At 70.9% G+C, this 112,590-nt stretch carries 106 protein-coding genes, 3 tRNA genes, 1 other RNA gene and 3 pseudogenes (1 of these 113 only partly in view); 50 read left to right on the forward strand and 63 right to left on the reverse strand.

From position 1 onward, the window contains the following. Positions 1-118 precede the first annotated feature (118 nt). The 5 genes and pseudogenes from M1L56_RS07940 to M1L56_RS07955 form a co-directional block, all read right to left on the reverse strand. Entirely contained in the window at positions 119-250 is a 132-nt protein-coding gene (locus M1L56_RS07940) for a hypothetical protein (protein ID WP_248598819.1), read from the reverse strand. Then, positions 202-726: an HdeD family acid-resistance protein gene (locus M1L56_RS07945; RefSeq protein WP_248598820.1), complete on the reverse strand. Its 525-nt coding sequence runs from the start codon at positions 724-726 to the stop codon at positions 202-204. Before M1L56_RS07945 ends, M1L56_RS07940 begins: the two co-directional genes overlap by 49 nt. A gap of 43 nt (positions 727-769) precedes the next feature. Beyond that, a complete protein-coding gene (locus tag M1L56_RS07950; RefSeq protein WP_248598821.1) occupies positions 770-1,096 on the reverse strand; it encodes a hypothetical protein in 327 nt (108 codons plus the stop codon). A gap of 133 nt (positions 1,097-1,229) precedes the next feature. Then, positions 1,230-1,859: pseudogene (locus M1L56_RS16210) on the reverse strand (1-acyl-sn-glycerol-3-phosphate acyltransferase); the annotation flags it as partial. A 1-nt stretch (position 1,860) separates the two neighbouring features. Further along, positions 1,861-2,700, reverse strand: coding sequence for a patatin-like phospholipase family protein (locus tag M1L56_RS07955; RefSeq protein ID WP_248598822.1), 840 nt, complete (start codon positions 2,698-2,700; stop codon positions 1,861-1,863). A gap of 113 nt (positions 2,701-2,813) precedes the next feature. Between M1L56_RS07955 and M1L56_RS07960 the strand changes: the two genes are divergently transcribed. The 5 genes from M1L56_RS07960 to M1L56_RS07980 are packed head-to-tail and all read left to right on the forward strand — an operon-like array spanning position 2,814 to position 8,217. Continuing rightward, positions 2,814-4,421: an ATP-dependent DNA helicase RecQ gene (locus tag M1L56_RS07960; RefSeq protein WP_248598823.1), complete on the forward strand. Its 1,608-nt coding sequence runs from the start codon at positions 2,814-2,816 to the stop codon at positions 4,419-4,421. Positions 4,422-4,479: 58 nt separating this feature from the next. After that, positions 4,480-4,923 carry a helix-turn-helix transcriptional regulator gene (locus M1L56_RS07965; RefSeq protein WP_248598824.1) on the forward strand — a complete coding sequence of 148 codons (444 nt, stop codon included), beginning with the start codon at positions 4,480-4,482 and terminating at the stop codon, positions 4,921-4,923. Between the two features lie 10 nt (positions 4,924-4,933). Further along, complete coding sequence (locus M1L56_RS07970; protein WP_067946932.1) at positions 4,934-5,344, forward strand: VOC family protein; 411 nt, start codon at positions 4,934-4,936, stop codon at positions 5,342-5,344. A 2-nt stretch (positions 5,345-5,346) separates the two neighbouring features. Next, on the forward strand, positions 5,347-7,731 hold the full coding sequence (locus tag M1L56_RS07975) for an excinuclease ABC subunit UvrA (RefSeq protein WP_248598825.1): 2,385 nt from the start codon (positions 5,347-5,349) through the stop codon (positions 7,729-7,731). Between the two features lie 48 nt (positions 7,732-7,779). Continuing rightward, positions 7,780-8,217, forward strand: coding sequence for an iron chaperone (locus M1L56_RS07980; protein ID WP_248598826.1), 438 nt, complete (start codon positions 7,780-7,782; stop codon positions 8,215-8,217). A gap of 182 nt (positions 8,218-8,399) precedes the next feature. Here the strand turns inward: M1L56_RS07980 and M1L56_RS07985 are convergent, their stop codons facing one another. Beyond that, the gene (locus M1L56_RS07985) at positions 8,400-8,735 is read right to left on the reverse strand and encodes a hypothetical protein (protein WP_067946936.1); all 336 of its coding nucleotides are present in this window, start codon (positions 8,733-8,735) and stop codon (positions 8,400-8,402) included. Positions 8,736-8,821: 86 nt separating this feature from the next. On the opposite strand from M1L56_RS07985, the gene M1L56_RS07990 reads away from it, so the two are divergent. Both M1L56_RS07990 and M1L56_RS07995 read left to right on the forward strand, forming a co-directional pair. Further along, the gene (locus M1L56_RS07990) at positions 8,822-9,466 is read left to right on the forward strand and encodes a MerR family transcriptional regulator (protein WP_248598827.1); all 645 of its coding nucleotides are present in this window, start codon (positions 8,822-8,824) and stop codon (positions 9,464-9,466) included. Then, entirely contained in the window at positions 9,463-10,473 is a 1,011-nt protein-coding gene (locus M1L56_RS07995) for a hypothetical protein (protein WP_248598828.1), read from the forward strand. Before M1L56_RS07990 ends, M1L56_RS07995 begins: the two co-directional genes overlap by 4 nt. Before the next feature lie 41 nt (positions 10,474-10,514). Here M1L56_RS07995 and dhaM read toward each other — a convergent pair whose 3' ends face one another. The 3 genes from dhaM to dhaK are packed head-to-tail and all read right to left on the reverse strand — an operon-like array spanning position 10,515 to position 12,889. Beyond that, entirely contained in the window at positions 10,515-11,237 is a 723-nt protein-coding gene (gene dhaM, locus M1L56_RS08000) for a dihydroxyacetone kinase phosphoryl donor subunit DhaM (RefSeq protein ID WP_248598829.1), read from the reverse strand. Continuing rightward, a complete protein-coding gene (gene dhaL, locus M1L56_RS08005; protein ID WP_248598830.1) occupies positions 11,230-11,877 on the reverse strand; it encodes a dihydroxyacetone kinase subunit DhaL in 648 nt (215 codons plus the stop codon). Before dhaL ends, dhaM begins: the two co-directional genes overlap by 8 nt. A gap of 10 nt (positions 11,878-11,887) precedes the next feature. After that, positions 11,888-12,889, reverse strand: a complete 1,002-nt coding sequence (dhaK, locus tag M1L56_RS08010) for a dihydroxyacetone kinase subunit DhaK (RefSeq protein ID WP_067946942.1) — start codon at positions 12,887-12,889, stop codon at positions 11,888-11,890. Positions 12,890-13,159: 270 nt separating this feature from the next. On the opposite strand from dhaK, the gene M1L56_RS08015 reads away from it, so the two are divergent. Further along, positions 13,160-13,885, forward strand: coding sequence for an MIP/aquaporin family protein (locus M1L56_RS08015; RefSeq protein WP_067947003.1), 726 nt, complete (start codon positions 13,160-13,162; stop codon positions 13,883-13,885). 116 nt (positions 13,886-14,001) lie between these two features. Then, positions 14,002-15,516 (forward strand): glycerol kinase GlpK, encoded by a 1,515-nt coding sequence (glpK, locus tag M1L56_RS08020; RefSeq protein ID WP_248598831.1) that lies wholly within the window; start codon positions 14,002-14,004, stop codon positions 15,514-15,516. A 62-nt stretch (positions 15,517-15,578) separates the two neighbouring features. On the opposite strand, the gene trpD is transcribed toward glpK, so the two are convergent. Continuing rightward, positions 15,579-16,631 (reverse strand): anthranilate phosphoribosyltransferase, encoded by a 1,053-nt coding sequence (trpD, locus tag M1L56_RS08025; RefSeq protein ID WP_067946946.1) that lies wholly within the window; start codon positions 16,629-16,631, stop codon positions 15,579-15,581. 139 nt (positions 16,632-16,770) lie between these two features. Between trpD and M1L56_RS08030 the strand changes: the two genes are divergently transcribed. From M1L56_RS08030 to M1L56_RS08055, 7 genes and pseudogenes are all read left to right on the forward strand, one after another. Then, positions 16,771-17,400, forward strand: a complete 630-nt coding sequence (locus tag M1L56_RS08030) for a heme-copper oxidase subunit III (RefSeq protein ID WP_067946948.1) — start codon at positions 16,771-16,773, stop codon at positions 17,398-17,400. A 52-nt stretch (positions 17,401-17,452) separates the two neighbouring features. After that, positions 17,453-18,244, forward strand: a complete 792-nt coding sequence (locus tag M1L56_RS08035; protein WP_067946950.1) for a c-type cytochrome — start codon at positions 17,453-17,455, stop codon at positions 18,242-18,244. A gap of 30 nt (positions 18,245-18,274) precedes the next feature. Then, positions 18,275-19,351 carry a ubiquinol-cytochrome c reductase iron-sulfur subunit gene (locus M1L56_RS08040; protein ID WP_067946952.1) on the forward strand — a complete coding sequence of 359 codons (1,077 nt, stop codon included), beginning with the start codon at positions 18,275-18,277 and terminating at the stop codon, positions 19,349-19,351. Beyond that, a complete protein-coding gene (locus M1L56_RS08045) occupies positions 19,348-20,955 on the forward strand; it encodes a cytochrome bc complex cytochrome b subunit (protein ID WP_067946955.1) in 1,608 nt (535 codons plus the stop codon). The genes M1L56_RS08040 and M1L56_RS08045 overlap by 4 nt, the downstream gene beginning before the upstream one ends. 32 nt (positions 20,956-20,987) lie before the next feature. Then, positions 20,988-21,110, forward strand: a pseudogene (locus M1L56_RS16215) (putative RNA methyltransferase); the annotation flags it as partial. A gap of 84 nt (positions 21,111-21,194) precedes the next feature. Then, on the forward strand, positions 21,195-21,848 hold the full coding sequence (locus M1L56_RS08050) for a methyltransferase domain-containing protein (protein WP_248598832.1): 654 nt from the start codon (positions 21,195-21,197) through the stop codon (positions 21,846-21,848). A 20-nt stretch (positions 21,849-21,868) separates the two neighbouring features. Further along, complete coding sequence (locus tag M1L56_RS08055; RefSeq protein WP_248598833.1) at positions 21,869-22,528, forward strand: methyltransferase domain-containing protein; 660 nt, start codon at positions 21,869-21,871, stop codon at positions 22,526-22,528. 60 nt (positions 22,529-22,588) lie between these two features. Here the strand turns inward: M1L56_RS08055 and M1L56_RS08060 are convergent, their stop codons facing one another. From M1L56_RS08060 to M1L56_RS08080, 5 genes are all read right to left on the reverse strand, one after another. Beyond that, complete coding sequence (locus tag M1L56_RS08060) at positions 22,589-23,032, reverse strand: cytochrome c oxidase subunit 4 (protein WP_067946961.1); 444 nt, start codon at positions 23,030-23,032, stop codon at positions 22,589-22,591. Then, entirely contained in the window at positions 23,033-24,769 is a 1,737-nt protein-coding gene (gene ctaD, locus M1L56_RS08065) for a cytochrome c oxidase subunit I (RefSeq protein ID WP_067946963.1), read from the reverse strand. Positions 24,770-24,775: 6 nt separating this feature from the next. Continuing rightward, entirely contained in the window at positions 24,776-25,669 is an 894-nt protein-coding gene (coxB, locus tag M1L56_RS08070; protein WP_067946965.1) for a cytochrome c oxidase subunit II, read from the reverse strand. Between the two features lie 198 nt (positions 25,670-25,867). Beyond that, positions 25,868-26,218: an iron-sulfur cluster insertion protein ErpA gene (gene erpA / locus M1L56_RS08075; RefSeq protein WP_067946967.1), complete on the reverse strand. Its 351-nt coding sequence runs from the start codon at positions 26,216-26,218 to the stop codon at positions 25,868-25,870. Positions 26,219-26,326: 108 nt separating this feature from the next. Further along, complete coding sequence (locus M1L56_RS08080; RefSeq protein WP_248598834.1) at positions 26,327-27,763, reverse strand: dipeptidase; 1,437 nt, start codon at positions 27,761-27,763, stop codon at positions 26,327-26,329. A 40-nt stretch (positions 27,764-27,803) separates the two neighbouring features. On the opposite strand from M1L56_RS08080, the gene M1L56_RS08085 reads away from it, so the two are divergent. Continuing rightward, positions 27,804-28,385: a DUF3043 domain-containing protein gene (locus M1L56_RS08085; protein ID WP_067946970.1), complete on the forward strand. Its 582-nt coding sequence runs from the start codon at positions 27,804-27,806 to the stop codon at positions 28,383-28,385. Positions 28,386-28,410: 25 nt separating this feature from the next. Here the strand turns inward: M1L56_RS08085 and M1L56_RS08090 are convergent, their stop codons facing one another. Further along, entirely contained in the window at positions 28,411-29,556 is a 1,146-nt protein-coding gene (locus M1L56_RS08090; protein WP_248598835.1) for an alkaline phosphatase family protein, read from the reverse strand. Positions 29,557-29,632: 76 nt separating this feature from the next. On the opposite strand from M1L56_RS08090, the gene M1L56_RS08095 reads away from it, so the two are divergent. Further along, a complete protein-coding gene (locus M1L56_RS08095) occupies positions 29,633-32,101 on the forward strand; it encodes a DNA topoisomerase (ATP-hydrolyzing) subunit A (protein ID WP_248598836.1) in 2,469 nt (822 codons plus the stop codon). A 92-nt stretch (positions 32,102-32,193) separates the two neighbouring features. Here the strand turns inward: M1L56_RS08095 and M1L56_RS08100 are convergent, their stop codons facing one another. After that, positions 32,194-34,272, reverse strand: a complete 2,079-nt coding sequence (locus tag M1L56_RS08100; RefSeq protein WP_248598837.1) for a DNA topoisomerase IV subunit B — start codon at positions 34,270-34,272, stop codon at positions 32,194-32,196. Between the two features lie 148 nt (positions 34,273-34,420). Here M1L56_RS08100 and M1L56_RS08105 point away from each other — a divergent pair, with 148 nt between their 5' ends. Next, complete coding sequence (locus M1L56_RS08105) at positions 34,421-34,657, forward strand: hypothetical protein (protein WP_067946979.1); 237 nt, start codon at positions 34,421-34,423, stop codon at positions 34,655-34,657. 88 nt (positions 34,658-34,745) lie between these two features. Here the strand turns inward: M1L56_RS08105 and M1L56_RS08110 are convergent, their stop codons facing one another. From M1L56_RS08110 to M1L56_RS08125, 4 genes are all read right to left on the reverse strand, one after another. Then, positions 34,746-35,480, reverse strand: coding sequence for a type 1 glutamine amidotransferase (locus M1L56_RS08110; RefSeq protein WP_248598838.1), 735 nt, complete (start codon positions 35,478-35,480; stop codon positions 34,746-34,748). Continuing rightward, entirely contained in the window at positions 35,477-36,733 is a 1,257-nt protein-coding gene (locus M1L56_RS08115; RefSeq protein ID WP_248598839.1) for a Mur ligase family protein, read from the reverse strand. Before M1L56_RS08115 ends, M1L56_RS08110 begins: the two co-directional genes overlap by 4 nt. A gap of 7 nt (positions 36,734-36,740) precedes the next feature. Continuing rightward, entirely contained in the window at positions 36,741-38,102 is a 1,362-nt protein-coding gene (locus tag M1L56_RS08120) for an RNA polymerase sigma factor (RefSeq protein ID WP_248598840.1), read from the reverse strand. A 272-nt stretch (positions 38,103-38,374) separates the two neighbouring features. Next, the gene (locus tag M1L56_RS08125) at positions 38,375-39,292 is read right to left on the reverse strand and encodes a proteasome assembly chaperone family protein (protein WP_067946987.1); all 918 of its coding nucleotides are present in this window, start codon (positions 39,290-39,292) and stop codon (positions 38,375-38,377) included. Positions 39,293-39,380: 88 nt separating this feature from the next. On the opposite strand from M1L56_RS08125, the gene M1L56_RS08130 reads away from it, so the two are divergent. From M1L56_RS08130 to sucB, 3 genes are all read left to right on the forward strand, one after another. Next, the gene (locus tag M1L56_RS08130) at positions 39,381-40,856 is read left to right on the forward strand and encodes a leucyl aminopeptidase (RefSeq protein WP_248598841.1); all 1,476 of its coding nucleotides are present in this window, start codon (positions 39,381-39,383) and stop codon (positions 40,854-40,856) included. Positions 40,857-40,950: 94 nt separating this feature from the next. Then, positions 40,951-42,324, forward strand: coding sequence for a dihydrolipoyl dehydrogenase (gene lpdA, locus M1L56_RS08135; protein WP_248598842.1), 1,374 nt, complete (start codon positions 40,951-40,953; stop codon positions 42,322-42,324). 67 nt (positions 42,325-42,391) lie between these two features. Beyond that, entirely contained in the window at positions 42,392-43,978 is a 1,587-nt protein-coding gene (gene sucB / locus M1L56_RS08140) for a 2-oxoglutarate dehydrogenase, E2 component, dihydrolipoamide succinyltransferase (RefSeq protein WP_248598843.1), read from the forward strand. Here sucB and M1L56_RS08145 read toward each other — a convergent pair. Continuing rightward, a complete protein-coding gene (locus M1L56_RS08145) occupies positions 43,975-45,597 on the reverse strand; it encodes a hypothetical protein (RefSeq protein ID WP_248598844.1) in 1,623 nt (540 codons plus the stop codon). The genes sucB and M1L56_RS08145 overlap by 4 nt on opposite strands. 114 nt (positions 45,598-45,711) lie before the next feature. Here M1L56_RS08145 and lipB point away from each other — a divergent pair, with 114 nt between their 5' ends. The 3 genes from lipB to M1L56_RS08160 all read left to right on the forward strand — a co-directional run bounded on the left by lipB (position 45,712) and on the right by M1L56_RS08160 (position 48,129). Beyond that, positions 45,712-46,359, forward strand: a complete 648-nt coding sequence (lipB, locus tag M1L56_RS08150) for a lipoyl(octanoyl) transferase LipB (RefSeq protein WP_248598845.1) — start codon at positions 45,712-45,714, stop codon at positions 46,357-46,359. Beyond that, complete coding sequence (gene lipA / locus M1L56_RS08155) at positions 46,356-47,345, forward strand: lipoyl synthase (RefSeq protein ID WP_067950189.1); 990 nt, start codon at positions 46,356-46,358, stop codon at positions 47,343-47,345. The genes lipB and lipA overlap by 4 nt, the downstream gene beginning before the upstream one ends. A gap of 61 nt (positions 47,346-47,406) precedes the next feature. Then, positions 47,407-48,129 carry a DUF4191 domain-containing protein gene (locus tag M1L56_RS08160; protein WP_067950191.1) on the forward strand — a complete coding sequence of 241 codons (723 nt, stop codon included), beginning with the start codon at positions 47,407-47,409 and terminating at the stop codon, positions 48,127-48,129. A gap of 53 nt (positions 48,130-48,182) precedes the next feature. On the opposite strand, the gene M1L56_RS08165 is transcribed toward M1L56_RS08160, so the two are convergent. Next, positions 48,183-48,617: an RDD family protein gene (locus M1L56_RS08165; RefSeq protein WP_067950193.1), complete on the reverse strand. Its 435-nt coding sequence runs from the start codon at positions 48,615-48,617 to the stop codon at positions 48,183-48,185. Between the two features lie 138 nt (positions 48,618-48,755). Between M1L56_RS08165 and glnA the strand changes: the two genes are divergently transcribed. Beyond that, a complete protein-coding gene (gene glnA, locus M1L56_RS08170; protein WP_067950194.1) occupies positions 48,756-50,180 on the forward strand; it encodes a type I glutamate--ammonia ligase in 1,425 nt (474 codons plus the stop codon). A 108-nt stretch (positions 50,181-50,288) separates the two neighbouring features. Here glnA and M1L56_RS08175 read toward each other — a convergent pair whose 3' ends face one another. Further along, complete coding sequence (locus M1L56_RS08175) at positions 50,289-53,303, reverse strand: bifunctional [glutamine synthetase] adenylyltransferase/[glutamine synthetase]-adenylyl-L-tyrosine phosphorylase (RefSeq protein ID WP_248598846.1); 3,015 nt, start codon at positions 53,301-53,303, stop codon at positions 50,289-50,291. A gap of 13 nt (positions 53,304-53,316) precedes the next feature. Then, positions 53,317-54,654 (reverse strand): glutamine synthetase family protein, encoded by a 1,338-nt coding sequence (locus M1L56_RS08180; protein WP_067950198.1) that lies wholly within the window; start codon positions 54,652-54,654, stop codon positions 53,317-53,319. 86 nt (positions 54,655-54,740) lie between these two features. On the opposite strand from M1L56_RS08180, the gene panB reads away from it, so the two are divergent. Continuing rightward, complete coding sequence (panB, locus tag M1L56_RS08185) at positions 54,741-55,628, forward strand: 3-methyl-2-oxobutanoate hydroxymethyltransferase (RefSeq protein ID WP_248598847.1); 888 nt, start codon at positions 54,741-54,743, stop codon at positions 55,626-55,628. A 34-nt stretch (positions 55,629-55,662) separates the two neighbouring features. Here panB and M1L56_RS08190 read toward each other — a convergent pair whose 3' ends face one another. Then, the gene (locus tag M1L56_RS08190) at positions 55,663-55,848 is read right to left on the reverse strand and encodes an SPOR domain-containing protein (protein ID WP_067950202.1); all 186 of its coding nucleotides are present in this window, start codon (positions 55,846-55,848) and stop codon (positions 55,663-55,665) included. A gap of 11 nt (positions 55,849-55,859) precedes the next feature. On the opposite strand from M1L56_RS08190, the gene map reads away from it, so the two are divergent. Both map and ppgK read left to right on the forward strand, forming a co-directional pair. Next, on the forward strand, positions 55,860-56,723 hold the full coding sequence (gene map, locus M1L56_RS08195) for a type I methionyl aminopeptidase (RefSeq protein WP_248598848.1): 864 nt from the start codon (positions 55,860-55,862) through the stop codon (positions 56,721-56,723). A 34-nt stretch (positions 56,724-56,757) separates the two neighbouring features. Beyond that, complete coding sequence (gene ppgK / locus M1L56_RS08200) at positions 56,758-57,513, forward strand: polyphosphate--glucose phosphotransferase (RefSeq protein ID WP_067950207.1); 756 nt, start codon at positions 56,758-56,760, stop codon at positions 57,511-57,513. Positions 57,514-57,538: 25 nt separating this feature from the next. Here the strand turns inward: ppgK and rnpB are convergent. From rnpB to M1L56_RS08225, 5 genes are all read right to left on the reverse strand, one after another. Continuing rightward, positions 57,539-57,914: RNase P RNA component class A (gene rnpB, locus M1L56_RS08205), an RNA gene on the reverse strand. A 53-nt stretch (positions 57,915-57,967) separates the two neighbouring features. After that, positions 57,968-58,705, reverse strand: a complete 738-nt coding sequence (locus tag M1L56_RS08210; protein ID WP_248598849.1) for a zinc ribbon domain-containing protein — start codon at positions 58,703-58,705, stop codon at positions 57,968-57,970. 37 nt (positions 58,706-58,742) lie between these two features. Beyond that, complete coding sequence (locus tag M1L56_RS08215; RefSeq protein ID WP_248598850.1) at positions 58,743-59,564, reverse strand: Nif3-like dinuclear metal center hexameric protein; 822 nt, start codon at positions 59,562-59,564, stop codon at positions 58,743-58,745. A gap of 39 nt (positions 59,565-59,603) precedes the next feature. After that, positions 59,604-59,676 (reverse strand) — tRNA-Val (locus M1L56_RS08220). 50 nt (positions 59,677-59,726) lie between these two features. Next, positions 59,727-60,194 carry a redoxin domain-containing protein gene (locus tag M1L56_RS08225; RefSeq protein ID WP_248598851.1) on the reverse strand — a complete coding sequence of 156 codons (468 nt, stop codon included), beginning with the start codon at positions 60,192-60,194 and terminating at the stop codon, positions 59,727-59,729. A 161-nt stretch (positions 60,195-60,355) separates the two neighbouring features. Here M1L56_RS08225 and aceE point away from each other — a divergent pair, with 161 nt between their 5' ends. The 6 genes from aceE to M1L56_RS08255 all read left to right on the forward strand — a co-directional run bounded on the left by aceE (position 60,356) and on the right by M1L56_RS08255 (position 67,958). Next, a complete protein-coding gene (gene aceE / locus M1L56_RS08230) occupies positions 60,356-63,082 on the forward strand; it encodes a pyruvate dehydrogenase (acetyl-transferring), homodimeric type (protein WP_248598852.1) in 2,727 nt (908 codons plus the stop codon). Between the two features lie 13 nt (positions 63,083-63,095). Then, the gene (locus M1L56_RS08235) at positions 63,096-64,310 is read left to right on the forward strand and encodes a CdaR family transcriptional regulator (RefSeq protein ID WP_067950217.1); all 1,215 of its coding nucleotides are present in this window, start codon (positions 63,096-63,098) and stop codon (positions 64,308-64,310) included. A 91-nt stretch (positions 64,311-64,401) separates the two neighbouring features. After that, positions 64,402-65,322, forward strand: coding sequence for an ACP S-malonyltransferase (locus M1L56_RS08240; protein ID WP_248598853.1), 921 nt, complete (start codon positions 64,402-64,404; stop codon positions 65,320-65,322). Between the two features lie 23 nt (positions 65,323-65,345). After that, positions 65,346-66,350 carry a beta-ketoacyl-ACP synthase III gene (locus M1L56_RS08245; RefSeq protein WP_067950221.1) on the forward strand — a complete coding sequence of 335 codons (1,005 nt, stop codon included), beginning with the start codon at positions 65,346-65,348 and terminating at the stop codon, positions 66,348-66,350. A 65-nt stretch (positions 66,351-66,415) separates the two neighbouring features. Continuing rightward, the gene (locus M1L56_RS08250) at positions 66,416-66,664 is read left to right on the forward strand and encodes an acyl carrier protein (RefSeq protein ID WP_067950223.1); all 249 of its coding nucleotides are present in this window, start codon (positions 66,416-66,418) and stop codon (positions 66,662-66,664) included. 58 nt (positions 66,665-66,722) lie between these two features. Continuing rightward, positions 66,723-67,958, forward strand: a complete 1,236-nt coding sequence (locus M1L56_RS08255) for a beta-ketoacyl synthase (RefSeq protein WP_067950224.1) — start codon at positions 66,723-66,725, stop codon at positions 67,956-67,958. A gap of 151 nt (positions 67,959-68,109) precedes the next feature. Here the strand turns inward: M1L56_RS08255 and M1L56_RS08260 are convergent, their stop codons facing one another. Next, positions 68,110-68,631, reverse strand: a complete 522-nt coding sequence (locus tag M1L56_RS08260) for a DUF3145 domain-containing protein (RefSeq protein WP_067950225.1) — start codon at positions 68,629-68,631, stop codon at positions 68,110-68,112. A gap of 193 nt (positions 68,632-68,824) precedes the next feature. Here M1L56_RS08260 and M1L56_RS08265 point away from each other — a divergent pair, with 193 nt between their 5' ends. Beyond that, on the forward strand, positions 68,825-69,451 hold the full coding sequence (locus M1L56_RS08265) for a PadR family transcriptional regulator (RefSeq protein ID WP_248598854.1): 627 nt from the start codon (positions 68,825-68,827) through the stop codon (positions 69,449-69,451). A 6-nt stretch (positions 69,452-69,457) separates the two neighbouring features. On the opposite strand, the gene M1L56_RS08270 is transcribed toward M1L56_RS08265, so the two are convergent. Continuing rightward, entirely contained in the window at positions 69,458-71,209 is a 1,752-nt protein-coding gene (locus M1L56_RS08270; RefSeq protein WP_248598855.1) for a bifunctional 3'-5' exonuclease/DNA polymerase, read from the reverse strand. A gap of 190 nt (positions 71,210-71,399) precedes the next feature. Here M1L56_RS08270 and M1L56_RS08275 point away from each other — a divergent pair, with 190 nt between their 5' ends. The 3 genes from M1L56_RS08275 to M1L56_RS08285 all read left to right on the forward strand — a co-directional run bounded on the left by M1L56_RS08275 (position 71,400) and on the right by M1L56_RS08285 (position 74,251). After that, complete coding sequence (locus M1L56_RS08275; RefSeq protein WP_248598856.1) at positions 71,400-72,074, forward strand: hypothetical protein; 675 nt, start codon at positions 71,400-71,402, stop codon at positions 72,072-72,074. Positions 72,075-72,208: 134 nt separating this feature from the next. Further along, on the forward strand, positions 72,209-72,685 hold the full coding sequence (locus M1L56_RS08280; protein ID WP_248598857.1) for an NfeD family protein: 477 nt from the start codon (positions 72,209-72,211) through the stop codon (positions 72,683-72,685). 102 nt (positions 72,686-72,787) lie between these two features. After that, entirely contained in the window at positions 72,788-74,251 is a 1,464-nt protein-coding gene (locus tag M1L56_RS08285; RefSeq protein ID WP_248598967.1) for a flotillin family protein, read from the forward strand. A gap of 51 nt (positions 74,252-74,302) precedes the next feature. Here the strand turns inward: M1L56_RS08285 and M1L56_RS08290 are convergent, their stop codons facing one another. The 7 genes from M1L56_RS08290 to M1L56_RS08320 all read right to left on the reverse strand — a co-directional run bounded on the left by M1L56_RS08290 (position 74,303) and on the right by M1L56_RS08320 (position 82,242). Beyond that, positions 74,303-75,277 (reverse strand): NAD(P)-dependent oxidoreductase, encoded by a 975-nt coding sequence (locus M1L56_RS08290; RefSeq protein ID WP_248598858.1) that lies wholly within the window; start codon positions 75,275-75,277, stop codon positions 74,303-74,305. Continuing rightward, the gene (locus M1L56_RS08295) at positions 75,274-77,910 is read right to left on the reverse strand and encodes an alpha/beta fold hydrolase (protein ID WP_248598859.1); all 2,637 of its coding nucleotides are present in this window, start codon (positions 77,908-77,910) and stop codon (positions 75,274-75,276) included. Before M1L56_RS08295 ends, M1L56_RS08290 begins: the two co-directional genes overlap by 4 nt. A gap of 3 nt (positions 77,911-77,913) precedes the next feature. Further along, positions 77,914-78,948, reverse strand: coding sequence for a 3-oxoacyl-ACP synthase III (locus M1L56_RS08300; protein ID WP_067950239.1), 1,035 nt, complete (start codon positions 78,946-78,948; stop codon positions 77,914-77,916). Between the two features lie 93 nt (positions 78,949-79,041). After that, positions 79,042-79,713: a VOC family protein gene (locus tag M1L56_RS08305; RefSeq protein ID WP_248598860.1), complete on the reverse strand. Its 672-nt coding sequence runs from the start codon at positions 79,711-79,713 to the stop codon at positions 79,042-79,044. 128 nt (positions 79,714-79,841) lie between these two features. Next, positions 79,842-79,915: transfer RNA gene (locus M1L56_RS08310), tRNA-Ile, on the reverse strand. Between the two features lie 10 nt (positions 79,916-79,925). After that, complete coding sequence (locus tag M1L56_RS08315) at positions 79,926-81,167, reverse strand: glycosyltransferase (RefSeq protein ID WP_248598861.1); 1,242 nt, start codon at positions 81,165-81,167, stop codon at positions 79,926-79,928. Positions 81,168-81,324: 157 nt separating this feature from the next. Continuing rightward, complete coding sequence (locus M1L56_RS08320; RefSeq protein ID WP_248598862.1) at positions 81,325-82,242, reverse strand: DMT family transporter; 918 nt, start codon at positions 82,240-82,242, stop codon at positions 81,325-81,327. 40 nt (positions 82,243-82,282) lie between these two features. On the opposite strand from M1L56_RS08320, the gene def reads away from it, so the two are divergent. Then, entirely contained in the window at positions 82,283-82,849 is a 567-nt protein-coding gene (gene def / locus M1L56_RS08325) for a peptide deformylase (protein WP_248598863.1), read from the forward strand. Positions 82,850-82,890: 41 nt separating this feature from the next. Here def and M1L56_RS08330 read toward each other — a convergent pair whose 3' ends face one another. The 12 genes from M1L56_RS08330 to dusB all read right to left on the reverse strand — a co-directional run bounded on the left by M1L56_RS08330 (position 82,891) and on the right by dusB (position 96,184). Beyond that, positions 82,891-83,196: an AzlD domain-containing protein gene (locus M1L56_RS08330; RefSeq protein WP_248598864.1), complete on the reverse strand. Its 306-nt coding sequence runs from the start codon at positions 83,194-83,196 to the stop codon at positions 82,891-82,893. Continuing rightward, complete coding sequence (locus M1L56_RS08335; protein WP_374256282.1) at positions 83,193-83,921, reverse strand: AzlC family ABC transporter permease; 729 nt, start codon at positions 83,919-83,921, stop codon at positions 83,193-83,195. Before M1L56_RS08335 ends, M1L56_RS08330 begins: the two co-directional genes overlap by 4 nt. A gap of 54 nt (positions 83,922-83,975) precedes the next feature. Beyond that, positions 83,976-84,048 (reverse strand) — tRNA-Asn (locus M1L56_RS08340). A gap of 71 nt (positions 84,049-84,119) precedes the next feature. Beyond that, positions 84,120-85,061 (reverse strand): D-isomer specific 2-hydroxyacid dehydrogenase family protein, encoded by a 942-nt coding sequence (locus tag M1L56_RS08345; protein WP_248598865.1) that lies wholly within the window; start codon positions 85,059-85,061, stop codon positions 84,120-84,122. Then, on the reverse strand, positions 85,058-85,924 hold the full coding sequence (locus M1L56_RS08350) for an ATP-binding cassette domain-containing protein (RefSeq protein ID WP_082847308.1): 867 nt from the start codon (positions 85,922-85,924) through the stop codon (positions 85,058-85,060). The genes M1L56_RS08345 and M1L56_RS08350 overlap by 4 nt, the downstream gene beginning before the upstream one ends. Continuing rightward, positions 85,921-87,612, reverse strand: a complete 1,692-nt coding sequence (locus M1L56_RS08355) for an ABC transporter ATP-binding protein (RefSeq protein WP_248598866.1) — start codon at positions 87,610-87,612, stop codon at positions 85,921-85,923. Before M1L56_RS08355 ends, M1L56_RS08350 begins: the two co-directional genes overlap by 4 nt. After that, positions 87,609-88,688, reverse strand: a complete 1,080-nt coding sequence (locus tag M1L56_RS08360; RefSeq protein ID WP_248598867.1) for an ABC transporter permease — start codon at positions 88,686-88,688, stop codon at positions 87,609-87,611. Before M1L56_RS08360 ends, M1L56_RS08355 begins: the two co-directional genes overlap by 4 nt. Before the next feature lies 1 nt (position 88,689). Further along, positions 88,690-89,787: an ABC transporter permease gene (locus M1L56_RS08365; protein ID WP_248598868.1), complete on the reverse strand. Its 1,098-nt coding sequence runs from the start codon at positions 89,785-89,787 to the stop codon at positions 88,690-88,692. 86 nt (positions 89,788-89,873) lie between these two features. Next, entirely contained in the window at positions 89,874-91,508 is a 1,635-nt protein-coding gene (locus M1L56_RS08370) for an ABC transporter substrate-binding protein (RefSeq protein ID WP_248598869.1), read from the reverse strand. Positions 91,509-91,739: 231 nt separating this feature from the next. Then, entirely contained in the window at positions 91,740-93,716 is a 1,977-nt protein-coding gene (gene dnaG / locus M1L56_RS08375; RefSeq protein ID WP_248598870.1) for a DNA primase, read from the reverse strand. Positions 93,717-93,765: 49 nt separating this feature from the next. Beyond that, positions 93,766-95,025 carry a deoxyguanosinetriphosphate triphosphohydrolase gene (locus tag M1L56_RS08380; RefSeq protein WP_248598871.1) on the reverse strand — a complete coding sequence of 420 codons (1,260 nt, stop codon included), beginning with the start codon at positions 95,023-95,025 and terminating at the stop codon, positions 93,766-93,768. Between the two features lie 4 nt (positions 95,026-95,029). Then, on the reverse strand, positions 95,030-96,184 hold the full coding sequence (gene dusB / locus M1L56_RS08385; RefSeq protein ID WP_374256287.1) for a tRNA dihydrouridine synthase DusB: 1,155 nt from the start codon (positions 96,182-96,184) through the stop codon (positions 95,030-95,032). A gap of 93 nt (positions 96,185-96,277) precedes the next feature. Here dusB and M1L56_RS08390 point away from each other — a divergent pair, with 93 nt between their 5' ends. Then, positions 96,278-96,763 (forward strand): aminoacyl-tRNA deacylase, encoded by a 486-nt coding sequence (locus M1L56_RS08390; protein ID WP_067950270.1) that lies wholly within the window; start codon positions 96,278-96,280, stop codon positions 96,761-96,763. Positions 96,764-96,986: 223 nt separating this feature from the next. Here M1L56_RS08390 and M1L56_RS08395 read toward each other — a convergent pair whose 3' ends face one another. Both M1L56_RS08395 and M1L56_RS08400 read right to left on the reverse strand, forming a co-directional pair. Next, positions 96,987-97,649, reverse strand: coding sequence for a DsbA family oxidoreductase (locus M1L56_RS08395; RefSeq protein WP_248598873.1), 663 nt, complete (start codon positions 97,647-97,649; stop codon positions 96,987-96,989). A gap of 135 nt (positions 97,650-97,784) precedes the next feature. After that, on the reverse strand, positions 97,785-98,006 hold the full coding sequence (locus M1L56_RS08400; protein WP_248598874.1) for an amphi-Trp domain-containing protein: 222 nt from the start codon (positions 98,004-98,006) through the stop codon (positions 97,785-97,787). A gap of 132 nt (positions 98,007-98,138) precedes the next feature. Here M1L56_RS08400 and M1L56_RS08405 point away from each other — a divergent pair, with 132 nt between their 5' ends. Next, positions 98,139-98,306: a hypothetical protein gene (locus tag M1L56_RS08405; protein ID WP_248598875.1), complete on the forward strand. Its 168-nt coding sequence runs from the start codon at positions 98,139-98,141 to the stop codon at positions 98,304-98,306. A 643-nt stretch (positions 98,307-98,949) separates the two neighbouring features. Here M1L56_RS08405 and M1L56_RS08410 read toward each other — a convergent pair. Further along, on the reverse strand, positions 98,950-100,119 hold the full coding sequence (locus tag M1L56_RS08410) for a hypothetical protein (RefSeq protein WP_248598876.1): 1,170 nt from the start codon (positions 100,117-100,119) through the stop codon (positions 98,950-98,952). 111 nt (positions 100,120-100,230) lie between these two features. Between M1L56_RS08410 and M1L56_RS08415 the strand changes: the two genes are divergently transcribed. Then, on the forward strand, positions 100,231-100,422 hold the full coding sequence (locus M1L56_RS08415) for a hypothetical protein (protein ID WP_248598877.1): 192 nt from the start codon (positions 100,231-100,233) through the stop codon (positions 100,420-100,422). Between the two features lie 85 nt (positions 100,423-100,507). Here M1L56_RS08415 and M1L56_RS08420 read toward each other — a convergent pair whose 3' ends face one another. Together M1L56_RS08420 and M1L56_RS08425 are read right to left on the reverse strand one after the other, a co-directional pair. Beyond that, positions 100,508-101,191, reverse strand: coding sequence for a class I SAM-dependent methyltransferase (locus M1L56_RS08420; RefSeq protein ID WP_308198836.1), 684 nt, complete (start codon positions 101,189-101,191; stop codon positions 100,508-100,510). Positions 101,192-101,249: 58 nt separating this feature from the next. Beyond that, positions 101,250-101,906, reverse strand: a complete 657-nt coding sequence (locus tag M1L56_RS08425) for a hypothetical protein (RefSeq protein ID WP_248598878.1) — start codon at positions 101,904-101,906, stop codon at positions 101,250-101,252. A 157-nt stretch (positions 101,907-102,063) separates the two neighbouring features. Here M1L56_RS08425 and M1L56_RS16100 point away from each other — a divergent pair. Together M1L56_RS16100 and M1L56_RS16105 are read left to right on the forward strand one after the other, a co-directional pair. Continuing rightward, positions 102,064-102,216: pseudogene (locus tag M1L56_RS16100) on the forward strand (DUF2510 domain-containing protein); the annotation flags it as partial. An 81-nt stretch (positions 102,217-102,297) separates the two neighbouring features. Next, positions 102,298-102,579: a hypothetical protein gene (locus M1L56_RS16105; RefSeq protein ID WP_248598977.1), complete on the forward strand. Its 282-nt coding sequence runs from the start codon at positions 102,298-102,300 to the stop codon at positions 102,577-102,579. A gap of 22 nt (positions 102,580-102,601) precedes the next feature. Here M1L56_RS16105 and M1L56_RS08440 read toward each other — a convergent pair whose 3' ends face one another. Next, positions 102,602-102,964 carry a ribonuclease E inhibitor RraB gene (locus tag M1L56_RS08440; protein ID WP_248598879.1) on the reverse strand — a complete coding sequence of 121 codons (363 nt, stop codon included), beginning with the start codon at positions 102,962-102,964 and terminating at the stop codon, positions 102,602-102,604. 166 nt (positions 102,965-103,130) lie between these two features. Here M1L56_RS08440 and M1L56_RS08445 point away from each other — a divergent pair, with 166 nt between their 5' ends. The 3 genes from M1L56_RS08445 (at position 103,131) to M1L56_RS08455 (ending at position 104,707) form a co-directional block, all read left to right on the forward strand. Continuing rightward, on the forward strand, positions 103,131-103,406 hold the full coding sequence (locus M1L56_RS08445; RefSeq protein WP_248598880.1) for a hypothetical protein: 276 nt from the start codon (positions 103,131-103,133) through the stop codon (positions 103,404-103,406). A gap of 44 nt (positions 103,407-103,450) precedes the next feature. Further along, positions 103,451-104,152, forward strand: a complete 702-nt coding sequence (locus M1L56_RS08450) for a potassium channel family protein (RefSeq protein ID WP_248598881.1) — start codon at positions 103,451-103,453, stop codon at positions 104,150-104,152. A 108-nt stretch (positions 104,153-104,260) separates the two neighbouring features. Next, positions 104,261-104,707, forward strand: coding sequence for a hypothetical protein (locus tag M1L56_RS08455; protein ID WP_248598882.1), 447 nt, complete (start codon positions 104,261-104,263; stop codon positions 104,705-104,707). Between the two features lie 258 nt (positions 104,708-104,965). On the opposite strand, the gene M1L56_RS08460 is transcribed toward M1L56_RS08455, so the two are convergent. The 3 genes from M1L56_RS08460 to recO all read right to left on the reverse strand — a co-directional run bounded on the left by M1L56_RS08460 (position 104,966) and on the right by recO (position 107,957). Next, the gene (locus tag M1L56_RS08460; protein ID WP_308198840.1) at positions 104,966-105,619 is read right to left on the reverse strand and encodes a tyrosine-protein phosphatase; all 654 of its coding nucleotides are present in this window, start codon (positions 105,617-105,619) and stop codon (positions 104,966-104,968) included. 788 nt (positions 105,620-106,407) lie between these two features. Next, a complete protein-coding gene (locus M1L56_RS08465; RefSeq protein ID WP_248598884.1) occupies positions 106,408-107,223 on the reverse strand; it encodes an isoprenyl transferase in 816 nt (271 codons plus the stop codon). Continuing rightward, the gene (gene recO / locus M1L56_RS08470; protein WP_248598885.1) at positions 107,220-107,957 is read right to left on the reverse strand and encodes a DNA repair protein RecO; all 738 of its coding nucleotides are present in this window, start codon (positions 107,955-107,957) and stop codon (positions 107,220-107,222) included. Before recO ends, M1L56_RS08465 begins: the two co-directional genes overlap by 4 nt. 91 nt (positions 107,958-108,048) lie before the next feature. Between recO and M1L56_RS08475 the strand changes: the two genes are divergently transcribed. Both M1L56_RS08475 and M1L56_RS08480 read left to right on the forward strand, forming a co-directional pair. Beyond that, positions 108,049-108,840 carry an NAD(P)H-binding protein gene (locus M1L56_RS08475; RefSeq protein WP_248598886.1) on the forward strand — a complete coding sequence of 264 codons (792 nt, stop codon included), beginning with the start codon at positions 108,049-108,051 and terminating at the stop codon, positions 108,838-108,840. Continuing rightward, positions 108,837-109,496, forward strand: coding sequence for a trimeric intracellular cation channel family protein (locus M1L56_RS08480; RefSeq protein ID WP_067945436.1), 660 nt, complete (start codon positions 108,837-108,839; stop codon positions 109,494-109,496). Before M1L56_RS08475 ends, M1L56_RS08480 begins: the two co-directional genes overlap by 4 nt. A gap of 63 nt (positions 109,497-109,559) precedes the next feature. Here M1L56_RS08480 and leuA read toward each other — a convergent pair whose 3' ends face one another. Together leuA and M1L56_RS08490 are read right to left on the reverse strand one after the other, a co-directional pair. Then, entirely contained in the window at positions 109,560-111,335 is a 1,776-nt protein-coding gene (leuA, locus tag M1L56_RS08485) for a 2-isopropylmalate synthase (RefSeq protein ID WP_248598887.1), read from the reverse strand. Between the two features lie 229 nt (positions 111,336-111,564). Then, positions 111,565-112,590, reverse strand: the 3' portion of a protein-coding gene (locus M1L56_RS08490) for an ABC transporter permease (RefSeq protein WP_248598888.1). It continues 375 nt past the right edge of the window; the window shows 1,026 of its 1,401 coding nt (coding positions 376-1,401); its start codon lies beyond the right edge, outside the window; the stop codon is at positions 111,565-111,567.

The following is a 112,590-nucleotide window of genomic DNA, read 5'->3' on the forward strand; positions in this document are numbered from 1 at the left end:
GCCAACCCCCAATCAGCCGAGTGTCACCAACCAGCTGACCGAGTACAGCTAGCAGGAGAGGCGGGGCCGGTCGAATCCGAGACGACCGGCCCCGCAGTCCGCCCTGCAGCCCCCCGACTCAGGCGGACACTTGGAGATCGCGACCGAACGTGAACGCACGGACGATCTGCATGATGCCGAGGATGATCAGCGAGATGCCGGTCACCCAGAAGAGGATGACGGCGCCCCACAGCGGCGAGAAGAGCAGCACGATGCCGGCGATGACGCTGAGCAGGCCGAAGAAGATCGACCAGCCCTTGGACGCCGAGTTGCCGGCCTGGGCGAGGGCGACCGCACTTCGACGATCCAGAGGATGCCGACGAGCACGCCGAGGAAGATCCCCAGCACCACGGCGCTCTCGCTGGGGCTCGTGAGCATGAGGATGCCGCCGATCACGAAGAGCACGCCGAGGATGATGTCGAGCGCCCTCGCGCCGCCGGAGAGACCCTTCGAGAAGATGCCGAGTCCGACGTAGGCGAGGCCGGCGATGAGGAAGTAGATCCCGATCAGGACCGTGAGCACGATCGCGGAGTTCTTCGGCCAGAACGTGATGAAGATCCCGGCGATCAACGCGAGGACGCCGGTGATGCCGAGGGCGACGCGGATGGTGCTGACGGCCGATCTCGTCAGGTCGGCGGAATCGAACGCGAATGCGGCGAAGCCGCTGCTGGACTGCGGGGACGACATGACGACGACTCCTTCCGGCACGCGCGGGGTTGCGTGCTCGCGCTCAGCGTATGCCCGCGGGTCCTTCGGAGCGCGGAGGAAACCGCGTGCTTCCCGGCGTGTCGCGGTCCTGTCGCCGGTGCTGGCCGATCCAGTCGTCGATGTCCTCCCACTCCTGGAGGAGCCAGTCGAACCGTTCCTCGCGGGCGGTCGGGATCTCGTTCCGCGGCACTCGCCAGAACCGCATGACGATGGTCTTGTCGGTCGGGAGCTCGCGCCAGACGTCCGTGATGGTCCGGATCCGTTCGAGTCCGGTGTGGGCCACGAAGTAGACGTCGGCATCGGGCGCGGCGTCGAGCGCGGCGAAGAAGCCGCCGGGTCGCGGGGCCATGACGTTCTGCAGGCGCGCAGCCCGGTCTGCGGCTGCGTGGAGCCCCGCGGCGCAGCCGCTCGATCGCACGGGTGCGCCGCCGTTCGGTGAAGTTCCCGCCCTCCGGGAAGATGACGAGCGCGTCGCGCGGCCCCATGTCGGTGGCGAGGTCGCGGATCCGGTCGAGGAGGAGGTGGTCGACGGGGCGGTGCGCATCCGGGGCCGGCTCCGGCGCCAGGAACCGGTTCGGCAGGCGGTTGAGGACGACGTCGATCGCCGGGTCCCACTGCATCGTGTCCTTCAGGACGATCCGCGGCGATCGTTCGAACCAGTCGAACACCGCGTGCACGAGGATGAACGAGTCGCCCGGGCCGGCGTGGCGGCTGGCGATGACCCTCGGCCCCCCGTCGTCGTCGTGGAATCCTGCCGGCACGCGCACGTCGATGTCCAGGCGGAGGACCCATCGTCCGTTCCAGAACAGGAACTCGAGCATTCGGGCCACGAAACGATAGTGCGCTCTCCGGAAGGTGGGTGAGTGGATCCGGAGCCCGAACCCGGACGCGACCCAGAGTGCGAACAGCCCGATCAGGGCCGCGGCATCCCACAGCAGGTAGAGGTTGCCCATCCACAGGAGCCGCGGCGTCCGCAACCTGGTCTCGAGGAGCAACGAGACGGCGACGGCGACCACGAGCCAGAGGGGCAGCAGCGCGGTGACCGCGATCGCGGCGACGACCACCGCCGGCGCCAGGACGAGGCGCCGGACCCATCTCGGCGGGACGCGCATGTCAGGAGGACGACCGGCGGGTCGCGTGGGGCGCCGCGGCCTCCGTGTCGAGGTGGTCGGACGCGGCCTGATGGGCCCGCTCCATCCGTCGGCGCACGGCGACGGGGGAGAGGTTGCGGGCGATGCGGTTGTCGCGTTCGCTCGCGGTGCCCGTGGGAAGCAGGTGCAGGCGCGTCGTGGGCGGCAGCGCCGCCCGGTCGCGCGCGAACCGATGGCGGCGCGAGATCTCGAAGGCGACGCGGGCGTTGTCGAACTGGTTCCCGGGCGCCGAGAGCGGGTGCTCGATCCGCCCCACCTGCATCACGTAGATGTCGGTGGCTCCCGCGGCCGCGGCTTCGCTGATCGGGATCGAGTTCACGATGCCGCCGTCGACGAAGTGCTCGTCGCCGATGCGCACGGCCGGGAACACCCCGGGCAGCGCCGCCGAGGCGAGGACCGCGGGCACGAGCGGCCCTTCGGCGAACCAGTGCTCGGCCGCCCGCTCGATGCTCGCCGCGCAGCACCGGAATCCGACCTCGAGGTCGGCGAACGTGCGGACGCGGGGGAGAGCGCCCTCGAGGAGCCGCACGAGCGGCCCGCGCGACATCACGTGCGCGCGGCCGGGCCGCACCCCGAGCCCGGTCGTGAGGACCCGGGCGTCCCTCGACGTCCAGGCGTGATCCAGTCGGTCGATGCACCGGTCGGGGTCGGCGGCGACGATCGCGCCGTTGATCGCGCCGATCGACGTCCCCACGACGAGGTCGGGCCGGATGCCGCGCTCGAGCACCGCGCGGAGCATGCCCACCTGCACGGCGCCCAGGACGCCGCCACCGCCGAGCACGAACGCCACCTTCGCGGTCATGGCAGCATTCTCGCACTCGGCCCGTCGGCGCAAGCCCCCGGCGCGGACTCGCCGCCTCGACCAGACTGGAACGCTCGTGAGAAAGGGGTCGCGTGGGCCGGACGAGGGACAGGATGCGTCGGATCGCCGAGGAGCGGTTCGGCTGGACGACGCTGAAGCCGGGGCAGGAGGAGGCGATCGAGGAGCTCGTCGGCGGCCGCGACGTGCTGGTCGTGATGCCGACCGGCTACGGCAAGTCGGCGGTCTACCAGGTCGCCGCCCACCTGCTCGACGGGCCCACCGTGGTGATCTCCCCGCTCATCGCGTTGCAGGCCGACCAGGTGCGGCACCTCGATCGCGCCGGCGGCGAAGGCACCGCGGTCGCCGTGAACTCGGCGCACAGCGACGGTGCGAATGCGCGCGCCTGGGAATCCGTCGCGGCCGGCGACGCCGAGTTCGTCTTCCTCGCGCCGGAGCAGCTCGCCCGGCAGGAGGTCGTCGACGAGCTCGCCGCGCTCGACGTCGGGCTCGTCGTGGTGGACGAGGCCCATTGCGTGTCCTCCTGGGGCCACGACTTCCGGCCGGACTACCTCCGGCTCGGTGCCGCGATCGACGCGCTGGGGCGGCCCCCCGTGGTCGCCCTGACCGCGACGGGCTCGGCGCCGGTCCGCGATGAGATCGTCGAGCGCCTGGGCCTGCGTGCTCCCCGGGTGCTGGTCGGCGGGTTCGATCGGCCGAACATCCACCTCTCCGTCGTGCGACACGAGGATGCGGACGCGAAGCGACGCGCGGTCGTCGAGACCACCCTCGACGCGGCGAAGCCCGGGCTGGTGTACGTGGCCACGCGGGCGGACACCGAGCGGTTCGCCGAGGAGCTGCTGCAGTCGGGGCTCCGGGCGGCGGCGTACCACGGCGGCCTCGGGGCGCGCGCGAGGCGGGACGTGCACGAGGCCTTCCTCGCCGGCGAGCTGGACGTCGTCGTGGCGACGAGCGCGTTCGGCATGGGCGTCGACAAGCCCGACGTCCGGTTCGTCGTCCACGGCGACATCACCGAGTCGCTCGACGCCTACGTCCAGGAGGTCGGCCGGAGCGGTCGTGACGGCCGGCCAGCGTCGGCGACCCTGCACTACCGCGCTGAGGACCTGGGCCTGCGGGCCTTCTTCGCCTCGGGTCGACCGAAGGCCGAGCGCGTCCGCGCGGTGGCGGCGGCCCTGGCCGCGGCCGACGGCCGGCGCACGGCGAGGACGCTCGCGGACGAGCTGGACCTGCCCACCCGGTCGGTCACGATGATCCTGAATCTCCTCGTCGAAGCGGATGCTGCGACCTCGGACGATCAGGGCGTCACCCTGCGCGGACCCGTCGACCCGGGCCACGCGGTCGACGTCGTCGACGAGGCCGTCGATCGCCGCCGGCGCGTGGACGAATCGCGGCGCGCGATGGTCCGCCGCTACGCGGAGACCAGCCGGTGCCGGCGGGCGTTCGTCGTCGAGTACTTCGGCGCCGAGGTGCCGGAACCGTGCGGGAACTGCGACACCTGCGATCGCGGGTCCGCCTTCGAGGAGGCCGAGCCGGAGGTCGCGGGGGAGTACCGGCTCGACCAGTCCGTCCGGCACCGGGAGTGGGGCGACGGCCGTGTCATGAGCGTCGAGTCGGACCGCCTCACCGTGTTCTTCGAGGAGGAGGGCTACCGCGTGCTCTCACTCGAGGCCGTGCGCGAGGGGGACCTGCTGACCGCGTCCTGATCGGGGATCCGAGCATGCTGCTGGACACGGTCAGGGGCGAGGTGGCAGCATCGCGCTCGTGACCACCAGTCCGACCGAGGAGCAGCGCCTGCGAGACCTCGCACGACTCCGGCGCGTGCGCGACCGGATGGACCGCGACTACGCGCAGCCGCTCGACGTCGACGCCCTGGCGCGATCGGTGGGGATGTCGGCCGGGCACCTGAGCCGGGAATTCCGGCGCGCGTACGGCGAGTCGCCGTACTCCTACCTCATGACCCGGCGGATCGAGCGCGCGATGGCGCTCCTGCAGCACGGCGACCTCAGCGTGACCGACGTCTGCTTCGCCGTCGGGTGCTCGTCGCTGGGCACGTTCAGCACGCGCTTCACGGAGCTCGTCGGGGTGCCGCCGAGCACCTACCGGCGCACCGCCCAGCATCCGCTGGAGGGCGTACCGAGCGTGGTCGCCAAGCGCGTCGTGAGACCGGTCAGGAATCGAGAAGCCGCGCGAGCGGCACGGAAGTAGCGTGGCCCGCATGGACATCACGATTCAGTACACCTTCCTCCCGCACAGCGACCCGGACGCCTCACTGGCGTTCTATCGCGACGTCCTCGGCTTCGAGGTGCGCAACGACGTCGGCTACGACGGCATGCGGTGGATCACCGTCGGGCCCGCCGGGCAGCCGGGCACGTCGGTCGTGCTGCACCCGCCGGCCGCCGACCCCGGAGTCACCGAGGACGAGCGCCGGACGATCGCCGAGATGATGGCCAAGGGCACCTACGCGAGCATCGTCTTGGCGACGACCGACGTCGACGGCGTGTTCGAGCAGGTCCAGGCCAGCGGCGCCGAGGTCGCGCAGGAACCCATCGACCAGCCGTACGGGGTCCGCGACTGCGCGTTCCGCGACCCCGCCGGCAACATGGTCCGCATCCAGGAGCCCAGCTGAACATGACCACGGCGTCGACCGACCGCGCGGCATCCGCCATGCACCCTGCCGACCGGCACGACCTGATCCGCGTCAGGGGGGCGCGGGAGAACAACCTGAAGGACGTCGACGTCGAGATCCCGAAGCGCCGGCTGACGGTCTTCACGGGCGTGTCCGGGTCGGGCAAGAGCTCGCTGGTCTTCGACACCATCGCGGCCGAGTCGCAGCGCATGATCAACGAGACGTACAGCGCGTTCGTGCAGGGGTTCATGCCCAGCCTGGCGCGCCCCGACGTCGACGTGCTCGACGGCCTCACCACGGCGATCCTCGTCGACCAGGAGCGAATGGGGGCGAACGCCCGCTCCACCGTCGGCACCGTCACGGATGCGAACGCGATGCTGCGGATCCTGTTCAGCCGGCTCGGGCGGCCGCACCTCGGGTCGCCGCAGGCGTTCTCGTTCAACATCCCGACGGTGCGGGGGAGCGGCTCCATCAGCGTCGACCGCGGCGACGGGAAGTCGGTGACCGCCGAGTTCAGCCAGCTCGGCGGCATGTGCCCGCGGTGCGAGGGGATGGGCACGGTGTCCGACATCGACGTGGCGCAGCTGTACGACGACCGGAAATCGCTTGCCGAAGGTGCCCTGACCGTGCCGGGCTACAACGTCGACGGCTGGATGGTGCGGATCTTCAGCGAGTCCGGCTTCCTCGACCCCGACAAGCCGATCCGCGACTACACCGAGACCGAGCTCCACGATTTCCTCCACAAGGAGCCGACCAAGGTCCGCCTGCAGTCGATGAACATGACGTACGAGGGACTGATCCCGAAGATCCAGAAGTCCTTCCTGTCGAAGGATCGCGATGCGATGCAGCCGCACATCCGCGCGTTCGTCGAGCGCGCCGTCACCTTCACGCCGTGCCCGGAGTGCGGCGGAACGCGCCTGAACGAAGGCGCCCGGTCCTCGAAGATCCGCGGCCTGAGCATCGCCGACGCCTGCGCCATGCAGATCAGCGACCTCGCCGAGTGGGTCCGCGCCATCGACGAGCCGTCCGTGGCCCCGTTGCTGGCGAACCTGGGCCAGATCCTCGACTCGTTCGTCGAGATCGGCCTGGGCTACCTCGCGCTGGAGCGCCCGTCGGGCACGCTCTCCGGTGGCGAGGCGCAGCGCACGAAGATGATCCGGCACCTCGGCTCGTCGCTGACGGATGTCACGTACGTCTTCGACGAGCCCACGGTGGGCCTGCACCCGCACGACATCCAGCGCATGAACCGCCTGCTCGTGCAACTGCGCGACAAGGGGAACACGGTGCTCGTCGTCGAGCACAAGCCGGAGGCGATCGCCATCGCCGACCACGTCGTCGACCTCGGGCCGGGCGCCGGGTCGGCCGGCGGCGAGGTCGTCTTCGAGGGCACCGTGGACGGGCTGCGGGGGAGTGGCACCCTCACCGGTCGCCACCTCGACGACCGGGCGCGGCTGAAGACCTCCACGCGGACCGCGACCGGGGCGCTCGAGGTCCGCGGGGCGAGCGAGAACAACCTGCGCGACGTCGACGTCGACATCCCGCTGGGCGTGCTGACGGTGGTCACGGGCGTGGCCGGTTCGGGCAAGAGTTCGCTCATCCACGGTTCCGTCGCCGGCCGCGAGGGCGTGGTCTCGATCGACCAGGGTGCGATCCGGGGCTCGCGCAGGAGCAACCCCGCGACCTACACCGGCCTCCTCGAGCCGATCCGCAAGGCGTTCGCGAAGGCGAACGGCGTGAAGCCGGCGCTGTTCAGCGCGAACTCCGAGGGCGCATGCCCGAACTGCAACGGCGCCGGCGTGGTGTACACCGACCTCGGTCCAATGGCGAGCGTGGCGAGCACGTGCGAGGTCTGCGAGGGACGCCGCTTCGACGCGTCGGTCCTCGACTACCGGCTCGGCGGACGCGACATCAGCCAGGTGCTCGAGATGCCCGTCGCCGAGGCCGAGGCGTTCTTCGGGGCCGGCGAGGCGCGCCTCCCGGCCGCGCACGCGATCCTGCAGCGGCTGGTGGACGTGGGCCTCGGCTACGTCGCCGTGGGCCAACCGCTCACGACGCTCTCGGGCGGTGAGCGGCAGCGCCTCAAGCTCGCGTCGCACATGGGGGAGCAGGGCCAGGTGTACGTGCTCGACGAGCCCACCACGGGACTGCACCTCGCCGATGTGGAGCAGTTGCTCGGGCTCCTCGATCGACTGGTCGACTCCGGCCGGTCGGTGATCGTCATCGAGCACCACCAGGCGGTCATGGCCCATGCCGACTGGATCATCGACCTCGGGCCCGGCGCCGGACACGACGGCGGTCGGGTCGTCTTCGAGGGCACCCCGGCCGACCTCGTCGCCGCCCGTTCGACCGTGACCGGCCAGCACCTGGCCGACTACGTCGGCGCTTGACCGCCGTTCCCACGCCCTGATCCGAACCACGAACCGAAAGGAGCCGCCATGGCTGCGACGAAGAAGGCCGCCCGCGACGAGGAGGTCGAGGGCTTCACCGCCGAGGAGCGCGCCGCGATGAAGGAGCGGGCGCGAGAGGTCCGCGGGAAGAAGAAGGACGGCACGGCGGACCTGCTCGAGAAGATCTCCGAGATGGGCGACGCCGACCGGGCGATCGCCGAGCGGCTGCACGCGCTCATCACCGAGGCGGCGCCCGAGCTCGCGCCGAAGACGTGGTACGGCATGCCGGCCTACGCGAAGGACGGCAAGGTGCTCTGCTTCTTCCAGGCGGCCGGCAAGTTCGACTCGCGATACGCGACGTTCGGATTCAACGACATCGCGAACCTCGACGACGGCGAGATGTGGCCGACGACGTTCGCGTTGACGGAGCTCACGCCGCGCGCCGAACAGACGATCGTCGAACTCGTGAAGAAGGCGGTCCGCTGAGGTCGGACACGCCCCGACGGCGGCACGGCGTTGCGACGTCGTGCCGTCCCATCACAACTGAGTCCGTGTCGCCGATAATGCCCATTATGTCCGATCAAATGGCACACGACTCCCCGCCCCATCGCGACCACGGCCGGAACCGCTGAAGCCGCTTCACGATGGAGCGGGTGCATGATGCAGTGCTATCCGCGCTTCTCCGCGCGCCGTCGCATCCTCGCCAGGCGCTCGTCGCTCGCCGGCATGCCGAATTCGTTGAGTGGACCGCTGGCCGCCGGCTCGGGCAGGCGTTCGTCGGTCGGGCATTCGAGCAGCACGTTCGACGTGGACTCGTCGATGTAGTGCTCGAACATCGGGTGTCCGCAGATCGGACACGGCTTCTCCCCCGACGGACCGCTGTCCGCGGGCTCTTCCTGGGCCACCTTGGGCGACTCGAACGCCGGGCTCATGATCCGGTCCACCCGGTCGAAGAACCTCGTGAAGGCGTTGCGAGTGTCTGGGCCCGCTTCGTCGCGTGCCATGCCGTGATGGTACTCCCGCAATCGGCGTCGCGGCGAGATCCACTATAGACAGTACAATTATCGATAGTTAGAGTATCCGTATGCGGATGTCGGAACTCAGCCGGATCACCGAGACCCCCGTCCCCACGGTCAAGTACTACCTGCGCGAGGGGCTCCTGCCGCCCGGCAGGCGTACGAGCCCCAACCAGGCGCAGTACGACGATGAGCACGTCCGTCGCATCCGTCTCATCCGAGCGCTGCTCGGACCCGGCGGGCTCGACATCGCCACCGCGCGCGAGGTGATCGCCGCGATCGACTCCGACCTGCCGCTCCCCCACGTCTTCGGCGTGGCCCAGCGCGCGGCATCCGTTCGCGTCGACGATCGGGCGGTCGACGCCGCGGCGCTCGAGCGGGTCGACGCCCTGCTCGACGGCTTCGCGATCCACCCCGAGAACCCCGGACGCATCGCCGCGGCCGCCGTGCTCGAAGCCTTCGACGCGGTCGGCCAGCGGAACGCCGACGACTGGTCGCGACGCTACGTCGAGGCCGCGCTCATCGTCGCCGAGGCCGACCTCGACACGGTCGAGCGGCGCGTCACGCGCGACGAGAAGGCCGAGACCGTCGTCGTGGGCACGGCGCTCGGCGACGCGCTGTTCGCGGCGCTCCGCCGTGCGGCCCAGGAGCACGTCTCCACCACCAGGTACGAGCCCGAGCGTGCCGACGAGATCCGACGCGCGAGGAGCACGCCATGACCATCCGGACCATCTCCACGGAAGCCCCGACCCCCACGCCGGACCGGCCGGCACCCGGCGGCGCGACGGGCGCCCTGACCTGGCATCGCCCGCTGCTCGTCCTCACCGCCGCCATGGTCGCGCTCGCCGTCGCGAGCGTCGTCGGGCTCCTGGTCGACGAACGGACGCTGCTCGGCCAGCCCATCTGGGCGAAGCCCCTGAAGTTCGCCCTGTCCATCGCCATCTACGCGGTCACGCTCGCCTGGCTCATCACCCTGACCCGTGGCCGGCTGCGACGCGTGTCCTGGTGGGCGGGGACCGTGAGCGCGGTCGCGCTCGTCATCGAGATGGTCGTCATCGTCGGCGCCGTCGTCGCGGGCACCACCAGTCACTTCAACGTGTCGACGCCGCTGGCGTCCGTGCTCTGGTCGGTGATGGCGGTCTCCATCGTGGTCGTCTGGATCGCCACCCTCGTCGTCGCGTTCGCACTGTTCCGCGCGCCGCTCCGCGATCCGGCACGCAGCCTCGCCATCCGCGCCGGGTCGATCCTGGCCCTCGCCGGCATGGCCCTCGCGTTCCTCATGACGAGCCCGACGGCAGCCCAGCTCGCGGACTTCCGCGGCATCGCCGGGGCGCACTCGGTGGGCGTCGCCGACGGCGGGCCCGGTATCCCGGTGCTCGGATGGAGCACGGTGGCCGGCGACCTCCGCATCCCGCACTTCGTCGGCATGCATGCGCTGCAGGCGCTGGTGCTCTTCGTGATGGCGCTCGAGTGGGCGGCGAGGCGTGTCGCGGTGCTCGCCGACGTGCGCGTGCGGTTCGGCCTCGTCGCCATCGCCACGGTCCTCGCGGCGGCGACCACGGCGATCGTCACGGTGCAGGCCCTCATGGGCGAGTCGATCGTCGCGCCGAGCGCCGCGATCGCGGGCACGACGGCCGTCCTGTGGTCCGGCGCCGCCGTCGCGGCGACCCTGGTCGTCCTGCGCGGCATCCGTCACCGAGGCCTGAGCGCTGCCGTCGACGAGTGAGGCGAACGGATGCCGCGACCGGGCCGGTCGCGGCATCCGTCTCAATGCTCGCCGAAGCCGGACTCGGCGAGGGCGACGATCGCGTCCACCGCTGCGGCGCCCTCCGGGTCGTCGGAGGCGATCTCGACCTCGGCGCCCTTGGTCAGGCCGAGACCCATGATCGAGAGCAGGCTCTTCGCGTCGATGCCGTTGACGGTCACGCGCTGCGGGAACGAGCTCGCGAGCTTGACGAGTTCCGCCGCGGGACGGGCGTGGAGCCCGTCGGCGTTGGTCAGCGTCACCCGCCGGCTGATGCGGGTCGTCTCGCCCTTGTCGGCAGCGGGCTCCTCCCCCGCGGTCGCATTGGCTTCGGTGCCGGTCTCTCCCGGGCGGCCGGCGGACTCGGCGGCTCGAACCACCGCATCGAGCGCGTCGCCCGACTCGGCGGCGACGGATGCCGCGACGCCGCCCTCGACGAGCGGCGCGGAGGCGATCCGGACCCGCGCCCGCTGCTCGTCGTCGAGGAACTCCAGTGCCGTCTCGGCGGTCATGATGGCCGAGCCGAGGTCGCAGAGCACCACGGCGCCGGCGCCGGCGTCCGCGGCCGAGATGGCCGCCGTCACCTTGTCGAAGCTCGTGCCGATCCGTCCGTCGTCGGTGCCGCCCGCCGCCTCGAGCCGCACCGTGGGCGCCATCTGGCGCGCGAGCTCGACGAGTCCCTCGGCGAGGCGCTCCGAGTGCGAGACGAAGACCACGCCGACGCGGTCGGCCGCGGGCTCAGGCACTGGTCCCGTTCGAGGCCGCCGCCGCGCCGGCGGCGAGGAGGTAGGCGGTCGACTGCGCACCGGGATCCCGGTGCCCCGCCGAACGTTCGCCGAGGTAGCTGGCTCGGCCCTTGCGCGCCACGAGGGGTTCCGTGGCGACGGCGCCCTCCGCTGCGGCATCCGCTGCCGCCTGCAGGGTCGTCGCGGCGCTCGCACCCGATTCGGCGGCACCGCGCGCCGCCTCGACCGCGGGCGACCAGGCGTCGACCATGGTCTTGTCCCCGAGCTCGGCCTTGCCCCGGAGCACGATGCCGTCGCGCCCCGCCTCGAGCATGCGGACGACCGCGTCCGCATCGAGCGAGACCTCGCCGCCGACCGCGCCCGACGCCTTGAGGTAGGCGGTGCCGTAGAGCGGGCCCGCGGCGCCGCCCACCGTGGAGATCAGCGTCGTCGCGAGGAGCTTGAGGACGTCGGACGGCGTCGAGCCGGCCGGGAGGTCGTCGAGCTTCGGCAGCACGGCCTGGAACCCCCGGTCCATGTTCTCGCCGTGGTCGCCGTCGCCGATCTCGCGGTCGAGGTTGATGAGCTCCACTCGGTGCTCCGACATGGATTCGGCGCTGCGTCGGACCCAGTCGACCGCCCAGGTGATGTCCAGTCCCACCCCGCGCCTCCTAGCGGCCCCACCGCAGTGCGGCGGTGTGCACGGGCGCGTCCCAGAGTTCGATCATCTCGTCGTCGAGCTTCAGCAGCGTGATCGAGAACCCCTGCATCTCCAGCGAGGTGATGTAGTTGCCGACCAGCGAACGCTCGATGCGGATGCCGCGTTCCTCGAGCACCTCGGCCGCGCGGCGGTACGCGAGGTAGAGCTCGACCTGCGGCGTCCCGCCCATGCCGTTGACGAAGAGGAGGACCCGATCGCCCGAGGAGAAGGGCAGGTCCTCGATCACGGGCGTGATGAGGCGGTCGACGAGCGAGTCGGCCGGCTCGATCTTGATGCGCTCGCGCCCCGGCTCGCCGTGGATGCCGATGCCGATCTCCACCTCGTCCTCGGCGAGGGTGAAGCTGGGCTCGCCCGCGTGCGGAACCGTGCAGGGCGTGAGCGCCATGCCCATCGAGCGGGCGTTCGCGTTCACGCGCTCGGCGATCTCGGCGACCTGGTCGAGCGAGTCCCCGCGCTCCGCGGCCGCGCCGGCGATCTTCTCGACGAGCACGGTGCCGGCGACGCCGCGCCGACCGGCGGTGTAGAGCGAGTCCTTCACCGCGACGTCGTCGTTGGTCACCACGGCGCGGACCTCGATGCCGTCGGCGGCCGCGAGGTCGGCGGCCGTCTCGAAGTTCAGGACGTCGCCCGTGTAGTTCTTCACGATGTGGAGGACGCCCTTGCCGCCGTCGACCGCCTTGGTCGCGTTGAGGATCGGGTCGGGCGTCGGCGAGGTGAACACCGCGCCCGGCACCGCGGCGTCGAGCATGCCGTGGCCGACGTATCCCGCGTGGAGCGGCTCGTGGCCGCTGCCTCCGCCCGAGACGATGCCGACCTTGCCCTGCACGGGTGCGTCGGCGCGCACCACGTGGATCGGGTCGGTCGCGACCGTGACCAGGTCGGCGTGCGCGAGCGCGAATCCGGCGACGGACTCGTCGACGACGCGCTTCGGGTCGTTGATGATCTTCTTCACGAAGCGTCCCTTTCCCCTCGGCTGCGCACGCCGGGGCCCCTCGCCCGTCGGCGCCGACGCAGCACTCCCCCGTCAAGCTACCCCTGCCGACACCGCGGGTGAAAGGGCTTCGGCGGAAAAGGCGGAAGCCCTTCCCCGCTTGTCCGGCGCGCGGGTAGGGTGGGCGCAGATCCGCCCCTGGGCGCGGCCCATCGGGGCACGGCGAAAGGATGGAAGGTCAACGTGGACAATCTCGGTGTGTTGTTCCTCGCCGAACTGGTCGGCACGGCCATGCTCGTGCTCCTCGGTTGCGGTGTGGTCGCCAACGTCGCCCTGGCGAAGACGAAGGGCTTCGGCGGCGGCTTTCTGCTGGTGAACTTCGGCTGGGGCTTCGCGGTCTTCGCTGGTGTGATCGTCGCGTTCGCCTCGGGCGCGCACATCAACCCGGCGGTGACGCTCGGCCTCGTCGCGAACGGCGTGACGGAGTTCGGCAACGCTGCGGTCGGCACCACGGTCGAGGTCGGGCCGATCAGCGTGCTCACCTACATCGCCGGCCAGCTCGTCGGCGCGATCCTCGGCGCCGTGTTCTGCTGGGTCGCCTACAAGCAGCACTTCGACGACGAGCCGGAGCCCGCCGCCAAGCTCGGCGTGTTCTCGACCGGTCCGGCGATCCGCTCGTACGGCTGGAACCTCGTCACGGAGATCATCGGCACGTTCGTGCTCGTGTTCGTCGTGATCGGGTTCGGCCGCAACGGCGACGCCTCGGGCCTCGCGGCCCTCGGCGCCCTGCCCGTCGCACTGCTGGTCGTCGGCATCGGCGCCTCGCTCGGTGGTCCGACCGGGTACGCGATCAACCCGGCTCGCGACCTCGGCCCGCGCATCGCCCACGCGATCCTGCCGATCAGGGGCAAGGGCGGTTCGGACTGGGCCTACTCGTGGGTGCCGATCGTCGGCCCCATCATCGGCGGCGTCCTGGCCGGCTGGGCGGCGATCCCGCTGCTTCCGATCGAGTTCTGAGTTCGTCGAGGGGCCGGTCGGCGACCGGCCCCTCGGCGCTTCCCCGTCCGCCGAACCGGCGCGACATCCGCTTCGCCGAACGACTCCGCAACGGTACAGAGAGGTACGAATCCGACATGGCCGACTACATCCTGGCGATCGACCAGGGCACCACCAGCTCGCGCGCGATCATCTTCGACAAGAAGGGTTCGATCGTGGCCACGGGCCAGCTCGAGCACGAGCAGATCTTCCCCAAGGCCGGCTGGGTCGAGCACGACCCGATGGAGATCTGGCGGAACACCCGCGAGGTCATCGGGCAGGCGCTCGGCAAGGCCGACCTGACCCGCCACGACATCGCCGCGGTGGGCATCACCAACCAGCGCGAGACCGCCGTGGTCTGGGATCGCACCACCGGCGAGCCCGTCTACAACGCGATCGTCTGGCAGGACACGCGCACCCAGCCCATCGTCGACCGCCTCGCCGCGGACGGCGGCGTCGAGCGCTTCAAGCAGGACGTCGGGCTCCCGCTCGCGACGTACTTCTCGGGCACGAAGATCGTGTGGATCCTCGAGAACGTCGAGGGCGCGCGCGAGAAGGCCGAGGCCGGCGACCTCCTCTTCGGCACGACCGACTGCTGGGTCCTCTGGAACCTCACCGGTGGCACCGACGGCGGCGTGCACGCGACGGATGTCACCAACGCGAGCCGCACGATGTTCATGGACCTCGAGACCCTGCAGTGGCGCGATGACATCCTCGACGTGTTCGGCGTGCCGCGCTCGATGATGCCGGAGATCCGCTCCTCCTCCGAGGTGTACGGCACCGTCGAGTCGTCGAGCCTGCTCCGGGAGGTTCCCGTGGCCGGCATCCTCGGCGACCAGCAGGCGGCGACGTTCGGCCAGGCCGCGTTCGACAAGGGCGAGTCGAAGAACACCTACGGCACGGGGAACTTCCTCATCTTCAACACCGACACCGAGATCGTCCACTCGAAGAACGGGCTCCTCACCACGCTCGGGTACAAGCTGGGCGACCAGCCGGCGCACTACGCGCTGGAGGGCGCGATCGCCGTGACGGGTTCGCTGGTGCAGTGGCTGCGCGACAACCTCGGCATCATCTCGAGCGCTCCGGAGGTCGAGGAGCTCGCGAAGTCGGTGGAGGACAACGGCGGGGCGTACTTCGTGCCCGCGTTCTCCGGGCTGTTCGCGCCGTACTGGCGTCCGGACGCACGCGGTGCCCTCGTGGGCCTCACGCGCTACGTCAATAAGGGCCACATCGCCCGGGCGGCACTCGAGGCGACGGCGTTCCAGACCCGCGAGGTCATCGACGCGATCAACGCCGACTCGGGGGTCGACCTCACGGATCTCAAGGTCGACGGCGGCATGATCGCCAACGACACCCTGATGCAGTTCCAGGCGGACATCCTCGGTGTGCCTGTCGTTCGCCCGGTCGTCGCGGAGACCACGGCGCTCGGCGCCGCCTACGCGGCGGGGCTCGCGGTCGGGTTCTGGTCGGACCTCGACGAACTCCGCGCCAACTGGCAGGAGGACCGACGCTGGGAGCCGAAGATGGACTCCGAGGAACGCGAACGCCAGCTCCGGCTGTGGAAGAAGGCCGTCACGAAGACCTTCGACTGGGTCGACGACGACGTGAACTGATCGTCCGGGGTCGACGACGGGGTCCCGCTTCGGCGGGGCCCCGTCGTGCGTCGTCGCGCGACTCAGGCCCGGGTCGCGGCGATCCAGTCCTCGAGCTTCCGCGCGGCCGCACCGCTGTCGATGGCGCCCTCGGCGACGGCCATCTTCTCGTGGAAGCGCTCCAGGATGGTCCGCTGCACCTGCGTGGGATCGTTCGCCAGCTCGTACGAGACGAGGCCGGCGGCCGCGTTGAGCACGACGATGTCGCGCACCGGCCCGCGCGCTCCGCCGAACACCTCGTGGACCACCGCCGCGTTGTGCTGGGCGTCGCCGCCCTTCAGCTGCTCGATCTCGGTTCGGGGGATGCCGAGGTCGCGCGGATCGAGGTCGTGCTCCTTGACCGTTCCGCGGGAGACCTCCCAGATGTGGCTGTGCCCGGTCGTGGTCAGTTCGTCCAGCCCGTCGTCGCCGCGGAACACCAGCGCGGTCGCGCCGCGCGTCTGGAACACGCCGACGATGAGCGGAACCCGGTCGAGCTGGGCCACGCCCACGGCGGATGCCTCGGGCCGGGCGGGGTTGCAGAGCGGGCCGAGGAAGTTGAAGACCGTCGGGATGCCGAGCTGCGATCGGACGGGGCCGGCGTGACGGAAGCCCGGGTGGAAGGCCGCGGCGAACGCGAACGTGATGCCGGCCCGATCGAGCACCTCGGCGACGCGCTGGGCGGAGAGCGACAGGTCGATACCGAGGGCGCCGAGGACGTCGGAGGATCCCGACGCGGAGCTCGCGGCCTTGTTGCCGTGCTTGATGACCGGCACGCCGGCGGCGGCGCACACGATCGAGGCCATGGTCGAGACGTTGACGGTGCCGAACCGGTCGCCGCCCGTGCCGACGATGTCGAGGGCCATGGAGTCGGCCGGCAGCTGGACCGCGTGCTCGAGGATCGCGTCGCGGAAGCCGACGATCTCGTCGACCGTCTCGCCCTTGAGGCGGAGCGCGACGAGGAATGCGGCCAGCTGCGCCTCCGTCGCGGCGCCGGTCATGACCTGCTCCATGCACCACGCCGCATCCGACACGCTGAGGTCTTCGCCCTGGAGGAGGGCGTTCAGGACGGCCGGCCAATTCTGCATCGCGGACATGGACCGATCCTATCGACGGGGGATTCAAGGCGGATTCACGGGCCCGAGTCGGGCTCGTCACAGGCCCGGTGGCGCTCCCCCAACCTGAGATTCGACGCCACGTCGAAAATTGCCCCGCCGAATCAGCCATAATGGGAGGGTGACGAGCACCTCATTGACGTATCAGGCGAGCGCGCCCGTGATCAAGCGTCCGAACACCGTTGCGGTCGGCACGATCGTGTGGCTCGGAAGCGAGGTGATGTTCTTCGCGGGGCTGTTCGCGATCTACTTCACCCTTCGTTCGACCTCCCCGGAGCTGTGGGAGTTCGAGGCCGGTCGCCTGAACTTCCCGTTCGCCCTGACGAACACGATCATCCTCGTGGCGTCGTCGTTCACCTGCCAGTTCGGCGTGTTCGCGGCGGAGCGCAGCCAGCCCTATCGCACGGGCTGGAAGCCGACGCAGTGGGGCATGGTCGAGTGGTTCTTCCTCACGTATGCCATGGGCGCGATCTTCGTCGCCGGCCAGGTGTGGGAGTACGCGCAGCTCGTCTCCGAGGGCATCGCCCTCGACTCCAACGCCTACGGCTCGGCGTTCTACCTGACGACCGGCTTCCACGGCCTCCATGTCACGGGTGGCCTGATCGCCTTCCTCTTCGTGATCGGCCGCACCTTCGCCGTGAAGAACTTCGGCCACCGCGAGGCCACCAGCGCGATCGTCGTGTCGTACTACTGGCACTTCGTCGACGTGGTCTGGATCGGCCTGTTCCTCGTCATCTACGTCCTCAGATAGCGCCGAGACCCGGAAGCGCCACCCCGCAATGCCCGCGAACAGGAAGAGATCAATGACCCGCTCGAAGCGACGCACAGGTCGCCGGCATCCGCTCGCCACGGCCGCGCTGCTCGCGCTCGGCCTCGTGTTCACCGGCGGCGCCTACGCCGCCTTCAGCACGACGACGGCGCAGGCCGAGCCCTCCCCCACGTCGCAGGAGACGATCGAGGAGGGCAAGAAGCTCTTCCAGGCCAACTGCGCCACGTGCCACGGCCTCGACGCGCAGGGCACCTCCGAGGGTCCGAGCCTCATCGGCGTCGGCGCGGCCTCGGTCGACTTCCAGGTCGGCACCGGCCGCATGCCCATGCAGATGCAGGGCCCGCAGGCGCAGGTGAAGCCGCCGCAGTTCACCGATGAGCAGGTCAAGCAGCTGGCGTACTACGTGGGCTCGCTCGGACCCGGTCCCGACATCCCCGCCGACAGCCTCGTCAACGGCGGCGGCGACGCCGCCAACGGCGCCGAGCTCTTCCGCATCAACTGCGCGATGTGCCACAACGTCGCGGGTGCCGGCGGTGCGCTGACCGAGGGCAAGTACGCTCCCCCGCTCACGGATGTCTCGGGCGTCCACATCTACGAGGCCATGGTCACGGGCCCGCAGAACATGCCGGTCTTCAACGACCTCAACATCACGCCCGAAGACAAGCGCGACATCATCACCTACCTGCAGTACGTGCAGGACAACCGTTCGCCCGGCGGGTTCGAGCTCGGCTCGCTCGGTCCGGTCGCGGAGGGCCTGTTCATCTGGATCTTCGGTCTCGGCGCCATCGTCGCGATCACCGTGTGGATCACGGCGAAGTCCAACTAGGGCCGACCGAAGAAGCGAAGAAGGAGAACCATGGCACAGGACGACCACAGCGGTTCTGAGATCGCCGCTGCCGACTCGTCGCACGCCGCGAACGTCCCCGCCGTGAAGACGGGCACCGCACTCATCCCCACGGACGCGTTCGAGAACCCCGGCTTCCCGCCGCACCGCCCGCGCGTGACCGACGAGGACCCGGCGAAGGAGAAGCGCGCGCAGCGCACCGTCTACACGCTCTTCTACCTGTCGATCCTCGGCAGCGTCTGGGCGATCGCCGCGTACATGCTCTTCCCGATGGAGGGCAACAACGTCGGCGACGTCCGCCTGAACAACATGTTCGTCGGCCTCGGCGCGACGCTCGCGCTCCTCGGCATCGGCTTCGGCGCCGTCCACTGGGCCAAGTCGCTCATGGCCGACGTCGAGCTCGCCGACGAGCGCCACCCGATCGGCGGCAACCCCGTTGCACGGGAGGGCGCCATTCAGGTGTTCCAGGATGCCGACCGCGAGTCCGGCTTCTCGCGCCGCTCCGTCATCCGCAACAGCCTCATCGGCGCGCTGCTCGTCTTCCCGCTGCCGGCCGTCGTCCTCTTCCGCGGACTCGCGCCGCAGGATGAGAACCCGGTCGAGCTGCTCAGCCACACCATGTGGAAGCAGGGCACCCGCCTCACGCTCGACCCCTCCGGTGTGCCGATCAAGGCGTCCGACGTCACCATCGGCAGCGCGTTCCACGTCATCCCCGAGGGTCTCGCCGAGATGCACCACGGTCGTCTCGAGGAGAAGGCCAAGGCGGCCGTCCTCCTCATGCGCCTGAACCCCGAGGAGCTCAACGAGACCGAGGAGCGCGCCTCGTGGTCCTATGACGGGATCGTCGCGTACTCCAAGATCTGCACCCACGTCGGCTGCCCTGTCGCACTGTACGAGCAGCACACGCACCACCTGCTCTGCCCGTGCCACCAGTCGCAGTTCGACGTGGCGAACCACTGCGAGGTCATCTTCGGACCGGCGGCGCGGCCCCTGCCGCAGCTGCCGATCGCGGTCGACGACGAGGGCTACCTCGTGGCGCAGAGCGACTTCACCGAACCCGTCGGCCCGAGTTTCTGGGAGCGCAATTGAGCACCGCAACCACCCAAGCGCCGCAGCGTCGCTCCGTCACCGGCGCCGCGTCGAACTACATCGACCAGCGCACCAGCCTCTCGACGTTCGTCCACGCGCTCGGCCGCAAGGCGTTCCCCGACCACTGGTCCTTCCTGCTCGGTGAGATCGCACTCTTCAGCTTCGTGGTCATCCTGATCACGGGCACGTTCCTGACGTTCTTCTTCCAGGCCTCCATGGCCGAGGTCGAGTACGAGGGCTCGTACGTGCCGCTGAAGGGCGTCGAGATGTCGGTCGCCATGGCCTCGACGCTCGACATCTCGTTCGACATCCGCGGCGGTCTCTTCGTCCGCCAGATGCACCACTGGGCGGCGCTCCTGTTCGTCGCCGCCATCGGCCTGCACATGCTGCGCGTGTTCTTCACCGGCGCGTTCCGCAAGCCGCGCGAGCTCAACTGGGTGATCGGCTTCGTGATGTTCATCCTCGCCATGGGCGAGGGCTTCACGGGGTACTCGCTTCCGGACGACCTCCTCTCGGGCAACGGCCTCCGGATCATCGACGGCATGATCAAGGGCTTCCCGCTGATCGGCACCTGGACCTCGTTCCTGCTCTTCGGCGGCGAGTTCCCGGGCACGGCGATCGTCGGGCGCCTGTACACGCTCCACATCCTGATCCTGCCGGTGATCCTGCTCGCGCTCATCGCGATCCACCTGCTGTTCGTGGTCGTGCACAAGCACACCCACTACGCCGCGCCGGGTCGCACCCAGCAGAACGCCGTGGGCCCGCCCATCCTCCCCGTGTACGCCGCGAAGGCCGGTGGCTTCTTCTTCATCGTCTTCGGCGTCCTCGCGCTGATCGCATCGCTGTTCACGATCAACCCGATCTGGAACTACGGTCCCTACGACCCGTCGCCGGTCTCCGCCGGCACGCAGCCCGACTGGTACATCGGATTCGCCGACGGCGCGCTCCGCCTCGTGCCGCCCGGCTGGGAGTTCGTGCTGTTCGAGCGCACCTGGTCGCTCAACATCCTCGTGCCGGTGGTCGTGCTCGGGCTGTTCATCCTCACCGTGCTGATCTACCCGTTCATCGAGGCGTGGGTGACCGGCGACAAGCGCGAGCACCACATCGCGGACCGCCCGCGCAACGCGCCCACCCGCACCGCCATCGGCGCGGCCGGCGTGACGTTCTACGCGGTCCTGTGGGCGGCGGCCTCGTCCGACCTCATCGCGACGCACTTCATGCTGACGATGGAGGGCGTGATCCACACGCTGCAGGCCCTGCTCATCCTCGGCCCGATCGTCGCCTACTTCGTCACCAAGCGCGTCTGCATCGCGCTGCAGAAGAAGGACCGCGAGATCGTCCTGCACGGGTACGAGTCCGGTCGCATCGTGAAGCTGCCCGGCGGCGAGTTCATCGAGGTGCACCAGCCGCTCGACGAGTACGAGCGCTGGAGGCTCGTGAGCTACGAGTCGTACCAGCCGCTCATGCTGCGTCCGAACGACCGCGGCAAGATCACCGTCGGTCAGCGCCTTCGCGCGGGCATGTCGCGGTGGTTCTTCGAGGACCGCATCACGCCGGTCACGAAGGGCGAGCTCGAGGCGTCGCACCACACCTCGCACCACTGATCCGCTCCCCCATCGCAATCGGGCACCGGGCCATGTCGATCGATTCGACCTGGCTTCGGTGCCCGAACTGCTTCCAGCCGCTGGAGTCCGTCGACGAACGCGTCCTCGGATGCGATACGGGTCACCGATTCGACCTGACGAAGCACGGGACGGTCACGCTGCTCCCGCCCCGCGCGCCGAGCCTCACCGGAGATTCGCGCGAGATGCTGGAGGCTCGTGCGGAGCTTCTCCAATCCGGCGTGTACGAACCGATCGCCCGCGCGCTTGAGGACGGCGCGGCGGCGAACCTGCACCTCGAGGGCTCGGCACCGCGGATCGTGGATCTCGCGTGCGGCACCGGCTACTACTCGGGACGGCTGTCGGCGCGCTTCGACGGGGCGAACCTGCTGCTCGTCGACCGCTCCCCCACCGCGGTTCGGATGGCGCGACGCGGGAACCCGCACGCGACCGGTGTCGTCCTCGACCTCTGGCGCCCACTGCCCATCCGGGACGCCGTCGCCGATCTGTCGATCAACGTCTTCGCCCCTCGAAACCCCGACGAGTTCGCGCGGATCACGCGTGAGGGCGGGTTGCTCGCGGTGGTGGTGCCGACCGACCGGCACCTGGCGGAGCTCCGCTCCTCCGGCGCCATGCTGGACATTCCGAGCGGCAAGGCCGAGCAGGTCACGACCCAGTTGTCGAGCGCAGGATTCGATCCGGTGACCAGCACGACGCTCGACTACGTCGCGGAGCTGGATGAAGCCCAGTGCGCCGCGCTCGTCGGAATGGGACCGGCGGCACACCACGTCCGACCGAGTGATCAGGCGACCGCGCCCAGCTCGGGAGTCGGTTCCGGTGCGGGGATCACCGCAGTCACGGTGTCGGTGGACGTGCTCCTCTTCCGTCGCCGCTGAGCCTGGCCCATACTGTCCGCATGGACGAGTGCTGCGGGCCCTCGCATCCGGACGGCTACGACGAGGTGTTCGACGGCCGGTTCGCCCAGCGCGTCGCGCGGCGCTACGGCGCGAGGGGGCTGTCGCGCATCGAGCGCCGTCTCGTCGAATTCCTCGAGGACGCCGGAGTCCGCGGGGCCACCGTGCTCGAGATCGGAGGTGGCGTCGGCGAGATGCAACTCGAGTTGCTGGCGCGTGGCGCGACGCGGACGGTGAACGTCGAGCTCTCGAACGGCTACGAGCGCGACGCCGAACGGTTGCTCAGTGAGGCGGGCGTCGCCGATCGGGTGACCCGCTTGGTGGGCCTGGATGTCGCCGTCGACCCCGAGGCGATCGAGCCGGCCGATCTCGTGGTGCTCAACCGGGTCGTGTGCTGTTACCCGGAAGCGGAACGGCTCCTCACGGCGGCCGCGAGCCGGGCGAGACGCGCGCTCGTGTTCAGTCACCCCAGGCGGAATTGGGTGATCCGCTCGCGCGTCGCGATCGAGAACCGGATGCATCGCCGCGCCCAAGTGGACTTCCGATCGTACGTCCACCGGCCGCAGGCGATGCGCGAGGCGGTGCGTCGTGCGGGCTTCGAGATCCGGGACGAGCGGTCCGGGCTGGCATGGTGCACGGTCGGGGCCGTGCGAGCCCTCTGAACGCTGGCTGCAACGCACGACGCCCCGGCCGTATGGGGCCGGGGCGTCGTGACGGTGCGATCAGCGGGCGAAGTTGCCCCGGTAGTACTCGAAGACCCAACCCACCAGGCCGATCAGTGCCAGGGGCACCGCGATGAAGGTGATCCAGAATCCGACCGCGAGGCCGAGGAACGCGAGCGCCGCGCCACCGGCGAGGACGATGGGCCACCAGCTCCACGGGCTGAAGAAGCCCAGCTCGGCGTCGCCGTCGTCGATGTTCGCGTCGAGCCGGTCCTCGGGGAGCTCACCGCCCTGCTCCTTGTGCACGCGCCCCAGGTAGAACGCGATGAAGGCGCTCAGGATGGACGTGAGGGCGAGGGCGATGGTGCCGGCCCACTCCGGGCCCGCGCTGAACGAGTTCGCGATCCGGGAGGCGCCGTCGATCGAGCTCCAGAACGCGTAGACCGCGGTCGCGAGGGCGAAGAAGCCGGTGAGGACCCAGAAGAGGATGACGTTGGTGCGCATCTACTTGACTTCCTTGGTGTCGGCGTCGTACACGGGTGCCTCGGGCGCGTCCTTGGCCGGACCGATGCCCACGGGGATGCCCGCCTCCGGGTGGTTGAGGTCGAACGCGGGGCGCTCGGAGCGGATCCGCGGGATCGACGTGAAGTTGTGCCGGGGCGGGGGGCAGCTCGTCGCCCACTCCAGCGATCCGCCGTAGCCCCACGGGTCGTTGACCGTCACCTTGGGCGCGCGACGGGCCGTCACGTAGACGTTCAGGAAGAACGGGATCATCGAGACCGCGAGGATGAACGCACCGATCGTGGAGAGCTGGTTCATCCAGGTGATGTTGTCCTCGGGCAGGTACGAGTAGTACCGGCGCGGCATGGCAACGACGCCCAGCCAGTGCTGGATGAGGAACGTCGTGTGGAAGCCGATGAACAGCAGCCAGAAGTGCCACTTGCCGAGCGTCTCGTTCAGCATCTTGCCGGTCCACTTGGGCCACCAGAAGTAGAAGCCGGCGAACATGGCGAACACGACCGTGCCGAAGACCACGTAGTGGAAGTGCGCCACCACGAAGTAGGTGTCCGACACGTGGAAGTCGAGCGGCGGCGAGGCGAGGATGACGCCGGTGAGACCACCGAAGACGAACGTGATCAGGAAGCCGAGCGACCAGATCAGCGGCGTCTCGAAGGTGATCGACCCGCGCCACATCGTTCCGATCCAGTTGAAGATCTTCACACCCGTCGGAACGGCGATGAGCATCGTCATGAGGGCGAAGAACGGCAGCAGGACGGAGCCGGTCACGTACATGTGGTGGGCCCAGACGGACACCGACAGCGCTGCGATGGCGATCGTCGCGTAGATCAGCGTCTTGTATCCGAAGATCGGCTTCCGGCTGAACACCGGGAAGATCTCCGAGACGATGCCGAAGAACGGCAGCGCGATGATGTACACCTCGGGGTGTCCGAAGAACCAGAACAGGTGCTGCCACAGGATGACGCCGCCGTTCGCGGGGTCGTAGATGTGCGCACCGAAGATGCGGTCGGCCGACGCGGCCAGGATCGCGGCGGCCAGAACCGGGAACGCCATCAGGACGAGGATCGACGTGACGAGCGTGTTCCAGGTGAAGATCGGCATGCGGAACATCGTCATGCCGGGCGCGCGCATCGTGATGATCGTCGTGATGAAGTTCACGGCACCGAGGATCGTGCCGAAACCGGACATGCCGAGCCCGAGCATCCAGAGGTTGCCGCCGATACCTGGTGAGAAGGTCGTCGATGCGAGCGGTTGATAGGCGAACCAGCCGAAGGATGCCGCGCCCTGCGGCGTGAAGAAGCCCGCGACGGCGATCAGCGAACCGAAGTTGAACAGCCAGTACGCGAAGGCGTTCAGGCGCGGGAACGCGACGTCCGGGGCTCCGATCTGGAGCGGCATCAGCACGTTGGCGAACCCGGCGAACAGCGGCGTCGCGAACATGAGCAGCATGATCGTGCCGTGCATCGTGAACAGCTGGTTGTACTGCTCACGCGTCTGGACGATCTCGAGGCCGGGCTCGAACAGCTGCGCGCGGATGATCAGCGCCATCACGCCGCCGATGAGGAAGTAGATGAACGAGGTGATCAGGTAGAGGTACCCGATGACCTTGTGGTCGGTGGAGGTGATCCACTTGACCATGATGTTGCCCTTGCGCTCGACCTTCGAGGCGCCGAACGGCTGCGACGTCGCCGTGGGGCGAGCCGGTGCTGTGGTGGTGCTCATCGCGGCTTACTCTTCCTCTTTCAGTTCGGGCGCGCCCGTGCCGGGCAGGTTCTGGTTGCGGTCGTACTCGCTCGACAGCTGGCCCTCCTGGCCGGCGTCGCGCAGCGACTCGATGTAGTCCTCGTACTCGGCCTCGGAGACGACCTCGACGTTGAAGAGCATGAGCGAGTGGTACTCACCGCAGAGTTCCGCGCACTTGCCGGCGTACGTGCCCTCGCGCTCCGGGACGAACGACATGTAGTTGGTCTTGCCCGGGAACATGTCCTTCTTGTAGAGGAAGTCCACGACCCAGAACGAGTGGATGACGTCGCGGGCCTCGAGGGCGATCTCGACGTTCGCGCCGACCGGCAGCACCAGGGTCGGCAGCTCCTCCTGCTTGACGGAGCCGGCGGGGCCCTCCTCGTCGAGCTGCGCCTGGATGCCGGCCGAGTAGACGTCCTCGTTCACGTAGTTGAAGTCCCACGCCCACTGCTTCGCGATCGCCTCGATCTTGACGTCGACGTCGTCCTCGGCGAACCGCTCCTCGATCGCCGCCTGGTCACGCGCGGTGAAGGCGAAGAAGCCGAGCACCAGGATGAGCGGCACGACGGTGTAGAACACCTCGATCGGCATGTTGTAGCGCAGCTGCACCGGCAGGCCCGTCTGGCCCTTGCGACGCCGGTAGGCGATCACCGCCCAGATCGTCAGGCCCCAGGTGACCACGCCCACGATGAGCAGCACGATCCACGAGGTGACCCACAGGCCGGAGATGCGCTCGGCGTGGTTGGTCGTGGGCGGCTCGCCCTCGACGAACCCGGGGAGGAATCCGTTCAGCTGTGCCTGCGTGCATCCGGCGAGGACGAGGCTGAGCGTCGCTGCGATCGGAACAGCAGCCCATCGGAGACGGCGATTGTGGCGCACCGGTGACCTTTCGGGAGACTCGAAGGCGCTTCTCAGCGAAGCGCATTGATCGGTCCTAGCCTACTCCGTACCGGCACCCCGGTCGTGCACGCTCGGCGTCCATTCAGCGAGATGTGCGGCGAAAAGGCGGACCACCTGCGGAAAATGCGGAAGGGAGACCCGCCGTGGCGGATCTCCCTTCCGGAAGCGACGTGGGTCTCAGTGGAACGAGTCGCCGCACGCGCAGCTGCCCTGCGCGTTCGGGTTGTCGATCGTGAAGCCCTGCTTCTGGATCGAGTCCTCGAAGTCGATGGTCGAACCGTCGAGGTACGGCACGCTCATCTTGTCGACCACGACCTCGACGCCGGAGAAGTCGACGACGGCATCGCCGTCGAGCATCCGCTCGTCGAAGTAGAGCTGGTAGATGAGGCCGGAGCAGCCGCCGGGCTGGACGGCGACGCGGAGACGGAGGTCGTCGCGCCCCTCCTGCTCGAGGAGGCTGCGCACCTTGGCGGCGGCGGGCTCGCTCAGCTTCACGCCGTGGGCGGCGTCGGTGATCGTGTCGCTCATGTCACTCCTCGGAAGTCTTCGGTGCCTCGATTGTACCCGCGCAGGCTGGGCAGCTCCCCCGCCGGCGTTGCCCGGGTGCGGCATCCGTGATCGTGCGGGCGACGTGCCTCAGGCGGAGGACCGCGCCTGGAGCCGGGCGAGCAGCGCCGCCTCGGTCAGCACCGCCCTCCGGAACACCCCGAGGTGGAGGGACTCGTTCGGGCTGTGCGCGCGCGAGTCGGGGTCCTCGACGCCCGTCACGAGGATCCGCGCGGCGGGGAACTCCTCGACGAGCTCGGAGATGAACGGGATGGAACCGCCCACGCCGATGTCCACGGGCTCCCTCCCCCATGCCTCGGCCATGGCCACGCGCGCCTCGGCGACCGCCCAACCGCTCGTGTCGACGAGGAACGGCTGGCCCGTGTCGACGTCGTCGATCGCCAGGTGGGCGCCGAAGGGGGCGCGCTCGCGCAGGTGCGCCTGCAACCCCGCCAGCGCCTCGCCGGCGTCCTGGCCGGGCGCGATGCGCGCGCTCAGCCGGACGGACACGCTCGGGAGAAGGGTGTTCGACGCGTTCGCGACGGAGGGGGCGTCGATCCCCGTCACCGTGATCGAGGGCTGTGCCCAGATGCGCGAGAGGATGCTGCCGCGGCCGATGGGCTCCACGCCGTCGAGCAGCCCCGTCTCGGCCCGCAGCTGCGCCTCCGGGTAGTCCGGCGTCGCGAGGTCCGCGGACCGCAGCCCTTCGACGGCGACGGCTCCGTCGGCGTCCCACAGGGAGTCCAGCAGGCGCACCGCCGCGAGCATCGCATCCGGCACCGCGCCGCCGAACATGCCCGAGTGCGAGGCGTGGTCGAGCGTCGAGACCGTGAGGCGGAAGGTCACGTTCCCGCGGAGCGCCACGGTGAGCGCCGGGGTGTCGACGTCCCAGTTGTTGGAGTCGGCCACCACGATCGCGTCGGCCTCGAGCAGGTCGCGGTTCTCCCGCAGGAAGGCCGCGAACGAGCGGGAACCGAACTCCTCCTCGCCCTCGATGAAGAGCGCGATGCCGAGGTCGAGGTCCTCGCCGACGACGTCGATGAGCGCACGGATGGCGGCCACGTGCGCCATGACGCCGGCCTTGTCGTCGGCCGCGCCCCGGCCGTACAGCCGGTCGCCGCGGAGCGTCGGCTCGAACGGGGCGGAGTCCCAGTCCTCGTCGCGCCCGGGCGGCTGCACGTCGTGGTGCGCGTACAGCAGGACGGTCGGCCGTCCGTTGCGGGCGGCGCGCCGCGCGACCACGGCAGGCTGGCCGAGTGCGGCCCCGTCGCCCTCGCCGATCGGCGCGCGACGGATGTCGACGACGTCGAAGACGCCGAGGTCGCGCACGAGCTCGGCGACCGCGTCCGCGCTCGCGGCGACGTGCGCGGGATCGAAGGCGGCCCACGAGACCGACGGGATGCGGACGAGACGAGTGAGATCGGCGACGGTGCGCGGGAAGCCTGCCTCCACCGCCTCACGCAGCCGTTCGACGGTCGGATCGGCGGAGTCGCGGGCAGGCTGGACGTCGGGTCGCAGGTCGGTCATGCGGGTAATCTTAAGGCGAACCGAATCGACGAGGACTCCCGTGGCAAAGCACCCCAGTACCGACCTCCCCGCTCCGCAGACCGGCGACGGCGACCACGCCGCACCCAAGGTCGGCAAGGGCGCCCCCACCCCGACCCGCGCCGAGCGCGAGGCCGCTCGGAAGCGTCCGCTCGTGCCGAACGACCGCAAGGAAGCGGCGCGCCAGGCCCGCGCGAAGGCCGCGGAGGCCCGGGAGCGGGCCCGGCTCGGCCTCGCGGCCGGCGACGAGAAGTACCTTCCGGCTCGCGATCGGGGTCCGCAGAAGAAGTACGTGCGCGACTACGTCGATGCGCGATTCAGCATCGGCGAGATCCTCATCCCCGTCATGTTCGTCGTGATCGTGCTCACGTTCGTGCCGAGCTACGAGGTGCAGACGATCGGCATCTTCGCCCTCTGGGCGTTCTTCCTCGTCTCGGTGGTCGACGTCATCATCCTCGGCTTCGTGCTGCAGCGGAAGCTCGCGGCCCGGTTCGGCGCCGACAAGGTCGAGCGGGTCCGCTGGTACGCCGCGATGCGCGCGCTGCAGCTCCGGCCGCTGCGCCTGCCCAAGCCCCAGGTCAAGCGGGGCCAGTACCCGGCCTGAGACTGCCCGGCGCTCCGACGGAGCCTCAGGACCGCGTGAAGACGCCCGCACGGATCAACGGGATCCGCGTCTCGTCGTCGGTCATCGAGCCGTGCTGGCCGACCATCGACTCGCCCCGGCGATCCGCTTCCCGCCGGTCGTAGTACGCGACGCCCGCGCGGGCCGAGATGAGGATGTCGGCGATGCGGTCCCGGTTGGCGGGGTCGACGTCGCCGTAGAGCCCGGCGGCCACCGCCTCGTCGCCGGAGAGCACCCACGCCCGTGCGCCCTCGGCCTCGCGCCATCCGTCGAGGAGTGCGGCCCGGTCGGTCGCCGGGAGGTCGGGCTCGAAGACGAGCCCGAGGCATCGCGGCTCCCCCGCCACGTGGCGGATCCCCTCGAGCAGGTCGGGCCTCGCATCGACGAACACGTGGCGGTGCGCCGGCACGTCGACCATGCCGTGGTCGGCCGTGACGAGCAGCCCGACGCCACGCGGCATCCGCCGTTCGAATGCGGCGACCTCGGCGTCGAGCGACTCGAGCGCGGAGATCCACCGGTCGGACTCCCAGCCGTGCGCATGCGCGATCTGGTCGAGCTCAGAGACGTAGACGTACACGAGCGCCGGCCCCTCCTGCACGACGCGCGCGGCCTCGGCGAAGCGGTCGGCGATCGTCGCGCCGGCCCGGTACTCGGCGCCGCGCAGGACCGCGCGGGTGAAGCCCGAGGTCGCGTAGCGCGTGCCGCCGACGGCGACGGCGCGGATGCCGCGCTCGAGCGCCTGGTCGAACACGGTCGCGTGCCGCTGCCACTCCTCCGGCACCATGCGGTCGTCCCAGCCGCTCAGCTGGTTCACGACGCGGTCGTGGCGGCGGTCCGGCACGCGGTAGCCCATCAGGCCGTGGACGCCGGGCATGAGCCCGGTGGCGAAGCTCGCGATCGCCGCCGCCGTCGTCGACGGGAACACCGTGCGGATCACGTCCCGCCTGGACATGCGGCCGGCCAGCGCGCGGGCGTGGCCGGAACGGGCCGCGAGATTGGCCGCGCCGAGGCCGTCGACGAGCACCACGACGGCCGAGGTCGCGGACGGCAGGCCGAGCGGGTTCGGGCCACCGGCCACGGATGCGAGGGCGGCGCCCAGGACTGCGGTGAGCCGCGGGGCTCCGTCGGCGGGCACCGGTAGCATGGCAGGCATCGCGCCCAGTCTGGCACAGGCCGGGCGCGGTCCCCGTTCCCCCGTGCGCGCATCGCGCCCTGCCCAGAGACGACGAATGACCCCAGGCAAGAACGAGTCCCCCGCCTCCCAGATCGCCGAGCGGATCGACGACGTCGACGTCGCCGAGGAGATGCAGGGCTCGTTCCTCGAGTACGCCTACTCGGTCATCTACTCGCGCGCGCTGCCGGATGCGCGCGACGGCCTGAAGCCGGTGCAGCGCCGCATCCTCTACATGATGAGCGACATGGGCCTCCGGCCCGATCGCGGCCACGTGAAGTCCGCCCGCGTCGTGGGCGAGGTCATGGGCAAGCTGCACCCGCACGGCGATTCGGCGATCTACGACGCGCTCGTCCGGCTCGCGCAGCCCTTCACGCTCCGCGTGCCGCTCGTCGACGGCCACGGCAACTTCGGGTCGCTCGACGACGGCCCGGCCGCCGCCCGCTACACCGAGGCGCGGATGGCGCCGCCCGCCATGTCGATGACCGACGACCTCGACGAGGACGTCGTCGACTTCGTCCCCAACTACGACAACTCGCACCAGCAGCCGGAGGTGCTGCCGGCCGCCATCCCGAACCTGCTCGTGAACGGGGCGAGCGGCATCGCGGTGGGCATGGCCACGAACATGGCGCCGCACAACCTCATCGAGGTCGTCGCGGCCGCGCGCCATCTGCTCGAGCACCCGCAGGCGACGCTCGACGAGCTCATGGAGTACGTGCCGGGCCCGGACTTCCCCTCCGGTGGCACGATCGTCGGCCTCGCGGGCATCCGCGACGCCTACGCGACCGGGCGCGGCTCGTTCAAGACCCGCGCGAAGGTGAGCATCGAGCAGCTCACCGCACGCAAGACCGGCCTCGTCGTCACCGAGCTGCCCTACCTCGTCGGCCCCGAGAAGGTCATCGAGAAGATCAAGGACGGCGTCAACGCCAAGAAGATCACGGGCATCGCGGATGTCACCGACCTCACCGACCGCAACCGCGGCCTGCGCCTCGTGATCGGCGTCAAGACCGGCTTCAACCCGCAGGCGGTGCTCGAGCAGCTCTACCGGCTCACACCGCTCGAGGACGGCTTCAACATCAACAACGTCGCCCTCGTCGACGGCCAGCCGCAGACGCTCGGCCTTCGCGAGCTACTCGAGGTGTACCTGGCGCACCGCATCCGGGTCGTGACCCGGCGCTCGGAGTTCCGCCTCGCGCGGCGACGCGAGCGCCTGCACCTCGTCGAGGGGCTGCTCATCGCGATCCTCGACATCGACGAGGTCATCCAGGTCATCCGCACGAGCGACGACGCGGATGCCGCACGCTCGCGCCTCATCGACGTGTTCGACCTCAGCCGACTGCAGGCCGAGTACATCCTCGAGCTCCGCCTCCGCCGGCTCACGAAGTTCTCGCGCATCGAGCTCGAGGCCGAGCGGGACCAGCTCCTCGCGGAGATCGCCGACCTCGAGGAACTCCTCGGCAGCGACGCGCGCATCCGCGCCCAGGTCGGCGAGGAGCTCAGCCGGGCGGCCGATCTCTACGGCACCCCACGGCGGACCATGCTGACCGAGGCGAAGGTCCAGCCGAAGACGCGCAAGGCGGTCGACCCGGCCGACCTCCAGCACGCCGACGTGCCCTGCCGGGTCATCCTGAGCGCCACCGGACGGATCGCCCGCATCGACGCAGCTGAGGGCACCGACGCCGTGCAGCTCGCACCCCCGGCGCGACGGGCCAAGCACGACGCCGTCCGCTCCGAGCTCGACACCACGAGCCGCACCGAGATCGGGGCGGTGACCTCCAAGGGACGCCTCATCCGGTTCTCGCCGCTCGAACTGCCCGTCCTGCCGGCCAACTCGGTGCACCTGGCGGCCGGCGTCAAGGCCGGCGAGTACCTCGCGCTCACCGATCGCGACGAGCGCGTCGTCGCCGTGGTCTCGCTGGAGTCGCCCAAGCCCATCGTGCTCGGCACCGAGCAGGGCGTCGTCAAGCGCGTCGCGCCCGGCACCTACCCGGCTCGACCGGACTTCGAGATCATCGCCCTGAAGCCGGGCGATCGCGTGATCGGGGCGTCCCAGGGCGGCGACGACGATGAGCTCGTCTTCGTCACCAGCGACGCCCAGCTGCTGCACTTCCCCGCCTCCGCGGTTCGCCCCCAGGGCTGCCCGGCGGGCGGCATGGCCGGCATCAAGCTCGCCTCCGGCGCGCGGGTCATCGACTTCGAGGCGCTCGCTCGCGACGACATCGACGGAGCGGTCGTCGTCACCGTCGCGGCAGCCAGCGACACGCTGCTCGGCGCCGACCCCGGTGCGGCCAAGGTCTCCGACTTCGCCGAGTACCCGGGCAAGGGCCGGGCGACCGGCGGAGTCCGCGCGCACCGGTTCCTCAAGGGCCAGGACGCCCTGTCGGTCGCGTGGGTCGGACCCGGCCCGGCGCACGCCCTCGCCGCGGACGGCACGGTGCGGGCCCTGCCCGAGGGCGGCGCCAAGCGCGACGGCTCGGGCCAGCCGCTCGAGGCGGTCGTGCAGGTCGTCGGGCGCGCCATCCGCTGACCTGGCCGGCCGACGGCGCGATCGGCTCCGATGCGCGCCCGGCCTGGACGTGGCCGAACGCCACGGAGCCGTCTGCTGCCCGCAAGGCCGAGTCAGGCGTCGATGCGGTCCCGCGTCAGCGCGGCGGCGCTGTCGACGATGAACTCCTTGCGCGGCGCCACCTCGTTGCCCATGAGCAGCTCGAAGACGCGACCTGCGTTCTCGGCGTCGGCCACGCCGACCCGCCGGAGCGTGCGGTACTGCCGGTCCATGGTCGTGGTCGCGAGCTGGTCGGCATCCATCTCGCCGAGCCCCTTGTACCGCTGGATCGGGTCCTGGTACTTCCTGCCCTGCTTGCGCAGCGTGGCGAGCACGCCGTTCAGCTCCGCTTCGGAGTACGTGTAGATCACGTCGTTCGGCTTCGAGCCGGGATTCATCACGACGACCCGGTGCAGCGGCGGCACGGCTGCGAACACGCGACCGTCCTCGATCATCGGCCGCATGTAGCGGAAGAAGAGCGTGAGGAGCAGGGTGCGGATGTGCGCGCCGTCGACGTCGGCGTCGCTCATGATGATGACCTTGCCGTACCGCGCCGCCGACAGGTCGAACGTGCGACCGGAGCCGGCGCCGATGACCTGGATGATCGAGGCGCACTCGGCGTTGCTCAGCATGTCGGCGATGCTGGCCTTCTGCACGTTGAGGATCTTGCCGCGGATCGGCAGGAGCGCCTGGTGCTCGCTGTCGCGGGCGAGCTTGGCGGTGCCGAGGGCCGAGTCGCCCTCGACGATGAACAGCTCGCTCTGCGCGACATCCGACGAACGGCAGTCGACGAGCTTCGCGGGCAGCGAGGAGGTCTCGAGGGCGTTCTTGCGCCGCTGGGTCTCCTTGTGGGTGCGTGCCGAGATGCGCGCCTTCATCTCGGAGACGATCTTCTCGAGCACCATCGCCGTCTGCGCCTTGTCGTCGCGCTTGGTCGAGGCGAACCGCTCCCCCAGCGCCTTCTGCACGACGGATGCCACGATCGAGCGGACGGCGGGGGTGCCGAGCACCTCCTTGGTCTGACCCTCGAACTGCGGCTCGGGCAGTCGCACGGTGAGCACCATGGTGAGTCCGGCGAGCACGTCGTCCTTCTCGATCTTGTCGTTGCCGACCTTGAGGCGGCGCGCGTTCTGCTCGACCTGCTGCCGGAGGAACTTCAGGAGCCCCTGCTCGAACCCCGCCTGGTGGGTTCCGCCCTTCGGCGTGGCGATGATGTTGACGAAGCTGCGGGTCACCGTGTCGTAGCCGGTGCCCCAGCGGAGCGCGACGTCGACGTGGCAGTGCCGTTCGACGTCGGTGGGGATCATCGCGCCGTGCTCGTTCAGCACCGGCACGGTCTCGGTGAAGCGGCCGTCGCCCGTGAGGCGCCAGACGTCGGTGACCGGACCGTCGACGGCGAGGTGCTCCACGAACTCGGAGATGCCGCCCTCGAAGCGGAACCGGTGCGTCTCCGGCTCCTCGCCCCGCTCGTCGATGACCGAGATGGCGAGGCCCGGGACGAGGAACGCGGTCTGCCGGGCGCGGTTCAGCAGCTCGTCGAGCTGGAAGGCGGCGCCCTTGGTGAAGATCTGCGGATCGGCCCAGTAGCGGACCCTCGTGCCCGTCACGGCCTTCGCGACACGCCCGACCTTGCGCAGTTCGCTCGATTGCTCGAACGGCGTGAACGGCGACTGCGGCGAGGGCGCGCCGCGATCGGCGAAGACGCCGGGCTCGCCGCGGTGGAACGACATCGCCCACGTCGCGCCGCCCCGATCGACCTCGACGTCGAGTCGCTCGGACAGCGCGTTGACGACCGAGGCGCCGACGCCGTGCAGGCCGCCCGACGCGGAGTAGGAGCCCGAGCCGAACTTGCCGCCCGCGTGCAGCTTGGTGAAGACCACCTCGACGCCCGAGAGCCCGGTCTTCGGCTCGACGTCGACCGGGATGCCGCGCGCGCGGTCGCGCACCTCGACGCTGCCGTCGGCGTGGAGCACCACGTCGATCTCGCTGCCGTGGCCGCCGAGCGCCTCGTCGACCGAGTTGTCGATGATCTCCCAGAGGCAGTGCATGAGGCCCCGGGAGTCGGTCGAGCCGATGTACATGCCCGGTCGCTTGCGGACGGCCTCGAGGCCCTCGAGCACGGAGAGATGGCGGGCGGAATAGTCGGAGCTCACGTCGCACAAGCCTACTGAGGGCCACCCCCGATGCAGGCCAGGCGCTTCGCGGTCAGCGAAATGCGGGTCCGCACGGAAGGTTCGCAGCACCGCGCGTGTTTTCATTGGTGAACGGAATGATCGGATCGTGAGCAATGGAGGAGGCGCCATGACCCAGTACACCGACACCGCCGGTGCGGTCGACGAACTCGACACCCCCCACGAGCTCACGGCGCTCGACCGGTGCGACGCCTGCGGCGCGCAGGCCTACATCCGCGTGGTCGTCTCCAGCGGCGAGCTGCTCTTCTGCGCCCACCACGGCCGCAAGCACGAAGAGAAGCTGTCGCAGATCGCCCACAGCTGGCACGACGAGTCGAGCCGGCTCCTCACCGACACGCGCGACTGAGCGCGCCCCAGACGACACGAACGCCCCGGAGCGATCCGGGGCGTTCGTCGTGTTGCGAGCCGAACGGATGCCGCGGCCGGAACCCCGGTCAGACGGCGGCGTTCACCCCGGCCGCGCGCAGCTGCGCCTGCCGAGCCGTCTCGGCGTAGCCGTCGACCTCCGCGGTGCGCGCTCCGGGAGCGTACTCGAGCCCGGCACGCTCGCACATCCTCCGCAGGATCGCGTCGGCCAGCACGGGGTTCTTCGCCAGGACGGGGCCGTGCAGGTGGGTTCCGATGACGTCGCCCATGCGGACGCCCTCCTGACCCGACCTCCGGCCGTTGCCGGTGCCGGCGCGCACCCGCCCGAGCGGCGACGCCTCGGCGCCCACGTAGTCGCGCGCGTGGTTCTCGAAGCCCACGAGCAGCCCGATGCGCGGCACCTGCACGACGAGGTCGCCGGCGATGCGGTGCTCACGCGGCACGCCGCGACCGGCGACGATGCCGAGGCCCTCGACGGTCGATCCGTCGGCCCGCTCGATCCCCCAGCTCAGCAGCTCCCAGCCGGTCCCGACCGCGAGGATGGGCACGCCTTCGGTACCCCACCGCCGCAGTTCGTCGACGAGCGCGAGCAGCCGCTCGCGCGCGACGTCGAGGGAGGCGTCGCTTCCTGAGCCGAGCACGACCGCGTCGACCCGCTCCGGAAGGTCGGCCGCCTGCTCGACGGCGACGACGCGCGCGTCGAGGCCCGCCCAGCGCGCCCGGGCGGCGAGCACCGCCGCGTTCTCGGCGTCGCCGTTCGTGTTCTGCAGCGAGGGCAGCAGCGAGACGATCGTGAGGGTCATTCCGCTCCCGTGAGTCCGAGGTGGGACCGGGTGCGGCGCATCGAATCGGCCGAGAAGACGATCGTCTTGATGCCGGATGCGGGCGCCGGTGCCGCGAGGAAGTCGTCGAGCGCGCGACCGAGGTCGGGCTCGACCCGGTCGATCTCGACGCCGTCGTAGGCGAGCATCAGCGCCGCCTCCGCGGCCTTCGAGCCGCTCACGATGGACACGCGGCCGAGCGAGGAGGCGTCGGCGGGCCAGAAGTACGAGGGGTCGCGGACGTCGGAGCCGATGGCGAAGAGGACCTGCTCGGTGCCCGGTGCGATGCTGTCGACGTTGAGCTGGTAGCTCGCGGGGTTCTGGACGAGGACGAAGTCGACCTCCTGGCCCCGCACCGTCACGCGCTCGCCCCGGCCGAACACGGCGGGAATCGCGCTCAGCGCGGCCGCCGCGGTCTCGGACGAGAACCGCTCCCCCAGCACCTGCTTCGCCGTGGCGTAGGCGGCCGCGGCATCGACCGCGTAGTGCGTACCGCGGGCCGGCAGGCCGACGGGCACGGATGCCGCACCGTCGGCGAGCACGGTCGAGGCGCCGTCGACGGATGCCACGACGACCCCGTCGGCGGGGTCGAGCCGCGTCGGGCTGGTCTCCGTGTGGCCGAGCCCGCGGGGCGCCGCCGCGAGGACGTCCGCGGAGACGCCGAAGCGGCGCACCGCCACCTCGGGTCGCAGGGCCGCGGCCAGTCGCATCAGGTACGCGTCGTCGGCGTTCGCCACGACGGCCTCGTGGGCGCGGTCGGCGATGCGCGCGAGCATGCCGGCGACCATCTCGGAATCGTGGAATCGATCGATCTGGTCGACCATGACGTTGGTCAGCGTCACGATCCGAGCGTCGACGCCCTGCATGACGAGCGCGCCGTGGCCCTCGTCCATCTCGAGGACCGCGACATCCCCGGGCACGCGGCCGCGCCAGTCGGCCTGCTCGAGGAGCGCCGAGGTGAGGCCCTGGCTGATGTTCGCCGTCGAGGGGTTCGTGAACACGCGCTCGCCGTGGGCACGCAGGATCGCCACGAGCATCTTCGTGGTCGTGGACTTGCCGCTCGACCCCGAAACCACGACGAGCCCCTGCGGGAATCCGGAGAGCGTGGACTTCAGGTAGCCCGGCGCGATGCGGTTGACGATCAGGCCGGGAACCGCCGATCCGCCGCCCGGCTTGCGCAGCCGAGCGGCGAACCTGACGAGCCGGCCGACGAGGATCGCCGGCGCGTACTTCACCGCGGGCCTACTCGAGGTAGTCGCGGAGCGACTGCGAACGCGACGGGTGACGGAGCTTCGCCATCGTCTTCGACTCGATCTGGCGGATGCGCTCACGCGTCACGCCGAACGTGTCGCCGATCTGGTCGAGGGTCTTCGGCATGCCGTCCCCGAGCCCGAACCGCATGCGGATGACGCCGGCCTCGCGCTCGCTCAGGGAGTCGAGGAGCGACTCGAGCTGCTTCTGCAGCATCGTGAAGCCCACCGCGTCGGCCGGCACGACCGCCTCGGTGTCCTCGATCAGGTCGCCGAACTCGCTGTCGCCGTCCTCGCCGAGCGGGGTGTGCAGCGAGATGGGCTCGCGCCCGTACTTCTGCACCTCGATGACCTTCTCGGGAGTCATGTCGAGTTCCTTCGACAGCTCCTCGGGCGTGGGCTCGCGGCCGAGGTCCTGCAGCATCTGCCGCTGGACGCGGGCGAGCTTGTTGATGACCTCGACCATGTGCACCGGGATGCGGATGGTGCGGGCCTGGTCGGCCATCGCACGCGTGATGGCCTGGCGGATCCACCAGGTCGCGTACGTGGAGAACTTGAAGCCCTTGGTGTAGTCGAACTTCTCGACCGCGCGGATGAGACCCAGGTTGCCCTCCTGGATCAGGTCGAGGAACTGCATGCCGCGACCGGTGTAGCGCTTGGCGAGCGACACCACGAGGCGCAGGTTCGCACCGAGCAGGTGGCTCTTGGCGCGCTGGCCGTCGCGGGCGACCCACTGGAGCTCGCGGCCGAGCTGGGACTTCTTCTCGGCGTCGGACATGTGCGACAGCTTCTCTTCGGCGAAGAGGCCCGCCTCGATGCGCATCGCCAGCTCGACCTCTTCGGCCGCGTTCAGGAGCGCGACCTTGCCGATCTGCTTGAGGTAGTCCTTCACCGGGTCGGCGGTCGCGCCGGTGATCGTCGTGGAGTAGACCGGGATCTCGTCCTCGTCGTCGGAGGCCCGCAGGACGAGCGCGCCCGTGGGGTGCGGCTCAGCCGGGATGGGCTTGGCCTCCTCTTCCTCCTCCGCCGGAGCGGGGGCGGCCTCGTCGGCCGGTGCCTCCTCGGTCGCGTCGGCGCTGTCGACGACCTCGGTCGCGTCGACCTCGGTGTCGTCGAGCTCCTCGGGCTCGACCTCCACCTCCTCGTCGTCGACGTCGGCGCCGGCCGCCTTGGCGGACTTGGCCTTGGCGGCCTTCGCGGTGGAGGTGCGCGGGGTCTTCGACGCGGTCGTGGCGCGCTTGCCGCCCTTGGCGGCGGTGGTCTTCTTCGTCGCGGTGGAGCGCTTCGACGTGGAGCCGGCGGCGGTCGTCGCCTCGGCCTCGTCGGTCGCCGCCGTGGTGGCCTTGGTTGCCATGCGTTTGAACCTCTTCCTCACCGTCGCGCGCGGTGCCCGAGCTCGGACACGCGGGAGAACGTCGCGATCCGGCGATTTCGGACACGATGAGGACCCATGTCAAGTCCGCGTCGTCGGCGGCGCGAGCCGCACGGCGGACCAGAACGGGTCCTTCCCCCCATTATACAGGGCGACGTGCGTCGTCCGTCCCGCGACACCGCCGGGATCGGGCGCACTTCACCCATCGTTCTGGTGCAACGCGTGGCGCCTGCGCGGCATTCCCCTCCCGCCGGTCAATTCCGCTCATCGTCGCGATTGCGCCGGAACGCGAGGAACTTCTCCAGCTCGGCCGCGATCTCGTCGGCCGACGGCGGCTCGCCGTCCTCATCGGTCAGCGGCGACCGCAGCGTGGTGCCCTCCATGTAGGCGTCGTGCCGTTCCTCGAGCGCGTGCACGAGCTTGGCGAGCTCGCCGTTCTCCGCGACCTGCTCGTCGATCCGCGCGGTGAACTCGCGACCCTGCTCGCGGAGCGCGTCGGTCGGGAAGATCCGCCCGGTCGATGCGGTGATCGCTTCGAGGGCCGCGACGGCCGAGGTCGGGTACTCGGCATCGGCGAGGTAGTGCGGCACGAGCAGCACGAAGCCGCTGGTGGGGTGGCCGCGCTCCTGGAGACGGAACTCGACCAGGTGCAAGGCGTTCGAGGGCACCTGCGTGGTCGGTCGCCACACCGACATCGATTCGACGAGGTCCGCCCGGTTCCCGCTGACGGTCACGCCGATGGGGCGGGTGTGCGGCACGGGCATGGGGATCGAGTTGATCCAGGTGGTCGAACCGACCTCGAGTCGATCGATGAGGTCGAGCACGGCGCGGCTGAAGCGCTCCCACTGGAAGTCGGGCTCGAAGCCGGTCATGAGGAGGAACGGCTGGCCGAGCTCGTCGCGGGCGAGGTCGAGCGCGAGGCGCGGCGGCCGGTAGTCGGTGAGGTGGTCCTCCTGGAACAGGATGATCGGCCGTCGCGCGCGGTAGTCGAGCAGCTCGTCGGCGTCGAAGGTGGCGACGGTCCTCGTCTCGAGGGTCGAGCGCAGGTACTCGGTCGTCTGCGCGACCGCGCCGCCCGCATCCGCGAATCCGGTCAGGCCCGCCACGAGCGGCAGGCCGGGCGGCACCTCGACGGTCGGGTCGAACTCGTAGAGGGAGCGGGGATCGCGCATGCTCCAAGGCTACTGACGCCGCGCCCGCCCCCGTCCGGATGCGGGACGCGGGCGATGATGCCCACAGCGAACACCTACGATCGGTTCCATGCCCGTTCCCAGCCTCGAGCTCAGCACCGCCCTCCCCTCCGACTCCGACGCCGATGCCCTCCTCGTCTTCGCCCGTCGCGGCACCGACGGACCGGAGGTGCTCGCTCCGGTCGGATTCGAGTGGGTGCCGGGCGCACTCGCGGCCCTGGGTGCGAAGGCCGGGGCCGACGAGGTCACCCGGCTCGTCGCACCGGGCGAGCGGACCCGCGTGGTGGCGGTGTGCGGCCTCGGCGAGGCGACGGATGCCGCAGCCTTCCGCCTCGCAGCCGGCGCGGGTTCGCGCGCGCTGAGCGCGGCGGCGACCGTGGCGGTCGCGCTGCCGGAGGGCACCGCGGCGGACGTCGCGGAAGCGGCCCTCGAGGGCGCCGCACTCGGCGCCTACGGCTACTCGCGCTACCGCGAAGCGCCGGCCGGCCCCGAGCGCGTGGTGCTCCTCACGGAGCACGACGGCGACGCCGTCCGGCTCGACCGCATCCGGGCGACCGCGGCGGCCGTCGCCCGGGCCAAGGACCTCGTGAACGCGGCGCCCAACGACCTGCCGCCCGCGGTCCTCGCCGACGCCGCCGCCGAGGCGGCATCCGCCGTGGGCATCGACGTCCGCGTGCTCGACGAGGAGGCGCTCGTCGCGGAGGGCTTCGCCGGCATCGCCGCCGTCGGCGCAGGGTCGTCGCGCCCGCCGCGGCTCGTGCGCCTCGAGTACGCGCCGGACGCGGCATCCGTTCACCTCGCCCTGGTCGGCAAGGGCATCACGTTCGATTCCGGCGGGCTCTCGCTGAAGCCCGGAGCGTCGATGGTCGGCATGAAGTCGGACATGGCGGGCGCCGCCGCGGTGCTCGCGGCGATGGTCGCGATCGCCGAGCTCGGCGTGCCCGTCCGCGTGACCGGATGGCTCTGCCTCGCCGAGAACATGCCGTCGGGCCACGCCGCGCGCCCCAACGACGTGATCCGGATGAAGGGCGGCACCACGGTCGAGGTCCTGAACACCGACGCCGAGGGCCGGCTCGTCATGGCCGACGCGCTCGCCGCGGCCAGCGAGGAACGCCCGGACGCGATCGTCGACGTGGCGACCCTCACCGGCGCGCAGGTCGTCGCGCTCGGCAACCGCATCGCCGGCCTCATGGGCGACGACGACCTCGTCGCCGAGGTGCGACGGGCAGCGGATGCCGCGGGCGAGGCCGTGTGGCCCATGCCGCTGCCGTCCGACCTGCGGCCGCTGCTAAAGTCGGACGTGGCCGACCTGGCCAACACGAAGCTCGGCACGGTGGTGCCGGGGATGCTGCTCGCGGGCGTGTTCCTCCAGGAGTTCGTGGGTCGCCGCGACGGCGACGACGGACCGCGCATCCCGTGGGCGCACCTCGACATCGCGGGCCCCTCGTTCAACACCGGATCCGCCTGGGGGCACACCGGCCCGGGCGCCACCGGCGCCGCCGTCCGCACCCTCGTCGCGCTGGGCGAGCAGCTCGCCGCCAGGTAGTAAGGTCGTAGGGGCGATCACCGCCCTGCAGCCTGCCCGGCCATGAGCCGGGGCAGTTCTCGCCGCAGATCCGACGCGCAAGGGAGATTCCGGTTTGTCCGAGCAGAACTTTGACCTCGTCATCCTCGGAGGCGGCAGCGGCGGCTACGCGGCCGCGCTGCGCGCCGTGCAGCTGGGCCTCACGGTGGCCCTCGTCGAGAAGGACAAGCTCGGCGGCACGTGCCTCCACCGCGGGTGCATCCCGACCAAGGCGCTGCTCCACGCCGCCGAGGTCGCCGACAACTCCCGCGAGTCGTCGAAGTTCGGCGTCCGCTCGACGTTCGAGGGCATCGACGTGCCCGCCGTGACGAAGTACCGCGAGGGCATCGTCGCCAGCAAGTTCAAGGGCCTCCAGGGCCTCATCAAGGCGCGCGGCATCACCGTCGTCGAGGGCGAGGGCCGCCTCGTCGCCCCGAACGCGGTGCAGGTCGGCGACCAGCGCCTTGTCGGCAAGAACGTGGTGCTCGCCACCGGCTCCTACTCCCGCTCGCTCCCCGGCCTCGAGATCGGCGGCCGCGTGATCACGAGCGAGCAGGCGCTCGAGCTCGACTTCGTCCCGCAGAAGGTCGCGATCCTCGGCGGCGGCGTGATCGGCGTCGAGTTCGCGAGCGTGTGGAAGTCCTTCGGCTCCGACGTGACGATCATCGAGGCGCTCCCCCACCTCGTCCCCAACGAGGAGGAGTCGATCTCCAAGCAGCTCGAGCGCGCGTTCCGCAAGCGCGGCATCGACTACAAGCTGGGCGTCCGCTTCCAGGGCGTCACGCAGCACGATGACGGCGTCGTCATCACGCTCGAGAACGGCGACACCATCGAGGCCGAGCTCCTGCTCGTCGCGGTCGGACGCGGTCCCGTCACCGCGAACCTCGGCTACGAGGAGGCCGGCGTCACGATCGACCGCGGCTTCGTCATCACCGACGAGCGCCTCCGCACGAGCGCGCCCGGCGTGTACGCCGTCGGCGACATCGTCCCCGGCCTGCAGCTGGCCCACCGCGGCTTCCAGCAGGGCATCTTCATCGCCGAGGAGATCGCGGGCCTGAACCCGATCGTCGTCGAGGACGTCAACATCCCCAAGGTGACCTACTGCGAGCCCGAGGTCGCCTCGATCGGCTACACCGAGGCGAAGGCCGCCGAGAAGTTCGGCGCCGACCAGGTCTCCTCCTACGAGTACAACCTCGCGGGCAACGGCAAGAGCCACATCCTCGAGACGAGCGGGTCGATCAAGGTCGTGCGCGTGAACGACGGCCCCGTCGTCGGCGTCCACATGATCGGCGCCCGCGTGGGCGAGCTCATCGGCGAGGCCCAGCTCGCCGTCAACTGGGAGGCGTACCCCGAGGACATCGCCCCGCTGGTGCACGCGCACCCGACGCAGAACGAGGCGCTCGGCGAGGCGTTCCTGAAGCTCGCGGGCAAGCCGCTCCACGCGCTCTGATCCCGGGCCGCCGAAACACGACTGCAATAAGCTAGAACGCGTCACACGCTGTGAAGGAGACAAGCGCATGAGCGAATCCGTCAGCCTCCCGGCACTCGGTGAGAGTGTCACGGAGGGCACGGTCACCCGCTGGCTGAAGAACGTGGGAGACCGTGTCGAGGTCGACGAGCCGCTGCTCGAGGTCTCGACCGACAAGGTCGACACCGAGATCCCGTCGCCCGTCGCGGGCGTCATCGAGGCGATCCTCGTCCAGGAGGACGAGACCGTCGAGGTGGGCACCGCCCTCGTCACGATCGGTGACGGCTCCGGCGCGGAGTCCGGTGAGGCGCAGCCCGCGGAGTCCGGTGAGGCGCAGCCCGCCGAGACCCCCCAGGCGGAGGCGCCGGCCGCCGAGGCGCAGCCCGCCGAGGCGCCCACCGCGTCGCCCGTCGAGCAGCCGTCCGCTCCCGCCACGCCGCCGGCAGACCAAGGCCCCTCCGCCCCGGCACAGGCCGAACCGCAGCAGGCCCCCGCGCCGCAGGCGCCCGCCGCTCCGTCGGAGCTCGGCGGGTACGAGTCGCCGGCCCCGGCCGAAGAGAGCGCGGCTCCCGCCGAGTCCACACCCCAGGCCGCGCCGGCCCCGCAGCAGGCCCCGGCGCAGGCCGAGCCCCAGCAGGCTCCGGCGCAGGCCCAGCCTGAGCCGCAGCAGGCGCCCGCGCAGCCCGCCGCCCCCGCGCAGGAGGCTCCGCAGTCCGGTGGCGCCCACGCCGGCCCGTCCGGCTACGTCACGCCGATCGTGCGCAAGCTCGCCAACGAGCAGGGCGTCGACCTCGCGTCGGTGCAGGGCACCGGCGTCGGCGGACGCATCCGCAAGCAGGACGTGCTCTCCGCCGGCTCCGCGCCGGCGGCCGCTCCGGCCGCCGAGGCCGCGCCGGCTCGCCAGCAGCTCGAGACCTCGCCGCTGCGCGGCACCACCCAGCCGATGACCCGGCTGCGCAAGGTCGTCGCCGAGCGCGCCGTGGTCTCGATGCAGTCGACGGCCCAGCTCACCTCGGTCGTCGAGGTCGACGTCACGCGTGTCGCCCGTCTCCGCGACCGTGTGAAGGGCGAGTTCCTCGAGAAGACCGGCACGAAGCTGTCCTTCCTGCCGTTCTTCGCCCTGGCCGCCGTCGAAGCGCTGCGCGCCTACCCGATCATCAACTCGACCGTCGACGGCGAGTCGATCGTCTACCCCGAGCGCGAGAACCTCAGCATCGCGGTCGACACGGAGCGCGGTCTGCTCACCCCGGTCGTCCGCGACGCGGGCGAGCTCGACCTCGCGGGCCTGTCGAAGCAGATCGCCGACCTGGCCGAGCGCACGCGGAACAACCAGCTCAAGCCCGACGAACTGGCCGGCGGCACGTTCACGCTGACCAACACCGGCTCGCGCGGCGCGCTGTTCGACACGCCGGTGGTCTTCCTCCCCCAGACGGCCATCCTCGGCACGGGCATCGTGGTGAAGCGGCCGGTCGTCATCTCGGAGGACGGGTCGGACGCGATCGCCATCCGCTCGATGGTGTACCTCGCCCTGTCGTACGATCACCGGATCATCGACGGCGCCGACGCCGCCCGGTTCCTCACCGCGGTCAAGGCACGCCTCGAGGAGGGCGACTTCGAGGGCGACCTCGGGATCTAGTCGAACCACTCCCGCAGACGCCAACCGGCCTCGCTCCGCATCATCAGGAGCGAGGCCGGTTCGCGTTCGACCTCGCTCCAGGGCACGGTGAGCACGACCGCATCCCCCAGGTCGGCAGCCACCGTGATCGCGTCGAGATCGACGTCGTCCGGTGCCGGGCCGTCGGCGTCGATCTCACCCCGATCACGGACGGCGATCGGCGAGCCCGGCTGGTCGACCGCGAGCACGCAGTCGACATCGCGCGCGGCAAGGCACGTCTGCCGGATCTCCAGCAGGGCGGCCGCCGCAGCCACCGGGTCCTCGGGCAGGTCCGCGAGCGACGCTCGGGCAGGGATCGCGCCCGCGTCGGCCCCGGGAGGACCGAGTCGGTCGTCGAGGTCACCGACCTCCGGCGCATCCGCGCCCGCGGTCGGGGTGGTCGTCCCGCTGTCGGCCCCCGACTCGGCCGAGGACGCCGGAGGGACCGCGGTGAGCAGCGCGACGAGGGCGGCGGCGCCGATCAGGCCACCGGCGAGCAGCGCCGGTCGGCGCTGACGCGTCCAGTCCGACATCCGGCGGACTGCCTGCGCCCGGGGATCGGCGTCCAGCGCCGAGGCCAGTCCATCGACGGCGTCCGGCGAGAGCTGCAGCAGGGCGGCGAGTCGCCCTCGTCGTGCCGGTGCTCCGGGATCGCGTTCGGCGGACTCGTCGGCCGGCGAGACCGGCTCCGCCGGCGCGTCCGCGATCCCGAGCGCCCTCGAACGGAGCGCGGGCACCTCCGGCGGTCGACGGAGCACCGAGGCGACGATCGGCTCCGCGGGCGCGACCGCGAAGAGCGCTCGCTCGAGTTGCGCTTCGACGCGTTCGAACGGCCGCGCCTCCAGCGCCGCGCGGAGGAGCTCGGTCGGTCCGGAGAAGGCGGACGGGTCGGAACACCGGGCGGCGACGTCCTCGATGAGGCGGAGCATGGCGGCGTGCCCCTCGCGAACAACCGCGACGCGGTCCGCTGCGGTGGCGAACCGGTCGGTGCGCCGAAGGGCCCCCAGTCCGAGCAGCCGGGGCCGACCGGAGTCGTCGATCACGAGGTCGAACCGGGCGAGACGGGTGTGGACGAAGCCCCGATCCGCGAGACCGCGAAGCGCGACGACGACCGGCGCGAGTGCGGTCACGGCCTGTCCCGGAGCGAGTCCGTCGGCGAGCAGCTCCGAGAGCGGACGGCCCGCCACCCTCTCGACCACCAGGCAGCCCCGGCCGTCGCGCACGTTCGCGACATCCAGCAGGCGCGGCAGGGTACCGGTGGCATCGGCCTCCATCGCCTCGATCTCGGTGGTGATCGCCTCGTCGTCGGATCCCGGCCCGTAGACGCGCATGACGACGAGCGGCGCACTCGAGGCCACGGCCTCGGCGTCCTCCGGCGCGAATGGGGAGCGCCCGGAAGCGCCATCCGCGACCGCCAGGTAGATATCGGCCCGATCACCGGCGGCGAGCCGGCGCAGGAGCCGGTAGCCCGCGAGCGCGGTGTCGGTCGACGTCGTCTCTTCTGACGCGTCGGACGCGCACCGGGCGGACTCGTCGGCAGCGCGCGGGTCGGCACGTCGTGCGGCTCGCGATCGGGGAAGTCGGATGGACGGCTTCGGCATGGGCCGATCGTCCCGTCTCCGGACGCGCCGACGGCCACGCCGCCAGCTGGTAGGGGTACGGCGAAGGACCTCACGGCGCTGGGGAGGACGGGTCGTCCACCTAGACTAGGCCCCATGCTCGACTACGTCGTCACGGGGCTAAGCGCCAACTCCGTGCCGTACAGCGAGGGCCTCTCCCTCCAGCGCGCCGTCCATCAGGCGGTGGTCTCCGGTGAGCGACCGGACACCGTCATCCTCCTCGAACACGAGCCGGTGTACACCGCCGGCAAGCGGACCGCCCCCGACGAACGACCGAGCGACGGCACGCCCGTGGTCGACGTCGACCGGGGCGGCAAGATCACCTGGCACGGACCGGGCCAGCTCGTCGGCTATCCGATCCTGCGCCTGGCCGAACCCATCGACGTCGTCGGCTACGTCCGACGCCTCGAAGGGGTGCTCATCCGGGTGCTCGACGACTTCGGCATCCGAGGGGAACGCGTCGAGGGTCGTTCCGGGGTCTGGATCCTCCGGGACGGCATCGAGGAGAAGATCGCCGCCATCGGCATCCGCGTCGCCGACGGGGTCACCATGCACGGCTTCGCGCTCAACTGCTCGAACTCCCTCGACCCGTACGAGAAGATCGTCGCCTGCGGGATCCGGGATGCCGGCGTCACGACCATGACGCGCGTGCTCGGGCGGCCCGTGGCTCCGGCGGAGGTCGTGCCGTCCGTGCGCGCGCGACTCGCTGCCGAGTTCGCGCCGGCCGAGGGGGTGGCCGCATGAGCGCCGATCCCGCCGGCCGCCGCATGCTCCGCCTCGAGGTCCGCAACGCGCAGACGCCCATCGAGCGGAAGCCCGAGTGGATCAAGACGCGCGCGAAGATGGGGCCCGAGTACCGGCAGCTCCAGCAGTTGGTGAAGGGCGAGGAACTGCACACGGTCTGCCAGGAGGCCGGATGCCCGAACATCTACGAGTGCTGGGAGGATCGCGAGGCGACGTTCCTCATCGGGGGCTCCCAGTGCACCCGGCGGTGCGACTTCTGCCAGATCGACACCGGCAAGCCCGCGGACTACGACGTCGACGAGCCGCGCCGGGTCGCCGAGTCGGTCGTCCGGATGCAGCTGCGGTACTCCACCGTCACGGGGGTGGCCCGCGACGACCTGCCCGACGAGGGCGCCTGGCTGTACGCCGAGACCATACGCGAGATCCACCGCCAGTCCCCCGGCACGGGCGTGGAGATCCTCGTGCCCGACTTCTCCGGCCGTCCCGAACTGCTCGGCGAGGTCTTCTCGGCGAAGCCCGAGGTGTTCGCGCACAACGTCGAGACGGTGCCGCGCATCTTCAAGCGCATCCGTCCGGCGTTCCGATACGAGCGATCGCTCGACGTGATCACGCAGGGCCGCGACGCCGGGCTCATCACGAAGTCGAACCTGATCCTCGGCATGGGCGAGGACCGGTCCGAGATCTCGCAGGCGCTCCGCGACCTGCACGACGCCGGAACGGACATCATCACGATCACGCAGTACCTGCGGCCGAGTCCCCGGCACCTGCCGGTCGCACGATGGGTCCGACCCGAGGAGTTCGTCGAACTCAAGGCGGAGGCCGAGGAGATCGGATTCCTCGGCGTGCTCGCGGGGCCCCTCGTCCGCTCGTCCTACCGGGCCGGCCGGCTCTGGGCGCAGTCGATGCGCGCCAAGGGCCGCACGCTGCCGCCGGAACTGTCGCATCTCGCGGATGAGTCGCTCGGGTTCGCGCAGGCCGTCGGCTGAGCTGTACGGGCGGCCCCCTCGGACGTCCGAGGGGGCCGCCCGCCGCCGGTATCCTTGACGCATGGCACGCACCAAGGACGCCGGGTCCTCCCCCAAGCCCCGCAAGGAGCCCGGCCGCATGAAGCAGATGTGGCAGGTCTTCCAGATGACCCGCCGCTACGACTCGAGCGCCCAGTGGCTCATGCTCCTCGGCTTCCTGCTTCCGATCCTCGTCAGCCTCGGCCTCGCGCTCTGGCTCGCGGGCGGCAACGGCTTCACGATCGCGCTCTGGATCGTCGCGGGCGTGCTCGCCGGCATCCTCATCGCGCTCGTGATCCTCGGACGACGAGCCGAGCGCGCCGCGTACTCGCAGATCGACGGTCAGCCCGGTGCCGTCGGCGCGGTCCTCCGCAGCGGCCTGCGCGGTGGCTGGGTGGGCAACGAGATGCCTGTCGCGGTCAACGGCAAGACGCAGGACGCGGTCTACCGTGCGGTGGGCCGCGGCGGCGTGGTGCTGATCAGCGAGGGTCCCAGGTCGCGCACGACGCGGATGCTCGAGGACGAGAAGCGCAAGATCAACCGCGTGCTCCCGAACGTCCCCGTGACGCTCCTCTCGGTGGGTCACGAGGAGGGTTCGGTCGAGCTGCACCGCCTCCCCGCCACGCTGCGCAAGAAGAAGCGGACCCTCACCAAGCCCGAGGTCCTCGCGGTGACGAACCGGCTGAACTCGCTTCAGGCGTCGCTGCCGATCCCGAAGGGCATCGACCCGATGAAGGTGCGCCCGCAGCGCGGCAAGATGCGCTGACCGACGACTCCCACCTGCGGCATCCGTTCACTCGAGCGGATGCCGCCGTCCTCTCAGGCGCGGATCAGGACTGTGCCCGCCGCCTTGTCGTGCAGGCCGCGCTGGTCGGAGTCCCAGATCAGGGCGGGAATGACGAAGACGAGGAGCAGAGTGCGCACGACCGGTCGCCAGGGGCCGACCCATCCCCCGCCGAGCGGGACGACGCGCAGTCCGAGCGCGCGGTGGCCGATGCTGCCGCCGATGGTGGGGATGAAGAGCACCTGCATGAGCGCGAACAGGCCCAGCGTGGCCCACGATTGCGCGTTCGAGGCGTAGGGGCCGACGAGCAGCGCGATGACGTTCGCGATCGCCCAGTCGATCAGCAGCGCCGCGAATCGCCGGCCGAGCCTGGCGACGGAGCCGATGCCCTCTTCCGGGAGGCCGAGCCGCTCCCCCGGGTACCGGCTCGGCTCGAGGTCTCCGGACGGGGCGGGGGCAGGCTGGCTCACCGGACGATTCTACCGGGGCCCGGTCCGCGTAACACGGCGGAAACATTCGCGTCATGGTCGGGAAACGGCACCCGGCTACCGTCGTGAGCGGTCGAACGACTGCGTCTCGCCCCCCAACCCGCCTTGGAGCACCGTCACATGTTCAGTGATTCTTCCGAAGTCCTCAAGTTCATCAAGGAGACGGACGTCAAGTTCCTCGACATCCGTTTCACCGACCTCCCGGGTGTGCAGCAGCACTTCAACATCCCGGCCGCCACCGTCGACGAGGACTTCTTCACCGTCGGCCAGCTGTTCGACGGCTCCTCGATCCGCGGTTTCGCGTCGATCCACGAGTCCGACATGCAGCTCATCCCCGACGTCTCGACGGCCTACGTCGACCCGTTCCGCGCCGAGCGCACGCTGGTCATGGTCTTCGACATCTACAACCCGCGCAACGGCGAGATCTACGCGAAGGACCCGCGCCAGGTGGCCAAGAAGGCCGAGAAGTACCTCGCGTCGACCGGCATCGCCGACACCGCGTTCTTCGCGCCGGAGGCCGAGTTCTACATCTTCGACGACGTCCGCTACGAGGTGAACCAGCACTCGAGCTCGTACTCGGTCGACTCGAGCGAGGGCGCCTGGAACTCCGGCCGCGTGGAAGAGGGCGGCAACCTCGCCAACAAGACCCCGTACAAGGGCGGCTACTTCCCCGTCTCGCCGGTCGACCAGCACGCCGACCTGCGCGACGACATCGTCCTCAAGCTCATCGAGGTCGGCCTCGAGGTCGAGCGCTCGCACCACGAGGTCGGCACCGCCGGCCAGGGCGAGATCAACTACAAGTTCGACACGATGGTCCACGCGGCCGACGACATCCTGAAGTTCAAGTACATCGTCAAGAACACGGCGAACGAGTGGGGCAAGACGGCCACCTTCATGCCGAAGCCCCTCTTCGGCGACAACGGTTCCGGCATGCACACCCACCAGTCGCTGTGGAACGACGGCAAACCGCTGTTCTACGACGAGGCCGGCTACGGCGGTCTCTCCGACATCGCCCGGTGGTACATCGGCGGCATCCTCAAGCACGCTCCCGCCGTGCTGGCCTTCACGAACCCGACGGTGAACTCGTACCACCGCCTGGTCCCGGGCTTCGAGGCCCCCGTCAACCTGGTCTACTCGGCCGGCAACCGCTCCGCCTCGATCCGCATCCCGATCACCGGGACGAACCCGAAGGCGAAGCGCATCGAGTTCCGCGCGCCGGATGCCTCGGGCAACCCGTACCTCGCGTTCGCCGCGCAGCTCATGGCGGGCATCGACGGCATCAAGAACCGCATCGAGCCGCACGAGCCGGTCGACAAGGACCTCTACGAGCTCCCGCCGGAGGAGGCCAAGTCGATCCCGCAGGTTCCCGCCTCGCTGGGCGAGGCGCTCGACGCGCTCGAGGCCGACCACGACTTCCTCCTCGAGGGCGGCGTGTTCACCAAGGAGCTCATCGAGACCTGGATCGACTACAAGCGCGAGAAGGAGCTGAAGCCCCTGGCCCAGCGTCCCCACCCGTTCGAGTTCGAGCTCTACTACGGCGTCTAGACTCTCGCCCCACCCCCCAGAGAGAGCCGAGGGCCCGCGTCGCATGTCGACGCGGGCCCTCGTGGCGTTGCAGCGGATGGCGCAGCGCGGTGTCGCCGGGTGGGGAACTCAGCTCCGGGTCGGTTCTCGCTTCGGTTCGACGCCGTAGAACCCCCGCTCGAAGACGGCCCGGGCTCGTCGGGTGACCTGCAGGTAGTCGTCCTCCAGCCGGGCTGCGGATCCGGGCGGGTACCCCATGATCCGCGCCACGCCCTCGAGCTGCGTGCGCTCCACGGGGAGTACGTCGGTGGTCTTGTCGAGCCAGAGCGTGAGCGCGGAACGCGCACGCGAGGCGAACACCCACGCCGCCCGGAGGGTTTCCGCGTCGGCGCGCTCGATCAGGTCGGCATCCACCGCTGCGGCGAGGGCGTCGAGGGTCGACGTGGTCCGCAGCGACGGCACGCGAGCGCCGTGCTCGAGCTGGAGCAGCTGGACGTACCACTCGACGTCGCTCAGCGAGCCACGGCCGAGCTTCAGGTGCCGTTTCGGATCGGCCCCCTGCGGCAGCCGTTCGTTCTCGACTCGCGCCTTGATGCGCTTGACCTCGCGCACCTCGCGTTCGGCGATCTGCTCGGGATAGCGGACGGTGTCGGCCAGCGCCGTGAAGTCGTCGAGGAGGGCGGCGTCGCCGGCCACCCCGCGGGCGCGCAGAAGCGCTTGCGCCTCCCAGGTGAGCGACCAGCGCGCGTAGTAGGCGCGATATGCGTCGAGCGACCGAGCCACCACGCCGTTGCGCCCCTCGGGCCGGAGGTTCGCGTCGAGTTCGAACGGGAGGCGCGCGTCCTCGCTCACGCGGACGAGCTCCGAGACGATCTTCAGCGCGCGGGTGTGCGCCGCGTCGGGCTCGGCGCCGGCCGGGCGGTAGACGTAGAGGATGTCGGCGTCCGACCCGATGCCCAGTTCGCGTCCGCCGAATCGGCCCATGCCGATCACCGCGAACTCGATGCCGTCGTCGCCGCGCCGGATCGCGCGGACGAGCCCGTCGATGTGGGCCTGGACCACGTCGCTCAGCCCGTGTCCGAGCTCCTCGACGGTGCAGACGTCGAGCATGCCGGCGAGGGACAGTCGGAGCACTTCGCGGCGCCGCATCGCGCGCAGCACCTTGGCCGCCGGGTCCAGCTCGCCGTGGCGCGCGAGGACGGCCGCCACCTCGTCCTGCAGCGAGGCCAGCGGTCGGGGTCGCAGCTCGGCCACGTCCTCCAACCAGGCCACCGCCTCGGGGATCCGCTCGAGCAGCTCGCCGGCGAACCGCGAGCCGGAGAGGATGCGGGTCAGGCGGAGCGCGGCGTCGGAGGAGTCGCGGAGCAGGCGGAGGTACCAGTGGGTGGTGCCGAGCGTGTCGCTGATCCGGCGGAACGCCAGCAGGCCGTAGTCGGGATCGGTGCCCTCGGCGAACCACGAGATGAGGACCGGCATGAGGTGCCGCTGGATGGTCGCGCGGCGCGAGACCCCGGCCGTCAACGCGCCGATGTGCGCGAGCGCGCCCTTGGGGTCGCGGAAGCCGATCGCGGCGAGCCGCGCGGCCGCCTGCTCGCTCGTGAGGCCGAGTCCGTCGGCCGGCAGCGCGGCGACCGCCGAGAGCAGCGGACGGTAGAAGAGCCGTTCGTGCAGCCCGCGCACGCGGCGGCGGGTGGACTGCCACAGGGCCGTCAGCTCGTCGGCGGTGCGCCCGAGCCCGGACGAGCGGGCGAGCACGCGGAGCTCCCCGGCGTCGGTGGGCATGAGGTGGGTCCGCCGCAGCCGGGCGAGCTGCAGCCGGTGTTCGAGGACCCGCAGGATCCGGTAGTCGCGCGAGAACTCCGCAGCCTCCTCGCGACCGACGTAGCCGTGCTCGGCCAGGGCCGCCAGGGCGGGCAGCGTGCCCGCCTGGCGGATCGCGTCATCCGTCGCGCCGTGGACGAGCTGGAGCAGCTGCACGGTGAACTCGATGTCCCGCAGGCCGCCCGGCCCGAGCTTCAACTGCACGTCCACCTCGTCGGCCGGAATGTGCTCGGTGACCCGCTCGCGCATGCGCTGCACGGACTCAACGAATCCCTCGCGCGACGAGCTCGCCCAGACCTTGGGTGCGACGCCCGCGGCGTAGCGGGCGCCGAGTCCGGCGTCGCCCGCGAGCGGACGCGCCTTGAGCAGCGCCTGGAACTCCCAGCTCTTCGCCCACCGGTCGTAGTACTGCAGGTGCGACTCGAGCGTGCGCACGAGCGCGCCGTCCTTGCCCTCGGGCCTGAGGTTCGGGTCGACCTCCCAGAGCGGCGGCTCGATCCCGGGCTCGCCGATCAGGCGCATCACGAGCATCGCGAGGCGCGTCGCGATGTCGAGGGCGCGCGCGGTCGGCGCGGCCTCCTCGTCGGCGCTCTCGGCGACGAAGATGACATCGACGTCGCTGACGTAGTTGAGCTCGCGCGCCCCCGCCTTGCCCATGCCGATGATCGCGAGGCGGGTCGCGTCCACCTCGGACGCCGGGAACCGGCCGGGCGCGGCGGGCGCACCGGGCTCGCGGGCGACCGCGCGACGCGCCAGGTGCAGGGCGGCGTCGAGCGCGGCGCCCGCGAGGTCGGCGAGGCCGGCAGCCACGGTGTCGACCGCGTCGACCGCGTCGGGGCGCATGAGGTCCCAGATGGCGATGCGCGCGAGCAGCCGGCGGTAGCGCACGCGGAGCACGCGTGCGCCGGCATCGATGAGGTCGGCTCCGGTCGCGTCGACGGAGGCCACCGCATCGACGAGTTCCGCCGCGGCCGCACTCGCGGTCGGCGGTGCGGATGCCGCGGTGCGGAGGACGTCGAGCTCGTCGAGGTTGCGCAGCAGGAAGTCGCCGAACCCGCGCGACGCGCCGAGGAGCCGTACCGCTCGGTCGCGCGTGGCGTCGTCGGCGAGCAGCTCGCGCACCGCGTCGGGCGCGCGATCGGTCAGTCGCCGGAGCTCCTCGAGGGCCTGGTCGGGGTCGCCCGCCGCGGCCAACGCGTCGACGAGGTCGGCCTGCCGGATGCCCGTCGCCTCGGCGAGGGCGCTCGACTCCCGGGCCGCCCGGTCGAGGTCGGCGAACCCGGCACGCGCGAGTGCACCGAGCATCGGGGCCTGGCGCGTCATCCGTCGCCGCTCGTCAGAGGATCTCGAGGTTGCGCTGCAACTCGAACGGCGTGACCTGCGACCGGTACTCGCGCCACTCGGCCCGCTTGTTCGCGAGGACGTAGTTGTACACGTGCTCGCCGAGGGTGTCGGCGACGAGCTCGGACTCCTCCATGTACTCGATGGCGTGGTCGAGGCTCGCCGGCAGCGGACGGTACCCGAGCGCGCGACGCTCGCTGTCGGTGAGCGCCCACACGTCGTCCTCCGCCTCGGCGGGGAGCTCGTAGCCCTCCTCGATGCCCTTCATGCCGGCCGCGAGCAGCAGGGAGAAGGCGAGGTACGGGTTGGCGGCCGAGTCGATGGCGCGGTACTCGACGCGCGCGCTCTGGCCCTTGCCGGGCTTGTAGAGCGGGACCCGCACGAGCGCGGACCGGTTGTTGTGCCCCCAGCAGACGAAGCTCGGCGCCTCGTCGCCGCCCCAGAGCCGCTTGTACGAGTTGACGAACTGGTTGGTGACCGCGGAGATCTCGTTCGCATGCCGGAGCAGGCCGGCGATGAACTGCCGCCCGATCTTGGACAGCTGGTACTGGGCGCCCGCCTCGTAGAACGCGTTCGCGTCGCCCTCGAAGAGCGAGAGGTGCGTGTGCATGCCCGAGCCCGGCTTGTCGGAGAACGGCTTCGGCATGAAGGTGGCGTACACGCCCTGCTCGATCGCGACCTCCTTCACGACGGTGCGGAAGGTCATGATGTTGTCGGCGGTCGTGAGGGCGTCGGCGTAGCGCAGGTCGATCTCGTTCTGGCCCGGCCCCGCCTCGTGGTGGCTGAACTCGACCGAGATGCCGAGGTCTTCGAGCATGCGGACGGAACGACGGCGGAAGTCGTGCGCGGTGCCGCCCGGGACGTTGTCGAAGTACCCGGCCGAGTCGACCGGCTGCGGCCCCTCGGGCCCGTACTTGCTCGACTTCAGGAGGTAGAACTCGATCTCGGGGTGCGTGTAGAAGGTGAAGCCCCGGTCGGCCGCGCGGGCGAGCGTGCGCTTCAGCACGTTCCGCGGATCGGCGACGGCGGGCTCGCCGTCGGGCGTGGTGATGTCGCAGAACATGCGCGCCGTGGGATCGATGTCGCCCCGCCACGGCAGCGTCTGGAAGGTGGTCGGGTCGGGGAAGGCGAGCAGGTCGGACTCGAACGTGCGGCTCAGGCCCTCGATGGCCGAGCCGTCGAAGCCGATGCCCTCGGTGAACGCGCCCTCGACCTCGGCCGGGGCGATCGCGACCGATTTCAGCGTGCCGACGACGTCGGTGAACCACAGCCTGACGAACTTGACCCCGCGTTCTTCGATGGTCCGGAGAACGAAGTCGCGCTGCTTGTCCATGCACACCCTTCCTCGATGCCCTCTCAGCGTACTGGGTCGCACCGGCCCGCGGATCTGGCGGATGGCACGTGTGCCAGACTTGCGGCATGTCCGAGCACGCATCGAACGACGCCGCATCCGACAGCGCGAACGCCCCGGCCGAGAACCCCTACGGCGGTGCCGCGAAGACGGCCCCGGGCCCCAAGCGCGTGCGCACCCGGCACTTCCAGAACGCCAAGCGCGAGGGCATCAAGATCACCGGCCTCACGAGCTACGACGCGCTCACCGCCCGGATCTTCGACGAGGCCGGCATCGACTTCCTCCTCGTCGGCGACTCCGCGGCCAACAACGTCCTCGGGTACGAGACGACCCTGCCGGTCACGCTCGACGAGCTGATCCCGCTCACGCGCGCGGTGGCCGGCGCCGTCCAGCGCGCGTTCGTGGTGGCCGACATGCCGTTCGGGTCGTACGAGAACGGTCCCGACGAGGCGCTGCGCACCGCCATCCGCTTCATGAAGGAGACCGGCGCGCACGCCGTCAAGCTCGAGGGCGGCGAACGCAGCCACAAGCAGATCCGCCGCGTGGTCGGCGCCGGCATCCCCGTCATGGCGCACATCGGCTACACGCCCCAGAGCGAGCACGGCCTGGGCGGACACATCATCCAGGGACGCGGCGAGGGCATCAAGCAGCTGCTCGCCGACGCCGAGGCGGTGCAGGACGCGGGGGCGTTCGCCGTCGTGCTCGAGATGGTCCCGGCCGACGCCGCCCGCCAGGTGACCGAACTGCTCGAGATCCCGACCATCTCGGTCGGCGGCGGGCCGCACTGCGACGGGCAGCTGCTCGTGTGGACGGACTGGGCGGGCCTGACCACGGGCCGCATCCCGAAGTTCGTCAAGCAGTACGCGAACCTCGCCGGCGTCCTGCGCGAGGCGGCGACCGCATGGCGAGCGGATGTCGCCTCGGGGGCGTACCCGACCGAGGAGCACTCCTACTGAGCCGAGCCCGCCCCGCGGGCCCGACGCGGAGGGCTCAGTCCTCGGCGGCCTCCTCTTCGGCCCACTTGGCGCTGTTCGCGCGGAGGATCTCGAGCGCGCGCTCGGCCTCGGCCCGCGTCTCGAACGGCCCCACGCGCTCGACGGCCGGGGAGACCATGCCCTCCTCGACCTCGCCGGTGTTGAGGTTGTACCAGAACTGATGCTCGGTGTCTCGCGACATAGGCTGATCCTATGCCCAAGGACCCCGACGGCCACCTGATCCCCGGCCGCCTGTCGCCCGCGCGCGCCGTGCCCGCCTCGATCCCCCGTCCCGAGTACGTGGGACGCCCCGCGCCCACCCCGAACACGGGGGGCGACCGCTACTCCCCCGACGAGATCGAGCGCATCCGCGCCGCTGGGCGCGTCGCCGCGGGCGCCATCGAGGCGGCCGCGGCCGTGATCCGCCCCGGCGTGACGACCGACGAACTCGACCGGGTCGCGCACGAATACGTGGTGGCCCACGGCGCCTACCCGTCGACGCTCGGCTACCGCGGGTACCCCAAGTCCTCGTGCACGTCGGTGAACGAGGTGATCTGCCACGGGATCCCCGACGACACCGTGCTCCAGGACGGCGACCTCGTGAACATCGACGTCACCGCGTACCTCGACGGCTACCACGGCGACCTCAACCACACGTTCGTGGTCGGCGAGGCCGGCGACGAGACGCGGCTGCTCGTGGAGCGCACGCGCGAAGCGCTCGCCCGCGGCATCCGCGCCGTCGCCCCCGGGCGGCAGGTCAACGTCATCGGGCGTGCGATCGAGTCGTACGCGAGGCGCTTCGGGTACGGCGTCGTCCGCGACTACACCGGACACGGCGTCGGCCGCGCCTTCCACACGGGCCTCGTGATCCCCCACTTCGACGACCCGGACGCGACGACGGTGATCGAACCGGGCATGGTGTTCACGATCGAGCCCATGCTCACCCTCGGCACGATCGAGTGGGACCTCTGGGACGACGACTGGACCGTGGTGACCCGCGACCGATCGCTCACCGCCCAGTTCGAGCACACCCTCGTCGTCACCGAGCGCGGCGCGGAGATCCTGACGCTGCCCTGAACGCCCGCCGGAAGCCCCGCGATAAGGTGGCGCCATGGCGACTGGACGTGCGATCGGCATCGACATCGGCGGCACGGGCATCAAGGGCGCGGTCGTCGACCTCGGCACCGGCGAGCTCGTGACCGAGCGCATCAAGGTCAAGACCCCGAAGGGCGGCCGTCCGGCCGACATCCTCGAGGCCACGCGGCGACTGCTCGAGACGATCGGCGAGCAGGGCCACACCGGTCTCCCCCTCGGCGTGTGCTTCCCGGCGATCGTCCGCCACGGGCGCACGCTGTCGGCCGCGAACATCTCCGAGGAGTGGATCGGGCTCCAGGCCGAGCAGCTCTTCGAGCGCGAGCTCGGCAGCGACATCCACTTCATCAACGACGCGGATGCCGCCGGCTACGCCGAGGCGCGCTTCGGCGCGGCGAGGGGCGAGCGGGGCCTGGCGATCCTGACGACCCTCGGCACCGGCATCGGCTCGGCCTTCCTCTACGACGGCGTGCTCGTGCCGAACACCGAGTTGGGTCACCTCGAGCTCGACGGCCACGACGCGGAGGAGCGCGCGGCGTACTCGGCCATGGAACGCGAGGACCTGTCGTGGGCCGAGTGGGCCGCGAGGCTGCAGCGCTACTACTCGCACGTCGAGTTCCTCTTCAGTCCCGACCTGTTCGTGGTCGGCGGCGGGGTGTCGAAGCACCACCGCGAGTTCCTGCCGCTGCTCTCCCTCGACACGCCGATCGTGCCGGCGGCCTTCCGCAACAACGCCGGGCTCCTCGGCGCGGCCGCACTCGCCGCCGACGCCTGACGGCGGGCGGGCGAGGCTTGGGGCGCGAGCGGGCCGGCTGATACGCCGGGTTCTGTTCACCGGGCGCTTGCGCGACACCGGCTGGACGACCATCTCTCTCGGGGTCGCGTTGCCGCGACCCTCCAGCGGCCTACCCGGGAACGGGACGGGCAGCCCCATCGTTCCCTGTCTGGCCTTGCTCCGGACGAGGTTTACCGAGCCGACCGCGTCACCGCGGCCGCTGGTGGGCTCTTACCCCACCGTTTCACCCTTACCGCGGGCCGAAGCCCGAGGCGGTCTGCTTTCTGTGGCACTGTCTCGCGGGTCACCCCGGGTGGGCGTTACCCACCGTCCTGCCCTGCGGAGCCCGGACGTTCCTCGGCGCCCGATCACTCGGGCGACGCGGTCGTCTTGCCGACCCGCTCGCCCTTCAAGGGTATCGGACGCAGCTCCCGGGCTCGCCCGGCATCCGTCGTCAGAGGCCGGATTCGTCGGTGCGGACCAGGATCCGGTCACACTCGGGGCACTGCACGACCTCGTCGGGCGCCGCGCGCCGCACGGCGGCGAGGTCGGATCCGGTGAGCGTGATGGTGCAGCCGCTGCACGTGCGCTGGCGCAGGAGGGCGGCGCCCACGCCCGCGCCCCGAGTGCGGCGCTGCTCGTAGAAGGCGAGCAGGTCGTCGGGGATCGTGGCGGCGATCGCTGCGCGGTCGCGCTCGGCGCCGTCGCGCTCGACGCCCAGCCCGCCCGCCGCCTCGTCGCGCTCGCCCTCGAGGCGCGCGGTTTCGGCGGCGATGGTCGCGCGCTCCTCGTCGATCGCGGCGACGCGCGCCTCCGCGTCCTCGACCTTCTGCATGACGACGAGCTCGAGGTCCTCGAGGTCGGCGAGGCGCTTGCGCAGGGACACGAGCTCGGACTCGAGCGCGGCGACGTCCTTCATCGACGACGTGTGCGTGAGCCGCTCGCCGTCGCGGGCGATGCGCTTCTCCACGACCTCGACGTCGGACTCGATCCGGCCGAGCTCGGCACGCGCGTCCTCGAGCGCGCCGACGGCCTCGGCCCGGCGGCCGCGCACGCCGGCGTCGCGCTCGGCGAGGGCCTGCAGGTCGGCGGTCTGCGGCAGCGAGCGGAGCCGGTGCGCGAGCTGCTGCAGGCGCGTGTCGATGGACTGGAGTCGCAGCAGCTGCTGCTGGTCGGCGGGGCTGGCCTTCACGTGGTGCTCCTCGAAGGGGTGGTCGGGGCGGGACTGGTCACTGGACGACCAGGAAGTCCCACGGGTCGGTGTTCAGGTCGCTCACGACGATCTCGAGGTCGGGGTGGGCCTCGCGCAGCTCCGCCGCGGCCGCGTCGAGCCACAGCCACTCGCTCGCCCAGTGCGACACGTCGACGAGCGCCGGGCCTCCGCCGAGCAGGGCCTGCTCGCGCGCCTCGGAGGCCGGATGGTGCCGCAGGTCGGCCGTGACGTAGACGTCAGCGCCGCGCACGGCCGGATCGGCGAGCAGGGAGTCGCCCGCCCCGCCGCACACCGCCACGGTCTCGACGGGCGCCTCGTACCCACCCGCGACGCGGACGCCGCCGGCGGTGGCCGGCAGCAGGTCGGCAAGGTGTCGTGCGAGGCGGCCGAGGGTCGTCGGCTCGGCGAGTCGGCCGACGCGTCCGAGCCCGCGCGCGGCATCCGTCGCGTTGGGGACGATCGGGCGGGCGTCGAGCAGCCCGAGGCGCTCGGCGAGCACCGCCGACGTGCCGGACTCGACCACGTCGGCGTTGGTGTGCGCGGCGACGAGCGCGCAGTCGGCGCGGATCAGCCGGGCGAGGAGCGCGCCCTTGTAGCGGTCCTCGGCCACGGAGGTCACCCCGCGCAGGAGCAGCGGGTGGTGGGCGATCACGAGGTCGTCGCCGGCGGCGACCGCCTCGTCGACCGTCGCGGCGACCGCGTCGACGACGAGTCGCACGCGGGACACCTCGCGTGCCGGATCGCCGGTCACGAGTCCGGGAGCGTCCCAAGCCTCGGCGCCCGAGACGGGCCACAGGCGCTCGACGGTCGAGAGGACGTCGGCGAGGAGGACTGGCACGCGCCCCAGCCTAGCGCCGCAGCCGAGACGTGCTCCGCGTGGGCCCTGCCGGGCTCGAACCGACGACATCCACGGTGTAAGCGTGGCGCTCTACCAACTGAGCTAAAGGCCCCTGCGCGCGCGGCGCTCCCCCATCGTACGCCGAGGGCCCCGCGGCATCCGTCACCGTCGGTCGAGGGCCGCGAGGGCCTCCCGGTACGCCGACAGCGGCCGGGGCTCGCCCGGGGCCGTGGCGAACGACGAGCGGATGACGCCGTCGTCGCCGATCACGAACGTGGCTCGTCGCGCGAATCCGGCTGCGGCGTCGAACGCGCGGTAGTTCGCGGCGACCGCGCCGTGCGGCCAGAAGTCCGACAGGAGCGTGAGCCGCACGTCCTCCGCCTCGGCCCAGGCGCGCAGCGCGTACTTGGCGTCGACGGATGCGACGAGCACCTCGGCACCGGCCTCGTCGAACATCGCGGCGTTCGCCGCGAGCTCGCGCAGCTCGCCCGTGCAGGTGCGCGAGAACGCGAACGGCAGGAACACGAGGACGACCGGGCGCACGCCGCGCCGATCGGCGAGCCGCTGGGGCGCGCCGAACTGGTCCGGCAGCTCGAACTCCGGCGCGATCGCGCCCGCGTCGAGGATCAACGGCGCCTCCCTCACGGCCGGTGGAACGGGCGCCAGCCTAGCTGCCCGCACCCGGGCATAGAATCACTAGGATGGCGTGGTGCCCCCGACCGCAACCCGGTCGCTTCGTCGTGCGCACGCACCGAACGCAAGGCATGATCTGCTGAAGAGAGAGGTCGAGTGTGACTGTCAACGACCAGGACCCGTACTCGGTCGAGGCGATGGACTCCGATCCGGAGGAGACCACCGAGTGGGCGGAGTCCCTCGACGCCCTCGTCGCCGAGAAGGGCCACCAGCGCGGGCGTGAGATCATGCTCAGCCTGCTCAAGCGCTCCAAGGAGCTGCACCTGGGCGTGCCGATGGTGCCCACCACCGACTACCTGAACACGATCGCGCCCGAGAACGAGCCCGAGTTCCCCGGCGACGAGGAGATCGAGCGCCGCTACCGCGCGTGGATCCGCTGGAACGCCGCGATGCTCGTGCACCGCGCGCAGCGGCCGGGCATCGCCGTGGGCGGCCACATCTCGACGTACGCGTCATCCGCTGCGCTCTACGAGGTCGGCTTCAACCACTTCTTCCGCGGCCAGGACCACCCCGGCGGCGGCGACCAGATCTTCATCCAGGGCCACGCCTCCCCCGGCACCTACGCCCGCGCCTACCTCGAGGGACGGCTGTCCGCCGACCAGCTCGACGGCTTCCGCCAGGAGAAGTCGCACGCGCCGAACGGCCTCTCGTCGTACCCGCACCCGCGGCTCATGCCCGAGTTCTGGCAGTTCCCCACCGTGTCGATGGGCCTCGGCCCGATCAACGCCATCTACCAGGCGCAGGCCAACAAGTACCTCACCAACCGCGGCATCAAGGACGCCTCCGACCAGCACGTCTGGGCCTTCCTCGGCGACGGCGAGATGGACGAGGTCGAGAGCCGCGGCCAGCTCCAGGTGGCGGCGAACGAGGGACTCGACAACCTCACCTTCGTGATCAACTGCAACCTGCAGCGCCTCGACGGCCCGGTCCGCGGCAACGGCAAGATCATCCAGGAGCTCGAGAGCTTCTTCCGCGGGGCCGGCTGGAACGTCATCAAGGTCGTCTGGGGCCGCGAGTGGGACGACCTGCTCGCCCGCGACCACGACGGCGCGCTCCGCAACCTCATGAACGTGACGCCGGACGGCGACTATCAGACCTACAAGGCCGAGTCGGGCGCCTACGTGCGCGAGAACTTCTTCGGCCGCGACCCGCGGGCGCTCGAGCTCGTGAAGGACCTCACCGACGACCAGGTCTGGGGCCTCAAGCGCGGCGGCCACGACTACCGCAAGGTGTACGCGGCGTTCAAGGCCGCCACCGAGCACAAGGGCCAGCCCACCGTCATCCTCGCGAAGACCATCAAGGGCTACGGTCTCGGGCCGTCCTTCGAGGGCCGCAACGCCACGCACCAGATGAAGAAGATGACGCTCGACAACCTGAAGACCTTCAGGGACACGATGCGCATCCCGATCTCCGATGCGCAGCTCGAGGAGAACCCCTACCTCCCGCCGTACTACCACCCCGGTAACGACGACGAGGCGATCCAGTACCTCCACGAGCGCCGTCGCGAGCTCGGCGGGTACCTGCCCGAGCGCCGCACGAAGCACACGGCCATCTCCCTGCCGGACGAATCCGCCTACGCGATCGCGAAGAAGGGCTCCGGCACGCAGGAGGTCGCCACGACGATGGCGTTCGTCCGCCTGCTCAAGGACCTCATGCGCTCCAAGGACTTCGGCAACCGCATCGTGCCGATCATCCCCGACGAGGCGCGCACCTTCGGCATGGACGCGTTCTTCCCGAACGCGAAGATCTACAACCCGATGGGCCAGCACTACACGTCCGTCGACCGCGAGCTCCTCCTGGCCTACAAGGAGAGCCCGCAGGGCCAGATCGTCCACGTCGGCATCAACGAGGCCGGCGCGCTCGCCGCGTTCACCGCGCTGGGCACGTCGTACTCCACACAGGGCGAGCCGCTCATCCCGATCTACGTCTTCTACTCGATGTTCGGGTTCCAGCGCACCGGCGACGCCATCTGGGCCGCCGGCGACCAGATGACGCGCGGCTTCATGATCGGCGCGACCGCTGGCCGCACCACGCTCACGGGCGAGGGCCTGCAGCACGCCGACGGCCACTCGCCGCTGCTCGCCGCGACGAACCCCGCGGTGGTGTCCTACGACCCGGCCTACGGGTACGAGATCGGCCACATCGTCCGCTCCGGACTCGACCGGATGTACGGCGGAAACCACCCCGACCCGAACGTCATGTACTACCTCACGGTGTACAACGAGCCGCTCGTGCAGCCCGCCGAGCCGGAGGGCGTCGACGTCGAGGGCATCGTCCGCGGCATCCACCGGGTCGCCGAGTCGCACGCCGAGGGCCCGAAGGCCCAGCTGCTCGCCTCGGGCGTCGCGGTGCCGTGGATCCTCGAGGCCCAGGAGCTGCTGGCCCAGGACTGGGGCGTGTCGGCCGACGTCTGGTCGGTCACGAGCTGGTCGGAGCTGAACCGCGACGGCCTCGCGGTCGACGAGCACAACTTCCTCCACCCGGATGCCGAGCGGCGCGTGCCCTACGTGACGCAGAAGCTGTCGGGGGCCCGCGGCCCGTTCGTCGCGGTCTCGGACTTCATGCGCGCGGTGCAGGAGCAGATCCGGCCGTACGTGCCCGGCGAGTACGCGACGCTGGGCGCCGACGGGTTCGGCTTCTCGGACACCCGTCCGGCGGCGCGTCGCTACTTCAAGATCGACGGCCCCTCGGTCGTGGTGCGCACGCTCCAGCTCCTCGCGGATCGCGGCGAGGTGGACCGCTCCCTGCCGGCGCAGGCGATCGAGAAGTACCGCCTCCACGACGTGAACGCGGGCACGACCGGCACGGCCGGCGGCGAGAGCTAGCAGGCTCCCGGCTGTGGCGACGAAGCCCCGGACGAAGGCGGAGACGCTCGCGTGGTTGCGAACCATCGCGGGCGAACTGTCGACCCAGACCCTCAAGCGACTGGAAGACACCCTGCCCTGGTACGGGGACATGCCGCCGAGCCGCCGCTCCGCGGTGGGCCTCGTCGCCCAGGCCGGGATCTCCTCGTTCATCGCGTGGTTCGACGACCCGAAGTCGACGCCGTGGATCGCGGCCGACGTCTTCGGCGCCGCCCCGCGTGAGCTGCTGCGCTCGGTGAGCCTGCAGCAGACGCTGCAGCTCATCAGGGTGACCGTCGAGGTCGTCGAAGAGCGCGTCAAGGACGGCGGTGAGCCGCTCCGGGAGGCGATCCTGCTCTACTCGCGCGAGATCGCATTCGCGGCCGCCGACGTCTACGCGCGCGCCGCCGAGGCTCGCGGCCTGTGGGACGCCAGGCTCGAGGCGCTCGTCGTCGATTCGATCCTGTCCGGCGAGTACGACGACGAGCTGCCGAGCCGGATCGCCGCCCTCGGGTGGCACGGGCACGGCGAGGTGGCGGTGCTCGTCGGCACCGCCCCGAAGCTGTTCGACGTCGACCAGGTCCGCCGCGCGGCACGGCACATGCAGGCCGACGTGCTGGTCGGCGTGCAGGGCAATCGGCTCGTCGTGGTCATCGGGCGCGCGGAGCCGCGTGGCAGCGAGCCCGACGACGCGGTCGGCACCGCCCCCGCGCTGACGTTCCTCGAGATCGCGACGCAGCTCGAGCCGCACTTCGGTGCGGGTCACCTGGTGCTCGGCCACGAGGTGCCGAACCTGGTCGACGCCGGCAAGAGCGCGAAGGCGGCCCTCGCGGGGTTCGCGGTGGCCCGCTCGTGGCGGCACGCACCGCGCCCGGTGCACGCCGACGACCTGCTGCCCGAGCGCGCGCTCGCGGGCGACCCGCTCGCTCGCGCCACGCTCGTCCACCGCATCTACCGGCCCCTCCAGGCCCATTCCACCGAGCTCCTCACCACCCTGTGGAGCTACCTCGACAACGGCCGGTCGCTCGAGGCGACGGCACGCGAGCTCTTCGTGCATCCGAACACGGTGCGCTACCGCTTGAAGCGGGTCTCCGACGTGATCGGCTGGGATGCCACGGGCGCACGCGAAGCGCTCATCCTCCAGTCCGCGCTCATCATCGGCTCGATGAGCGATCATGAGGCGGTTCCGCGTCGGCGATCGGCGAGCTGACCCTCACTATGTACTGCCGTCACAACGTCTTCGCCGATACCTTGTCGCGAGTGCACACTCACGGCGCTGAGGTCATTGGCAGACTGAGACGGTGATCGTCGTCGTCTGCCCTGGTCAGGGCTCCCAGACCCCCGGTTTCCTCGCACCCTGGCTCGCCGAGCCCTCGTTCGCCGACCGTCTCTCGGCGCTGTCCGAGGCCGCCGGCGCCGACCTGACGCGCCACGGCACCGAGAGCAACGCCGACACCATCCGCGACACGGCGATCGCGCAGCCGCTCATCGTCGCCGCGGGCATCCTCGCGTTCGACGCGCTGGCCGCCGAGGGCCGCCGCGCCGCGATCGGCGGCGTCGCGGGCCACTCCGTCGGCGAGATCACCGCCGCTGCGGCGACGGGCGTGCTCGACGCGGCCGACGCCATGCGCTTCGTCGCCGAGCGCGGTCGGGCGATGGCGGATGCCGCGGCGCTCGAGCCCACCGGCATGAGCGCCGTGATCGGCGCCGACGAGACCGAACTCCTCGCCCGGCTCGAGACGCTCGGCCTCGAGCCCGCGAACTTCAACGGCGGCGGCCAGATCGTCGTCGCCGGAGCCGTGGACGCGCTCGAGCAGCTCAAGGCCGAGCCGCCCGCCGGTGCGCGGGTCATCCCGCTGCAGGTCGCGGGCGCGTTCCACACCCGGTACATGCAGCCCGCGCGCGAACGTCTGGCCGAGGTCGCGCTCTCCGTGTCCGCCTCCGACCCGGACCTCACGCTCTGGACGAACCGCGACGGCTCCCCCGTGGCATCCGGAGCGTCGTTCCTCGAGCTGCTCGTCGGCCAGGTCGCCTCGCCCGTCCGCTGGGACCGCTGCATGGCGTCCTTCGCCGAGGCCGGCGTCACGGGGATCATCGAGCTGGCGCCCGCGGGCGCCCTCGTCGGCCTCGCCAAGCGTGCGCTCAAGGGTGTGCCGACCGTCGCCGTCAAGACGCCCGACGACCTGCCGGCCGCCATCGAGCTGCTCGCGCAGGCCGCCTAGTCCCACCGAACACGAGAGAACGCATGACGCACCCCACGCTCACCCAGTCGCACGGTCCTGCGCACACGCGCCTCTACTCCGTGGGCGCCGCCCGCGGCGAGAACGCGGTGCCCAACGACGACCTGGTCGGACCCATCGACTCGTCGGACGAGTGGATCCGCCAGCGGACCGGCATCGTCACTCGCGTGCGCGCCGGTGAGGACGTGCTCGCGGTCGACCTCGCGACGGAGGCCGGACGCGAGGCGATCGAGCGCTCGGGCGTTCCGGCCGACCAGGTCGACCTCGTGATCGTGGCCACCATCTCGAACGTGCAGCAGACGCCGTCGATCGCCGCCGTCGTCGCGGACCGCGTCGGGGCGAACCCGGCCGCGGCCTACGACATGAACGCCGCGTGCGCGGGCTACGCCTACGCCGTCGCGCAGGCGGACGCGCTGATCCGCACCGGCGCGGCCCGGTACGCGCTCGTCATCGGCGCCGAGAAGCTCTCGGACGTCGTCGACCCCACCGACCGGACCATCTCGTTCCTCCTCGGCGACGGCGCCGGCGCGGTCGTCATCGGGCCGAGCGAGACGCCGGGCATCGGCGCGACCGTGTGGGGCTCGGACGGGTCCAAGGCGGGCGCCGTGGGCATGAACCACACGCTCATCGACTTCCGCGAGGGTCGGTCGGAGTGGCCGACCCTGCGGCAGGAGGGCCAGACGGTGTTCCGCTGGGCGGTGTGGGACATGGCGAAGGTCGCCAAGCAGGCCCTGGATGCCGCGGGCATCACGGCCGACGACCTCGCCGCCTTCATCCCCCACCAGGCGAACATGCGCATCATCGACGAGTTCGCCAAGCAGTTGAAGCTGCCCGAGTCCGTCGCGATCGGCCGCGACATCGCCACCACGGGCAACACCTCGGCCGCGTCCATCCCCCTCGCGATGCACCGCCTGCTCGAGGAGCGTCCGGAACTCTCCGGCGGCCTCGCGCTCCAGATCGGCTTCGGCGCCGGCCTCGTGTTCGGCGCCCAAGTGGTGGTTCTGCCCTGAGCCGCCGTCCCCCGTCCATCTAGACTGTGTCTCGGTCAACGAGACACCCCTCAAGGAGAAGAACCATGGCATTGTCCAACGAAGAAGTGCTTGCCGGCCTGGCCGAGCTCATCAACGACGAGACCGGCATCGCGACCGACACGGTTGAGCTGGACAAGTCGTTCACCGATGACCTCGACATCGACTCCATCTCGATGATGACGATCGTCGTCAACGCCGAGGAGAAGTTCGACGTGAAGATCCCCGACGAGGAGGTCAAGAACCTCAAGACCGTCGGCGACGCCGTCGACTTCATCGTCAAGGCCCAGGCCTAGTGCACGGGCGGGCCGGTGAAGCCGGCCCGCCCGTCTTTTCCCCACGGAGTTTCCTCGTATGACCAAGAAGATCGTGATCACGGGTATCGGTGCGACCTCGCCGATCGGCGGCACCGCCCGTGACAGCTGGAACGCCCTGCTCGCCGGTGAGTCCGGTGCGCGCACCCTCGAGGCCGAGTGGGTGGAGCAGTACGACCTGCCCGTGACCTTCGCCGCGACGGCCAAGGTGCCGGCGTCCGAATCGCTCGAGCGCCACGAGCTCAAGCGGCTCGACCCGTCGAGCCAGTTCGCGCTCATCGCCGGACGCGAGGCCTGGGCCGACGCGGGTTCTCCCGAGGTCGAGCCCGAGCGGCTCGCCGTGGCCTGGGCGACCGGCATCGGCGGCGTGTGGACGCTGCTCGACGCGTGGGACACCCTGCGCGAGCGCGGCACGCGCCGCGTGCTGCCCATGACGGTCCCGATGCTGATGCCGAACGGCCCGGGCGCGGCGGTCGGGATGGACCTGCACGCACGTGCCGGCATCCGCACGGTCGTGTCGGCGTGCGCGTCGAGCACCGAGTCGCTCGTGAACGCGTGGGAGCAGCTCCAGGACGGCATCGCCGACGTGGTCATCGCAGGTGGTTCCGAATCGGCGATCCACCCGATCACGATCGCGTCCTTCAACTCGATGCAGGCGCTGTCGCGCCGCAACGACGACCCGGCCGCCGCGTCACGCCCCTACGACGTCGGCCGCGACGGATTCGTGATGGGCGAGGGCGGCGCGGCGCTCGTGCTCGAGACCGAGGAGCACGCCAAGGCCCGCGGCGCCCGCATCTACGCCGAGCTCCTGGGCGGTGCGATCACCAGCGACGCGTACCACATCACCGCACCCGACCCCGAGGGGTCGGCCGCGGCGCGCGCGATGAAGTCCGCCATCGAGGGCGCCGGCGCATCGCTGGCCGACGTCCGGCACGTCAACGCGCACGCGACGAGCACCCCGGTCGGCGACATCGCCGAGTACAACGCCCTCCGCCGCATCTTCGGCGATGGCCTCGAGGGGATCGCGGTCACCGCGACCAAGGCGTCGACCGGTCACCTCCTCGGCGGTGCCGGTGCGATCGAGGCGATCTTCACCGTCCTCGCGCTCCACGAGCGCACGGCCCCGCCGACGATCAACCTGTCGGACCAGGACCCGGAGATCCCGCTCGACGTGGTCACCACGCCGCGCTCCCTGGGCGACGGCGAGCTCATCGCGATCAGCAACTCGTTCGGGTTCGGCGGGCACAACGCGGTCGCCGCGTTCCGCACGGCCTGAGCCGCGGCATCCGGCGACACCCGTCGTTCGACGCGAAGGCCCCGGCACCTCACGGTGCCGGGGCCTTCTGCGTCGCCGCTGCGGTTTCGGTCGTGCGCTACCGGGACCAGGTCGACCGGCGGGCGCGTCGCGCCACCGCGTGCGGCGTGCATCACCCCACGCGGTGCAACCAGACGACCGGGGCGAAATCGCTGGCGTGACGGAACGGCTCGAGCTCGTCGTCCCACGCCTGTCCGAGGGCGAGTCGTAGCTCGCGGTGGAGCTCGCCCGCGTCGAAGGCCGCGATCTCCATCGCGTAGCGGATGCGGTCCTCGGGCACGACCACGTTGCCGGCGGAGTCGGTCTGCGCGAAGAACACGCCGAGCTCGGGCGTGTGCATCCAACGCGATCCGTCGTTCCCGGGGGCGGGATCCTCGCTCACCTCGAACCGGAGCTGCTCCCATCCGCGGAGCGCCGACGCGATGCGGGCGCCCGCACCGGGATCCCCGGTCCACGAGTACTCGGTGCGCATGGTCCCGGGCAGCACGGGCTGGTCGGCCCAGTCGAAGTTGACCGGTGTGCCGAGCGCGCGGCCCACCGCCCATTCGACATGGGGGCTCAGCGCCCGCGGCGACGAGTGCACGAACAGCATGCCTCGCGCGGCGCGCGCGGCCCGCGTGAACTGCTCCGCCATCTCCTGCTCCGTTTCTCGTGAGGTGCGTCTTCCCCTACGACCTCGGAAACGGGCGGCTCGGCGTGAGCGACGTGTTCGATTGGACGACGATGCGACTCGTCAGTTCGAGTATGGCGCTACCGCCGCACGATCACAAGCCTCTGGCCTAAACTGCATACCGGGTGAGTTCGATCACCCGGGCGAAGGAGACCACGTGGCCGTACGGGATGCGCTGCTCGTCCTCCTGCTGAACGGACCTGCGTACGGCTTCCAGTTGCGCGGCGGCTTGGCCGAGCGCACGGGTGGTCGGCGCACGGTGAACGTCGGACAGATCTACTCCACGCTCGACCGTCTCACGGCCCGCGGGCTGGTCGAGCCGGCCGGCGCGACCGATGACGGCCTGCCCCTCCACCGCATCACCCCATCCGGCCGCACTGCCGCCGAAGCCTGGCTGGCCGGCGAGGACGCCGCCGGCGCGGATCCGTGGCATGAGACGGTCGACCGCGTGCTGATCGCCCTGTCCATGCCGGGCGTCGATGCCGCTGCGGTGCTGGCGGCGGAGCGCGCGAGATGGGACGATCGCCGCGCCGCCGCGGCCACCGTCGACCCGGCGGATGCCGCGGATGCCGCAGACGCCGCACCCGGGCGAGCACGCCTCGCGCGCCTCTCCTCGTCCGCCGACGTGCTCACGGCCGAGGCGGCGCTGCGCTGGCTCGAGGCCGTCGGGCGAACGGATGTCGCCGACGCCGCCTTCGCGCCCAGTGCCGAGCGCCCGCGCCGCGGGCGACGGCCCGCCAGTCCGGAGGCCAGGCCGATCGGCGGGCCCGCCGGAGCGCCCTGACGGCGGTCAGGACACCGCCGCGTAGCTCCGCACGATGTCGAGGTCGAGCGGGAACTCGACGGGGGCCTCGCCGAACAGGAGACGCCCGGCCTCGGTCGCGGATTCGCGGACGGCATCCGCGACGGCCCCGGTGAGCTCATCCGGCGCGTGCACGATGAGCTCATCGTGGAGGAAGTACACCAGGTGCGGCATCCGTTCGAATGCCGGACCCGACGCGGACGCGGGCGGAGCACCCGGCGGCAGGGACATCGCCGCCAAGCGGGGACGCAGCGACGCCATCCAGCACAGGGCCCACTCGGCCGCGGTGCCCTGCACCACGAAGTTCCGGGTGAATCGACCCCAGTCGCGCGCAGCGGACCGGGCGCGCCGCTCGTCGGCGACCGTCGCGTCGACGCCGTTCGCCCGAGCCTGGGTCTCATGCCAACTCGTCGGCGGGAGGGGCGACGAGCGCCCGAGCAGGGTGGTCACCCGGCGTCCGGCCTCGCCGGTTCGCGCTGCCTCGTCGACGAGCGCCATGGCGCGCGGGTAGGCCCGGCCGAGCCTCGGGACGAGCCGGCCGCTGTCGCCCGAGGTGGCGCCGTACATCGCGCCGAGCAGCGCGACCTTCGCCTCGTCTCGGGTCTCGACGACGCCCGCGTCGACGATCGCGCGGTACAGGTCGCGACCGCGTCCGGCCGCCGCCATGGCCGGGTCGCGCGCGAGCGCCGCGAGGACGCGCGGTTCGAGTTGCGACGCGTCGGCGACGACGAGCGACCATCCCTCGTCGGCGGTGACCGCGCCGCGGACGACCTTCGGCAACTGCAGCGCTCCCCCGCCCGAGGTCGCCCATCGCCCGGTGGCCGTGCCGCCGGCCACGTACTCGGCGCGGAGGCGCCGGTCGACGATCCACTCGTCGAGCCACGCCCACCCGTTCGCCGACCAGAGGCGGGCGAGGCGCTTGTAGGCGAGGAGCGGCTCGATCGCGGGGTGGTCGTGCTCGCGCAGCTCCCACCGGGCGGTCGATCCCACGCCGATCCCCGCCGCGCGCAGGGCTCGGAGGAGGTCGGCGTGCGAGTCGACGTTCAGCGACGGCGCGTCGAGGGCCTCGCGTACGGCCCGCGCGAGTTCCTCCATGCGGTCGGGCTTGCGGCCCGGCGCCGGGCGCGGTCCGAGTGCCGCCTCGAGCACCCGCTCGTGCTCACCGCGGTCCCACGGCAGTCCGGCGGCCCGCAGTTCCGCCGCCACGAGCGCGCCCGCCGATTCGGCGGCGAGCAGGAGCCGCATCGCGCCCGGCGAGTCCGCGTCATCCGCCAGCGCGAGCTGCCGGTCGTGCTCGGCGGCGAGATCGGCAAGCGACGGATGCCGCGACCCATCACCGCTGCGGACCTCGCTGGGTGCGTCGAGCTCGAAGAGCGCGGCGTGGGCGGCCACGGATGCCACGGGTGCGACCGGTTCGTCGACCGGGGCCTCGGCCGGACCCGGTGGCAGCCACTCGGGACGGGCGGGCGCCTCGCCTCGCGCGGTCGCCACTGCGGTCGACCAGGCCAGGATCGCGCCGCACAGCCGCAGGTCGTGACAGCGGGCGACCCGCACCCCGCGCGCGAGCAGGAACGGCGCCCACTCCCGGGTGTCGCGGCAGACCCAACGAGGCGCGTGCTCGGCCTCGAGCCGGGCGACGAGGTCGGGGAGGTGCTCCCGATCGACCTCGTGGCGCTCCGGACCGTCGAGGTCGCCGAACGTCACGCGCCCAGCGCCCGTCGCCGTGATCGCGATCCGCACGTCACGATTCTCGCGCGACCCACGGACACGCGGGGCGCGGCACTCGGACCGGGCATGTCGGCGGCATCCACGACGATGTCGCCATGACGAACGGAGCATCCAGATGGTCGCGGTGAGCTTCGCGTGCGGTCACGGAGCCGCGGCGGGAGCGCCGGGCAGTGTCGCACTGCGCCGAACCTGCCCGGTCTGCATGCTCCTGCACGAGACGCAGCGCACGCGCGGCGAGCTCCTCGGTCGCGTCGCGCCGCCCCAGCGGTCGGCGCTCGCCGCGGAGACGCGGGTCGGCGCGGAGTTCGACTGGCGTTGCCGACGCGGCCACGACCGGTTCCGAGCCAGCGTCGTCGACGTGCTGACCGGGCCGGGTTGTCCGAAGTGCGGGCGCAACGCGGCCTCCCCCGGGTCGCTTCGCGAGGCCGGGATGCCGTTCATGAAACCGGGGCTGCGCGTGGGCACCTCGATGACCGAGCAGCGACTGCGCGTGCTGCTCGGGGAACGACTGAAGCTGCACCACCGCGCCAACGCGGTGCGGACCGCCCGCATGTTCTACGGGCGGCAGGAGGTCTGGCCCGACATCCTCGTCGCCGAACTGCGGATCGCGATCGAGTACGACGATCCCGGTCGCTCCGGCCGGGCGCACCGCGGTCTGAAGGAGGGCTCGGACCAGGAGAAGGATGCGGCGTTGCGCGAGGTCGGCTGGGAGGTGATCCGGATCCGCGGCGGCGGGCTGCCCCCGCTCGGGCCGTACCACGTCGCCTGCCGCTCGGTCACCGCCGAGGTCGCCGACGAGGTGGTGCGGCTCATGCGCGTCATCCGCGGCGATGCGGCCGTCGACGCCATCGCCCTGCCGCTCGGCGCCACCGGCTGATCCGTCGTCTGCGCTCTGGTGCCGGAGGCCGCGACGCCGATATGGTGATCGCGACCCACCGACCCCGCTCCCCGCTCGCGCCGCGCTCCCCCTGCGTGCACGCCCCCGCCGGGATGCCCGCAGAGAGGCCGCACGTGCTCCTTCCGTTCCTGATCGTGGGAGGCATCGGCCTCACCCTCCTCGTCGTGTCGCTCGTCATCAGCGACGTGCTGGACCACTTCGAGCTCGGTGACGGGATGATCTCGGGCACCGCGCTCTCGGTGGCCCTGACCGTCTTCGGCGCGGCCGGCGCCATCACGGCGAGCAGCGGCCTCGACCTCGTCTGGGCGTACGTGCTCGCGATCGGACTCGCGATCGCGGCCTACGTCGTCTCCGCGCTCACCGTGCGATCGCTCGCCGCGAGTTCCGACGGCGTCCCCGCATCAGCGGTCGGCCTGACCGGCGTGGCGACCTCCGAGATCGGCGCCGGGGGCGGCGAGGTCAGCCTCGACGGGCCCGGTGAACTGGAGCGCCGCCTCGCCTTCGCCGACGGATCGATCCCCGAGGGCGCCCGCGTGCGCGTCGTCGCGCACGCCGGCAGCCGCGTCAAGGTCGTCGCCGACCGCGACTGACGCATCCGGGAGCCGCGTCGGCGCGACCCTCCCCGTCTGCCCGCGCCGTGCGGGCGACGTTCGACCTCTGCACCACCCGCCCGAACCGGAAGGACCCCCGTGATCCCCCTCTCGTCCGAACTCGTCCAGATCGGCGCGATCATCGCGATCGTCGTCGCGATCGGCGGCCTGCTGACGTTCATCGCACGTCGCATCCGACGCGTCCCGCCCAATGAGGCGCTCATCATCGTCGGCCGCGGTGCCGGCCGGTCCGCGGACAGCGGCACCGGTCAGCGGGTGGTCATCGGCGGCCGCACGTTCGTGTGGCCGATCCTGCAGCAGGGCTTCGCCATCTCCCTCGAGCAGCGCCAGATCGGGATCACGGTGGAGGGCGTCGACAAGCACCGCATCAAGATCGCCATCAAGGCATCGATCAACTTCAAGGTGAGCGGAACCGAGGACGGGGTCCGCCGCGCGGCCCAGCGGTTCCTCTCGCAGCAGGACCTCCTGACCGAGATCATCAAGGAGTCGCTCGAGGGCTCGCTGCGCTCGATCGTCGGCGACATGACGATCGAGCAGATCATCTCGGATCGCAAGTCGCTCTCCGACCGCGTCGTCGCCGAGACGAAGACCGACCTCGCGGAGCAGGGGCTGCAGGTCGACCTGCTGAACATCAGCGACATCTCCACGCCCGGCAGCGACTACCTCGCGAACCTCGGGCGCGCCGAGGCCGCCCGCGCCCGCCAGGTCGCCGAGGTGAGCGAGGCCGAGGCGGCCCGCGTCAGCGAGTTCGCCCGGATCGAGGCCGCCGAGCAGGTCGCGGAACGCCAGAAGGCGCTGAGCCTCAAGCAGGCGTCCATCAAGGCCGAGACCGATCGCGCGAACGCCGAGGCGGAGGCCTCGGGCCTGCTGGCCCGCGCCGAGCAGGACAAGCTCGTCGCGGTGCAGGAGCGTGACGCGCTCTCCGAGCAGGCGCTCGTGACTCAGGAGCGCCTCGACATCGAGATCCGCAAGCCGGCCGAGGCCGAGGCGTACGCCGAGGTCCAGCGCGCGAACGCGCAGCGCGACGCGGCCAACGCCGCGACCGAAGCCGACGCGTACAAGCGCACCAAGATCGCCGAGGCCAACAAGGTGGCGGCGGTGCAGGACGCCGAGGCGGCGGCCACGAGCGTCCGATTCGCCGGTGAGGCCGAGCGCGATCGCCAGGTCGCCCTGGCCGCGGGTGTCCGCGCCGAGGGTGAGGCGCGCGCGGCCGCCATCCAGGCGGAGGGCGTGGCAGAGGCCGCCGCGACGGACGCGAAGGCCGAAGCCCTCAAGAAGTACGGCGAGGCCGCCCTCGCGCAGGAGATCATCTCGCGCCTGCCGGAGATCGTGCGCGCCGCAGCCGAGCCCATCTCGAACATCGACACGCTGACCGTGGTCTCGACCGACGGGGCCAGCGCGATGACCAAGACCGTCGGGCAGGTGCTCGGCGAGGGCACGGAGGTCGTGAAGTCGTTGACCGGGCTCGACGTCGGTGCGATCCTCGCCGGGCTCGCGGGCGGCTCCATCGCCGCCGGCACCGCGGTGGGTGCCACGCGCGACTGATGCGCACGGGTCGGGGTGCGGCAGCAGCGGCATCCCGACCCGGGCCGCCGGTCAGTTCCGCGCCGCCGTCCAGGCCGCCAGCCGTGCGAGACCCTCGTCGATCGTGATCGTCGGCGCCCAGTCGAGATCCTCGCGGACGCGGCGCTGGTCGAACCAGTGCGCTGTCGACAGCTGCTCGGCGAGGAACCGGGTCATCGGCGGTTCGTCGCGGCCCGGGCGGAGTCGCCACAGGGCCTCCACGGCGGCACCGGCGCCGCGTGCCGCGCCGGCCGGGACCCGCCACGCGGGCGCCGGGACGCCGCAGGCGCGGCAGATGCCGGCGAGCAGCTCCCCCACCGGCCGCGGTTCGCCGTTCGTCACCACGTAGGCGCGCCCGTGCACCCGCTCCGCGCGGTCGAGCGCAGCGACGATCGCGGCCACCGCGTTGTCGATGTACGTCGTGTCGATGAGGGCGGCACCGTTGCCGATCACCGGGAGTCGCCGCGTCCGGGCGCGCTCGACGATCCGGCCGACGAGCTGCGGGTCGCCCGGTCCCCACACGAGGTGCGGACGGATGGCGACGACCGCGAAACCCGGTGCGTCGGATTCCAGCGCGAGCAGTTCACCGAGCGCCTTCGTGCGCGCATAGTCGCCGCGGGCCCGATCGGGATCCGCCCGCCCGGTGCCGTCCCCCACGAGCGACGTGCCGGCATGGGCGACCGAGGGCGAGGAGACGTGGACGACGCGCGTGACCCCCGCACGTCGCGCTTCGTCGAGCAGCGTCCGCGTCCCCTCGACGTTGACCGCATCGAACTCCGCGGGCGCGCCGGCCAGCGACACCTTCGCGGCGAGGTGCACGACCGCATCCATGCCGGCGACCGCGGTCCGCACGCGAGCGGCATCCGTCACGTCGCCCAGCACGTCGAGCGCGCCGTCGACCCGGGAGGGCCGCCGCTGCAGGGTGCGCACGTCGTGGCCGCCGCGGATGAGCTCGTCCGCGACGGCGCCTCCCAGATAGCCGCTCGCCCCCGTGACGAGCACCCTCATGGTCGACCCGCCTGCTCGCCGCGCAGCAGCGCATCGGCCCAGTGCGCGAGCGCCGTCCGGTCGATCTTCGAGTTGTGCCGGATGTCGGTCGGCAGTGACGGCGTCGTGAGGACCGCCGCGAGCGGCCGGGACGCGGCTGCCCGAACCGATGCGGCGAGGTCCGCATCGGCGAGTCCGGGCGCCCGCCCGCCCTCGACGATCGCGACGAGCGCCTGCGTGCCGCGCGGGCCGACCCCCACCAGCGCGGCGCGGCGCCCGCCCGTGGCGGTCTCGATGCGCTGCTCGAAGCCGACCGGAGTGACCACGCCGTCCGCCGTCACCATGACGTGCTGCAGGCGACCCTCGACCCAGAGGCGCCCCTCGGCGTCCAGGTGGCCGACATCGCCCGTGCTGTGCCGCCGCACCTCGAGTGTCGCGTGCGCCTTCGCGAGGCGGTCCACCGCCCAGAGCCGGTCGTAGCCGTCCCGCAGGTGCCGGGCGGAGACGACGATCTCCCCCGTGACGCCCGGGTCGGTCGTGAGCCTTCCGGTCGGCCGGCCGTCGTCGTCGAGCGGACTGATCCGCACGTCGACGCCGTCGATCGGCGACCCCACGCACACCCCTCCGGTGCCGTCGGCATCGGTCGTCGCGGCGTCGCGGATGCCCTCGAGGGTGATGTCGGTCATGAGGAGCCCCTCGGTCATGCCGTAGGGCGTGTGCAGGGTGGCGTTCGGGACGAGTTCGCCGACCTGGTCGAGCAGGTGCACCGGGACCGGTGCGCCCGCCGAGAGCACCGTGCGGATCCGCGTCAGTGCGGCGCGCTGCGACGGGCGGAGCGCGTCCGCGGTCGCGACGACGTTGGCGAGCGCGGCGGGCGAGAGGAACAGCACCGTGGCATCCGCCGCCTCGGCCGCATCCGCGACCGCGCTCGCGGTGAGCGTGCGCGGCGCCGTGACGTCGCCGAGCGGGATGACCGATCTCGCACCGAGCGCCGGCCCGAGCAGCGCGAACGGCGCGAATCCGGCGACGATGCCCGTGTCCGGCCCGAGGTCGTAGTGCCGCGCGAGCGCGTCCCGCAACGCACTCAGCTGCCCGTGGGTGTACCGCACGCCCTTGGCGGGTCCCGTCGAACCCGAGGTGAACAGGATCGCCGCGGCATCCGTCGGCTCGGGTTCGGGGAGCTCGGAGCCGCCGGCGATCCGCGCCTTCCCGAGTCGTCGCAGGTCGCCGAGCGAGTGCTCCACGGCGAGCGAGCGCGCGAGGGTCCGGGAGAGGGTGGCCACCGAGATCCGGCGACCCGGCCAGCCCAGCGCGCGAGCGGCGACCAGGCCGGGCAGCGCGCCGACGATGACGTCGGGGTGGGCACCACGGATGGCGCGCCCGAGCCCGCGCACGCCGAGCCCCGCGTCGGCGACGACCACCACGGCACCCACGCGCACGGCGGCGTAGAGCACCGCGGTGAGGTCGGCCGACGGCGGCACGAGCAGGCTCACGCGGTCGCCGGGTCGGACTCCCGCGGCCACCAGGCCGTGCGCCAGCTCGTCGACGCGCTGCGCGAGCGTGGCCCAGCGGATGACGCGCGGAGCGCCGTCCGCGCCGGCGCCCATGTCGATGAGCGCCGGCGCGCCGCGGCGCGCGTTGCGCTCCATCGGAGCCCAGATCGGTTCGCTCGGCGCCTCCCGTCCGTCCGATGGGCGCACGTCGGAATGGGGAGCCGGTGCGAGGGTCTCGGCGACCCAGTCGAGCACGATGGCGGCGTACTCCCTCTCCTCGGCGAGCAGGTGGCCGGCGCCCTCGGCGCGGTGCACGTCCGCGTGCGGTATCCGCTCGAGGAGGTCTCGCAGGTGCGCCTCGCCGAACACCGGATCGCGAGGACCCCACAGGACGAGCGCGGGCACGGTGAGGTCGGCGACGCCGGCCGCGATCCGGTCCAGCTCGGGCGCGCTGGCGTGCTCGGGTGAGGCGGGGATGTCGGCCACGAAGTCGTGGATGCCGCGCCGGCGATCCGGGTTCGCGTAGGGCGCACGGAACGCCTCGCGGACCTCCGGCGCCAGGGCGGGGCGGGCGAGCGACAGGGTCGTCTCGAGGAACGCCGGCGTGGACTGCGTCGCCAGGTCGAGGACTCCCGGCGCGAGCGCCGCCCGGAGCGGCATCGGGACGGGTCGACCCTCGGGCTGGTGCACCGCGGTGTTCAGCAGGACGACCCCGGCGAGGAGGTCGGGGTGGTCGACGGCCCAGCCCAGGCTGACCGGACCACCCCAGTCGTGCCCGACCGTGACGACCGGTCCCGCGAGGCCGAGTTCGTCGGTCAGGGCGCCCAGCTCGGCGACGCGGTCCTCGAGCCGGCGCATCCGACCGGTCCTCGCCGAGTACCCCATCTCGAGCTGGTCGACGGCGACGACGCGCCACGCCGGTCGCGGGTCCTCCCCCAGCGCCGCCTCGGTGGCGCCGGTGATCAGGCGGCGCCAGAGGTAGGACCACGTCGGGTTGCCGTGCACGCACAGGAGCGTGCCGATCGGCGTGACGCCCGCGGCATCCAGCGCGGTGCCGTTGTCGAGCAGGTGCCACTCGGCCCCGGCCGCACGGACGATGCGGGAATGGCCGTCGGGCAGGCCGGGCAGCCCGGACGGCGGCACGGCTGCAGCAACCTGCATGGCCTACCAGGCCATCTCGAGCATCGACGTGTTGAGCCCCGACCCGACGCCCATGAGGAGCACCCGGTCGCCGCGACGCAGCGACGGCGCCTCGTGCGCGAGGGTGATCGGGATGGAGGCCGGCCCGATGTTGCCCAGCGTGGGGTACGTGAGCGGGATGCGCGTCCGGTCGAGCTTCGCGGCCTTCACGATGGCGTCGGTGTGCACGTCGGACACCTGGTGCATGATGTACCGGTCCATCTGGGCCCAGTTCCAGTGCTTCCTCGCCTCCCGCCACGCGGCGGTCACGAGTTCCATGCCGCCCTTGAGGAGCGCTCGCGCGTCGGTGAACATGCCGTCGACGCTGCCCACGCAGAGGGAGTTGAACTGCGTCGCGGCCCGCGTGATGCCGCCGAGGATGCGGTGCCCCTCCGGATGCCGGTCGGTGCGCCCGATCACGGCAGCGGCGGCCCCCGACCCCAGCGTGAGGCTCGCGAACTCGCTCATGAACTGCGCCCGGCCGATGCCTTCGCGCTGCAACCGCTCGATCGTGTTCCGCTGCACCTGGTCGGCATCCTCGCCGTCGACGACGACCGCATAGTCGACCTGACCGGAGTCGATCATCCCGGCCGCGAGGCTCATCCCGTTGACGAACCCCAGGCACGCGTTCGTGACGTCGAAGTTGATGGCCGACGAGGGCAGACCGAGCCCGTGGTGGATGCGCACGGCGACGGACGGCTCGAGATGCGGCCGCGTGATCGAGGTGTTGATGAGCAGTCCCACCTGATCGGGCCGGATCCCCGCGCTCTCGAGCGCGCGCCGCCCCGCGTCGATCGCGGCCGAGTCGAAGGTCATGCCGTCTTCCCAGTTGCGGCGCTCGCGCACCCCGGCGACCCGTTGCAGCAGCCCGCTCGGCAGCGAGAGCCGCTCGAGCACCGGGAGCAGCCGCCGCTCGATCTCGTCGGAGGTCGTGACGCGCTTGGCGATGGTGGTCGCGACGGACAGCATCGAGACGTTGCGGTGCCGGGTGGTCGCGTTCCCCGGAACGTGAGCGGCCATGCTCAAACAGTAGTTCCGATGTCGCTGCGGCGCGCGGACATTGCCCTCAGCCGCATTCCGATGTAGGGCGGCTCCCGCCGGGTCCGGTGGCGCTCAGCCGTCGGTGTCGGTCCACGCCGCGATATCGACCCCGTGATTGTCGGGCGACGCGAGGGACCACCAGTCCGGTGCGTGCGAATCGTCGGCGAGTCGCCCGCCCGCCGCGAGGGCGGCCTCGACCCGGGCGCGGGCCTGGTCTGCCGGCACGAAGACGTCGAGGTGGGTGCGGCCCCGCGCCGGGACGTCGCCGGCGATGGGGTTGAACGCGAGTTGCGGGCCGCAGCGCAGCGGGTCGACGGCATCCGTGTCGCCGAACGCCTCGTACCCGAGTGCCGCTTCGAAGAACGGGCGGACGTCGGTCCGGGAATGCGTCGCGACGTAGATGCCGATCGACTGCGCGCGTGACGGATCCGGTGTGAGCTTCAGCTCGGCCGCGGCTCGGGACACGGCGGCTGCGAAGTCGGGGGCCGCCGCCGGAATCCCCTCCGGCCCCCGGTACGGGATGCGCACGACCACCGCCTCCGGACGCACGTCGACATCGGGGAGGACGCCGAACCGCTCGGCGGCGGCGACGATCGGCTCGACGAGCCGTGCAGCGTGGGCGAGCGAGGTCGCCGTGAAGACGGCGTGCGGCCCGGTGGCCGTCACCCGCCAGTCGGCGACGCCGGGGCCCCGATGGAAGTCGGCTGCGGAGATCGATCGTGGCCGGTTCGTCGACTCGTCCATGGCGTCTCCTTCGCAGCCGGCCGGCGTCCCGCGGCGCTCACGGGCGGGGACGCCGAGCGGAGTCCACCATACTCGGGCTCGATGCGTGAGCCCGAGCAGGAGGACCGGCCATCAAGACGGACGATACGTAGGGCGGACGGGACTTGAACCCGTGACCGATGGATTATGAGTCCACTGCTCTGACCGGCTGAGCTACCGCCCCGCGCGCCGGATCACTCGGAGAGCGCGGCCGGCGCGTTGTCGGTGACCGGGTCGGTCACCGGCTTCCCACGATACAGATTCTCGAATGTGGTGATCGTGCGCTGGATGTCGTGCGCGGCGATGAGCCGGAGCGACTCCTCCTTCATCCGGCGGTATTCCTCGGGGGCCGCCTCGAGCACGAGTCGCAGCTTCGCGGCGAGGTCCTCGGCACTGCCCGGCTCGAACAGGTAGCCGTTCTCGCCGTCGTGGACCAGGTGCGGCAGGGCCATCGCGTCGGCCGCGACGACCGGCAGCGCCGACGCCATGGCCTCCATCGTCACGATGCTCTGGAGCTCGGCGATCGAGGGCATGGCGAGCACGGAGGCGCGGTGGTAGGCCTCGCGGAGCTCCTCATCGGTCACGTAGCCGGTGAACGTCACGCGATCGGCGATGCCGAGCTCGGCCGCCAGGTTCTCGAGGTTCCGCTTCTGGTCGCCGCCGCCGACGATCTCGACCTTCACGTCGAGCTCGTCGGGCAGCAGCGTGATCGCGTGGAGCAGGACGTCGATGTGCTTCTCGTGCGTGACGCGTCCGACGAAGATGATCCGGTTCTCGGTGCGCGGCTCCCAGTTCGGGGCGTACTTGTGCGCGTCGATGCCGCACGAGATCGCGTGGACGCCGCGGAGGCCCGTCGCGCGCTCGAGGAAGTCGGCGGCGCGGCGGGTCGGCGTGGTGACCGACTCGGCGCGGCTGAAGCTGCGGCGTGCGGCCTTCCAGGCGAGGCCCACGGCCCACTCCTGCCACGCCTTCGGGATGAGGGAGAACTCGAGCATGTTCTCGGGCATCATGTGGTTGGTGCCGACGATGCGGATGCCGCGCTTCTGCGCCTCGACGGAGAGCCCCCGCCCGACGATGATGTGCGACTGGAAGTGCACCACGTCGGGCTGCACTCGGTCGAGGATCCTGGCGCTGTTCTGCTTGATCCGCCAGGGCAGCGCGAACCGCAGCCAGTCGTGGGGGTACCAGCGCCAGCTGTAGAGGCGGTGCGCGGTCATCTCCTGACCCTCGTGCACCTCCTTCCACGTGCCGTGCTTCCGACTCGCGGCCGGCGCCATGACGTGCACGTCATGGCCTCGCTCGACGAGTCCCGCGGCGAGCCGCTCGGCGAAGCGCGCGGCGCCGTTGACGTCGGGCGCGAAGGTGTCGGCGCCGATCAGGATGCGGAGGGGACGCTCCGCGTCGGTATCGGCGGACGTGCTCGGGGTGTCGGACACGTGGTGCTGTACCTCGCAGTTCGTGGGCGGTGGAGTGCCCCGGGCGGGCTCACGCAGGCGGTCGCCGGGGGCCGTGCCGGCTCGATGGCCGGAGGCTTCATCCGAAGATAGTCTACGAGACGTCGCCCCACGGGCCCGGTGCCGCGCGGACGGACGGTCAGAGCCTCGTCTGCGGATGGTTCTTCGCCAGCCGGAACACGCCCCACACGGCGATGGCGCCCGTCACGATGAACACGAAGATCGCCCACAGCGGCGCCTGCGACGCCTCGCCCAGCACGATCACGCCGATGAGGACGGCGACCATGGGATCGACGACGGTGAGGCCCGCGATGACGAGGTCGGGCGGGCCGCTCGCGTAGGCGTTCTGCACGAAGTACGCCCCGAGGCCGGTGCCGGCGAGCAGGGCGAGCACGCAGAGGAAGGTGAGCCACTCGAACTCCCCCTGCTGGACCCGGTTCAGCACGACCTTCGCGAGCGTCGCGACGAAGCCGTAGATGACCCCGGCCATGATCACGTAGAACAGTGCCCGGATCCGATGGCGGAGCAGCCCGAAGGTGATCGCCGCAGCGGTGAGCACCACCCCGAGGATGACCAGGATCGTCACGATCTGCCCGTCCGTCACCGGTTTGCTCACCGCCGTGAAGGCGGCCACGCCGACGAAGACGAAGACGCCGCCCACGCACATGATGATCGCCACGACCGACTTCCGGCTGAGCTTCACGTGGTTGACGCGCGAGTTGAGGATCGACGTGATGACCAGCGCCAGCGCCCCGAGCGGCTGCACGACGATCAGCGGTGCGAAGTACAGGCTCGAGAGCTGGAAGACGATGGCGAGCCCCAGCATGAGCGTGCCGAGCACCCACGAGGGCCGCGCGAGCAGCAGCGCGAGCTGGCGCCCGTTCAGGCCCTTGCCGAGCGTGTCGGCGGTGAGCGCCTCGACCTTCACGACGCCGCGATGCTGGAACTGCGCTCCCAGGGAGAGGAACACCGCACCGATCAGGGCGAGCGGGATGCCGATGAACTGCCGCGGATCGAGCGGGATGAGCTCGGTCAACTCGGTGAGGTCGGGATCCACGCAACGACCCTACCCGCTCCCCCGCCGATATCCTTGCCGAATGGCCGTGCTCCCCATTCGAATCACGGGCGACCCCGTGCTCCATGCGCCCGCCTCCCCCGTCGAGCGGATCGACGACGAGATCCGGACCCTCGTGCGCGACCTCTACGAGACGATGGATGCCGCACCCGGCGTGGGCCTGGCCGCACCCCAGGCGGGGGTGCCGCTGCGCGTGTTCACGTACGGCTGGACCGACGAGGAGGGCACGGCGTGGCGCGGCGTCGCGATCAACCCCGAGCTGTGGATCTCACCGCCCGTCCCGGGCATGCCCGACGACGATGACGAGTCGGAGGGCTGCCTCTCGTTCCCGGGCGAGCGGTTCGCGCTCCGCCGCGCCGAGCGGGCGATCCTACGGGCCACCGACCTTGAGGGCGAGCCGTTCGAGATCGTGGCCGACGGATGGCTCGCGCGCATCTTCCAGCACGAGTACGACCACCTCGACGGCGTCCTCTACATGGACCGCCTCGACGACCACGACCAGCGCATCGTGCAGAAGATCACGCGCAAGCGCGGATGGGGCCGCCCCGGCGCGAGTTGGATGCCCGGCGTCGACGACCTGGAGGCCTGACCGGTCGACGGCGCCCGCGGCGCGGCATCCGTCGCCCCCGGTCAGGCGACGAGGCGGATGCCGGCGGCCACGGCGGCCGCGACCGCCACGACGACGATGAACGGGGTGCGCACCGCGTAGAGGGCCGCCGCGACGATCAGGGCCGGCACGCGGGCATCGACCGTGAGCCCCTGCCCCGCGCCGAGCGTCTGCACGGCGATGAGCGCCGCGAGCAGCGCCACGGTCAGCAGGTCGGCGATGCGGGCCGGGCGTTCACGCTCGAGGAGGCTCGCCGGGACGAGGTGTCCGGCGAGCTTCAGGGCGAGCGTGGCCGCGGTCGCGACGAGGATCACGTGCCAGACGGTCATGCCTCCCGCCTCCGCCCGAGCAGGTCGAACCAGCCGATGACCACGGCGACGAGCGCCGCGACGAGCACCGGCAGTCCGGGCGTGAGGACCGGGGTGGCGATGGTTGCGACGACCGCTGCGACGACCGCGGTCGCGCCGGCCTGCAGCCGTTTGAGCCGGGGCCAGAGCAGGCCGAGGAACGCCGCGGCCGCCGCGGCGTCGAGCCCGTACGCCCGCGTGTCGCCGAGCGCGTCGCCGATCAGGGCGCCGGCGAGCGTCGTGAGGTTCCAGCCGATGAAGATCGCGACGCCCGTCACCCAGAATCCGACGCGGGCCGCGCGGTCGGTGCTCTGCGCGAGGGCCACCGCCGTCGACTCGTCGATGGTGAGCCAGGCCGCCGCCACGCGGTGCGCCACGCCGCGACTGCCGACGACCGGCCGCATGCGCATGCCGTACACGACGTTCCGCACCCCGAGCAGGGCGGCCGCCGCGATCGCCGACCCGCCCGCGGCGACGCCACCGGATGCCACGACCCCGACGAGCGCGAACTGCGATCCGCCGGTGAACATCACGAGGCTCAGGAAGCACGCCTGCCAGACGTCGAGTCCCGAGGCGACCGCGAGGGCGCCGAACGAGACGCCGTAGGCGGCGGTCGCGAGGCCGACGGCGATGCCGTCGCGACGCGCCGTCCGGACGGCGGCGGCATCGGTGGCCGCGCCGGCGCCCGCGGCCGCATCGTCGGACACCAGTCGACCTCCCGGATCGCGAAAGGCCGCCCGGGAACCGGACGGCCTTCGAAGCTCCCCCACTTGGACTCGAACCAAGAACCTATCGGTTAACAGCCGATTGCTCTGCCAATTGAGCTATGGAGGATCGCGCACCGCGCAACGATCACTTTAGCAAAACGACCGCCGGACTCCCAATCCGAGGCGGACTCAGGTCCGTCAGTACCCGGCCTCGAGATCGACGACGCCGACGAACGCCCCGTCGCCGAGGAACGCGCGGGTGTTCGCCGCGATCCGCTCGGCGAACAGTGGGACGGTCATGTCGTCGGTGTCGGCGACGTGCGGCGTCACGATGCAGTTCGGAGCGGTCCACAGCGCGTGCCCGGCCGGGAGCGGTTCCGGGTCGGTGACGTCCAGGCCCGCTCCGCCGAGGCGGCCCGATCCGAGGGCGGCGACGAGTTCGCCGGTGTCGACGATCGCGCCGCGTGCGACGTTGACCAGCACCGCACCCCGGGGCATCGCCGCGAACGCCTCGCGGCCGAGCAGCCCGCGCGTCTCCTCGGTGAGGGCGGCCGTCACGACGACCACGTCGGCCTCGGCGAGGGCGTCGAGGAGCCGGGCGGTCGTCACGGTCCGGGCGGCGCCGGGCACCGCGGCATCCGTTCGCCGCACCACCGTCGCGTGCACCCCGAACGGCTCGAGCAGCCGCAGCAGTTCGGCGGTGATGCCGCCCCCGCCGACGATCACCACCCGCGCACCGTGCAGGGTGCGGCCGAGTTCGTCGTGCGCCCACTCCCCGGCGCGGATGCGGCGCGGCAGCTCGCGCAGGACGGCGAGGGCGAGCATGAGCGCGTGCTCGGCGACCGGCTGTGCGTACGATCCCTTGGCGCTCGTCCACGTCCGGCCGTCGCCGGAGTGGCGGCGGAGCAGGCCCGCGAACGCGTCCACGCCCGCCCACGGCAGCTGCACCCACGAGATCGCCGGATGCCGCTGCAGCAACTGCTCGAGCTCGGCCTCGCCGGCCGGGTGGGTCCAGACCAGGCCGCGCGTGGCCTCGGAGACGGGCGCGACTTCGCCGCCGGCCGACCGGACCGCGGCGGCGAACCGCGGCTCGGCGTCGGCCACGATCGCGATCGGGCCGCCGGTCGGCGCGGAGGTCACGCGCGCGGCTCGGGGCGGAGGTCGTCGCTCACGGCGTGCCCGCCGTCGATCGCCGCGCCGAGCGCCCGGACGTAGGGGTGCACCGGGTCGCGGAAGACCTCGTCCATCGTGCCCGCCGCCACGAGCCGGCCCTGGTCGAGCACCGCGATGCGGTCGGCGACGCGCCGGAGCACCGGCAGGTCGTGGGTGATGATGATCGACGAGAACGTGTGGCCGTCGCGGAGTTCGCCGATCAGCTCGGCGACCGCGTCGCGCACGGTGAGGTCGATGCCGGCCGTGGGCTGGTCGGCGACGAGGAGCGACGGGCCGAGCACGAGCGCGCGGGCGAGGGCCACGCGCTGCCGCTGCCCACCGCTGAGCTCGTACGGATACCGCTCGAGCATCCCGAGCGGCAGCCGCACCGCATCGACCATCGTCGCGACGCGCGTGGTGAGCGCCTTCCGCGGGTAGCGGTGGTCGCGCTCGAGGATCGGCTCGGCGATGATCTCGGCGACCGTGCGGTCGGACGGCAGCGTCTGGGCGGCATCCTGCGCCAGGTAGCCGACCCGGAACCGGAGCTCGGGCACCTTCCGGCGCGGGATGCCGCGCAGCGGCGTGCCGAGCACGATCGCCTCGCCGCCCGTGATCACCGGGCGGACCTCGCCGCCGGCGCCGCTCGGCTCGAACGCCGCGCCCGAGAGCACGCGCGCGAGCGTGGACTTGCCGCTGCCCGCGGAGCCGAGCAGGCCCAGGACCTCGCCCGGGGCGAGCCGCAGGTCGACGCCGCGGAGCGCGACGTGAGCGGCACTCGCCCCGTGGGCCGGGTACTCGATCGAGAGGTCGCTCGTGACCACCGGGTAGCCGTGCGTGACGCCGCGGCTCATCGCGCGACCTCGTCGAGGCGGTGCAGCTCGGCACGGCGCTCCGCCTGCGCGACCGGGTCGGGCACGGGCAGCGATGCGAGCAGGCGCTGCGTGTACGGATCCTTCGGCGCCCCGAGCACCTCGGCACCGGTCCCCTCCTCGACGAGGCGTCCGCGGTACAGCACCGCGATCCGGTCGGCGAGGAGGTCGACGACGGCGAGGTCGTGGCTGATGAACAGCGAGGCGAACCCGAACTCGCGCTGCAGCTCGGCGAAGAGCTCGAGGACGCGCGCCTGGACCGAGACGTCGAGCGCGGAGGTCGGCTCGTCGGCGATGAGCAGCTCGGGCTCGAGCGCGATGGCCCGGGCCAGGCTCGCACGCTGCCGCTGGCCGCCGGAGAGCTCGTGCGGGTACCGGTCGCCGTACGCGGCGGGCAGCTGCACGGCCTCGAGCAGTTCGTTCACGCGCGGGCGCGCGTCGCGCGCGTCGACGGCCCGCTCGTGGATCACCAGCGGTTCCGCGACGCACTCGGCAATCGTGAGCAGCGGGTTGAAGCTCGACGCCGGATCCTGGAACACGAACCCGATGCGACTGCGCGACGGACGGAACTGCCGCTCGCGGATGCCGTTCATCTCGTGACCGAGGACCTTCAGCGAGCCGCCCGTGACCTTCGTGAGTCCGGCGATCGCGCGACCGATGGTGGTCTTGCCCGACCCGCTCTCGCCGACGAGCCCGAGCACCTCCCCCGGCCGGATCGCGAGGTCGACGCCGTCGACGGCACGGAAGCCGGCACGGCCGAGGCGGCCCGGGTACTCGATCTCGAGCCCGCGGGCCTCGACGACCGGCGTGCCGGTCGCCCAGCCCTCCGGCCGCGCCGCGGCCCGCTCGGCCGCCTTGGCGACGCCGTGACCGACGTAGGGCACGGCGGCGAGCAGTCGCTTGGTGTAGTCGTCCTGCGGCGCGGCGAACAGCTCCCGGGCCGACGCCTCCTCGACGACGCGTCCCTGGTACATGACGACCACGCGGTCGGCGAGGTCGGCCACCACGCCCATGTTGTGCGTGATGAGCACGATCGCCGTGCCGAACTCGTCGCGCACCCGACGGAGCAGGTCGAGGATCTCGGCCTGCACCGTGACGTCGAGCGCCGTGGTCGGCTCGTCGGCGACGATGAGTCCGGGCTCGAGCACGAGCGCCATCGCGATGACGATGCGCTGCTTCTGTCCGCCTGAGAACTGGTGCGGGAAGTGGTCGACCCGCTCCTCGGGGTCGGGGATGCCGACCTTGCCGAGGATCTCGATCGCCTTCGCCCGCGCTTCGGCCTTGGAGACCCTGCCGTGGGCGCGGAGGCCCTCCATGATCTGCCAGCCGACCGTGTAGACCGGGTTCAGCGCCGTGGACGGCTCCTGGAACACCATGGCCACGTCGGTGCCGCGGATGGCGCGCAGTTGCGCTCCGCTCAGCGTGACGACGTCGTGCTCGGCCGTTCCGGCGCGGTTGGACAGCACGACGGCGCCGTTCGTCGTGGCAGTCTCGGGCAGCAGGCCGAGGATCGTCTTGGCGGTGACGGTCTTGCCGCTGCCGGACTCGCCGACGATCGCGACGACCTCGCCGCGCTCGACCGACAGGCTGACGTCGTCGACCGCCTTGACGGCGCCGGCATCGGTCGAGAACGAGACGCCCAGGTTGCGGATGTCGACCACCGTGCTCATCGCTTGACCTCGATCCCGTGTTCGTCGAACGTCTCCCCGTCTTCCAGGCCGCCCAGTCCGCCGGGACCGGCGACGAGGGTACCGCCGGGAACGACCGAGGTCTCGGCGACCTCGCCCGCGGCCTGCGCCACGCGGCGGCGGCCGCGCAGGCGCGGGTCGGCGAGGTCGTTGAGGCTCTCGCCGACGAGGGTGATGCCGAGCACCGTGAACACGATGGCCAGACCCGGGAAGAGCGCGGTCCACCAGATGCCGCTCGTGACATCCGACTGCGCCTTGAAGAGGTCGTAGCCCCATTCGGCGGCTGCCGTGGGCTCGATGCCGAACCCGAGGAAGCCGAGCGCCGCGAGGGTGAGGATCGCCTCGGAGGAGTTCAGGGTGATGATGAGCGGCAGCGTGCGCGTGGCGTTGCGCAGCACGTGCTTGAACACGATGCGGCGGTTCGACGCCCCGAGCACCTTGGCCGACTCGACGTACGCCTCGGACTTGATGCGCACGGTCTCGGCGCGGATGACGCGGAAGTACTGCGGGATGAACACGACCATGATCGAGATCGCCGCGGCGAGCACGCCGCCGAGGAGGCTCGACTGCCCTCCGGAGATCACGATCGACATGACGATCGCGAGCAGCAGCGACGGGAACGCGTAGATCGCGTCGGCCACGACGACGAGCACCCGGTCGAGCCATCCGCCGAAGTAACCGGCGTACAGGCCCAGTGCCACGCCGATGAAGATCGACAGCAGCACCGCGAGCACGATCACGAGGACCGCCGTCTGCGTACCCCAGATGACGCGGGAGAGCACGTCGTACCCCCCGACGGTCGTGCCGAGCAGGTGCTCGGGTGACGGCGGCTGCTGGGTGCCGAACGAGCCCGCGTCATCGCGGCGCTGGGCGTAGCCGTACGGTGCGAGCAGCGGCGCGAGGGCCGCGGTGAGCAGGAACACGCCGACCATGACGAGGCCGGCGACGAGCATGCCTCGCTGGAGGCCGACGCTCTGGCGGACCTGCCGCACCACGGGCAGGCGGTCGACGAGGCGGCGACGCGGGGCGGGGGCGGTGGCGACGGATGCCGTCGACATGTCAGTACCTCACCCTCGGGTCGATGAACGCCGCGATGATGTCGACGACGAAGTTCGTGAGCGCGACGATCACGGCGAGCAGCGCGACGATGCCCTGGACGGCGACGAAGTCCCGCGATTCCAGGAACTCGGCGAGGATGAAGCCGAGGCCCTTCCACTCGAACGTCGTCTCGGTGAGGACCGCGCCGGCGAGCAGGAGCGCGATCTGCATGCCGATGACGGTGATGATCGGGATGAGCGCCGGGCGGTACGCGTGCCGCTTGAGCAGCCGGCGTTCGCTGACACCCCGCGAGCGGGCCGCGTCGACGTAGTCCGTCGCGAGGGTGCCGATCACGTTCGTGCGCACCAGGCGGAGGAAGATGCCGGCGGTGAGCAGGCCGAGCGCGATCGCGGGCAGCACGGCGTGGGAGAGCACGTCGGCGACGACCCGGGGGTCGCCGGTGAGGATCGCGTCGATCGTGTAGAGCCCGGTGCGCGTGTCGAGCAGTTGCATCTGGATCTCGGAGCTCACGGTCGCCCGCCCGGCGACGGGCAGCCACTTCAGCCACACCGCGAAGACGAGCTTGAGCAGGAGGCCGGCGAAGAAGATCGGGATGGCGTACCAGAGGATCGCGAGCACGCGGTACACCGCGTCCTGCGGCCGGTCGCGGTGGTAGGCGGCGCGCAGGCCGAGCGGGATGCCGACGGCGAAGGCGACGATGAGCGAGTAGAAGACCAGCTCGAGCGTCGCGGGCCCGTAGGTGAGCAGCACCTCGAGCACCGGACGGTTCGTGGTGATGGTCTCGCCGAAGTTGCCCGTGAAGATCTGGCCGAGGTACTCGACGTACTGGACGAGGATCGGCCGGTCGTAGCCCGCCTCGGCCCGCAGTGCGGCGAGCTGGTCGGCGCTGAGCCGTCCGCCCTGCGCGGCGGTGATCGGGTCGCCCGTGGTCCGCATCAGGAAGAAGACGACGGTGACGAGGATGAAGATCGTGGGGAAGATCAGCAGGAAGCGGATGAGCAGGTACCTGGCGAATCCGCCGCCCTGCGCCTTCGCCTTCGGCCGATCCGGTTGGGGTATGCCCTCCGACGGGGACACGGTGTCAGCAGTGGTGCTCATGGATTCCTCAGGGGTACAGGGGAACGGGGGCGACCCGCGGTAGCAGATCGCCCCCGTCGTCGAGCTTCAACGACTCTAGCCCGTGGCTAGCCCTTCGACAGCGCCGCGTAGCGGAACTTGAACGACGCGTCGAGCGTGTCCTCGGCACCCTCGACGTCGGCGCCCACCACGGCGATCTGCGCGCCCTGCATGTACGGCAGGGTCGACAGGTCGGCCGCGACCTTCTCCTGGATCTCGCCGATGAGCGCCTCGCGCTCGGCGGGGTCGGCCGTGACGGCCTGCTGCAGGATGAGGTCGTTCACCTCGGGGTTGTCGTAGTGGTTCGCGAGGAAGTTCTCCGTGAGGAAGAACGGGGTGAGGTAGTTGTCGGCGTCCGAGTAGTCCGGGAACCAGCCGAGCTGGTACACCGGGTACAGGTCGGCGACGCGGTCGTCGGAGTACTGCACCCACTCGGTCGACTGCAGGTTCACCGAGAACAGGCCGTCGGCCTCGAGGCTGTCCTTGATGACCGCGTACTCGTCCGACGACGACGGGCCGTAGCGCTCCGCGACGTACTGGATGCTGATGTCCAGCGGCGTCTCGATGCCGGCCTCCTCGAGGACCGCGGCGGCCTTCTCGGCGTCGGGCGCGCCGTTGCCGTCGCCGTACAGCTCCTTGAGCGACTCGTTCGCGCCGGTCAGCCCCTCGGGGACGTAGGAGTACAGCGGGGTGAAGGTGCCCTTGTAGACGTCCTCCGAGATCGCGTCGCGGTCGATGAGGTGCGCGATGGCCTGGCGGACGGCCAGCGCCTTCGCCTCGTCGGCCTCGGGCGTGGTCGCCCCGAACGGCATCGTGTTGAAGTTGAAGACCATGTAGCGGATCTCGCCGCCGGGGCCGTCGACGACCTTCACGTTGTCGTTGCCGCGGAGGTCCTCGATGTCGGTCGCGCTGAGCGTGCGGTGCGCGACGTCGATGTTGCCCTCCTGGACGTCGAGCTTCAGGTTCGACGCGTCGGTGTAGTAACGGACGTTCACCGTCTCGGTCTTCGCCTCGCCGAGCAGGCCCTGGTAGTCGGGGTTCGCCGTGTAGGAGACGAGCTCGTTGAAGTTGTAGTTCGAGATGGTGTACTGACCGGCGAACGCCTCGCCCTCGACGATCTCGTCGTCGGAGGTGAGCGCGTCGGCCGAGAAGACGTCCTCGTCGACGATCGGGCCGACCGGGCTGGAGAGGATCTGCGGGAAGATCTGGTCGTTCGGCGACTTGAGCGTGAAGACGACGGTGAGGTCGTCGGGCGCCTCGACGCTGTCGAGGTTGTACAGCAGCGACGACGGGCCGTTGGGGTCGGCGATCGCGAGCTGTCGGTCGAAGGAGAACTTCACGTCGGACGAGGTGAGCTCGTTGCCGTTGGCGAAGGTGAGGCCGTCCTTCAGGGTCACGGTGTACTCGGTGTCCGACGTGAACTCGGCCGACTCGGCGATGTCCGGCTCGACGTCCGGGCTGCCGTAGGGCGTGTTCATCAGGAACGGGTACACCTGATTCATGACCGCGAACGAGCCGTTGTCGTACGAGCCGGCGGGGTCGAGCGCGGTGATCTGCTCGGTGGTGCCGATCGTCAGCGTGCCGGCGGCGTCGCCGCCGTCGTCGCTCCCGCCGGCCGTGCAGCCGGTGAGGGCGAGGGCCGTGGCGGAGAAGCCCGCGGCGAACGCGAGCGCGCGCCTGCGGTTCGTGGATGCGGATGCCATATCCGTCTACCTCTTCCTGTCGGGTGACCGCGCGCGGGGTCGCCGCGTCGCGATCTCGTATCTCTCAGGCCTAGCACAACGGCGGTCCCCCGTTCGGGGCGCGGTGTCCCCGGGGCTCGAATGTGACCGATCTGCAACCTTGTGCTCAGGTGAGCACGGGCGCCGCTGAGCGGCCCTCAGTTCGGGCGATGGGCGGGGCGACGGATGCCGCGGCGGCGAGCCTCGTCGCCGTCAGTCGCCGCGCAGCCGGCGACGCTCCTGCTCGAGCGCGACGAGACCGCGCTGGATCGCGGCGTAGGTCGCGGTGTCGCCGCGGTCGGTGCGCTGGAGCCGGCCGAGGAGCTCCTGCTTCTGACGGAGCAGCTCGCGGTCGACGAGCGCGCCGACGACGCCCCGGACGTAGGCGGTGAGCTCGACGGCGTTGCGCTGCGGCACCGGGAGCACCGCGAGCTGCTGCACGATCGACGCGAACGGCGCAGGCACCTCGGCGACGACGCGGTCGACGGTCACCGTCGCGGTCGCGGTCGAACCGGGTGCGGGCGAACCCGTGGCGGTGGTGGCGAGCGCCGAGGCGATGCCGTCGCGGACCACGGCGAGCGTGGCGTTGCCGAACCGGCAGTCGACGCCCTGACGCAGCAGGTCGATCCCGACCGCCTCCGGGTACTGGAGCATGGCCTGCAGGGCGTCCCGCTCCAGGCGCGTGGCCGGGTCGTTCGGCAGGTGGCGGATCGAGTAGGCGCGTTCGGGTTCGCCGTCCAGGGTGGGAGCGTTCCGGGCTGCGTCGCCGCCCTCGGGCCGGCGGCGCTCCCCGGGGCCGCCGTCCGGCCCCGGCCGCCCTCGGCGCTCTTGCCCGCGCTCGTCGCGTTCGCCCCGACCCTGTCCTCCGCGCTCCCGGCCCTCCGCCGCGCGAACCGCACGGCTGACCTCGCCGAGCTCGACGCCGAGCATGCGCGCGAGCTCGCGCGTGTATCCGGGCCGCAGCGCCGGGTCGCGGATGTCGGCGACGATGGGCGCCGCGGCCCGCAGCGCGTTGACGCGACCCTCGACCGTCTCGAGGTCGAACCGCGAGAGCGTGTGCCGGATGACGAACTCGAACATCGGCGTCTTCGCCTCGACGAGCGTGCGCACCGCGGCGTCGCCCCGCGCGAGACGCAGGTCGCACGGGTCGAGGCCGTCGGGCGCGACCGCGACGAACGTCTGCGCCGCGAACCTCCGCTCCTCGCCGAACGCGCGCATCGCCGCCTTCTGCCCGGCTTCGTCGCCGTCGAACGTGAATACGACCTCGCCCACGCCGGAGTCGTCGCCCAGCACGCGGCGGAGCACCTTGATGTGGTCGACGCCGAACGAGGTGCCGCAGGTCGCGATCGCGGTGGTCACGCCCGCGAGGTGGCAGGCCATGACATCCGTGTACCCCTCGACCACGACGACGCGGTGCGACTTGGCGATGTCGCGCTTGGCGAGGTCGAGCCCGTAGAGCACCTGCGCCTTGTGGTAGATCGCGGTCTCGGGGGTGTTCAGGTACTTGGGGCCGTTGTCGTCCTCGAGCAGGCGGCGCGCGCCGAATCCGACGGTCTGGCCGGTGACGTCGCGGATCGGCCAGACGAGCCGCCCGCGGAATCGGTCGTACACGCCGCGGTCGCCTTGGGAGACGAGGCCGGCCGCCGCGAGTTCCTCGCTCGTGAAGCCGCGCCCGCGCAGGTGGTTCGTGAGCGCGTCCCAGCTCTTCGGCGCGAAGCCGACGCCGAACCGGCGCGCCGCCTCGGCGTCGAAGCCGCGCTCGCCGAGGAAGCGGCGCCCCACCTCGGCCTCGGGCGAGCCGAGGCGTTCGACGAAGAACTCCGCCGCGGCCTGGTTCGCGGCGAGCAGCCGGGCGCGGTTGCCGTGCTCGGCTGCCGGACCGCCGTCCTCGTAGTGGAGCTCGAATCCGATGCGGCCGGCGAGCCGCTCGACCGCCTCGGTGAACGTCACGTGGTCCATGCGCTGCAGGAACGTGTAGACGTCGCCCGACTCGCCGCATCCGAAGCAGTGGTAGAAGCCGCGCTGGGGAGTGACGTGGAAGCTCGGGCTGCGCTCGTCGTGGAAGGGGCAGAGGCCCTTCATGGAGCCGACACCGGCGGACTTCAGGGAGACGTGCTCGCCGATGATGTCGGCGATGTTCGTGCGAGCCTTCACCTCTTCGACATCGCTCTGTCGAATGCGGCCCGCCATGGTGATCATCCTATTCCGCGGATGCCGCCCCGCGGCCGGGACGGCGGAGTCAGCGCTGCACGAGCCGCTCGTACCAGGCCAGTGCGGACTGGTCGGTGAGACTCGCGACCTGGTCGACGACGACCCGCTTGCGCGCGGCGTCGTCGGCGGCCTGGCGCCAGTCCTCGGCGAAGCCCGCGTCGAGGTTCGCGTCGCCCGTCTCCCAGAGCACGTCGGCGAGGGCGGTGAGCACCTGCCGCTGCTGCGAGTAGATGGGCTGCCGGGTGTTCCGCGACATGACGAACGCGGCGACGATGCCCTTCAGCACCGCGATCTCGGCCTGGATCTCGCGCGGCACGACGACGTCGGCGTCGAACCGGATGAGGCTCTCGACCGGGTGGTGCGCGCGCGTGGCCTCGGTCGCGGCGTGGGCGAACCGGCCGATGAGCTGGCTCGTGAGGTTCTTCAGTGCGGCCTGGTCGCGCCGGCTGCCCTCCCACGACGAGAGCCACGCGTCGAGCGAGTCGAGCCGGTCGAAGGCGGCGATCAGCTCGTCGTGGCCGATCGCGCCGCCGATCCAGTCGTGCATCGCCGTCACCAGGTCGTCGTGGTCGACGCGCCGGCCGAGCGCCGCGACGTCGATGTAGCCGCCGACGATCGCATCCTCGAGGTCGTGCACCGAGTAGGCGATGTCGTCGGAGAGGTCCATGACCTGCGCCTCGACGCAGAGCCGGCGCTCGGGGGCACCCCGTCGCATCCACTGGAACACGTCGACGTCATCGGCGTAGAAGCCGAACTTGTTGCGGCCGCTCGGGTCGCCGACGCCGGCGATCTCGGGCCACGGGTACTTGCAGCTCGCGTCGAGGCTCGCCCGGGTGAGGTTGAGGCCGAGCGGACGGCCCTCGGGCGAGAACACCTTGGGCTCGAGCCTCGTGAGGATCCGCAGCGTCTGCGCGTTGCCCTCGAACCCGCCGATGTCGGCCGCCCACGTGTTCAGCGCCTTCTCGCCGTTGTGGCCGAAGGGTGGGTGCCCGAGGTCGTGCGCGAGGCACGCGGTGTCGACCACGTCGGGGTCGAGGCCCAGGCTGCCGGCGAGCTCGCGGCCGACCTGCGCGACCTCGAGCGAGTGCGTGAGGCGGTTGCGCGCGAAGTCGAGCCCCGAGGTGGGGCTCAGCACCTGGGTCTTCGCCGCGAGCCGTCGGAGGGCGCTCGAGTGCAGGAGCCGGGCCCGGTCGCGGGCGAAGTCGCTGCGTCGGCGGTTCTCGTGCTGTTCGGGCAGGAAGCGTTCGGCGTCGGCCTCGTGGTAGCCGCCGAAGAGTCGGTCGCGCACGCGCTCAGCCGCCCGACGTGTCGAGCTCGGCGTCGACGAGGGTCGCGCGGTCGTGGCCGGCGAGTTCCTGCGACTCGAGCCAGCCGTCGGGCAGGGCGGGGTTCTTCGGCGTGCCGGCGCGGCCGCGCGGTCCCTCCGCGCCCTCGCCGGGGTACGGGGTCGACCAGTCGAGCGTGCCGAGCAGATCGTCGAGCTGGGCGAGCGACTCGACGGTGGCAAGCTTCGCGCGCAGGTCGCCGCCGACCGGGTAGCCCTTGAAGTACCAGGCGACGTGCTTGCGGATGTCGCGGCATCCGCGCTCTTCGCTGTCGAAGAACTCGGTGAGCAGCTCGGCGTGGCGACGGAACGTGCGGGCCACGTCGCCGAGCGACGGCTCGGCCTTGACGTGCTCGCCCCGGAACGCGGCCGCGAGGTCGCCGAACAGCCACGGACGGCCGAGGCAGCCGCGACCCACGACGACCCCGTCGCATCCGGTCTCGTCGACCATGCGCAGCGCGTCGTCGGCCGACCAGATGTCGCCGTTGCCGAGCACCGGCACGCTCGTCACGGTCTGCTTGAGCTTCGCGATCGCCGACCAGTCGGCCTGGCCCGAGTAGAACTCGGCCGCCGTGCGGGCGTGCAACGCGATCGACGCGACGCCCGCACCCTCGGCGATGCGCCCCGCCTCGAGGTAGGTGAGGTGGTCGGCGTCGATGCCCTTGCGCATCTTGATCGTGAGCGGGACCGCGCCGGCGGCCTTCACGGCGCCCTCGACGATGTCACGGAACAGCCCGGACTTCCACGGGAGGGCCGCTCCCCCACCCTTGCGGGTCACCTTCGGCACGGGGCAGCCGAAGTTGAGGTCGATGTGGTCGGCGCGGTCTTCGGCGACGAGCATCGTGACCGCCTCGGACACCGTCTTCGGGTCGACGCCGTAGAGCTGGATGGAGCGCGGGGTTTCGGACTCGTGGTGGCGGATGAGGCGCATCGACTCGGGCGTGCGCTCGACGAGCGCGCGGCTCGTGATCATCTCGCTGACGTAGAGGCCGGCGCCGAACTCGCGGCACAGCCGCCGGAAGGCCGTGTTCGTGATGCCCGCCATGGGGGCGAGGACGACCGGCACCTCGAGGTCGAGGCCGCCGATCGTGAGCGGGCGTGAGGGGGTCGTGGTCGTTGGCATCGCCATCGATTCTCCCAGACGACCGGGCCTTCCCGCCCGGCGCCCCCGCGGGTCGGCCTAGGATGCCGACATGGCCGCACTGTGGAGGATCGCATGACCGCGTTCGAGGGGCTCACCGGCGTCGAGCGCGTTCGGGCGGATGCCGCGGCGCGGAGCCTCGACATCGACGTGATCGAGCGGCCGGCCGCACGCAGCCTCGAGGAGGCCGCCGAGTTGCTCGGCATCACGCCGGCCGACATCGTGAAGTCGCTCGTGGTCAAGAAGAGCGACGACACGTACGTCTTCGCGCTCGTGCCCGGCGGCCGCAAGATCAGCTGGCCGAAGCTGCGCGCCCTGCTGTCGGTGAACAAGCTGCAGCTGCCCGACGCGTCGCTCGCGCTCGCCGCGACCGGCTACGAGCGCGGCACCATCACCCCGCTCGGGTCGACGACCCCGTGGCCCGTCATCGTCGACGCGACGATCCCGGGCCGGCGGGTCTCGATGGGCGCGGGCGAGCACGGCCGCAGCCTGTTCGTCGACGCCGACGCGCTCGTGCGCGCGTTCGACGCGACCGTCGCCGACATCACCGACCCCGAGTAGCCGGGGCGCCTGCTGCGCAGGCTGCGCTGCGTCGCGAGAGGACGCAACACGCCGCGTGCGCACGCGTGCGGACGGCGTGTTGCGTCCTCTCGCGCGGGCGCAGGCGGAGCCGAGACCTACTCCCCCGACGCCTCCGGCACGGCGCACACGTCGCCCTCGCACACGACGCCCTCACCACCGAGCATGGTGAACGGCGCCGGCGCGGCATCCGTCTCGCGACCGCTCACGCCGCGGCCTCGCGCTCGCCCGCGACCTGCGTCAGCACCTGCGAGAACACTTCGGCGGGCTGTGCACCGGACACGCCGTACTTGCCGTCGAACACGAAGAACGGCACCCCCTGGATGCCGTACGCACCCGCCTGCGCGATGTCGGCCTGCACGTCGGAGCCGTAGCGGCCCGACTCGAGCGCCTCGCGCGCGGCATCCGCGTCGAGTCCGACCTCGACGGCGAGCTCCACGAGCTCGTCGATGCGCCCCACGTGACGCCCCTCGGTGAAGTAGGCGCGGAAGAGGCGCTCGGACAGCTCGAGCTGCAGTCCGTGCTCCTTGGCGAAGTGCAGCAGCTCGTGCGCCTTCAGCGTCTTCGTGTGCACGACCGCGTCGAAGTCGTACGAGAGCCCCGCCTGCGCGGCGATGCCGGTGACGCGCTCGAGCATCTGCTCGACCTGCTCGACCGGCATCCCCTTCCGGTGGGCGAGGAAGTCCACCGTCGAGCCCGCGTAGTCCACGGGCGTGTCGGGCGACAGCTCGTACGAGTGGTACTCGATCTCCACGGCGGGTGCGGCGTCACCGAGCGCGGCGATCCCGCTCTCGAGGTGGCGCTTGCCGATGTAGCACCACGGGCACGCGATGTCGGACCAGATGTCGATCTTGATGGGGCTCGTCACGCTGTGGGCCAACGGATGCCGCATCCGGCGTATTCCCGCGGCGGCACCCATCGGCGTGCCGGGCTGACTCGGAGGCCGTTCGGGCGAGCCCCCTTCGACCCTGATCGTCGCGACTCGTCCGCGGACAGCCCGCGATCACCAGGTGAGCTCGATCTCCAGCTCGTTGTCGCCATCTTCGCCGAGCTCCACCTCGACCTTGAGGTCCACCTGGTCGGGGACGCGCACGGTGATCCGCCGCCCCGCGCGCTCGAATTCGACCGAGTTGTTCTTCGCGAGCGCGTCGGCGAGTGCGCGGAGCCTGGCAGCTGCCTCTTCGCGGCTCATGCGTCGCGTGTCGTCGATCTCGAACAGGTCCATGGCGTCTCCCCGTGGTGATGTGTTCTCGACCGTAGCGACCTGCGGCCATCGAGCACCAGCGTCGTGCAGGCGCGACCGCACGCGCTCGAGACTGCCTGGATCGAAGCTCGCACCGACGGTACCGTCGGCTGAATGGATCTACTTCTGGCTGGCGTGCTTGTGATCTTCGTGCTCGGTCTCATCAGCCTCACCGGTTCACTCCGTGTCATCCGGGACTCGACCGAACGAACTGCAGCAGCAACGGAGGCGCTGCTCGAACTCGAGCGCGCGAAGCAACGAGCCGATCGACACAGCCACTGACGATCTGTCGGCGAGCGGGTGTCAGGATGAGATCGCTCGAGGCTCGAGCCTGCGTGCGCGTCGGGCTGCGATCGCGATCACCGCAATGGCAGCGAGAAGTGTCGCTATCTGCGCGAGCGCCATGTCGACCATCACCCTGACTCCTCGCCGTGGGCGGACCGGTCCGGCAGCGACGCAAGTACGAACCACACTGAAAATCGCCCGGCATGATGGTTCGGTGCCTCGCTCCGCCGAACCAGCTCTGCGCGCCGGGAGATGATGCGTCGAATGAACGACGGATGGGCTCTCGAGGGGAACGGACGAGCACCGGGATGACAATGCGTCACGTCGTGCTGCCGCCGGCGTGGCGGCTCGCACTCGACCTGATCAACCCGGTGACCTGGATGTTCGGGGTCTCATGGTCACCCGCATACCGCACGTTGACCGTTCGCGTTGCCGAAGACGTCCGTCTATACCGCCAGACCACGGGCAAAATCCCCAGCAGTTGGCCGCAGGAGTACTCGTGGGAGGTACCAGACGGTCCGGTCCAATCCTGAACCGGTCGAGACGCCATGGCACCTACCGTGCCTCGCGTCACCGACGAACTCCGAGACGGCGAAAGCTCCATCTGCTCGCCATGTGGGCCGTCACCGAGGGCGATGGGTCAGCCCCGACCGTCGTTCTCGTCGTAGACCGCGGAGCTCGCATTCGCCATTAATCGCGTCAGCATTACCCGATCGGCGAGCAGCGTTGCCGCTGAATCCATCAGCGCTCGAGCGTCGCGTTCAGTCGGTGAGGTGACGACGAGTTCGTCGGCCTCGGCATCGAAGTTCGCACTGCGGGCAACTGCGGGAACTGTCGATGCGAACCACGTCCGCAGCGCCGCGAGGACGGTATGGCCGTTCACATCGGCGTCGAACGAACCTGCCATGGCGTCCTCGATGGTCCCGAAGTCCCGGAGGATCACCGACCATGTTCCGTCGGTCGACGTGACAATGTCGAATCCACTTCCGGCGTGGATGGTGCCTTCCTCCTTCGGATGCCGTCCGTCGCGCAGGTCAACCGTCCATCCTCGTCGACGGGCCTCACCGAGGAAGTCGTCGGCGAGGCGCGGGCCCTCCAGGATGCGTACGTCAGTCGCGCGCGAGGACAACAGGTGTGTCCAGTCGTCCTGCGAACCGCATTCGTCAATGAACAGGCGGCGCAGGGAACGAAGCGCGGCGAGCGCATGCAACGATTCGAGGTTCCGGACCGCGAGGAATGCAGCATCTTCGAGGTTGACGCACGGCTCGAGGCTTCGCAGGTCGAATCGTGACGTGGGTCTGATGATGAGGTGGCGGAGAGAACCTGGATTGGCCAGGGTGGGTAACGCGTGGAGCGCGGGGCTTTCCCACGTGATGACGGAGGTGACGTTCGGTCCGAGAGGAGGGAGCCTCGTTCGGCCGGCATTCAACAATGTGACCTGGCGCAGAGTTGGGGATCCCAGAATCGATCTGATCGTCGGCGTGGGCGTTCCCTCGAACTCTTCAATGTGTAGACCACTGAGATCTTGCTCGCCGCGCCCGGGTACGCCGTTGCGTGCGACAAAGACCTTCACATCCGAGTCGCGTAGCGCCGGACCGATGTTCAGAACCGGACCACGTGGCGACAGCACCAGCTCACGAGCTTCACGGACCGCTGGGGCAACATCGAGGAGATCGAACGCTCGGTCGGTCGTGCCGCCTTGGATTACCAGCGTGTGCGAGGAGCGAACTGCCTGAACAACGTCACCCATGCGCGGCAGTGGCGCGTCGAGGTCGATGATCGCCGGGTCGGGCAGATCATTATCGATCATCGGTGCGTTCCTCGGTTTCTCCCTGGAGCAGCGAGCGCGTCCGCTTCGGACTCACTAGCATCCCTCGATTGGCCTGCGGTGCTAGCTTGACCGAAAGCGAATGGAGCGTCGATGGAGATCGTCATCATCGCCATAGTGGTCGGGATCGCTCTCCTTGGCGGGCTCATCTGGATCCTGACGGTCCGGGACCGTCGAAACTCCCAGGGATTGGATCACGCTGCGGACGCATCGCACGCTGAGGCGCAGGCCCGCGCGTATGGAGCCGGTGCTGCCCGGGATGCCGGCAAGGGCGCCATCCCCTGACCTGACGTCGCGCGCCTAGCGTCGCTGAGCACGCACGATCCCTCAGCGGTGCGGCCGACGTAGGGTGGCAGGGTCGAGGCCGGGATCAGATCTGCGGGGCGTCGACGTTCTGCTGGCAGAGGATGGCGCCGTGAGGCCGATGTCCTCGCCCGGTTCGCCGATAGGTCTCAAGGACTTCGAAGCCGTTTGTTTCCAAGACTTCGTGCAGCGCGGATGCCGGCCACCGGTACGCAGGTGCGACAGCGTGGTCGATCTCATCGGTCGTCGAGCCATCGAAGAAGCCCAGCACCAAAGCTCCACCCGGACGCAGCACACGCGCGAACTCGCCGATCGGTATCGAGATGCGCGACGGATGGTGGTGAATCGTCGAGTACCAGGAGAGCACGCCCCCGAAGTGGTCGTCAGGTGCTTCGAGGTGGTCGATGCTCCCGAGGTCGAACCGGATCCCGGGGTAGGTCGAGCGAGCGTGCTCGATGAAGGCCGGAACGATATCGATGCCGCAGACGTCCAGGCTGCGGTCGGCGATGTGTTTCGTCCAGTGCCCAGGCCCACACCCCGCGTCGAGCACCGGGCCGCTTACCATCTCAGCCCAGCTGTCGATGAGCTGCCGATCGGCCGGGTGGACGGCATCCATCGATCCGAGACGGTCCGTGTACTCGGCGGCGCGGCGGGAGTACGCCTGGGCCACATCGGTCATCGCCCTGAGCGTATCGACCGATTGCGAGGAGGAGGCTGCGCCGCCCTCGATCATGCCCTCGCTCAGACTCACCGACGATCCCCCAGCGCGATCTGCAAGCGCGCCATCGAGGCATCATCGTGGGGCTCCGCTACGAGCGGCGGAGCGCCACGGTCGCTTCCGCCGCGGTGACGACCTCATCGGCGAGGTCTCGGAACTGCCGGTCGCTGGCGGGAACGATGAGCAGCGACTGCTCCCTCACCGGCACGATCCCGATGGCGTACTCTCGGCCGCGCTCGGTGCCCGACACGATGATCGCGCGCTCCCGAAAGTCACCGAAGTCGGCGCTGCCGACGTCGACCGTGGCGACCCGGTCGAACCGCAACCGTGCTCCGCCGGACCATCCCATGCGGGGAAAGGTCCGAAGCTCCATCGCCTCGGGCGTCAGCGTCAGCAACTGGTACGTCGTCCAGGGCCGAACGTACGTGTCGAACGTACGCCGCTCAGACGGCGGAAACGACGAGAAGTCCGCGGTCGTGCGCACGGCGAGACAGTCAGCCGCGAGATCGGATGCGTCGCGGAGCCGGCGAAGCCTCGAACGGCCGATCGCGAACGATACCAACCAGAGCGGCGTCATCAGCAGCGGCAGCATCAGCGTGGCAGTCGCTGCCAAGATCCCATTCACCGGCCCTGATCGTGAGCCGACCGTCACCCCAGCGATGATCACGATCACCGAGATGATCGCGAGGTAGAGCGCTCCGAGGCGACGCTTCGGCGACAGGCCGGCTCGCCGTCTCACGCTCAGCATCGCACCACGCCCGGCAACTCCATCCGTCGACCTGACTCAGAGTATTCGAAGCATCACCGAGCGGACATCCGCTGACAAGCGCAGCCAAGAGCGTCGGAGCCCACTTCGGCGCACGGACGATCCCTTAGCGCGACTTGCTCGATGGAATTCATCCGCCGTGCGCACGGATAGGGTCATCGGGGACGAGAGGAGTAATGGCTTGACGGATCAGCTCGGCCGGTCGGCAGGACCTGGATGGTACGAAGACCCGGAGTCCACGGACCTACTCCGCTGGTGGGACGGCACTCGATGGTCAGACGACGCATTCCGACCCAAGCCGACCGCGGAGGAATCGGCGAACCCCTTCGCGCAACGTGCACGGAAGGTCTTCTCCTGGGCTCTGATCGTGGTCGTGCTCTTCTGGATCATCCCGATCACTCTGACCCTCTTCCCCAGCTACGAGCTGCAGACCGTCGGCGTCATCCTCGCCTGGCTCGGAGCTCTGCCGGCTCTGATACTCACCGCTCTCACAATCGTGTTCGGCGCGATCGGACTGAGTCGGTCACGGCAGGTGAACGGCGTGGGACGCGGCAATGCCCTTCTCGGCCTGGTCGGAGGCATCAGCCTCTTCGCAGTGCCGGGACTGCTCGCACTCATCAGTGTCGCCGTCATGATCACCATCGCGAACATCTGACGATCCCTTAGCGGGCGGCGTGCTAGATGCTTGCCTCCCACCCGTCGTACTCGGCTTGAGGATGAACTGCAACGATTCCCTCGAAGAACATGCGAGCCTCGCGAACGCTGTCTGTGTCCAGGATGACGTCGTGTCGTTCGGGGACAACGACCCAGCTGCCATCTTCGGAGGCGGCTCGATCCATGAGTTGCAGTTCCCATCCGGCGGCGGAGATCGCAGTGGCGGCCTCTCGAGCTGCGGCTTCGTCGGCGAAGTACAGGTAATGCACCCAGTGTCGGGGCTCCGTCAAGTCGGCACCGTGCTTGACCAGTTGATGCATCACCATGTCATCGCCCGCATGCCCGGAGGACGGCAGCGCAGGCTTCTTCTTTCCGAACCAACCCATGGGTGAAGTATCGGTCCTTCAGAGCGGGAAACTCGAATCGGCGAGCTCGACGCGGGCGGCGCGAAGAGCCGTTCACCCGCAAAACGCGGTTCTTAGGTCGAGACCTCCGTACTCGGACGATCCCTCACTGCGAGCGTGCAGGCGGCGTGCTCAGTAGTGTGGCGCCATGCATCGAATGCCGGCGTCGCTACTCGTCGCGCTCATCCTTTCGGGCGTTCTCGTAGTCACCGGTGTGCTGGTGATCCTCCTTGCGCCTCAGGCATCAGCGTCCTTCGGATGGTTCGCCTACCAGCCGCTTTCCGACGCGGTGTTCGTCCCCGGCGGGTTCATCGTCCTGACGCAGGCAGCCATTGTCGGCGGGGTCCTGGCGATCGTGGGCCTCATCGGACTCGCTGCCGTCGTTGGCTTCGCCCTCGGCCGTCGCCGTCGCGGGGCCGAGTAGCCGATCCCTCAGTGCGACTGGTGCCCCACCATAGGCTGGCCGCCATGGATCAGCAACGTTGGCAGAAGCTCGTCGATTGGCCGCTTGCGATCGCCGCCATGGCATTCCTCGTCGCGTACTCGTGGCAAGTGATCGGCGAACTCACCGGCACCGCCGCGGACGTCGCTGAGGCAGTCATCTGGGTCACCTGGGGGCTGTTCGTCATCGATTACGTCGTCAACCTGTGGCTCGCCGCGCATCGGTGGCGTTGGTTCTCCACCCATCTGTTCGACCTTGCAATCGTGGTCCTCCCGATGCTTCGACCACTTCGGCTGCTCCGTCTGGTAACTCTCCTCGCCGTGCTCCAGCGCACGGCCGGCGCAGCGTTCCGTGGTCGGGTGATCCTCTACGTCATCGGCGCATCGCTGCTGCTGGTCTGGGTCGCTGCCGTTGCCGTCCTCGATGCGGAGCGCGGTCAGGATGGGTCGATCCAGACGATCGGAGATGGACTGTGGTGGGCGTTCGTGACCATCACGACGGTTGGTTACGGAGACTACTTCCCCGTGACGCCGACAGGTCAGTTCATCGCGGTCGGGGTGATGATCGGCGGAATTGCCCTGATTGGTGTGGTCACGGCGACCCTGGCGTCCTGGATCGTTGAGAAGGTGGGCCAGTCCACGAGCAACGACCAAGCTGCCACGAGAGTTGAGATGGACCTGCTCACAGCAGAGATCCGCGCTCTTCGAGAAGAGCTCACCCGCGGCTGACTTCATCTCGGCCGATCCCTCATCGGGCAGCTAACTTCTCAGGCGCTGGGCTGGCCGTTTAGTCCACAATCGAGACACCGGCGGTGGGCGCGGGTGAGAGGAACGTTGGTGGGGAAGAAGCTTCTGTTCGACCGAGCGCCGGTGAGCGTGATGGCCGGCGCCATGGCACTGATCACGTCAGCGGGTCTCTTCTTCATCAACGCAATACCCGTCTTCTACCTGTCTCAGTACGCGGGCTATCCCCTGACAGCGGTGATTCTGACCGTCATCCTCTTCTCCGTGTTCTCCGTCGTGGCGATATCAGTCCCGCTGCTGTGCGCCTTCTTCGTCTTTCGAGGACATCGGTGGCCCTTGTTCGTCGCGACGGGCTTCGCAATCTTGACGATGATGGGCGTCGTCGATGCGACCTTGACCTTCATCGCCGGCGCGGTCGCTGCGTCGGTCGGCGCGGTGCTGCTGTGGCTCCCGTCGGCACGGGAGTACGGCCGGGCTGCGCAGCGCGAACGCCGGAGCCGACGAGGACTCATCGAGCCGAGACGGCCCGCCCGCCGTTAGAACGGCGGCGATCAGAGTCGCGCCGCCTCGCGACCGCCGGGGATCCCTCAGCGGGCCGTCGCGAGGATCGTTGCGCTCGCGCTCCGCGCGTGAGACCGCCAAGCGTGGATTCGTTCGTCGTGTGGAACACCCTGGTCTTGGGAGGCGCCGCAGTCGCGGCGGCAGGGGTCGTGGGTTTGGCAATGTGGGTCAGAAGCCGCAAGCGCCAGTCCTGACGGGTTCCCCTACTGAAGTTGCCGATCGAGTCGAGAACCGGGCTCACCCGCGGAGTAGCCGTGACTGCACGCGCTCGACACTGTGATCGTCGAGCCCGTTGTCCGTGAGGTAGCCAGCGACGTCGAGGTCGGCAAGAAACTCGCGAAGTTCGCGCTCACGCCGGTCGTTGAGTACGGCAAACTCAGTCGAGTTGACCGCGTCGACGATGCCGGCACTGCCGGCGGCGAGGGGGTGGTCATTCATCGCTCGTACCGCGCCGAAGTAGTCATCGATGATCTCCTCCTCATCGATCCCGCACAGTTGCAGCAGCATCGCGGCGATCATGCCGGTGCGGTCGCGGCCCGCAGCGCAGTGAACGATCACGGCGCCATCGGCGTCGGCAAGGTCGGCGAACACGGCGACGATCAACTCGGGCCAGCGTTCGAGCGCCTCGGAATAATAGCCAGGCGAATCGAGTGCGGGCCATCGCGCCATGAACGCGGCGTTGGACTGGTCTTCGACCGGCCGGTGCCGACGAATGAAGGACGAATCGACTGCGGCTCCCACTTCGTCGGCGTTGCGCAGGTCGATGATCGTGCGGACTCCCGCTGCGAGTAGGTGCGCCCTGCCGGCGCCGTCCATGCCGTCGAGGTGCGCGGAGCGGTAGACACGGCCCGGGCGAGTGGTGCCGAACCTCCCACTAAGCCCCCCCGAGATCCCAAACGTTGGGCAGCTCGGCCCACTCCATACGACGCGTCACCTTCGCAAAGCTACCTCGACCACCCAGCCGAAGCGGGCAGAGCGGACCCCCTCTGGGTCACCACAGGCTGCGCACCGCCCGAGAGCCGGTCCGCCGGCGACGCATGGACGATCCCTTAGCGGTCAGCCGAGCTCACCGACGTCTGGTCATCCGTTTCGTGGCCTCGTCCGCAGCGCCATTCGCACCGAACAGATAGAGTCCTGCGGCCACCGCGCCGCTGATACCGCAGGCGACGCTCAATGGGTCCCATGCCTCGATGCCGGCACCAACCGCTAAGCCAAACCCCCCGATGGCGGCCGTGACCGTAGCAACGAGGCCGGCGCGACCGATCCACGGCAGTGCCGCCTTATGCGCTCGCACCCACACCTCATCGGACTCGCGAGCGTAGCCGGGGAGCCCGATGTATGGGTTCCGAGGAAAGCGTCCAGTGCGAATCAGAACGTACTGGATCGCACATACGAGCGCACCGAGAGCGAACCCCAGACAGAGCACGAGCAGCATGCGAGACACCGCATCATCCTAGGCCGAGGCCCGGTGCCCGTGCCTCATCGTGGCGGTGCCGTCCACGCCCAGCGAAGCCGCCGTCCGGTAGCCGGTCCCTAGCGCGCGAAGAGCGACCCGCGGTGACAACGCGGTTCAGCGCGAAGCACCCCTGCCCGGAAGACCCGCCCGCAATCCTGCCCGCTGATCGCCCCGCAGTCGCGACACCGACGTCGCAACCGGCGAGACGAACCGCCGCACGACCCTACGCGCCCACGTCCTCCGCCGGCCGGTCGACGGCCCCGCCGAAGCGGCGGTTGCGGGAGGCGTACAGCTCGATCGCATGCCACAGGTCGGTGCGCGAGAAGTCGGGCCAGAGCGTGTCGAGGAAGACCATCTCGGCGTAGGCCGACTGCCACAGCAGGAAGTTCGAGGTGCGCTGCTCCCCCGAGCTTCGCACGAACAGGTCGACGTCGGGCAGGTCGGGCACGTAGAGCCGCTTCTGGATGAGCTTCTCGGTGACCGCCGAGGGGCGCAGGCGACCGGATGCCACGTCGTCGGCGATCGAGCGGACGGCGTCGACGATCTCGTTCCGCCCGCCGTAGTTCACGCACATGGTGAGCGTCATGGTGTCGTTGCCGGCCGTGAGCCGCTCGGCGTACTGCAGTTCGTCGATGACCGAGCGCCACAGCCGCGGGCGCCGGCCCGCCCACCGGATCCGCACGCCCCACTCGTTGAGCTGGTCGCGGCGCCGGTGCAGCACGTCGCGGTTGTAGCCCATGAGGAAGCGCACCTCGTCGGGCGACCGCTTCCAGTTCTCGGTCGAGAACGCGTATACCGACAGGTGCTTCACCCCGGCCTGGATGGCGCCCGCGACCACGTCGAGCAGCGCCGCCTCGCCGGCTTTGTGCCCCTCGATGCGGGTGAGGCCCTGGCGGTTCGCCCAGCGGCCGTTGCCGTCCATGACGATCGCCACGTGCTCGGGCACGGCGCCCTTCGGGAACGCGGGCGGGTGGACCCCGGTCCAGTCGAGCGGGCGGTAGGGCACCGCATCCTTGTGGGTGTAGGGCTTCGGGGTCACTGGGGGGTCGCTCCTCGGGAGACGTGGGAGAGCGAGCGCAGGCCGCGCTCGAGATGCCATTGGGTGTACGCCGCGACGATGCCGCTCGCCTGGGCGCGATCTCGTTCGGGTGCGGCATCCGCCATCGCCCAGTCGCCCGCGAGGAGCGCACCGAGCAGGTCGACGGTCGCGGGCGCGATGCGGGGCGCGCCGGGCGGTGCGCACTCGTCGCACACGACCCCGCCGAGCTGCACGACGACCGAGGTGTGCGGGCCCGGGCGCCCGCAGCGGGCGCAGTCGACGAAGCTCGGCGCCCAGCCGGCGATCGCGAGCGCGCGCAGCAGGTACGAGTCGAGGGTGAGCGCCGGCCCGTGTTCGCGCCGCGAGAGCGAACGCAGCGCACCGACGAGCAGCAGGTACTGCTGCGTCGAACCCTCGGCCTCGGTGACGCGGTCGGCGGTCTCGACCATCGCGTTCGCGGCCGTGTAGGCCTCGTAGTCGTCGACGATCTCGGCGCCGTACGAGCCGATCGTCTCGGCCTGGGTGATCACGTCGAGCGTGCGGCCCTCGTAGAGCTGCAGGTCGGCGACCATGAACGGTTCGAGCCGCGACCCGAACTTCGACGCGGTGCGCCGCACCCCGCGGGCGACGGCGCGCACCTTGCCGTGCCGCCGCGTGAGCAGCGTGACGATGCGGTCGGCTTCGCCCAGCTTGTGGGTGCGCAGCACGACGGCGTCATCTCGGTACACGGGCACCCGTCGATTCTCCCACCGACCGCCGAGGTCGGCGCCGTGTCGTCGCCGCAACCCGGCGCATCCGGCCGCGCCGGACGGCAGAATGGGTCGGGTGACCTCGACGTCCGCTCCCATCCTCGTCACCGGCGGGACCGGCACGCTCGGTCGCGCCGTCGTCCCGCAGCTCACCGCCCGCGGATTCGACGTGCGAGTGCTCAGCCGCAGCGGCGCGCCCGGCACGGTGCGCGGCGACCTCGAGGCGGGCGAGGGCGTCGAAGCGGCACTCGAGGGGGTCGGCGCCGTGCTCCACCTGGCGACGAACCTGCGCGACGACACCGAGCTCACGCGCAACCTCGTGCGCCTCGCCGAGCGCTCAGGCCGGCCGCGCCTGATCTACCAGTCCATCGTCGGAATCGACCGCATCCCACTCGGCTACTACGGCGGCAAGCGCGCCTCGGAGCGCCTCGTGGCGGAATCGCGGCTGCGCTGGGCGATCCTCCGGGCGACGCAGTTCCACGACCTCGTCGCGTCGCTCTTCGCGGTGCAGCGCTTCTCCCCCGTGGTGTTCGCGCCGTCGTTCTCGTTCCAGCCGATCGACGCGGGCGACGTCGCCCGGCGCCTGGTCGAGGTGGTCGAAACGGATGCCGCGGGGCTCGTGCCCGACATCGGCGGCCCCGAGGTGCGCACCGCGCGCGACCTCGCCCGGGCCTACCTCGCGGCGCGCGGCTCCCGGCGCCCGACGGTGCCGTTCCGGCTTCCCGGCACGCGCTTCGCGGCCTTCGCGTCGGGCGCCAACCTGGTCCCGGGCGAGCCGTACGGGCGGATCACGTTCGAGCAGTACCTCGCGGCGGTCGCCGACGGCGCATCCGACGCCCCGCACGGGCGCGACGGTGCCGCATCGTGAACGTGGCCGCGTTCGAGATCCCGCTCTGGACGGACCTCGCCGCCGTCGGCGTGGGCGCCCTGCAGGGCGCGATGTTCGCCGGGCGCCTGAAGGACCGCCGGCTCGACCTGCTCGGGGTCGCCCTCATCGGCATCCTGGTCGGGCTCGGCGGCGGTCTCCTCCGCGACGTCCTGCTGAACCAGCTGCCCGCGGCCATGCAGAGCAACTGGTACCTCGTCGTCGCCACGCTCGCCGCGCTTCTCGGGATGGCGCTGCTGCGCCTGTTCACCCGGCTGAACCCGCTCATCATCGCGCTCGACGCGGTGACCATCGGCCTGTTCGCCGCGATCGGCACGAGCAAGGCGCTCGCCTCCGGCGTGCCCGAGGTGCCCGCGGTCTTCGTGGGCGTGGTCTCCGCGGTCGGCGGGTCGATCCTCCGCGACGTGTCGCTCAACCTGCCGATCGCGCTCATGCACGTCGGGTCGCTCTACGCGGTCGCTGCCGGAGCCGGGACCGTGCTCATCGTCGTGCTCGTCGCCCTCGGCGCGAACATCACGGTCGCCGCGATCGCGTGCGTCATCGTCACGACCGTCATCCGCCTCGGGTCGGTGCGCTTCGGCTGGAGCCTTCCCGAGCAGCGCGCGATCGCGAGCTGGCGGGTGTGGCGCCGCCGCTGAGCTCCGAGCAACCGAGTGCGGGCGGGGCGACGGATGCCGCGCCCGCCCGCTCCACCCGGTAGCTCAGGCGAGCGCCGGCGCCTCGGCCTCCTCGCGCACGCGCGCGGCGCGCAGTGCCCGGTTGACCGCGGAGACGACGGCCTTGAGCGACGCGGTCGAGATGTCCGCGTCGATGCCCACGCCCCACAGGGTGCGGCCGGCGACCTGGCACTCGACGTAGGCCGCGGCGATCGCGTCGCCGCCCGACGACATCGCGTGCTCGCTGTAATCGAGCACGCGGACGTCGACGCCCTCGGCCGCGAGCACCGACAGGAACGCGGCGACCGGACCGTTGCCCGACCCGTCGGCGTCGACGCGCTCGTCGCCGTCGCGCAGGCCGACGCGCACCCGCACGTCGCCCGTGAGGTCGCTCTCGGTGCGCAGCGACAGCAGCTCGAACCGGCCCCACTTCTCGTCGGGTCGGTCCTGCGGCGCCGGCAGGTATTCGTCGTTGAAGATGCGCCAGATCTCGTCGCTCGTGACCTCGCCGCCCTCGGCATCCGTCTTCGCCTGCACGACGCCCGAGAACTCGATCTGGAGGCGCCGCGGGAGGTCGAGCGCGTGGTCGCTCTTCAGCAGGTAGGCGACACCGCCCTTGCCGGACTGCGAGTTGACGCGGATCACGGCCTCGTAGTTGCGGCCGATGTCCTTCGGGTCGACCGGCAGGTACGGCACCGCCCAGGCCAGGTCGTCGACGGTGCCGCCGCGCTCGGCGGCGCGCGCCTCCATCGCCTCGAAGCCCTTCTTGATCGCGTCCTGGTGCGATCCCGAGAAGGCGGTGTAGACGAGGTCGCCCGCCCACGGGCTGCGCTCGTGCACGGGCAGCTGGTTGCAGTACTCGGCGGTGCGCTTGATCTCGTCCATGTCGGAGAAGTCGATCTGCGGGTCGATGCCCTGCGTGAACAGGTTCATGCCCAGCGCGACGAGGTCGACGTTGCCGGTGCGCTCGCCGTTGCCGAACAGGCACCCCTCGATGCGGTCGGCGCCGGCCAGGTAGCCGAGCTCGGCCGCGGCGATCGCCGTGCCGCGGTCGTTGTGCGGGTGCAGCGAGAGGATGACGTGCTCGCGGTGTGCCAGGTGCCGCGACATCCACTCGATCGAGTCGGCGTACACGTTGGGCGTGGCCATCTCGACGGTGGCGGGCAGGTTGATGATGACGTTCCGCTCGGCCGTGGGCTCCAGCACCTCGAGCACGGCGTTGCAGACCTCGACGGCGAACTCGAGCTCGGTGCCCGTGTAGCTCTCGGGCGAGTACTCGTAGTAGACGGTCGTGCCGGGTACGGTCGCCTCCATCTCGCGGCACTTCCGGGCACCGTGCAGGGCGATGTCGATGATGCCCTGCTTGTCGGTGCGGAAGACCACCTCGCGCTGCAGCACGCTCGTCGAGTTGTAGAGGTGCACGATCGCCTGCTTCGCGCCGCGGATCGACTCGTACGTGCGCTCGATCAGGTGGTCGCGCGCCTGGGTCAGCACCTGGATGGTCACGTCTTCCGGGATCGCGTCCTCCTCGATGAGGCTGCGCACGAAGTCGAAGTCGGTCTGGCTCGCCGAGGGGAAGCCCACCTCGATCTCCTTGTAGCCCATGCGGACGAGGAGGTCGAACATGATGCGCTTGCGCTCGGGGCTCATCGGGTCGATGAGGGCCTGGTTACCGTCGCGCAGGTCGACGGCGCACCAGCGCGGCGCCTTCTCGATCCGCTTGGACGGCCACGTGCGATCCGGCAGGTCGACGCGGATCTGCTCATGGAAGGGGCGGTACCGATGGACCGGCATCGCGGAGGGCTTCTGGGTGTTCTTCATGAGGTGCTCTTCTCGCTCTTCGGGGGTTTCAGCCGACGACAGACTCCGCAGCGAGGGAGGCCTGTGAACTAGGACTCGCTGCGGCAGCTAAGGAGAAGCAGGCCGTGAAGCACGCGACAAGGCTAACACCAGCGCGCCCGGAGCCGCAGCCCCGTGACGGGCCGCGGCACGCGGACGCGCGGCAGGGGTCGGATGCCGCCCCCCAGGACCCGGCATCCGACCCCCTCGTTCAGCCGACCGCGAGCGCCTCCACCGGGGAGACGCGAGCGGCACGTCGCGCGGGCGCGACCGACGCGATGATCGTGAGCACGACCGCCGCGACGACCACCAGGCCGAGCACCGGCCAGGGCATGACCGGCGCGATGAGCAGCGGCTGCCCCGTCGCCCCGCCGAGCAGCGACTGGGCGCCCGCCCAGCCGTACCCCACGCCCAGCGCGACGCCGACCACCGTCGCGGCGGCCGTGAGCGCTGCCGCCTCCGCGACGACCATGGCCCGCAGCTGCCGGCGCTCGAAGCCGAGCGCGCGCAGGAGGCCCAGTTCGCGGCCTCGCTGCAGGACGCTCAGCGACAGCGTGTTCACCAGGCCGATCGCGGCGATGAGCGCGCTGAAGCCGATGAGGACGCTGAAGACCGCGACCGTGGCATCCACCATCGCCTGGATGCCCGCGACCAGTTCGGGCCGGTCGGCGACCGACTCGATCATCAGGACGCGGTACGACTCCATCGCGACGGCGAACATCGTCACGAGCGTGACGCCGATGACGAGGCCGATCGTCATGCGGGAACTGCGTTCGGGGTTGCGGACCGCGTTCTCGGCGGCGAGTCGCGCCGACGGCGACCGGCCGAGCAGCCGGCCCACCGCGCGCAGCACGGGCGGCATGACGACGTGCGCGCCGAGGACGATCCCGGTGAACGAGAGGATGCCGCCGATGAGCCCGATGAACACCCCGAGCGGGGTGACGAGGCCGGCGAGGACGCCGAGCGCGAGCAGGGCGACCCCCGCGACGGTCAGGGTGATCGCGGTCGCGTTCCGGCCGCGGCGCGTGCGGAGCTCGTCATGCGAGGACTCGTTCGCCCCGCCGAGCGCCTCGGCCGGACGCACCGACAGCACGCGCCGCGACCCGACCCACGCCGCGAGCCACGTCGTGAGCGCGACCACCGCGGCGGGCGGCGCGACCCAGACGTTGACCCAGTCGTACGGCGTCTCGGGGATCACGTCCGCGACGACCGCCCAGCGGCCGAGGCCCCACGCGGC

Source organism: Agromyces sp. C10, assembly GCF_023217995.1.
Lineage (GTDB): Bacteria > Actinomycetota > Actinomycetes > Actinomycetales > Microbacteriaceae > Agromyces > Agromyces indicus.

Coding starts and splice junctions, on each gene's coding strand:
- M1L56_RS07970 (WP_067946932.1), top strand. CDS start 4,934: ATGGACATCACGATTCAGTACACCTTCCTCCCGCACAGCGACCCGGAC.
- M1L56_RS08300 (WP_067950239.1), bottom strand. CDS start 78,948: ATGGCCGCTCACGTTCCGGGGAACGCGACCACCCGGCACCGCAACGTC.
- ppgK (WP_067950207.1), top strand. CDS start 56,758: ATGGCGACTGGACGTGCGATCGGCATCGACATCGGCGGCACGGGCATC.
- M1L56_RS08350 (WP_082847308.1), bottom strand. CDS start 85,924: ATGAGCCGCGGCGTCACGCACGGCTACCCGGTGGTCACGAGCGACCTC.
- M1L56_RS08160 (WP_067950191.1), top strand. CDS start 47,407: ATGGCACGCACCAAGGACGCCGGGTCCTCCCCCAAGCCCCGCAAGGAG.
- lipB (WP_248598845.1), top strand. CDS start 45,712: ATGCTCGACTACGTCGTCACGGGGCTAAGCGCCAACTCCGTGCCGTAC.
- M1L56_RS08360 (WP_248598867.1), bottom strand. CDS start 88,688: ATGTCGACGGCATCCGTCGCCACCGCCCCCGCCCCGCGTCGCCGCCTC.
- M1L56_RS07990 (WP_248598827.1), top strand. CDS start 8,822: ATGTCGGAACTCAGCCGGATCACCGAGACCCCCGTCCCCACGGTCAAG.
- map (WP_248598848.1), top strand. CDS start 55,860: ATGCCCAAGGACCCCGACGGCCACCTGATCCCCGGCCGCCTGTCGCCC.
- M1L56_RS08040 (WP_067946952.1), top strand. CDS start 18,275: ATGGCACAGGACGACCACAGCGGTTCTGAGATCGCCGCTGCCGACTCG.
- M1L56_RS08440 (WP_248598879.1), bottom strand. CDS start 102,964: ATGGGTTGGTTCGGAAAGAAGAAGCCTGCGCTGCCGTCCTCCGGGCAT.
- M1L56_RS08260 (WP_067950225.1), bottom strand. CDS start 68,631: ATGGCGGAGCAGTTCACGCGGGCCGCGCGCGCCGCGCGAGGCATGCTG.
- M1L56_RS08450 (WP_248598881.1), top strand. CDS start 103,451: ATGGATCAGCAACGTTGGCAGAAGCTCGTCGATTGGCCGCTTGCGATC.
- erpA (WP_067946967.1), bottom strand. CDS start 26,218: ATGAGCGACACGATCACCGACGCCGCCCACGGCGTGAAGCTGAGCGAG.
- M1L56_RS08330 (WP_248598864.1), bottom strand. CDS start 83,196: ATGACCGTCTGGCACGTGATCCTCGTCGCGACCGCGGCCACGCTCGCC.
- M1L56_RS07995 (WP_248598828.1), top strand. CDS start 9,463: ATGACCATCCGGACCATCTCCACGGAAGCCCCGACCCCCACGCCGGAC.
- M1L56_RS08355 (WP_248598866.1), bottom strand. CDS start 87,612: ATGAGCACGGTGGTCGACATCCGCAACCTGGGCGTCTCGTTCTCGACC.
- M1L56_RS08080 (WP_248598834.1), bottom strand. CDS start 27,763: ATGACCGACCTGCGACCCGACGTCCAGCCTGCCCGCGACTCCGCCGAT.
- M1L56_RS07950 (WP_248598821.1), bottom strand. CDS start 1,096: ATGGCCCCGCGACCCGGCGGCTTCTTCGCCGCGCTCGACGCCGCGCCC.
- M1L56_RS08295 (WP_248598859.1), bottom strand. CDS start 77,910: ATGCAGGTTGCTGCAGCCGTGCCGCCGTCCGGGCTGCCCGGCCTGCCC.
- M1L56_RS08410 (WP_248598876.1), bottom strand. CDS start 100,119: ATGATCGATAATGATCTGCCCGACCCGGCGATCATCGACCTCGACGCG.
- M1L56_RS08060 (WP_067946961.1), bottom strand. CDS start 23,032: ATGCGCACCAACGTCATCCTCTTCTGGGTCCTCACCGGCTTCTTCGCC.
- M1L56_RS07975 (WP_248598825.1), top strand. CDS start 5,347: ATGACCACGGCGTCGACCGACCGCGCGGCATCCGCCATGCACCCTGCC.
- M1L56_RS08190 (WP_067950202.1), bottom strand. CDS start 55,848: ATGTCGCGAGACACCGAGCATCAGTTCTGGTACAACCTCAACACCGGC.
- M1L56_RS07980 (WP_248598826.1), top strand. CDS start 7,780: ATGGCTGCGACGAAGAAGGCCGCCCGCGACGAGGAGGTCGAGGGCTTC.
- M1L56_RS08180 (WP_067950198.1), bottom strand. CDS start 54,654: ATGGACAAGCAGCGCGACTTCGTTCTCCGGACCATCGAAGAACGCGGG.
- trpD (WP_067946946.1), bottom strand. CDS start 16,631: ATGTCCGCGATGCAGAATTGGCCGGCCGTCCTGAACGCCCTCCTCCAG.
- M1L56_RS08290 (WP_248598858.1), bottom strand. CDS start 75,277: ATGAGGGTGCTCGTCACGGGGGCGAGCGGCTATCTGGGAGGCGCCGTC.
- sucB (WP_248598843.1), top strand. CDS start 42,392: ATGAGCGAATCCGTCAGCCTCCCGGCACTCGGTGAGAGTGTCACGGAG.
- M1L56_RS08405 (WP_248598875.1), top strand. CDS start 98,139: ATGGATCTACTTCTGGCTGGCGTGCTTGTGATCTTCGTGCTCGGTCTC.
- ctaD (WP_067946963.1), bottom strand. CDS start 24,769: ATGAGCACCACCACAGCACCGGCTCGCCCCACGGCGACGTCGCAGCCG.
- M1L56_RS08090 (WP_248598835.1), bottom strand. CDS start 29,556: ATGCCTGCCATGCTACCGGTGCCCGCCGACGGAGCCCCGCGGCTCACC.
- def (WP_248598863.1), top strand. CDS start 82,283: ATGGCCGTGCTCCCCATTCGAATCACGGGCGACCCCGTGCTCCATGCG.
- glnA (WP_067950194.1), top strand. CDS start 48,756: ATGTTCAGTGATTCTTCCGAAGTCCTCAAGTTCATCAAGGAGACGGAC.
- M1L56_RS08105 (WP_067946979.1), top strand. CDS start 34,421: ATGACCCAGTACACCGACACCGCCGGTGCGGTCGACGAACTCGACACC.
- M1L56_RS07960 (WP_248598823.1), top strand. CDS start 2,814: ATGCGTCGGATCGCCGAGGAGCGGTTCGGCTGGACGACGCTGAAGCCG.
- M1L56_RS08425 (WP_248598878.1), bottom strand. CDS start 101,906: ATGCTGAGCGTGAGACGGCGAGCCGGCCTGTCGCCGAAGCGTCGCCTC.
- M1L56_RS08035 (WP_067946950.1), top strand. CDS start 17,453: ATGACCCGCTCGAAGCGACGCACAGGTCGCCGGCATCCGCTCGCCACG.
- M1L56_RS08390 (WP_067950270.1), top strand. CDS start 96,278: ATGACCGCGTTCGAGGGGCTCACCGGCGTCGAGCGCGTTCGGGCGGAT.
- M1L56_RS08145 (WP_248598844.1), bottom strand. CDS start 45,597: ATGCCGAAGCCGTCCATCCGACTTCCCCGATCGCGAGCCGCACGACGT.
- M1L56_RS08055 (WP_248598833.1), top strand. CDS start 21,869: ATGGACGAGTGCTGCGGGCCCTCGCATCCGGACGGCTACGACGAGGTG.
- dusB (WP_374256287.1), bottom strand. CDS start 96,184: ATGCCAACGACCACGACCCCCTCACGCCCGCTCACGATCGGCGGCCTC.
- M1L56_RS08245 (WP_067950221.1), top strand. CDS start 65,346: ATGACGCACCCCACGCTCACCCAGTCGCACGGTCCTGCGCACACGCGC.
- M1L56_RS07955 (WP_248598822.1), bottom strand. CDS start 2,700: ATGACCGCGAAGGTGGCGTTCGTGCTCGGCGGTGGCGGCGTCCTGGGC.
- M1L56_RS08305 (WP_248598860.1), bottom strand. CDS start 79,713: ATGGACGAGTCGACGAACCGGCCACGATCGATCTCCGCAGCCGACTTC.
- M1L56_RS07985 (WP_067946936.1), bottom strand. CDS start 8,735: ATGGCACGCGACGAAGCGGGCCCAGACACTCGCAACGCCTTCACGAGG.
- M1L56_RS08120 (WP_248598840.1), bottom strand. CDS start 38,102: ATGGCAACCAAGGCCACCACGGCGGCGACCGACGAGGCCGAGGCGACG.
- panB (WP_248598847.1), top strand. CDS start 54,741: ATGTCCGAGCACGCATCGAACGACGCCGCATCCGACAGCGCGAACGCC.
- M1L56_RS08125 (WP_067946987.1), bottom strand. CDS start 39,292: ATGCGCGATCCCCGCTCCCTCTACGAGTTCGACCCGACCGTCGAGGTG.
- M1L56_RS08110 (WP_248598838.1), bottom strand. CDS start 35,480: ATGACCCTCACGATCGTCTCGCTGCTGCCCTCGCTGCAGAACACGAAC.
- M1L56_RS08370 (WP_248598869.1), bottom strand. CDS start 91,508: ATGGCATCCGCATCCACGAACCGCAGGCGCGCGCTCGCGTTCGCCGCG.
- M1L56_RS08445 (WP_248598880.1), top strand. CDS start 103,131: ATGCATCGAATGCCGGCGTCGCTACTCGTCGCGCTCATCCTTTCGGGC.
- dnaG (WP_248598870.1), bottom strand. CDS start 93,716: ATGGCGGGCCGCATTCGACAGAGCGATGTCGAAGAGGTGAAGGCTCGC.
- M1L56_RS08415 (WP_248598877.1), top strand. CDS start 100,231: ATGGAGATCGTCATCATCGCCATAGTGGTCGGGATCGCTCTCCTTGGC.
- M1L56_RS08130 (WP_248598841.1), top strand. CDS start 39,381: ATGCCCGTTCCCAGCCTCGAGCTCAGCACCGCCCTCCCCTCCGACTCC.
- M1L56_RS08275 (WP_248598856.1), top strand. CDS start 71,400: ATGCTCCTGCACGAGACGCAGCGCACGCGCGGCGAGCTCCTCGGTCGC.
- M1L56_RS08015 (WP_067947003.1), top strand. CDS start 13,160: ATGCTCGTGCTCCTCGGTTGCGGTGTGGTCGCCAACGTCGCCCTGGCG.
- leuA (WP_248598887.1), bottom strand. CDS start 111,335: ATGAAGAACACCCAGAAGCCCTCCGCGATGCCGGTCCATCGGTACCGC.
- M1L56_RS08175 (WP_248598846.1), bottom strand. CDS start 53,303: ATGACGCGCCAGGCCCCGATGCTCGGTGCACTCGCGCGTGCCGGGTTC.
- glpK (WP_248598831.1), top strand. CDS start 14,002: ATGGCCGACTACATCCTGGCGATCGACCAGGGCACCACCAGCTCGCGC.
- M1L56_RS08400 (WP_248598874.1), bottom strand. CDS start 98,006: ATGGACCTGTTCGAGATCGACGACACGCGACGCATGAGCCGCGAAGAG.
- M1L56_RS08250 (WP_067950223.1), top strand. CDS start 66,416: ATGGCATTGTCCAACGAAGAAGTGCTTGCCGGCCTGGCCGAGCTCATC.
- M1L56_RS08255 (WP_067950224.1), top strand. CDS start 66,723: ATGACCAAGAAGATCGTGATCACGGGTATCGGTGCGACCTCGCCGATC.
- M1L56_RS08365 (WP_248598868.1), bottom strand. CDS start 89,787: ATGAGCACCACTGCTGACACCGTGTCCCCGTCGGAGGGCATACCCCAA.
- M1L56_RS07945 (WP_248598820.1), bottom strand. CDS start 726: ATGTCGTCCCCGCAGTCCAGCAGCGGCTTCGCCGCATTCGCGTTCGAT.
- M1L56_RS08095 (WP_248598836.1), top strand. CDS start 29,633: ATGACCCCAGGCAAGAACGAGTCCCCCGCCTCCCAGATCGCCGAGCGG.
- lipA (WP_067950189.1), top strand. CDS start 46,356: ATGAGCGCCGATCCCGCCGGCCGCCGCATGCTCCGCCTCGAGGTCCGC.